Here is a 115,343-nt window from a genome sequence, read left to right on the forward strand (position 1 = left end):
CATCCAGCGAAGCTTCAACACAATCAAACTCAATCAATGACGCGTGATTTTCAGATAGGAAATCAGCGGTAGCAAAGACGTTTTTCACGACTAAGTCACTATTGAACAGCTCAAGAACGTTCTTTTCACCTTGAACTAGAAACAGGCCGTGGGCTTTACGTTGTTTCTTTTGCCCCAAAGCACGAAGGAGTTTTAATTGGTTTTTTGAAATCATGTTTTTATCCTAGATATAAGCCCGCGCATTATAGAGCAAAGGTTGGAGAACCAAAAGCGTGATGACTCAATGCGATCCACATTAAAAGCAAAAGCGACCGACTTAAAAAAGAAAAGCGCACTAAATAGCGCGCTCTTATCTGATTTACTTGCCTAAGATTAAGCTGAACTGAGAAGGCTAGGTGAACTTACAGCTTAATATGGAACAGGGTAGCGCTTAAACACTGTGTTGATATCAGTGAGTATCTCTTCTGATAGAGGCTTGCTGAAAGCTGCTACGTTTTCTTTTAGTTGTTCCATAGTAGTTGCACCAATAATTGTGGAGGTGACACCATCAACTTGATTACACCATGCCAATGCAAGTTGGCTTGGTGTAAACCCGTGAGCGTTTGCTACTTCAACATAGCCTTTAACCGCTTCATTGGCAGGTTCAGTATCACGGAAAATGCCTTTACGTTGCATGTAAGTCCAACGGCTGCCTTCCGGTCTGGCGCCATCGATGTACTTTCCACTCAACATGCCTGCAGCTAAAGGTGACCATGGCAGATAAGCGACATCTTCATGCACACAGTTCTCAATTAGATATGGCCAATCTTTTGCGTGCAGTAAGCTAAATTCATTTTGAATCGAAACCATACGTGGCAAATCGTGTTTCTCGCTTAGCTTGAGGTATGTGTTAATGCCCCAAGTGGAATCATCTGAAAGCCCGACATGGCAAATTTTACCCGCCTTAATACAGCTAGCTAATGCTTGTAGGATTTCTAACATCTCAGCTTCATGCTGTTTTCGGTCAATATCACTGAATCGAATGTGATTTGGGAAATGCTTACCAAAGTGAGGCGTTGTGCGATTTGGCCAATGAAGCTGGTAAAGGTCGATATAGTCTGTTTGTAGGCGTTTTAATGATGCATCAACGGCTGTGATCACGGCTTCACCGGTTATCGGACCACCATCTCGAACCCAAGGAAGACCTGGGCCTGCAATCTTACTCGCTATGATCAGTTCTTGGCGGCGCTGCGGGTGGCGCGATAGCCAGTTACCAATAATCGCTTCTGTTTTGCCGTAGGTCTCTGGAGACGGGGGAACCGCATACATTTCTGCAGTATCGATGAAGTTAATACCTTGGCTTAGTGCGTATTCGATTTGTTGGTCGGCTTGCTGTTGCGTATTTTGCAGCCCCCAAGTCATGCTGCCAAGACAGATGCGGGAAACGGGAATTTGACTACTTCCTAGTTTTGAATATTCCATTGAATTCGGGATTCCTGTGGTTAAGTTCTCTGGTACTCGCATTAGAGTTTTTGAAAAGAGAGCGAGTGAGGAATGAAAACGAATATAAATTATTAGCACAAAATGACACGACAAGGTATGGCTGAGGGAAGTTTAATGAGTCATTTCTCAACGTAGCGAATGAGCTAGCTGCATAGTCGTGGAGCTATAGATATAAAGCAGGGGAGTCACAAAACGTGAATGGGTTCGACGCCTGAATAGGACATCATAGAAAGAGAGAAGAAGAGTCAAAGACAAAAGAGCTCTACATCATAGAGAAGTAGAGCTCTTTTATTAGGGGTTCTTAAATATGTTCTGAGTATTGATTAAGTTACGAGGTCGCGTTGGTGTCAAACCCACCTTGAGATTGCGCCTGTCTTAGAGCTTCCTGCCTTTGAACTTCTTTCTCAGTTAATGCTGGTTGAAGCGTTTCCTCAGAGGCTTGAGGAGATAAAATGAAATATTTATTAATCGTCATAACTGTGTCTCCGTGTAACGTATGACAGATTCTGCATCAAGGATAAATTGTGATCATCATCCACTTTGTACTTTTTTTAGGCTGAGAGCGGAGGGCGTAGAATGCGTACAAAGCGATCTCTTATCATCCGTATGCAATGTTGAACTGACGAAACCCTCTTATTTCAAGTATAGGAAGCTCGTCTAATTTCGCACAATAATGATGTAGAGCAATTACATACATGGTCAGGGGCGTAAGATGAAAAACCTCGCTACTGACTCTATGTTCGTCTTAATTTAACGATGTATCGCTTATCGACATAATAATTAAGTCAGTAAATCAATTACTTAATCCATGGTGAGATGAATTATGGAAAAGCTTGTAGAACGTTTTCTGAATTACGTTACTTTTGATACTAAATCCGATCCTTCTAATCAGCAGTGCCCAAGTTCACCGGGTCAAATAACATTTGCTGAAGCCTTAAAATCAGAATTGATCGCATTAGAGTTAACTGATGTCTCTTTAGATGAAAATGGCTATTTGATGGCGAAACTGCCGTCGAATGTCGATTACGATGTGCCTGCCATTGGCTTTGTCGCACATATGGATACCGCTCCTGATGCTTCCGGCGCTAACGTGAAACCACAGGTGATTAAAGATTATCAAGGTGGAACGATAGAATTAGGTGCAAGCGGTGAATGCCTGAATCCAAGCCAATACCCAGATCTTGATACCTTGCATGGCCATGACCTTATTACGACTGACGGTACGACTCTGCTTGGTGCCGACAACAAAGCGGGCATCGCTGAAATAATCAGTGCAATTGCTTACCTCAAAGCGAATCCAGAGATCAAACACGGCGATATTTGTATTGGTTTCACACCAGATGAAGAGATCGGCCGTGGTGCGAACCTGTTTGATGTTGAGAAGTTCGGTGCTGAGTGGGCGTATACCATTGATGGTGGCCCGGTAGGGGAGTTGGAATTTGAGAACTTTAATGCCACGAGCGCCGATGTTGTCTGTCATGGCGTAAATGTTCACCCAGGTACCGCAAAAGGTAAAATGGTCAACTCGATGAACATCGCGGCGCAATTCCAATTGATGATGCCAACGCAAGAAACACCAGAGTGCACAGAAGGTTATGAAGGTTTCTACCACCTGAAATCAGCTGAAATGGGTGTGGCGCGTTCTGAACTGGGTTACATCATCCGTGATTTTGAACGTGAGGGTGTAGAAGCGCGTAAGGCATTCATGCAACAGAAAGTGGATGAGCTGAATGAGCGTCTTGAGAAAGGCCGTGTTGAGCTGGTGCTAACCGATAGCTACTTCAATATGAAAGAGATGGTTGAACCGCATCAACATATTATTGAATTAGCGAAGCAAGCGATGATTGAGTGCGATGTTGAGCCCATGATCAAGCCGATCCGAGGCGGTACAGACGGCGCTCGCTTATCTTTCATGGGGCTACCATGTCCGAATATCTTCACTGGCGGCTATAACTTCCACGGTATTCATGAGTTCATTACCATTCAAGGCATGGAGCAAGCGGTAAAAGTGATTATCGAATTGTCTCAGCGTACGGCGACTCATTACCAAAAATAGGATATCAAAGCGTTATATCTCTTTGTATTTTTAAGAGTATTCAATAATACTCTCTTTAAGCATAAGGGAGTACGCGATGAAAAAGTTAGTTTTACTTTGCACCCACTTAGCCGTGGGTGCTTTTGGTTTTGGGCTTGGTGTCTATGCATTACCTATCTTGATTGAGCCTGATTCTCCTTCCTCAAGTTCTGTTGAAGCGATCAGTCAGCAGGCGATCTACACAGGCGAGTTCACTAAAGACCGACAAGACAGTGACTTTTTGCATTGGGGAGAAGGCATCGTTTCTGTGTCTGAAAGTGCGATAGCTTTTGAAGGTGAACTAGCACCGGGGCCTGATTACAAAGTTTACCTATCACCTAAATTTATTGAAACCGAGCAGGCATTCAATGACAGCAAGAGCGAACTACTTCGAGTCGGAGATGTGAAAACATTTGACCGGTTTATGGTTGAGCTTCCCGAGGGTACTGATCTCAATCGATTTAATACGGTTGTGATTTGGTGTGAAACTTTTGGCCAATTTATTACTTCTGCCAAAATAAAATGATAGCCTTACCTAAGCTGAATTAATCATGAAAAGGGGCGCTCTATTTTTGAGCGCTTTTTTATAATACGTTTTTTTGGGTTGAGTCAGTCGCTGTAAAGCTCATCGTTATAAAGCTTAATTGTTGTAATACAAAGGAATACGTAATGGAAAAGTTGTGGCAAGTGATTGATTTCTTACTCGCTAATAAGTTTATTTTTAGTGTGCTGATCATCTGCATTATTTTAATAATCCGACGAATCACTCTGTCTCGAATCCGTGGTGATGTCGCTTTTCTCAGTGAAGATCAACGTAACTGGATGTCACGTACCAAGAACGGTACGTTTGCCATTATTATGGTCACTTTATTTGTGCTGTGGAAATCTGAAATCAGCGAGTTTGCACTGTCGGTTACGGCCATTGCTGTTGCTATAGTCGTTGCGTCGAAAGAGATCATCTTATGTTTTACGGGGTCGATTCAACGCGCAAGCTCTCGTTCATTTCGAATTGGTGACTGGATTGAAGTAGGCAAAATCAGCGGCGAGGTTATTGAGCACAACTTGATGGCGACTGTGATTCAAGAAATCGATTTGTATCACGGGCAATACCACTTTACTGGCAAGACCGCTACGCTGCCCAATAGCATGTTCTTCACCTACCCGGTCAAGAACCTTAATTTCATGAAGCGCTACGTTTATCATAACTTTTTTGTGACGGTAAAAGATTTTGTAAACCTATACCCAATGGTGCCGGGCCTTATCGTTAAAATTGAAGAGCATTGTGAAGAATTTATCGATGTTGCCCGCCGTTATAACGGTGTGATCGAAAAACACGCTGGCGTTGACCTTCCAGGATCTGAGCCTCATATCCATATCACGAGCAGTTCGACGGGTGAGCAAGAAGTGCACTTTATGATCTTCTGTCCGACCGAAAAAGCGATTCATCTTGAGCAAGATATTCGTAAAGACTTTATGGAAGCGTACGCAGAGGCCTTTCCAACTAGCGTTTGACCCCAATTAACGCTTAATCCTAACTAACGCTTTATGTTGTTTACGTATTTCATGTTCGAAACGTAAGGCTCTGAAAGTAAAAGAAAGCCGAGAGCGATAAGATCGACTCTCGGCTTTTCTATATCTGAAATTCAGCTTCGATATCAGTCTAGGTCAGCGAGTGGTAGCCAGTCTACTTCCACACCAGCTTGCTCAAACATATCTTGGCTTATCTTGATCTTATCTCCCCAACGAGAAAGGAAGTCTTCACTTTGCTCTGGGCAATGTACCGCTGAAATCCCAGTTTGGATGATTTTTGCTGCACAGTTCGGACAAGGGAAGTGAGTCACCCAAACTTCACAACTGTCTAAATCACGTTTAGCAAACAAGATTGCATTTTCTTCAGCGTGAAGCGTCTTGAGGTACTTCATTTCTCTGTCATCAGTATCCGCACTATCAGACACGCCATGTGGGTAGCCATTAAAACCAACGGAAACAATACGGTTGTGCTTAGTGATTACGGCGCCGACTTGAGTTGAAGGATCTTTACTCCAAGAACCGACCAATTCCGCCATTTGATAGAAACGTTTAGCCCATTTTGAAATCATGAGAATTCCTTAACAATTAAATGTGAATGCTTATCTGTCTGACCATACATTATGTTAGACAATATCCATAGAGAACAAAAGCTGAGAGGTTGATTTACTTAGGAATTGTAACGCGTTTGTAAATACTTTATAAGCACTTGGTTTCAATTAACATATTGATACACTTTGGCTAGTTATAATTGATATTCCTCGGACAATGGTGGCGAGTGTGTTACGTAAATTTTATGCTGTTCAATTTCTCATAAGTGACGGTATAACCATGCGTAAAAAGTTGATCCTTACGGCTCTTGCAAGCTCTCTTATTCTTGCTGGGTGTGGGCAAGATGCTCAAAATGCCAAGCAAGCGCCTCTACCTCTCGTAGCTGTACAGGATGTTAGCGTTGTTTCTCACCAGCAAAGTAAGTCGTACATCGGTCGTATTGAAGCCGTTGAAGACACGGCTATCACAGCGCAAGTTTCGGGCTATCTGCAAAGCCGTCATTTCAATGAAGGTCAAATGGTCGAAAAGGGTCAATTGCTATACTTAATTGAGCCATCCTCATTTGAAGCTGAAGTAGCAAGCGCAAAAGCGTCGGTTGCTCAAGCGAATGCCAACCTTAAAAAAGCCGAACTTGATTTTAATCGTGGTAAGAATCTTCTCCCTAAGGGCAGCATTTCTCAATCGGAATTTGATGCATTGACGGCAAACTTACTCGGTTCTCAAGCACAGCTTGAAGCAAGCCAAGCTCAGCTAAATGCAGCCAACGTTCAGCTTTCTCATACCAAAATTATTGCCCCTTTTTCTGGAAGAATCAGCGACACCAAAGTGAGCACGGGTGATCTGGTTTCGCCGTCTTCAGGTGTATTAACTACGTTGGTTAGCCTAGACCCAATCCATGCGTCGTTCAGCATCAGTGAACGTGAGCGTATTGAGTTAGGGATGGATCGCATTGAAGGCGACGGCAGCAGTGACTCTGCAGGGGTTGAAGTTCAGATCATACTTGAGAATGGTGAAGCGTTTGAACATCTAGGTCAGCTTGATTTCTTGGGCAACCGTATCAACCTTAATACTGGTACAATCGCGATGCGCGCCATTGCTGATAACCCGAATCAGCAACTACTTCCAGGCCAACACGTTCGCGTTGATCTACGTGAAAAACAATCGATTGATGTTGTGACTATCCCGCGACGTGCAGTTCAAACCGACCTAGAAGGTGACTTTGTAATGGTACTGGTTGAAGGCGAAGCTGCACCAGTCGCTGAGCGTAGAAATATTGAGATGGGGCGACAAGTTGAAGGTGGCGTGATTGTTCAATCTGGATTAGAGAAAGACGACGCGGTGATCACTCAAGGCCTACAGCGTGTACGTAATGGTATGTCCGTTCGTATTCAACCTACTGCTGAACAAGCTGAGTAAGGGGACTATTTATGTTAAGTCGTTTCTTTATTCAAAGGCCTAAGTTTGCCCTTGTCATATCCATAATATTAACGCTGGCGGGTGCGATCTCTCTCGCTATCTTGCCAGTGGCTGAATATCCAAAAATTAGCCCACCGTCGGTCAGTGTGTCGGCATTCTATACGGGCGCAAGTGCTGAAGTGGTGGAGCAGGCAATAGCCGACCCCATAGAAACGTCGGTTAACGGCGTAGAAGATATGATCTACATGTCTTCTAAAAGTGCTAATGATGGTTCATACAACCTTAATGTGACCTTTGATGTCGGTACTGATGCTGATATGGCTCAGGTCAACGTTCAAAACCGTGTTGCTCAGATCGAGTCTAAGCTCCCACAAGAAGTAAGAATGGTGGGTGTAACGGTCAAGAAGCGTTCTCCTGACTTGCTGATGGTATTGAACTTCTACTCGCCGAACGGAGAGTACAACGACCAATTCCTGATCAACTACGTAAACTTGAACATTAAAGACCAACTAGCTCGTGTAAAGGGCATTAGTGAAGTTAACGTATTGGGTGGCGGTGAATACGCGATGCGTGTTTGGTTAGATCCTGAAAAAATGGCTAACCTCAATATCACTACCCCTGACGTGAATCGCGCATTGGCGGAACAGAACGTGCAAGTCGCTGCTGGCCGTATTGGTGCAGCGCCTTATAATGACGCGCAAGAAGTTCAATTCAACTTGGTAACAAAAGGCCGATTAGAAACGGCTGATGAGTTTGAGAATGTAGTACTTCGTGCAAATCAAGATGGTTCAACGGTTTACTTAAAAGACGTTGCACGCGTTGAGCTAGGTAAAAAGTTCTACGATGGTAATGGTAAATACCGTGGTCAAGATGCTTCGATCGTAACGCTGTCACTTCAGTCAGACGCTAACGCACTGGAAAGTGGTAAAGCGGTAATGGCGATGCTAGACAATCTAAGCAAAAACTTCCCTGAAGGCGTTGCTTATGAGGCGAGTTATGACACCACACTCTTCGTTGCAGAGTCGATCAAAGGCGTAGTCAAAACACTTATCGAAGCAATTTTGCTGGTTATCGCGGTGACGTACCTGTTCTTGGGTAGTGCGCGTGCGACCTTGATTCCGGTGGTTGCGATTCCGGTATCTTTGATTGGTACTTTTGCGATCATGCAGATGACAGGCTTTACCATCAACACGGTAACCCTGTTTGGTTTGATATTGGCGATTGGTATCGTAGTAGATGATGCGATCTTGGTTATCGAGAACGTAGATACCACGATGGCCAAAGACCCTACGATCTCACCGCGTAAAGCAACACTGATCGCGATGAAAGAAGTGACGGGTCCAATTGTGACATCTACATTGGTACTACTCGCCGTGTTTATCCCTGTAGCGATGCTTCCGGGTATTACAGGCATCATGTATCGTCAGTTTGCTCTGACTATTTGTATCGCTGTTGTTATCTCTTCTATTAATGCTCTAACGCTGTCACCAGCATTGTGTTCACTGGTTCTCAAGCAGGGTGGTGGCAACACAGCTCGTTGGTACCAAGCGTTCAACCGTGGCTTAGAGTCTGTTACTAACAAATACGGCCAAATCGCCGGCTTCCTTGTGAAAAAAGGTGTTCTGCTGTTCACCTTCTTTGTTGTGGCGCTAGCAGCGGTTACTTACTTCGCGAAAACGACGTCAACCGCGTTTGTACCTCAAGAAGATAAAGGTATTTTGCTGGTTAACGTGCAGCTTCCTGACGCGGCATCACTGTCTCGTACTGAAGATGTGACAGAGCAATTACTAGAGATGGTAGAGCAGGAACCGGGTGTTGATGGAGTGACATTGGTTAATGGTTACGCGTTCATGACAGGCGCTTCTGCTTCGAATGGCGCGTCGCTATTTATCAAACTGCATGATTGGGATATGCGTAACGCACTGGATGGTCAACATTCCGCACAAGCTATCTCACAACGTATTAATGGTCGAGCGGCCACTGAACTGCCTCAAGCTATTGTGTTTGCAATGGGACCTCCAGCAGTTCCGGGTATGGGTGCGGCTTCTGGTTTCGAATTTGTTCTAGAAGATACATTAGGTCGTAGCCGTACTGATCTGGCGATGGTAATGAATGACGTGATTGCTGAGGCGAACAAACAGCCTGAGATTTCACATACGTTCAGTACTTTCCGTGCCAACGTTCCTCACTACTATGTCGATATCGACCGTGAGAAAGCACAACAGTTAGGTATTCCGTTGTCGGAAATATTCCAAACGCTGCAAGGTAATCTTGGTTCACTGTACGTGAACGATTTCACCATGTTTGGTAAGAACTTCCGCGTGACCATGCAAGCTGATAGTGAACACCGTAGCAGCATGGATGATCTCCAACGATTCCACGTGCGCTCGTCTAATGGCGAGATGATCCCGCTCAGTACATTGGTGACTTACGACCAGATATTCGAACCAGATGTCGCATGGCGTTACAACATGTACCGCAGTGCCGTGATTCAAGGCCAGCCAGCGCCGGGTTACTCAAGTGGTGATGCGATTGCTGCAATGGAACGTGTAGCCGCTGAAGTCTTACCTCAGGGTTATCAGTACGAATGGACAGGCATGGCCTACCAAGAAGTATTGGCTGGCAACCAAGCGATCTTTGCTTTTGCACTGGCTCTGATCTTCATCTACCTGTTTATGGTGGCTCAATACGAGAGTTGGACAATACCGATAGCGATTATCTTAGTGGTACCGGTTGCAACCTTAGGCTCCTTCTTAGCGTTGAATCTAACAGGCACACCGTTGAACCTCTATGCGCAAATTGGTTTGGTTCTCTTGATAGCCTTGGCCGCGAAGAACGCAATCTTGATTGTAGAGTTCGCAAAAGTGGAGCGTGAAGAGAAAGACGCATCAATTGAAGATGCGGCAGTGAAGGGCGGTACGCTGCGTTTCCGTGCTGTGAACATGACCTCTTGGTCGTTCATCTTAGGTATCTTCCCGCTTATCTTCGCAGCGGGCGCAGGTCACGTGAGCCAGAACTCGTTGGGTATTTCACTGATCGGCGGTCTGCTATGTGTGTTGTTAGCGGGTACGTTCCTAATCCCAGGCTTCTATGCATTCGTGCAACGTAAGCGTGAGAAGGCACACGGTGGCTCGACTAAGTTGATTCCACTTGATGACGAATAGGAGACTTAACTCCGTTAAGATTAACGCCTTGCAAGGCTAATCCCTTACAGGATTAAATCCTTATAAAAACTGAGGCTTAGCATTGCGCTAAGCCTTTTTTATTCCGCTTGTGAATAAAAACGCCATTTATATAATCAAATGTTCGTTTTGTGATGGAGCTAACACTCTAATTTAGGTTTTGTAATAAAATGATGTTTTATTATTAAGTGTCTGTTTAATATAGAAATAACAGTGTTCAGCTAACGAGTGTATGCTCGAAAACATTTGCACAATAGTGTGAAGTGTTTCAAAATTACCTAGTTATATTGAAATTTTTTGTGCATTGAGGTTCTTATGAAAGTCATTGATTTATTTAAACACCGAGGCGATAGCGTGTCTTCGCAACACTCAGAGTTTATGCAATGGATGTCTCCAGCTCTTAGAGATTACTGGGGTGACTTTCTGAATCGTACGCAAAATAGCCATTTCTTTGCTTGGGTTCGTGATCACCACAAACCTGCTGTAAATGAAGATGCACCAGAGATGCCAATAGAACAGCCGCTCGTATTAACGCGAGAAGCACAGCTTGTGTTTGATGAGCTTAATCAGCAGATCGGTGAAGTTATTCATACTGGCGACTGGATCAATGTTAGTCAAGACCGTATCAACCAGTTCGGCCTTGTTACTGAAGATATGCAATGGATCCATACTGAACCTTCTAAGGCTGAAACAGATTCTCCGTTCAAAACAACCATCGCACATGGTTTTTTGACTTTGTCTCTGCTTCCTAGACTGACTGACAGTGTTGATCCTGATAAGTCTCAATTCCCAACAGCGAAGATGGTTGTAAACATTGGTCTTAACCAAGTTCGTTTCCCATATCCTGTAAAATCGGGCAGTAACGTTCGTGCTAAAAGTACGCTAACAAAAGTAACGCCAATTAAGAAAGGCCTAGAGATTGAACGCGAAATTCGCGTAGAAATCGAAGGTATTCGTCGTCCTGGCGCTGTGATCGTTTCAGTGATCCAACTTCACTTCTAGAGCTTTTTTATAAGTGGAACTGCTTTTAAGCGAAGATTATAGATTCAAAAAAAGAGAGAGCTTAAGGCTCTCTCTTTTTGTTTGTGCCATATCAAATCGACATCTCTAGCGTTGGTAACAACATCACGAAAAGCATTTTGCTGACTTAATGTGTATGTCGCTATTTAGTACGTGTGTAACTACTTAATGCGTGTTTTGCTAATTAATACGCGGTTAGTTAGTTTAGACGCAGTAAGCTACTTAATACGCGTGTAGCCGTACTCTTCGATAAGATCTTGCCCTTGCTTTGACTTCACGAACTTGATGAAATCTTTGCTCTCGTCAGAAACTGATTCAGTTTTGTGTAGCAACAAGAATGGGCGAGCCAATTCATAGCTGTGGTTAGCAATGTTCTTAGATGTTGGCTCTACGCCTTCAAATGTAATTGCCTTCATCGAACGGTCGATCGAACCAACAGAGATAAATCCAATCGCGTGTGGGTTATGGTTAACAATCGTTTTAACCATGCTGTTGCTGTTTACAACCAAGTTATTTGGGTTGATGTCAGAAACCAGACGGTCATTAATGATTTTCGTCAAACCAAGCAAGCTTTCGAAGCTGTAGCGTGAACCAGAAGACGCTTCGCGAGTTACAACTGCGATAGGCTGATCCGCACCACCCACAGCTTTCCAGTTCGTAATTTTGCCTTTGTAGATATCGAATAGCTGCTCACGTGTAACGTTGCGTACAGCGTTTGAGCGGTTAGTTACGACAGCTAGGCCGTCAAAGGCAATTGGAAATACCTTCAACTTCTCGTCCTGTTCGCGGTCGGTTAAATAACGCGAGCTCATACCAATATCAGCGACACCTTTATTAACCATGGTAATACCCGCTGTAGAACCGATGCCCTGAACCGCAATGTAGTTATCAGGGTGAGTCTTGTTGTACTCCTCTGCTAAAACATCCATCACTCGTGATACAGAAGTGGAGCCCGAAATATTGGTTTCTTGTGCTAAAGCAGCTTGAGAAGACAGGGCTAAGGATAAAAGAGAGGCAAGCGCGACTCGTAACATAAACAACTCCTAGTTAATAACATTTGTTGGCTATGATAGGTCGGTTATATGACACTTTTGTGAAATTCTATACGGATACGTTATAGCAGTTAATCTGGTGAGTGAAAGGCAGTGTGGCTGCCAAAATGGCACTGGTTAATAAAATTTAGACGGCTTTACCCTTTTAGAATGTGTTTACTGAAGAAGGATTCGTTTCTGGGAGCAGGGCGGGTATTTTGTTTGCACTTGTTCGCTAAAATGATCGTTGAGTCCTAAGCTAAGTAGAGGAATTCACTACTTAGAAGTTTCTATGAAGTTACAAGGGGTGTTATGTCCGTTATTCATATAGAACTGAATCGTCTTTTAATTGGAGCTGAGAGGCTCTGTACTTCACGAAATCGTAGTTTACCTGTAGAGCTAGGCAAATCCCTTTATGAAGAGTGTGAGGGTGGTGTGCTGTTTTCTCAGGCGCATTATCTACTCGACTCATCTCATAGTGATTATACCAACGAGATCGCCTGCGTTACCTTTGATGAGTCGTTATCTTGCTGGGTGGTGATGGTGCCACTTGAAGATAATGCGGAAACCGACTCTGTAAATTGGGGACCTTACCCTTACCTTCCTCAATCCAAGGTTCTTGATGCTATTTTGGCTGAAATAGAAAAAGACCCTAAATCCTACTTCTGGTCGTGACCATTTTACTTAGGTGTTCGCTGGTGGTTTGATACCAAAAACGAACGACCTTCGTAAACTCCCACCAACACATTTCAGATTTATACTTTTATCTGAATGTGCATGTGCATGTGCACTCGTACTTTCTAAGACTGTTCAACCAATAAGACAGTACAGCCAATAAGATTGTGCAACTAATAAGACTGTGCAACCAAAGAGCGGAAGTCTTTTGGAGTCTTGCCATGATAGGTTTTAAAGGCTGTACTGAAGTGTGCCGCGCTTTTAAATCCAGATTCATAAGCGATTTGAGTAATAGATTTATTCGATGTTCTGAGCTGTGTCGCTGCGTGGGCGATTCGCTTTATCTTTAATAGATTTGAAAAGGAAAGGTCTTCAGCCGATAAACGGCGTTTAAGTGTGGCTGGTGACATCCCCATATAGCTGGCTAGGGTATCGAGTGAGATATTATTCTCAATGTTCTGTTCAATGTAATGAATGACCTTTTGCGTCACGGTTAACCTTGACGCTCGGGCAATAATAACTAACAGAGCAGGGTGCTGCTCGACCATTAGAGAGAGCAAACCTAAACCTAATTGAGTGAGTGCGTAGTCATTCTGAGTCGATGAATGAACGAGCGACATGATGAGCTCTTTCAATTGGCATATTTCGGTATCAGTTTTATTAAACTTAATGTATTTATCTGGGACTCGTGTGGGTTCTAAGTCACTGAACTGATTAATGAATTTCTGAAAAATAGCCAAATCAAAATCTACACAGGTTGCACTGAATTCGCCATTCTCAGTGTCAACGGTGATGTCTTTAATCTGACCAGAATTGTAAAGAGTAAAATCTCCGGCTTGCAATGAGGCTTCAGTCCCATCAGGTAGCACGAAAGAAATACTGCCTTTAGAAACGATGAAAATACCGTTTTTAGAGGCGGGGTAACGTTCCCGTTTCCTGGGAATGAAGTTTCTGAATTGAGTAACTGTGATTGATGACATAGTGCGCTTCTTTGACGTTGTAAACTGATTGCTTATTGATTATTTTTTTAAGTATTGTTTAAGCATGAGACATTTACAAAAAAGGCGCTAATTATTAGCGCCTTTAGAAGTGAACCTTTGAAGCTTTTGACCTTGAAAGCTCTAACCTTGAAAGCCTTAACCTTGCAAGCTTTGACCTTGAAAGCCGTAACCTTTAAAGCTCTTAAGCTTCGGTTTCGTTTGTCGTTTCAGGCTCGCTAGGCAAGTCCGCAAATACTTGAGTAGGTTTTGCTACTAAGTTACGGTTTTCCTGATTAACTTCGAAGAGAACTACTTCTAAAACGTCTCCCAGTTTGTATACCATTTCTTTATCGATAGATACAGTACCCATATCACCGTTGCACTCTATTCTCTCTTTATTATCAATAATGAGAGAACCAGGGATAAATGCAGCTGCACCATTCTCAAGCAGACGCACACGCATACCAGCACGGTTAATGTCGAAGATCTCTGCTTGGAAGCGAGTCTCTTCTACAGGAGCGTTTGCTAGAGTACGAGCGTACAACCAATCGCCAACATTGCGCTCAGCCATACCGTGGTGACGGCGGTGCAGGGCAAGTTCATCACCAATAGTTTCGTCTGGTGTTTGAATTGGCGCTTTACCTAGGATGTGAGCCTTAAGCATACGGTGGTTAATCATGTCGCCGTATTTACGAATTGGAGAAGTCCACGTCGCGTAAATGTCTAAACCCATCGCGTAGTGTGGCGCAGGTTCATTGCTGATCTCGCTGTACGCTTGGAATTTACGAATACGGTTGTCGTAGTAGCTGTTGTCTAGAGAGCCTAACCAACGACGCAGAGTAGCAAAACCTTCCAGAGAAACGATCTGCTCTTCTGTAAATGGTGTTTCGGCTTCTGGATTAACCAGTTCTAGAACGTCTGCTACTTTCTCTGCTTTAAATCCAGAGTGACAGTTAAAGACACCTTGGTTAAAGCTTTCTTTTAATACTCGACCTGCACAGATGTTCGCGCTGATCATAGATTCTTCAACCAACTTGTTTGCAGTGCGACGCATGTCTGCGTGGATAGCGACAACATCGTTATCTTCGCTAAGTTCAAAGCGGTAGTCAGGGCGGTCGGGGAATACAACAGCGTTTGTTGAGCGCCATGCTGAACGTGCTTGTGCAAATTGGTGAAGGTCAGAAACAATCGCAGCGATCTCTTCTGATGGTTGCCATTTGTCTGATGCACCGGTTTCTAGCCAGTCAGATACGTGGTCGTAAGCAAGACGAGCATGAGATTTGATGTTCGCAGCGAAGAAGTTAATGTCATCGCCGATAACACCCTCTTTAGATACTGTTACTGTGCAGCAAAGTGCCGGGCGAACTTCGTTCTCTATTAGTGAACATAAGTTGTCAGCTAGATCACGAGGTAACATAGGAATGTTACGGCCAGGTAGGTAAATAGTGAAACCGCGCTCACGAGCCACTTTATCCATCGCATCATCTGGAGAGATGTAAGCGGTAGGATCAGCAATCGCAATAGTTAGCTCAAAATCACCGTTCTCTTTCTTCTTAGCGTAAAGCGCATCGTCCATATCTTTTGTGCTTTCGCCATCGATAGTCACAAAAGGGACGTGAGTCATGTCGATACGTTCAAGATCAGCGTCGTCTTTGATCTGCCAGTCGTCGATGCCTTCAGGTTCGCTGTTTGGTAGGTCGTTTTGTGCAAGCGTTACCCACCAAGGTGCGATCTTGTCGTCAGCATCTGTGATTTTTTCAGAGATTTGAGCCAAGAATCCGTTGTCACCTTTTAACGGGTGTTGAATGATATGAGCAACAACCCAGTCGCCTTCTTTTAGCGTTTCAGGGTTTAGCCCCTTTTTTGCTTTCGCTTTAAGTTGCAGCTTTTTCAGTTGTGGGTGATCTGGAACAACGTTCAAACGACCTTTAAACAACTTCACTCGTGCAATAAAACGAGTAAGGCCTTGTTCAATCAATTCCTCAGGCTCTGCTACTTCGCGATCTTTCTCGGTGCGAATGATGGCAATTACCTTGTCACCGTGTACACATTTCTTCATGTATGGAGGTGGAATGAAGAAGCTGGTCTTGTTATCGACTTCGAGAAAACCAAACCCTTTTTCAGTGGCTTTGATTGTACCTTCCTTTTTAGGGAGGGTTTCTTGGATTTGCTGTTTGAGTTGAGCGAGTAGAGGATTATCTTGAAACATTTTGACTTTTATCTATCGAGGACAATTGAGCACACTATAATCATTGCGAGGCTTGATTACTACTTAAAGGCGAAGTGAGCGTTAATTAATTGCCCTCTTATTTAACTAGGTCAATTTGCTAGGAGATGGGTGCTGTGACGAGATATTCATCAAGTTTTGACGATATGATAACCAGTATTGATGTAAAAGCGAAAAATATGTGATGTATTTCAATTTTTTCTGGATTTTTTTATGCATTTAGGGAATAATCCGCCTCCCTTAGACGTCCCTAATGGCTTGAAGTGTTTTATTACTGCTTCGTAACTCTGAATGGAATCAGTATCTGATTGGATCAGTATTGGAATTGATAGAGCTCCCGGGACCTTTTGTTTACTTATATATAGTGGGATCCCAATGTCCGAATCTGTAATTCAATTTAATGAATTAGCCCTTAACGATAACATTCTTTCAGCTCTTGATAGCATGGGTTTCGTTTCTCCGACTCCAATCCAAGCAGCAGCTATTCCTCTTCTTCTTGAAGGCCGTGACGCACTAGGTAAAGCACAGACTGGTACTGGTAAAACAGCAGCATTCTCTCTGCCTTTGCTTAACAAAATCAACCTGAACCAACACAAACCACAAGCAATCATCATGGCTCCTACTCGTGAGCTAGCGATTCAAGTTGCTGCGGAAATCAAAAACTTAGGTCGTGACATCAACGGTCTTAAAGTTCTTGAAATCTACGGTGGTGCTTCAATTGTTGACCAAATGCGTGCTCTAAGCCGCGGTGCTCACATTGTTGTTGGTACTCCAGGTCGTGTTAAAGACTTACTAACTCGTGACCGTCTACACCTAGATGAAGCACATACATTTGTTCTTGATGAAGCAGATGAAATGCTAAAAATGGGTTTCGTAGATGACGTTACTTGGATTCTTGAGCAAGCTCCAGAAACTGCACAACGCGTACTTTTCTCTGCAACTATGCCTCCAATGGTTAAGACTATTGTTGACCGTTACCTACGTAACCCTGCACGAGTTGACGTTGCTGGTACTAACCACACAGTTGACAAAGTAGCGCAGAATTACTGGGTTGTTAAAGGCGTAGAAAAAGACGAAGCAATGTCTCGTCTTCTAGAAACTGAAGAAACTGACGCGTCAATCGTATTCGTACGTACTCGTCAAGACACTGAGCGTCTAGCTGATTGGCTATCTGCACGTGGCTTCAAAGCTGCTGCATTGCACGGTGATATTCCTCAGTCTCTACGTGAGCGCACTGTTGATCACATCAAACAAGGTGTTATCGATATCCTAGTTGCAACTGACGTTGTAGCACGTGGTCTTGATGTTCCACGTATCACTCACGTATTTAACTACGACATCCCATTCGATGTTGAATCTTACATCCACCGTATTGGCCGTACTGGCCGTGCTGGACGTAAAGGTAAAGCGATCCTACTAGTTCGTACTAACCAAATCCGTATGCTTCGCACAATCGAGCGTGTAACTAAGTCTCAAATGGAAGAAATCCAACTTCCACAACGTGACGAAGTTGCTGCTGCACGTGTTGCTAAGCTTGGTGCTGAGCTTGAAACTGAGAAAGAGAGCAAAGCTCTAGAAAACTTCGCAGGTTTAATCTCTACACTACAAGAGTCTCTAGAAGTTGATGCTGCTACTCTAGCTGCAATGCTTCTTAAGCGTCAGCAAGGTAAGAGCCCACTATTCTACGTTGGCGAAGACCCAATGATCGCTGCTATTGAGCGTGATAAGAACCGTCGCAAAGAGCGTCGTGAAGATCGTGACAATGGCCGTGACGGTGGTGGTCGTAACTTCAATACTCAAGATTGGGATACGTACCAACTACAAGTTGGCCGTGAGCAAGGCGTTCAGGTTAAAGACATCGTTGGCGCACTAGCAAACGAACTAGGCCTAACTAAAGGTTCTATCGGTGCTATCAAGCTAGACCAAGGTTCTACTTACGTTCAACTGCCAAAAGCAATGAACTCTGAAACTGCTGGTAAGCTAAGCAAACTTCGCATTCGTCAAAAAGAAGCTGGCGCTGTAGTTGTTGATTTCAACGACTTCCGTGAGCCTCGTCGTGGCGGCGGCGGTCGTGATGGCAACCGTGGCGGTCGTGATGGCGGTCGTGGCGGTCGTGATGGCGGCGGCTACCGTGGTAACCGTGAAGGCGGTAATCGCGAAGGTGGTAACCGTGAAGGTGGCAATGGCGGTCGTGGTGGCTACCGTGGCAACCGTGACGGCGCACGTGATGGTAACTCTGCAGGTGGTCGTGATGGCGAACGTCGTTTTGACCGTAACCGTGGTGGTGATCACCGTGGTAACCACCGTGGCGAACGTGGCCATGGCAACGCAGCAGCTGGCAATGGCGGCAACCGCGGTCGTCGTCCAGAGCGCAGCGAAGGTTAATCAACCTTTAGTTTAAGTTGAAATTTACAAGCCAAGTGCTTATAGACGAATAGCTTAAACAGTGAAATTAGAAGCCGAGTATTATGCTCGGCTTTTTTGTGCCTGCTATTTTATTCTTTACGCCTGTAGCACGTCCTAAGCCCTGATTAAGATAGTGCCTCGCATCATAAGGCTGCCACAGTGACATGTGCGTAAAGCGCCGTTTAGCGTGTCTAGTCTAGAGGTATGGGAGTCGAGCGATGTCTAGCAAAAGAAATGCACAGCTATAATGAAAAATGAAAATGGATTTTGAAGTAAGATCTATTCAACCTTTCGATCCAAATAAGTGATCTCTTTATAGTGCTGAGGCGAAGTTAAACGCCTTAAAGTCTATTAGCGGGTATTGGCAACCAACAGCTCTATATTTAAGTGTCGTGCTGTATTTTTTAAGTCGCAGCGTAGAACGCTAGCTGGTTTATTGGCTGTATGGGCTTAATTCTTGAATTGGACTCTTGGATAAGATTTCAATCCAAGATGACTTTGCTCTTAATGTGGTTTGTATGAACCTATCAGTTTCATAACTGCATTTACTTCATCTAATTCAACTATTTTTTAATTTTCCTTCTCGAAAGAAATGAATTGATGACTAAGATCAACTTAATTGTGTTCATTTGGTGGTTTTTGCAAAACAAAAGTTGAAAGGTTCAAAAATTATTGAATAATAGACTTAACTAAAATTGAAGCGCAAACTTCACTAAATTCGTACTGAAACAGGATCCATATCCAATGTCTAATTCGTTTGTTCTGGTTATTAACTCGGGTAGTTCTTCCCTTAAATTTGCTGTCATCGATTCTGTTTCTGGTGACGCAGTATTAAGTGGCTTAGGGGAGTGTTTTGGTCTTGAAGATGCTCGCATGAGCTGGAAGCATCAAGGTCAGAAAACAGAAATTGCTATTCAAGGCGAGGGTAACCACCACAAAATTGCCATTGGCAAATTGGTTGGCCTGATGGAAGACTTAGGCTTCACAGCTGATATCGTGGCGATCGGTCACCGTATCGTTCACGGCGGTGAGAAGTTCACTCAAACCGTTCGTATTACTGAAGAAGTAACGAGTGAGATTGAAAGCCTATCTGACTTAGCTCCACTTCATAACCCAGCAGGTGCTATCGGTATCCGTGCTGCAATTGAAGCTTTCCCTTCTCTACCTCAGTTCGCCGTGTTTGATACTGCTTTCCACCAAACGATGCCACAACGTGCATTTACAGGTGCAATCGCAAAAGAGCTATACACAGACTTCGGCGTTCGTCGTTACGGCTTCCACGGTACGAGCCACTACTTCGTTAGCCGTGAAGCTGCGAAAATGGTCAACAAGCCAGTAGAAGAATCGAGCTTCATCTCTGTTCACCTAGGTAACGGCGCATCTGTATGTGCTATCAAAGACGGTAACAGTGTTGATACTTCAATGGGCTTCACACCGCTTTCTGGCCTTATGATGGGCACACGTTGTGGTGACTTAGACCCTGGTATTATCGAATACCTACTTAAGAAAGGTTGGTCACAAGAGCAAGTATTTAACTCTCTAAACAAAGAGTCTGGCTTCCTTGGCGTGTCTGGTCTTACGAGCGATGCTCGTGGCATCTTAGAAGCAATGGAAGAGGGCCATGAAGGCGCTAAGCTTGCGTTTGAGGTGTTTACTTACCGCGTAGCTAAATACGTCGCTTCTTACCTTGCAACGCTAGACTCTTTAGACGGCATCATCTTCACTGGCGGTATCGGTGAGAACTCTCTACCAATTCGTCGTGAAATCCTAAACAACCTTAAGATTCTTGGTTTTGTTGAAGATGTAGCAGGCAATGAAGCCGCTCGTTTTGGCGCTGAAGGCATCATCGCTAAATCAGAAATGCTAGACGCTGTAGCAATGGTTATTCCAACCAATGAAGAATTCGTTATTGCTCAACAGTCGGTAGAGCTTCTGTAATCGAAGCAACTGCTTAAGAAACAATTGAAAAGCGAGCCTAAGTGGCTCGCTTTTTTGTGTTTAGTAAAGATGCATTTGAACGCTTTAACAGAGGGAATAGCCCATATGGTCAAACGCTTTTAGAACAGAGTTTCAATTACAACTCACTTGGTACTCTGGAAGAGTTAAGGTTATTTAACCTCTGAGCGGTAGTTTGGATCTGTCCAGCATCGAGGTAACTCTTCACCTGACATAAACACCAGTTCGGACTTTTTAAACATCTCAGGGTCTTGCTGTTCTTCGCCAGCTTGAAACCGACCTTCGATACTGTCCTGAAATAAGTTGGTTAATTTGGTCATTTCAGTAACATCTACGAGGTCACCGCTTTTTTTCTCTTTTAGAAACATCTTATTTACCCTCAATCTAATCGTTCACCCCTAATTATAATTGTTATTTTGAAAATGAGAGTCTTTTCAATTCCGCCACTCCTTGACTAAGCAGACCTCAGAGCTACGCTTATGATCATCGACAGATCAATCGATCAACAAACTCATCCTCAATAAATAAATGGAGTCGCGATGTCATCTGCCCACATTGCAAACAATCTCAGTGAACTCATCGGCGATACCGATCTTGTTAGAATCAATAGTCTTTCAGAGATATCAGGTTGTGAGATTCTTATTAAGTGCGAACACCAGAACCCGGGTGGTTCGATTAAAGATAGAGCGGCACTTCAGTTGGTTATGGATGCAGTAGAAGCCGGTAAGCTTAAGCCGGGAATGACAATCGTTGAAGGTACCGCAGGAAATACGGGGATCGGCCTTGCTCTAGTCGCTAAATCCCTTGGTTACAAAATGTTGGTGGTGATGCCAAAAGGGCAGGCACAAGAGAAAGAGCGCATGATCTCGCTTTATAATGCTGAACTGTTATTGGTCGACCCTTGTCCTTTTGCAAACCCTGAACATTTTTACCACACGGCTAAGCGGATTGGTGTCGAAAATGAGAATTATTGGTGGGCAGATCAGTTTGAAAATCTCAGTAATTATCGAGCGCACTATTTAAATACTGGACCGGAAATTTGGCAGCAAACCCAAGGGAAAATTGATGCTCTAGTTTCAGTGGTGGGGACTGGAGGAACCATTGCCGGAAACTCACACTATCTATCTGAGCAGCAACCCAACCTCGAAACTTGGTTAGTTGACCCAAATGGGTCCGGCATTTATTCGTTTCTACGTAATGGACACTATCAATCAACGGGAAGTTCGTTCACGGAAGGCATAGGGATCATGCGAACGGTTGAAAATTTCAGGCAAGCAAAAATCAATCGTGCCATCACGCTGCCCGATCAGGATTTGGTGACGATATCCCGCCTTGTTGCGGAGCATGACGGTATTCTTCTAGGAAGCAGTTCGTCATTGAACGTAGCAGGTGCGCTATACGCTGCGGCTAGAATGGGGAAAGGGAAAACCATCGTTACATTTAGCTGTGACCTTGCTGAGCGCTCGTATTCGAAGCTGCACAACGAAGCATTTCTGAAAGAAAAAGAGATACAGCTTAATAAAGAAAACCTTTCTCAACTATGGGCACGTTACCAAGCAGAAGATGGCAGCATGGTCGTCAACGTATAGTCGTTCTCAGTGAATACTAGCCAGTGGGATGCCTGCTCTTTCGTTAGCGATGGACATCCGTTAGCGCTAAACATCCGGTTATAGCCGTTATCACCAACCCCGGCACTATTGCTTGTTATTAGGGTAGTGAATCACATTATGAAATACGGCATTTCCTTCACCGATATTTTTGTAGCCATGGTTCTGGTTAGCATTAAAGCGAACGGCTTGCCCTGCTCGTAACGTATGCCACTCACCATCAAACATCACGGCCATCTCTCCTGAAATACATAAGATGTGCTCAGTGACGCCTGCGTTATGTGGGGCGGATTTATGTTGGTAATCGGGGGCTAGGGTGAGTTCGAATATTTCAAACCCTAGTGCTTCCTCAAAAGGAAACAACAAACTGACGAAAAAACCAATGTTGTATTCCTCATGCCTTAGTTCGCTTGCATCTCTGAATAAACTCGTCAGTTCACTGTTTGGGCTAGCCGCGATAAAGCTCGAAAGTGACACCTCGAACCCAGAAGCTATCTGCCAGAGCTTAGCGACTGTCGGGCTTGATTCTCCACGTTCAATTTGTCCTAACATTGCTTTACTCACGCCTGTTGCTTTCGCTGTTTTGTCTAAGCTCCAGCCTTTTTCTTGGCGAAGGCGTTTCAAGTTAACGCCGACTTTAATTTCTGTTTGCATATTTTCTCTACAAGTTTTTCAAAAATTAGTTGTGCGTTATAGCGCACGAGTGCTAAGTTCAGTCTATGGACGTTATAACGCACGAAGGAATAAATTAACATGACTAAGCTAAATAACGCACGAAGGAATAAATTAACATGACTAAGCTAAAATTTTCTCACGTCAGTACCGGCTTTATCGCTGTTTTCATTGGTTATGCGAGCGCCACGGCGATCATTTTCCAAGCGGCAATGAGTGCTGGAGCAACCGAAGAACAAGTGGCGTCATGGTTTTGGGCGTTGGGAATTGGCATGGGCGTAACCACGATACTGCTCTCGTTTCACTACAAGAAGCCTGTGGTTACAGCGTGGTCGACGCCTGGAGCTGCGTTGTTAATCACGTCTCTTGAAGGGCTGACAATGAATCAGGCCGTGGCCGTGTTTTTGTTCAGTTCGATGTTGATCACGTTAGTTGGATTAGCGGGGATATTTGAGAAAGTCCTAAAACAGATTCCAACATCGATTGCCTCTGCGATGCTCGCGGGGATTCTATTGCAATTCGGCTTGGGTTTATTCACGTCGTTAATGGAAGAGGTACAAGTCGTAGCGGTCATGCTCGCCGTATTTATTCTGGCGAAAGCGCGTTTAGGAAATTTACTGATCCCAAGCATTTTCATCATCGCATTGGTCATGTGTGTGGGGTTTGGCAAACTCGATGTCAGTCAGGTGACTATGGGATTAACGACCCCAGTGTTCATTTCGCCCGATTTTGAATTCTTTTCGTTGTTCAGTGTCGGTATCCCATTGTTTATAGTGACGATGGCTTCACAGAACTTACCGGGATTTTCGGTTCTAAAAGCGAACGGATACCAAGTCGATTCATCGAAGATCATTACCACTACCGGGGTGACAGGTTTGATCTTCGCACCGTTTGGTGGTTTTGCGTATAACCTTGCAGCGATTACGGGCGCTATTTGCATGGGCCCTAATGCGGATGGCAATCCAAAGACACGTTACATGGCGGGGATCTGTATGGGCGGGTTTTACTTGTTAGCTGGCGTGATGGGGATGTCATTTGTGTCGCTGTTTAGCGCTGTGCCCACCGAGATTGTCCTTGCGGTTGCTGGCTTAGCGGTGATGCCGACTTTGATGAATTGCCTTGCGGTATCAATGGCAGACAGTCACTACCGAGAACCCGCACTGCTTACTTTCTTATTGACTGCTTCTGGTACTAATTTACTGGGAATCGGCAGTGCATTTTGGGGTCTGTGTATTGGGTTGTTTTGTTGCTGGTTACACAATTACAAAGCTAAGTCGCGTGGAGCAAACAAGACTTCGCAAACTTCGTCGTAATGAGATAATGTCCCTAGTGAGCGAGGCCTTAAATTTATCAGTAGTCATCATGGTGCTCTGTACTTGGTACAAATATTCAGTTCGAACCAGCCTTAGGTTGTGATTGAGATAGTATTTTGCTACAAAACGCGCATAATCTCGCTATACAACATTTAAAGAAGAAATTACTTATGACTACCTTTCAATACTATTTTCATCAACTGCCTTGCTTCGACTGTAAAAAAACGACGGTAAGTACTGATCTTGGTTGGTTAACGCTTGCGATGAAAGAAGATGTGATAGCTCAACTGACAGCAACGCTTGCGCAAGGTGAGATTACACCTGATCTTTCAGCAAACGTGGTATGTACTAAAGAGGAAGCTCGTGAGTACCTATTGCTTAACTTCTTCGGTTATTCAGAAGAAGAGCTAGCAAGCGAAATTGAAGCGGATGATGAGAAAGAAGTCGCGGATGAAATCGCAGAGCTACTGGAAGAAGGCGAAGACACCATCACCTTCGAACATGAAATTGCTCTTCAGTGCTGTGCAGGTTGTGACGTTGTTGAAGACGAGTCAAACTAAACTCTTGTATTAAGGTTATTAAACCAAGTACTTGTAATAAAGTCAGTATGTTCATCATACCCATATGATGTTCAAATGATTAAAGGCGTTAGCGAATTGAAGTTCGCTAACGCCTTTTTTGTATCTCTACTTCTTATCTCTAAGCTGCATTAGATCCTATGATATTTTGCTTTCTATAATGCCTTTTTCGCTCAGTTGCGAAAGGATCTCTGCGGTCTTCTCTCTGAATAAATCTCTCAGTAGACGCACAGTAGGGGTGATGGATTGACGACTTGGGCATACTAACCACAACTCTGTAGGTGTTGGTTTAAATTCAGGAATGACTTTAACCACTTCGCCTGAAAGCAGATGAGGAGACATGTCTAGACAAGATTTTATTGCCACTCCTTTACCCGCGATACACCAACGTCTTACAAGATCAGCGTCGTTCGAGGCGCGGTTCCCTTTTAGTTTCACTTTATGATCTTGAGTGCCATCGTTGAATATCCACTCGTCTTGCAATATGTCATGAAGTTGGTAGAGCAAACCATTGTGTTGAGTTAAGTCACTCGGGCGTTTTGGTGTTCCCATTTCAGCCAAGTATTCAGGGGCCGCACACAATATTCTGGGTACATCGCAGATTTTAAAGCCATACATGTTGGCATCAGTCGGGGAGCCATAACGCAACGCCATATCAACAGAATCACGGTAAAAATCGATATTGCTATTGCTGATGCTAGTACGTAGTGCGGCGTTAGGGTATTCCAGTAAAAATTCATCAAGCCAAGGTGTGATTAAGTTTCGCCCTAGATCCGATGAAAGCGCGATACGAATTTCACCGTCAACAATACCGAGCTCCTCGCGCATGTTAAGCTTCGCTTGATCCAACATTTTCAACGCTTGTTCACATTCAGGCAGATAACGCTCACCCGCGGTAGACAACCTAAGGTGGCGCGTGGTCCTGACAAACAATTCAGCGCCTAACGCGGCCTCAACACGTTTCACGGCAGCGCTTGCGGTGGCAGTGCGCATATCAAGGTTGGTGGCTGCAGCGGTGATACTGCGAAACTCCGCCACTTTCAAAATGACCTGTAAGTCTTCAAGAAGCATGTTATCTACCTGTATTGAATTATGTTCTAAACATGGGGTTGGGATATTTCCCGATCACACTCTGCAAATGGGTTATCTCTACTTATCGCTTCTAAGTTAGCTTCAAACACTTAATTGTCAAAATTAATTTGATAATAATTCAAATGTGAAGCTGTTTTTCATTAGTAATTTTCTCACTATCATTTCCCCTATCGACAACGTAGCGCAGTACACAACGTATGGACGAAGCCTACGATCTAGGGGGATAAGATGACTAAGATAATCACAATGGGTGTAACGGATTTGTCGTTCCACCGTACGACCGCTTCATTGGTTGCCAATGTATTGAAAACCATGGGTTTTGAGGTAGAGCGTATATTCTCTCCACATCAAGAGAACTTTGAAAAGCTCAAAACAGGCCAAGTGGATATGCTTTCTTCTGCGTGGCTGCCATCAAGTCACGGTATCTACAAAGCGGGCGTTGAGGAAGTTGAGCCGCTTATCGAGCTTGGGCTTCATTATGAACCTTATGCCTTGTGGGGCGTACCAGACTATGTGCCTGAAGAGGTGGTTTGTGAAGTCTCTGATTTATTAAAAGCCGAAGTGATCGAGAAAATGAACTCGACCATCCAGGGTATCAACCCCGGTGCTGGTATCACACGCTTCTCTATCCAGATGATGAAAGACTATGGCCTGAGCGATGCTGGTTACCAGTTCTTTCCTGGCAGTGAAGACGATTGTTTCAGTGCCTTTGAAAGTGCGGTCGCAAACAAAGAGTGGGTGGTAGTGCCACTGTGGAAACCTCAGTTTTTGCACCATCGTTACGATATTCGAGAACTTAAAGAGCCTAAAGGCTTACTCGGAATCGTTGACAGAGCGGTACTGCTTTTAAGAGATGACAAGAAGCACTTGTTTAACGAAGAGCAGATTCAGAAGTTGGATTCCCTACGCTTCTCGAATGACATTATCGCCGAGCTGGATTACAAAGTTTGCCGTGAAGGTAAACCACAAGATCAAGTCACACATGATTGGTTGATTGAGAAAGGCCTGATTTAACCTCAATGTCGTTGGCAAGACCATTAGATTGTCGTGTTGCGCAGCAGCGGTAATACGATTGTCAAAAAATATTTGATAACCATTCAAAAGCTAGACTGTTTATCTAGAGTGAGAGTTCTCTAAGATTAACTCATCAAATTTAAGGAGAAAGCACCATGTCATTACCATCAAAAATGAAAGCTATCGGATTTACTCAATCACTTGCGATTACAGAGCAAGACAGTTTATTTGAGTTTGAAACGAGTCTGCCAGAACTAAAAAATAATGACTTGCTGGTAAAAGTGAGCGCGACTTCTATTAACCCTGCTGACGCAAAAATTCGTATTCGTAGTGCCAAGGATAAAACACTCGAACAACCTAAAGTGTTGGGTTATGACGCAGTCGGTGAAGTTGTTGGCAAAGGTGCTGACGTTGAAGGCTTCGAAGTCGGTGACCGTGTGTACTATGCGGGTGACGTAACACGTATGGGGGCTAACGCAGAATTCCAAGCTGTGGACTACCGTATTACCACTAAAGCGCCGAAGAGTCTTTCAGATGAAGCTGTAGCCGTTATGCCACTAGCAACACTTACCGCTTGGGAAGCATTGTTCGACCGCTTGCGTGTTCGCCCTGAAGAGAAAAAATCTATCCTGATCATTGGTGGAGCAGGCGGTGTAGGTTCACTTACGATTCAACTGGCTAAGCAACTGACCAACCTAAATGTTATCGCAACAGCTTCAAGACCTGAAACTGAACAGTGGGTAAGAGATATGGGGGCGGACTATGTGGTGAACCACCGTAACCTTGTCGAGTCTGTGCGAGAGCAAGGCATTCAACATGTCGACTACATCTTCAATGTTGCTGATACAAAAGGGCACTGGGATGCGATGGTTGAGCTGATTGCACCACAAGGCCTGATCAGTTCGATTGTAGAGTTCGATGGCGGGATTGACTTATCAGCGCTGCAAGGCAAATCAGCAGGCTTTATTTGGGAACTGATGTTTACACGTTCACTGTTCAACACCGACGATATCCAGAAGCAGCAAGACATCCTATTCCAAGCCGCGAATCTGATTGATGCGGGTCGTATTAAATCGACGCTGACCACGACCTTAAATGGCTTTAGTGTGGATACAATTAAAGATGCACACCAACGTATTGAAAGCAGTGCTTCTATTGGTAAAACAGCCATCAAATACTAATCGTTGACGGTTTAAATAGAAGAAGCCCTTGATATCTTGTTGTTAGTCAAAAAGGTATCAAGGGCTTTTGTTTGTTTTCGGTTTAGTCAGCTTCTGGTGATGGGATAGGTTGCGATGTTTTGAATTGAAGCTGTATTAGGTCTAGCTCAAAAGGCGAGGGCTGTTTGTCTGCAATCAAAAAGCCAATTTGCTTGATGTCTTGTGCCTTAAGTTCCGGGGCATCGCTCAGTAGCCGACCTCTGAACACCGCTTGAAAATCATTGAAGTGGAAGACCTTGTTTAGCTGCTCTCCCTTTATGGTATCGAAATCGTGTTTGTATTGAACTCGATTACCCTCCTTCCAAGTGGTGAACCTCAGTTGGTAGGTGCGACCATCACCAACGAATATCAGCTCTGCACTATCTATTTCATGGGCAGGTGATTCAATGGAGCGCTTTACAGAACTGAAACCACCATTATTTTCTAGCGAGAGCTCTCCCCTAAATCGACTCATGTTATTAAGATAAATGAGCTCGCCTGTTGAGATGCCGCCCATTACATCGTCGTTAGTCACTGTCCATTTTTGATGCTCACTAGCTTGTGTAAAGTCGATCATGTTTGTCCCTGTTGCATCTGCCTTAAGACTTAACGAATGTAGGCAGAGTAGAAGGAGTAAAGGTGTGATTAACCTAAGTGGTAACCGTGTTTTACATTTGGCTCCGTTCATGAATTTCTCCGCTCTTTCCCCGTAGGCTCAGCGTTGTTTACTCGATAGCGATGAATAACTTATGAAGAAGGTTCAGTTTCAAGCATAGCTAAACAACGCTTGATGAAGTCTTCATAGTTCGATGCTTTGTCGTATTCGATCTTCAATGAACCGTGGAACATTAGGGTCACGGTAACGTCTCGGTAGTTTAACCAACAGGTGTAACCATCGTAATCGTGCCACGCTACCATCTCGCCCAATTGATACTTGCTGTCCAATTGCTTGCCCGAAGAGCGAATGCAATCGAACACTCTGAGAAACTCTAAAATGGTGATTCTGTTGTCCATGTACCACTCCCGCTGCGTAGTCGATGAAAAATGCTAAGTGCTTGTATTCGAATTAACTACGGTTTGGTCCTGCATTGCGATCACAGTGGGGAGTCGAGTGTTCAATCACTTTAGCTGTTTGGCAAAAGGGCTAAGATAAACAGAAGAAAGGCGTTAGTAGACTTGAGTTTACTAACGCCTTTTTATTTAGTGTTTTTTATATTTAGTGTCTTTAGCTGGCTCTATGGAGTTTTAATTCAAACTATCAGTTAGAAATCATAGAGCACACCCGGATGCCTAGAAGTAATGAAACACTGGAGGCTTATGCATTAAGAAGTTTTGATGCGAGATGTTCCAAGCATAAGCGCCTGCTAGAGTGAACACCACATAGTCACCGATATCGACCTGCTCGATATGTTGATTTCGTGCCAGAACATCTTTTGGCGTACAAAGCTGTCCAACCAACGTGGCTGTGGCATGGTTTATCGGATGTGAAATCGTGGGTTGCTGATTACTTTTCACGATTGCAAAAGGGTGGTCATGGCTTTGCGCTGCCGGAGTACGGAAATGATGCGTGCCACCACGGGCAATCACAAAATGCTCGCCAAGATTTTGTTTAATATCCAAGACCTCCATTACGTAATAGCCACAAGGTGCAGAGATGTAGCGGCCACATTCAAAACGCAGCTTCCAATCTTGTAAATGTTCCTTGGAAATCAGGAACTCCAATTTGTCGCAAAACTCCATCCAAGGAAAATGTTGTTTAGGGTTTTGGTAATTGATCCCCATGCCACCACCAAGGTTGATGATCAATTCATCGAGTGAGAACGTTTTTTGCCACTCTTTAACCACTTGGAAATAGCGTTGCATCAAGGCGAGGTGGCGATCAACGTCGAGTTGATGTGACATCAAATGGAAGTGAAAGCCTTTCAGTTTGATTAACGGGAAATCACGTAAATACATCAGCGCGTTGTTTAACTCACTTTCATCTAAACCAAATGGGGTGGGCTTTCCGCCCATGGCTAATTTGCTAAGTGTGATGTCACCAATGTCTATGTTCATACGCAGGAAGATCGAAGCAGGTCGATTCAACTTTTGTGTTAAAGAACCAATGCGTTGTAACTCAGTGAGGCTCTCTACATGAATGGCATCGACATCGAGCTCAATCGCTTGCTCTAGCTCACTGGGCATTTTCCCCGGGCCACCAAAGATCAGTGGTTTGTCGAGTTGTTGTTGGTGGAGGTGTGTAAGCTCACCGCCTGATGCCGCTTCAAAACCATCAACATAAGGGGCTAAAGTGCGCAGTATTGGCGCAGAAGGATTTGCTTTCGCGGCATAAAATAGTTCGACGTTTTTCGGTAATACATGGCGCATCTGCTTAATGTGCAGCTCCAACGCATCGAGGTCATAAAGATAAGCACATAATGGTTGAGTTTGTTGCTTGGCCAATTGCTGTATTTCTTGATGGATAGAGGCAGAAAGTTGAGGAGAATTAAGCATGGTGAACTCCTTTTGAATGAGTTGGCCACGGTGCTGCAACTTGGGTGTAACCGGACTCTTTATCGGCATTTTGCATCAAACGTGTTGTGAAGTTATTTTTGCTTGGGAAATGACCATCGTTAAGCAATGCCATTAGTTCGGGTTGCTGACCATTGATCGACTGCCAGCGGACGATAGCGTCTTTTAAAGTTCCCCATAACGAGCTCTCAAGTGCCGAATTACCCTCAGCGATAAAGAAAATGGCCTCACTGATATTGTTTATGAAGGTGCAATAGCCAATACGGTTCCAACCTTGCTCACGACTGTAGTACACCGATTGACGAGCACGTTCTGAAAGTTGCTGAAGTGTTTCTGATGGCCAAAACTCTTGTAGTAGCTTGGTACCTTCTAAGTCTCGAATCCATACACAGCAAGGCATGCCTTTTTCAAATCCAATCAACGTATTTTGTAAATGAGGTTCAAACGCAACCCCATGTTTGAAGTAGTAGTTAAAGACGCCCGGAATCAAACAATGCAGATAGCGCTCAAACCACAGCGTGGCGATATTTTCATATTGGGATTGTGTTGTTTGCGCTTTTTGTTTGAGTTGAGTGGCGATGCAACTGTTCCCGTCTGTATCGTAAGCAAAGAGGGCACCCGCTAACGTTGGTTGCAAAATATCGGTTTCGCTTAAGGTGAAATTCTCTCTATACAAAATACCAAACGACTCTCGAGCCTTAATAACATCCGCATGTTCTTGTTCAGCCATAGATTCTAGATTCAATGTGGTTGCGTAAGGTTCTGTCATTACTTTGAATACTGGATTACGTAACTGTTCACTCTCCTTGATGGGATGCAGAATCGAGGTTAATTGAACGGCACTATCGAGCTCATACCATGCGTTTTTACGTACGCAGTTAGTTAAACGTACATTGATAGAGAATTTAGCAAACCAATCCATATCTGGGTGGTACAGAGTGCGCACGGATGAAGTGGGTAAGAGTTTTTCACCACCTAATCCAAGCGGGATGATTTTGCCTTGTTCAATGGCCGTTTTGACCACTGGGTTTTGCAAAAGTGTGTAAACTTCCCAAGGGTGACAAGGGTAAAGCATGGTACCTGCTGAATTGTTTTCATCAGGTGCAAGTTGTTCAAGCATGGTCGTTGGTGAGGTTCGGTTATCTGAACTCAAGACGTCGAGCAACGTAGTGTCGACCTTAAACCAATACAGGGGAACCTTAGCGCCAACCTCAGGGGAACACGCGAGCAGATCATCGATACTGACACCTGAACGACTCTTTGGCGTTGGATGAAAAGTATGTCCCCAAAGTAACGATTGCTCTGATGCGATAAACGCGTTGTGATGCTGAGGTGAGTTGTCTGAGTTTAGGAACTGCTCGGTAATCAACAAACTGTTTTCCATTTGCTCGACCAACTCGTGATTGAATGGAATCGTCAGCATTTCTTTTAGGTAACTGAGTAGAAGCGTCAGGGTTTGAGTTGCGTCCAATTTGCACCAAGCTGCACCGGGCATTTTAGCCCAAGGTGTATCACTGAGCTTCACTTTCCCCAGTTTACTGGTGTACTCAACGGGTAAAACCATCAGACCATTTTTCTGAGGTTGATCTTGGTGAGGTAGGTGAATGGCCACGCGTTGGTGAGCGTTGTAGTTTCTTTTCAAAGTTTGAGGAAGAGAGGCCGAACTGTAGCGCCAATTAACCTGCTTCTTTGGTATCGCGTATTCACGTAGGTAACAGTTCACCACGCCCGTGATGGTATTGAGTTGGGCTTTTTCTCGGTTTAGCAGTACTTTTTTACGACTTTGAAGAACTTGGTCTTCAGCGTAATGTTCACTTGGAGATAATTGAGTCTGTAACATGTTGATGTCCAAATTTTGAATGGATGATCAGCGCGATAGCAGTAATGCCACTGACCAACATAGAAAGTATGAAAGGAACCTCAAGCCAGCCCAAGCTTGATATGAAAGACGCGCTCAATCCAGCCGCAACGCCACCCCATTTAGACATGGCATCAAAGCGCGAAAATACTTTGCCGCTTTGTCGTCGATCAATTTGGTTTGCTAACACTTGATGCAAGCCGTGATAACAGCAAACCATGCCAAGCCCGAAAACAATACGAGCAATAATCAATACTTCTTGATAAGAAGTGAGATGCATTGCGGCACTCAGTGAAAGCAAACCAAAGCCTAGCCATAAAGTACGCTGCGCTTGATTGCGTTCAAGCTGATGGCGATCAACCCATTCTGAGAACAGATGAACTTTCCCTGCAAAGAGCAGATAAACACCATGTGGGAGGGCATATAAAAATCCAATCCACGCTTGGCTTGTCACGCCATATTGCTGCACATAAGGCGAGAAATAGGGGAACGTGACGACCATGGCGAAAGCAAAGCTGCACTGCGCGCCAAACACCCAATAAAGAGTATTTAACGATTTGGTTTGGCTGCTTTGAGCTTTATTCGATACCTGATCTTTTACAATCCCCTTCGATTTCGCTAAGTCATCGATGGGTAATGTTAAGGTGATCAATAGCGCGAATAGCGGCAAAGCGGACAGCCACAGATACGCGTTCAGCGGGTTTGTTTCTGATAAGCTCCAGCCAAGCCCTATCGGAGCAATAATTAGCGCCAGACGAGCAGAAAGCTGAGTTTTATTGAGTGACTTACCGAGTGATTTTGCATCCTTGATTTGGCTGGATAAGTAGCTGTTTGAGGCGGCCATGGTGCCACCAAAGGTTCCTTGAACGAGAAGACCAAACACAAACATTGAGAGATTATCGGCTAAGCCACACAGCGCGAAGCCTGCTGCAAGCCCGAGTTGAGCACGTAATAGAGAGCGACGTCTGCCATATTTATCAGCAAACTGCCCCCAAAAGCGCGCCGCAACGGCAGTGCAAAAGGTCGGCAAAATGAACAGTACCCCCGCCCAATCCGAAGTAATGTTTGCATCCAGTGTTGGCAATACCATTGGTAAAAACAGCGGCATGCCTAAGGCTGCAAACGCGGCGATAAAGTGGCTTAAAAGCACACAATAGATGAGTTTGGTCATGATGGGTTAACTCACGCTCTGCTTGATGTCTTCAAGGTAAGCGTGTTGTGCTTCTTCGCTGGTTAGCAATAAAAAGTTCGGTGCCGACAAGCCATAGAACTTATTGATATCGCTTGCGCCAGACGCCTCTTTAGACAATAAGCTACCCGAGCTCAATAGATACTTAGCGTATAGGTTAGGTGATTCAAACAACATCTCGTTTGCAAGCTTGGTGTTGTGTCCTCGTTTGTCCAACTGGCTAAGCTGTTGGGAGAGGCTATTGGCGACCATTTCATACAGATAAGCTGAAGTGGCGATTCCTTTCGTCGCCATTGCTTCCACAATTGCGGCAATGTCTAACTGCAAAGTAATAGTGGTAAACATCTGACCAAGAGCAAGCTCGTTATCTACAGTGATACGTTGATCTAAAAGGTGATCGCATTTTACGGGCGATTGTTGCTCAAACGTTTGGAAACGCTCTGGCCAAATACGCGCTGCATCGTTGTCTTTCATGGCTAAGGTCATCTTGCCTTGCTCATCGAATGCAATGATGGCGTTTTGTTGGTTAGACTCCAAAGCGATACCGTAACGAATCCACAATGTAAGGTGCACTTTGCAAAGCAGATCAACGTAATCTTTAAACCAAGTCAGTGTATCTTGCTGATAATACTGTTCGGCGAGGTGTTCCAAGAACAAGCGTCCATCAGGCATTGGACTGGCAAGGGCGGCCACAGGCACCAGTGCTTTGTCTTGGAAGTAACTTTGCGGGTATTCGCGCACAATGTAAGCAAAGGTTTTATCGTCTCCAACGTGGCCGCCATGTTTCTCATAACAATGGAAAAACGTGCCGTGTAAGTCTTGATCTGTTTGCTCTAAGTGCGTCAACAAACGTTCAAACCAATGCCCATCATAGAGCGTAGATGGTTTGATTAGGCGAATGTTTTTAGTACCCAAAGATCGCATGATCAGCGGCACCTTGATGTGGATCTGTGGTGCTTGATTCACGACCACAGTGCGCACTGACAGGGTAGGAGTCACCTCAAGACACGCAACTGGCGCTTCAATGACACCGTCAGGAATTTCATCAAGACTTCTTAGTGTTAATGGGTGTGCGGGGAATAACTCATGGCTAAGAGCAAAATCGGCGGGCAGACCCACTTGCTCCATCGTTGGCCAACATTCTGGTTGTGGACTGGTCAATGTAACGAGTGACTTCTCGATTGCGAGCCAACGAAGTTCAAAGCTTTGTGCAAATTCTGGCGCGAATTGCTCTAGGTCGTGATCGCTTAAACCGAACTTAGCACGTGCTGTCGGGTAGTAAGGGTGGTCAAGATAGGATGCGATTTGATCGGCACGTAATAGCTTTTTCTCCCAACGTTCTAGTTGAGAAATCGGCTGCAAGAGTGATTCGGATTGCTGACTGAAGGCGCTGTCACACAATCCTTTGTGTTTTTCTGCGCATTTGAGTTCTTGCAAATAACCATCTAATAACGAATGCGAGCTTTCGTGAGCACTTGCTTTCAATAATTCAATCCAATCTTGATAGTACTGCTGGCTTTCAACGACACCATTTCTCTCGATGAACCAACCATCACCTTCCGAGCCATCTGGTTGGCCGTATACCCAACGCTGCATGTAATAGCTGGGAGTAACGGGCAGGTAGAGTGTAAAGTCTAAACCCGTAAAAATAGCCCAAATTTGATTACGAGGATAAGAAGATAACTTGAGTGCACTCGGGAGCTGAGACTCAAATCGGCTTTGAGAAACTAATCCGAACAAATCTTCACGCAAGCAAGTATCGATTAGTCGCTGAGTGAGGTATAACGCGTTTTCATTCATGCTGTTACCTCGCTTGTTGCTGTTAGATTGAAGCGAGAGATTGCCTGTTGTAGCGCGGGTTCTAGTGTTCGACCAGAAGGAGAAACGACCGAAATTCTCGCTAAGTAATCCTTGTTGGAATAGCTTTGTTGGAACGTATCACCAACCTTTTTAAGCACTTGCTGCTGAATGACAATATCGCCCTCTTGGTGAATGAAAGAGGTTGATGACCCTTCAATTAAACCGCTTTGTTTGGCCACTACATAGTGCACAAGGGCACTGCCATCAATACGAAATGTAGGATCAAGCTTGTGACCCAAGTGAAGGCTTAAGATGGTATTGAACCAATTCCCACCACTAAGGTTATCAAGCAAAAACTCTCGTCCATCACCAATACTTCGATAGTTGATTTCGACCAGTACCGGCCCCGAATCTGTGATGATGAATTCGCTATGACAGACACCAAACCCCACCCCGAATTCTTGAAGCTGACGTATACATTCATCACGGTAGTGAACGCTGTTAACACCATTCCAACTCGCAGCGGTTTCGATGAAGTAGGGTGGTGCTGAGAGCTCTACATCAAACCCACCAAGCGCGACCAAATGATCCCCGTCGCCAATGGTTTCGACAGTAATCAATGGGCCTTGCAAAAACGCCTCAACCAAGATGGGAGTAGTAGGGTGCCTTTGCCAAAACGTATCGCAATAGTTATCCAGCTCAGCCGCAGAATCGCAGCGCTGCACGTCTAAACTAGCCACGCCTTCCTTGGGCTTCGCAACGACAGGAAAATCGAAATCTAATACAGGAGCGCTCTCTCGACTTAACAAAACACTTCGAGTATTAGGTAACGATTTTTCGTTGAGAACCTGACGAGTTAAGTATTTGTTTTTCGCCTTAATCGTCACGTTCCAATCTTTAGCGGGTAAACCAAAGAACTGTGCACAGATTGCAGTGGAAGTTTGTAGGTGGTCGCTATTACTGAAAACAGCATGAGGTGCTAGATTTTTCTCGGTGATGATTTCGATGAGTTCAAGAGGGTTGAAGACATCGCATTCTAAAATTTCATCGGGATTAAAGCGTTCATCATCACTGCTCAATTTCAGGTGATTGAGCTTGTGATCTGTGATCAAAACGACGTGAAGACCCATCGCCTTTGCGGTAGGTACGAAGCCGTGAGTGACTGCATCATTCACGACGTGACTTACGATAATAATCGTAGATTTCATGGGGCTTTCCTAATTTTAAAACGTTGTTGTCGCCTGCTCACAACTCGCTTTCAAGTGCTCTCTTTCGGGGTTAAAAGAAAGAGAATTTTTCTATCTTATTGTTTTTATTGATTCTTATGTCATTAGTAGTGTTGCATATTGCAAAGCAAATATAGATCAAAAAATATATATTGCAAATATAAATGATATTTGTTCTTATTCGCAATATTGTTATTTTATAAACTAAAACGGAATTAGAAAATGAACATGAGATTGACCTTGTCCCCTCTTGCTTTGGCAATTGGCGGAGCCTTGGCGGCGGTGGCTGGTGTGTCAACTGCAGTGGCGGAAGAACAAGCCACTGTAGATGAAACAGTGCAAATTATTGGCCATCAATACGAAGGTTATGCAGAGCATATGCCTCAGTCAGGAACCAAAACGGATGTCGAGTGGTTAGATGTGCCACAAGCGGTATCGGTTGTTACAAAGACAGAAATGGAAGACCGTGGCGCGGTACGTTTAGTGGATGCACTTGATGGTGTCGCAGGGGTTAACAATACCCTGGGTGAGGGAAGCCGAGACCAATTTGTGATTCGTGGTTTTGATGCACTCAACGATATCTACCGTGATGGTATGCGTGATGACGGGACTATGCAATCGTACCGAAGCCTAGCGAATGTCGAACGTGTCGAAGTGGTAAAAGGCCCTGCGGGCGCACTTTATGGCCGAGGCTCCGCGGGCGGTATCATTAACTTGGTCACCAAGCGAGCTAACGGTGATAACTTCACCAACGTAAATGGCAGTGTTGGCAGCAACAATTTGTTTGTTGGTCAAGTTGATAGTTCGATGGCGTTTACTGACAAGGTCAGTGGTCGTATCAACGTGGAAAGTCGACAGTCTGATTCCTATGTAGACCATGTCGACTCTAATGATTTCTTTATTGCGCCAACAATTCGAGTGATGCCTTCTGATGGACACATTATTGATCTCGATGTCGAATATGCTCACCAAGAGTTGGTGCCATATCGTGGTGTTCCATCAAAGAATGGTAAGCCTGTCGACGTCTCTGAAAGCACGTTTTACGGTGGCACGAACGATTATCAAGAGTCGGACAGCATTCGTGTTGGCGTTAATTATGAATGGCTTTTGAATAGCGAATGGGCATGGACAAACCGCGCAGCATACAACCATATCGAACTTGAGCAAAAGGGTACACGCCAAGGGACGGTAACTGGGAATGGAGTATCTCAGAGTGTAAATAACCTCGGTTACGACCCTCGTACCACGACGACTCTTCAATCTGAGCTAGTTTGGGAAACGGATTCGAACCAAATGATGATCGGTGCGGATTATAATCAGATCAATATCGACCTAATGCTCGCAAGAGATGAAACCTTACCTCCGAAAGATATCTATAACCCTGTAGCAGGCCCAACGCCTGATCCGGGGTTTAAACCTTCCCGCGACAACACCACAACGACCACTGGCGTTTACATTCAAGATGTTTATACCTTTGGTGATCTTTCAGTGATCGGCAATGTGCGTTACGACTCGATGGAGCTTGAACAGCAAAAAGCGGGCTCAGCAAAAGAGAATCTAGACGATGACAAAGTGAGCTACCGTGGTGGTTTGGTCTACCGTCTCAACAATGATATGTCAGTGTACGCAAGCTTAGCTCGCTCATGGCAATTGCCTTACTCGGGTATTTATATCAATCCTAAATTGGCTGAATTCTTCCATACGGATCTAAAAGAAGTGGGTGCAAAAGCTTACTTACTAGATAACGCCTTGATGCTTAATGCCGCGGTCTTCCAAATTGATCAAGAGCAACCAGAAACGAATATAGACGGAGACGTTGTTAACAAGATCGAAGCTCGCCACCAAGGTATTGAGCTAGAAGCTCGCGGTCAATTTACTGAGCAGTGGGATATTTCTGTGGGTTATAGCTACCTCGATGCAGAAAACAAAGAGACAGGCAAAAAGCCGAACGATGTGTCTGATCACCTGTTTTCGCTTTGGAGCACTTATCAGCTAGACGATAACTGGCGTTTAGGTGGTGGCGTGAAATACGTAGGTGACCGTTACGCGGGTAATGATGAAGCTGTAGCGTTGGGTGACTACACTACGGTTGACTTGATGGCAGCTTACACCACGGGTCGTCACAAAGTTCAAGCGAACGCTTACAACGTGCTTAATGAGGAATACATTCTGGGTGCAACCAACGGCACGTCGGGTACTAATCAGATTGGTTACGGAGCACCAGCCGAATTTATGCTCAGCTATGGCTATCAGTTTTAAAAGTTAATTCAGTTCTAAGAGCGAATTCAGCTCTAGGAGCTAGTTCATTTCAAAGAGCTATTTCAACTCTAAAAACGATTGTTTTGTTCACTACGAATGAGTGAACAGTTGGCCTTATTTTGAGGCCGTTTAGCCCATAGGATCAAAGCGCCGATATAACCGAAAACACGGCCTTTGATCCTAACCTGCCTACTTAGGAGATTTTCATGCCTTACCAGAATTTGGATGGTAAACCCTGTACTCAATCACATCAAACGTTGCGTCTAAGTACCCTTGCAATGGCCATCGCTTCAGTGACTTCCATGAGCGCATTTGCCGCGTCAGATCCACAAACGACGACCATGGAAACGGTTGTCGTGACGGGCAGTTTGATCGGTAATTCAGAGCTTGAGGATGTGAAAGAGTATCCGGGAGCGCGTACCGTTCTAACTAACGAACAAATTAAAAAGACTGGCGCACTTTCGATTGATTCGGCCTTCCAAAGTGTACCGGGCATTAAGGTTCAAGACGAAACGGGTACGGGTGTATTGCCTAACATCTCGGTGCGTGGCTTGAAAGCCAGCCGCAGTGGTCATGCTCAATTTCTAATGGACGGTGTGCCACTGACTCTTGCGCCTTATGGTCATACCGGACAATCAATTTTCCCTGCGACTCTGTCGATGCTTGACCGAATTGATATCGTGCGTGGTGGCGCTGCTGTGCAGTATGGGCCAAACAACGTGGGTGGTGTGATTAACTTGGTGACTAAGCCTATTCCACACGAGTGGCAAACGGAAATAAGTAATCGCTTTACTGTATTCGAGGGTGGCGATACGCCACTTAATGATTTTTACCTGCGCACGGGTGGCTGGTTAACCGATACGCTTGCGCTTCAAGTCGAAGGTAATTTTCTAAAAGGTGAAAGCTTCCGTGAACATTCAGACACCGATGTCAAAAACTTCCAAGCTAAGTTGCAGTGGTTACTGAGTGATACTCAAGAACTACAAGCTTTCGTGCAGCGTTATGATGCCGACACGCAAATGCCGGGCGCTTTATCGCCAGAAGATTACGAGAATGACCGTACCCAATCTAAGCGCCCTTATGATGAGTACCAAGGTAAATCGACACGTTGGAGCTTAAAGTACTTACATGATTTGAATATTGCTGATAGTGCAGAGCTAGAAGTACTGACCTTTGGCCATCGTTCTGAGCGTTTCTTCCAGTGGGGTTACAACAGTACTAAAGGTGTGGAGTGGTCTGATCCGTCGCAGCCATCTACTGATATTCGTACGTCACCACGTGAATTTAAGGTGTATGGGGTAGAGCCGAAACTCGCGATGTATTTTGACGGTAATACCGTGACGCAAAATGTGATTGTGGGTGCGCGCTATGTTAACGAAGACATTGATTACAAGCTCACTCAAACATCAATTTCTAGTGGAGTAACCACAACGCCACGCGATTGGCATTTAGATACTGACGCTTTCGCAGGCTATATCAGCAATGAAATTGGCTTGTTTAATGATGTATTAAAGGTAACACCTGGTATTCGCTATGAATCAATAGATATGGCATTTTACGATCTAGGTAAGGCAGAAAAGACAAATAACAAAGTGACAGAATGGTTGCCTGGTTTAACGGTGGCGTACCATCTAACTGAACAATGGGTAGGTTATACCAATGCTCAGAAATCTTTGCGAGCACCACAAATTGCTTACATCCGTGGTAAAGGTGAAGAGGGCAGTGAACTGGCATGGAGTTATGAGTTGGGTGCTCGCTACAACCAAGATTCAACCAGTTTCAATGTAGCGCTTTACCGAATCGATTTTGAAGATCAGCTTCAATGGCAAAAAGCGACTGAAACTTTCGACAATATTGGTAAAACCCTCCATCAAGGTGTTGAACTCTCTGGTCGTTATATTCCTCAAGCGATGCAAGCTCTGAGTTTAGGCGCTGGCTATAACTACTTAGATGCAACTTTAGAGGAAGAGGGTGCAAACAAAGGTAATCAACTTCCATATACGTCTAAGCATCAATTTAGCTGGGATGCGACTTACGCGTTTAGCAAGGTAGATACGACTTTATCTGGTTACTACTTTAGCGAATCTTATTCTGACAATGCGAATACAAGTGCCGAAGATGCAACGGGCGCGACAGGTAAAGTGCCTGCCTACATGGTCTGGAACTTCAACCTAGGTTCGGATTTGTACAAAGATGAAAACAGTAAGCTGCGCATGAACTTTGCGGTGAACAACCTGTTTGATGAGGACTATTACTTCCGCGGTATTGATACTAGCCCAGTTGGTCGTTATCCAGCACCGGGACGTTCTTACACTTTGGATCTGAATTATCAGTTCTAATACGTAGTCTATTGAAAGTAATAACGAATAAAAGTCGCCAATACTCTTGGCGGCTTTCACGGTTCTAGCGTTTAAGGAAAATTAAATATGGAAAACAGCTCCCGACTCTTGTTTTCGAATCCATTGCAGCTGTCGAACGGACTGCTGTCATTTAATCGGCCGTTTTTATTCAGCAGGATAGCAATAACCTTAGCTTTGCTGATTTTATGCTTGTTCTCATTCTCCAGTTCAGCACAAACCAGGGTCATACAAGACGAGCAGGGTCAGTTTGAGATAGCGACTACCCCGCAACGTATTGTGGTGTTGGAGTTTTCATTTGTAGATGCACTCGCTGCGGTGGGTGTTTCTCCTGTTGGCGTTGCTGATGACAATGATGCTTCGCGAGTGATTCCGGCGGTACGTGAATTGGTTCAACCATGGGAATCGGTTGGCATGCGTTCTCAGCCAAGCCTGGAAGCCATTGCGGTATTAAAGCCTGGCCTGATCATTGCAGATGCAGAGCGTCATCGTACGGTCTATCAAGATCTACAACGCATCGCGCCAACTCTACTGCTTAAAAGCCGTGGTGAGACTTATCAAGAAAATTTGGAGTCTGCGCTCAAGATTGGCATCGCTCTCGACAAGCAATCGTCAATGGAACAACGAATTCAACAACATCAACACGCCATGGCTGAATTTAAAAGTCATTTCTCGCTCAAACAAACTGTCCAATTCGCTGTCGTGTCGGATAAAGGTATGTGGTTACATAGCCCCGCATCTTACGCAGGGGGCGTGCTGACCACATTAGGCATTGCGAGCCCTATTGTGAAACCAACAGAGAAGGCATATTTACCAACCAGCTTTGAGTTGTTGTTGAAAACCAATCCGGATTGGTTGCTCCTTGGCGCTTATTCTCATCCTAATATTGTTGATGATTGGCAGAAAAATCCGTTATTCAATGTACTAACCTCTGCAAAAAGTCAGCAAGTTGTAGAAGTGTCACCAGCACTTTGGTCACTGAATCGAGGCATGTTAGCGGCAGAACAAATGGCGAAAAATCTTGAGCAGATCTTGGACCCATCATGAGTACGATGTTGTTCTCTAAAAGTAAGCGATCCTGGCCAATACTGTCGTGGAGAGTCACGTTATTTACGGCATTCGTGTCGTGTTTGGCACTATCTGGTTACGCGGCCTCTATGACCGGGTGGTCTAATTTCTCTCTAACATTGAGTGACTTAATTCACTACTGGTTTGCGTTTGATGAAAGCAGCATGACGCATCAAATATTGGCGACGCTAAGAGCGCCAAGAGCTTACGCAGGGTTGTTTATTGGTGCGAGTTTGGCTGTCGCTGGGTTATTGATGCAAGGCTTGACGCGTAATCCACTCGCGTCTCCGTCGATTCTTGGTATTAACGCAGGCGCGGCCTGTTTTATGGCGTTATCTGCAATAGGTATACCTGTGGTTAGCGAGCTAAACCCAATCCTTAATGCGGTTCTTGGTGCATTGCTAAGCGGCGGTGTCGTAATGCTTCTAGGCGGTTTTTTCTCCGCACGTTCTCATCCGTTACGTTTGGTTCTCGCGGGGATCGCCATTACGGCGTTATTGCTAGGACTGACACGAGCAGCGCTGATTCTTGCTGACGATATGGCTTATAGCGTCTTGCATTGGCTTACTGGTTCACTGTCTAGTGTGGATGATGGGCAATGGCAACAGCTTTGGCCGCCTCTAGTGATTGGTTTGGTGTTAGCAATGAGTCTTGCTCGCAACCTCAACTTATTGGCACTTGGCGAAGAGGTTGCCGTGGGGCTGGGCAGTAACATCAGGTTTACTCGCCTGATTAGTGGATTGACGATTGTGTTGCTTGCCGGAGCAAGCGTCGCTATCGCAGGGCCAATTGGCTTTGTTGGTTTGTTAGTACCTCATTTAGTTCGACCTATGGTTGGTCACAATTACCATTTACTGATTCCTATTTCCGCATTGGCAGGCGCAGCATTAGTCTCTTGGTCAGATGCATTATCACGAGCGATTGCTTTCCCGACTGAAACACCCGTTGGTGTTATTACTGCTTTGCTCGGGACACCTTGTTTTATTTTGATTGCGACGAGGAGATCTTAATGCACCATCACACTAAGATTGTTTTGTTATCAGGAATTCTCATATTAGTGGCATCTGCGGGTTTGTTTGTCGGCGCAGCGTCACTTTCAATTCCTCAAGTCATCGAACATTTGGTCGCGTTTTCCAGTGACGACTTTGTTATCCATCAGTATCGGTTACCACGTATGTTGCTCGCGATAAGCGTGGGCGCAGGTTTAGGGCTTTCTGGGGTATTAGTGCAAGGCGTGATACGTAATCCGTTAGCATCGCCTGACCTTATGGGTATTAGCGCTGGGGCAGGCCTTGCTGCGACAGCGAGTTTAGTTTGGTTTCCCGATGCGCCAGTCAGTGTGCTTCCTGTGGTGGCGATGTTCGGTGGGGTATTGGCTGCTGGGCTGATTGCGCTATTGGCATGGTGGTCAAGGCCAACACCTGCCAAATTGGCGCTGATTGGTATTGCGGTGAGTGCGTTTCTGGCCAGTTGTATCGACTTCTTGCTGGTTACCAATCCGATCGAGATCAACACGGCCATGGTGTGGCTTACTGGCAGCCTTTGGGGGCGAAACTGGCAGCAAGTTCCCTTTATTTGGAGCGTACTGCTCTTGTTGTTACCCATGGCATTGTGGCTTGCTTGGCGATTAGATGTGATGGGGCTTGGCGAGGAAAGTGCGACCACATTGGGTACTAAGCCAAAACAGATTCAGGCTCTTGCGCTATTGGCCGCGGTTTTGCTTGCCAGTGTTAGCGTTTCTGTTGCTGGAACGATCAGTTTTGTGGGTTTATTAGCACCTCATTTAGCCCGCTTGTTGTTTGGGCATAATCATAAGTTGTTAATCCCAGCTTCTGCACTGGTGGGGGCAATTCTGGTTACCAGCGCTGATGGGTTAGCCAGAGGTCTACAACCACCCATTGAATTGCCAGCAGGCGTTCTCACGTCTGTGATTGGCGCGCCATATTTCATCTTTCTTCTCTATCGTTATCGAGGTTGGTAACCATGCTTAAAACGCAGAATCTTTCCGTCGCGTACGGCAAACAAACGATCATACCGAACCTGTCGGTTTCTATCCCTAAGGGAAAAATTACCGCATTGATAGGACCTAACGGGTGCGGTAAATCTACCTTGTTAAAGACGTTAGTCAGAATTAACAAGCCAGTGGATGGAGAGGTGTTGTTTGAAGACAAACCGCTATCAAGCTATGGCGATAAAGCGCTCGCTCGCTCGTTGTCACTTCTTCCGCAAATCTTGGTCAGTCCTGAGGGGATCACGGTAAGAAAGTTGGTCGAATATGGCCGTTCGCCTTATGTCTCTCATTGGGGAAGGTTAGGGCAGGACGATCAAAGGATTGTTGAGCAAGCAATGCGAGATACAGGTGTGCTTGAGTTTGCTGATAAGCCTGTTGAGTCACTGTCTGGTGGCCAGCGTCAAAGAGCATGGATCGCGATGGTAATTGCACAAGATACGGACGTAGTGATGTTGGATGAACCGACCACATACCTTGATATGTCTCACCAAGTGGAATTAATGAACCTGATGCAACAGATGAATGCCAAAGGAAAAACGGTGGTTGTTGTGCTGCATGATCTTAACCAAGCTAGTCGTTACTGCGATCATTTAGTGGTTTTGGAAAAGGGATGCGTAATAGCAGAAGGCTCGCCTGATGAGGTGATGACCGAAACTATGCTCAGTAACGTGTTTGATCTCAAAGCGAGCGTGTTTCGTGACCCTATTTCAAATACGCCAATGTGTGTTGCTATTTAGGAGACTATCAGGCAGCTGGAAAGGATGGATACTTATTCCTTAATACCTTTGGTTTTTGGTAATAAGTATCCGGAAACTTTGTTCTTACTTATTTTCCATTCTCATGTATTATGCCTGCCCATAATTGTATGACAAATGTGTAGCTCTGTTTCCGTATGAATAAAGTCACCAACCACGCCATCTTGCTTTTGGTATTTGCAAACCTATTGGCGTCTTTTTCCGATGTCTCACTAAAAATACTTAATGGTGAAGTTCCCACATTTCAGTATGTGTTTATCCGCCAGCTATTGAGCGTGATCTTACTGCTTCCTTTTTGGCTAAAGCTCCCTAAAGAAACTCGCATGCAAGGCGGTTGCCGCATCAATTTTTTACGGGCTCAATTTATATTAGTGGGCAGTGGTTGTGCGATGATTGCCATTACACACCTTACCTTGGCGACAGCGAACGCGATGTTCTATGTTGGGCCAATCCTGATGCTTCCTCTGTCTATTGTGTTGTTGAAAGAAAGGCCGACATCATCAAAAGTGATCGCGACACTGATAGGCTTCGTGGGTGTGCTAATTGTGTTGCGTCCAGAGCAATTTCACTGGGCGGCGATTGCAGGGCTAGGCAGTGCGCTTGCAATGGGTGTTGGTAATATTTTGATCAAGCGTTTGAACGCCGAACAACACATTATCTCTACCTTATTTTGGACTAGTGTTATGACTCTGCCACTTGCACTGGCGTTTGCATTGCCGGCATGGGCCGAGATTGAATGGCGTCATGTGGGGTGGATCATGGCAATCAATCTATTTGTTCTTGGTTATCATGCATTGGTGGTGGTCGCGTATAAAAAGGCTCCAGCAAACCAAATTGCGCTCGCAGAATACTCGGGGTTAGTGTTTGTAACCTTGTTTGGCGTGATGTGGTTTGACGAGATCCCCGACATTCTGACACTGGTTGGTATCAGCCTCATCGTTATTCCAATGATGCCGATTAAATGGAAGAAGTTCTTTAGTCTAGGGAACAGAGCATCTCTCGATGTAGAGGTGAATCAGCCCAAGTCATAATATCTGCGGCTTAACCGCCGCGTATTGCAAAGACGAAACGTGCTAGATGAAAGAAAAGCGAACCTAAGTGGTTCGCTTTTTGTTTTTGAATCATTAAAGACTTAAGAAACGAGCTTAACAAGCCGCATGATTAGGAAGTCAGTTTGGGGTAGGTCGTCTAAACTTAACGTCTGTTGTTTAAAACTTAGGTGATTAAAGTTCTCATGCTTAAAGTTTGTATAGCATCAAAAAATAGAACAATTTGGACTCTAAAAACGTTCTTGAAAATAAACGTAAATTAACCCTTTACCTCAACTTAACTTGAGGTATTAGCATGTACAACGTTGCTTATGAGAATACTTTAAGGAGAGAAGAATGATCCAACTTGAACATGTCAATTTAGTCGTCAAAGACATCCCTGAAATGCTGACTTTCTACAAAGCGGCGTTCCCTCATTGGTATGTCCGTGATGAGGGCAAAGGTGAATGGTCAGGCAAGCCACGTAATTGGCTGCATTTTGGCGATGAGTATCAATATATCGCAATGAGTGATCATGGAGAGGGTGAAAATAGAGACTTAGCCGGACACTCCGTTGGTCTCGCGCACTTCGCTTATGTGACCAATAATATTGAGAGTGTGATTGAGCGCCTTATTGATGCGGGCTTCCCAATAGCCAAACCCGGAGCGGAAGAACCTTATCGTAAAAACGTCTACTTTGTGGATCCGGCAGGTTTTGAAGTCGAGTTCGTAGAATACCTGAGTGATGATCCTAAACTGCGCAATGCCACGTAATAAAACTCATTAATCGAGTTGGTGTGTTAGAGCGAGTTTGTTCGAAATAAAACGTCTGAGAAAAGGTGCTAGGAAAGACTTACAGAAAAGGGCATTGTGGAATAATCCGCAATGCCCTTTTTTAATCTTATTTGTTTGGCTGTTTGGCTGTTTGGCTTAAGCGTCCAAGTCTAACTATAGACAGCTAACTACTTAGCTTTAAATGGCACCAATAACTGTTTACCAAACACATTGATAAGAGCCCCCGTCACAATAAGGCCACCACCTAGATAGGTCCAAACCGATGGAATCTCATTGAACACCCAAACACCTAATAGTGCTGAGAATACGATCTGAACGTATGAGTAAGCTGAAGCTTTACCAGCCGCTTGAGTTTGCATTGCTTTGGTCAAACCGTATTGGCCTATTTGTGTGAAAATCCCCACCAGAACCAGCATCATGGTTAAGAAAAGGCTAGGCCACACAAAGTCGTTCCAGATCAGGGCGGTCGATATTGGCAGAGCGACCAGTGGGAAGTAGAAGATGATGACTGAGCTGTCTTCAGTTTGGCTAAGCTTTCTTACAATCACATAAGCAATTGAGCTACCAAACGCGCCACATAACGCCAGCATAATACTGAATAGCGGCAACTCGCTGCTCGCGCTGCTGTTCATGCTTGGCTGTACCATTACCGATAACCCCGCTAGGCAGAATACAATGCATATCATGGTCGACTTTTGGACGCGTTCTTTCAGGAACAGTACGCCAAGTAACGCAGTAAATACGGGATGCACGTATTGTAGAATGGTGGCTTCTGCTAATGGAAGAGTGGTTACAGCGTAGTAAACGCACATCAAGGCTGCGGTACCAACAGCGCCACGAACAAACAACAGAGGTTTGTTATTGCCCCAGATAGAAATGCCTTTTCGTTTAACGTCGATGTAGCTGATGATCAAAGACACCAAAGCCCTTGCTGCAACAATTTCAAATACAGGTATGCCGTAATTGCTAACGTATTTCACACAAGCTGACATCAGTGCGAATCCAAAAGCGGAAAGGATCATGAACCGAACCCCTACAGGGATCAGTGAAAAAGAGAAAGAAGGCATAAAAATATCAATTGGTTGAGGGGAAAAGGAATCATAACGTAGTTTAGAAGAGCCGACCAAAGTCTTTGTCCTGTTCAGGTCAACTTGATTCAATTAATTCTCATTTCAGTTCTTTTCAAAATTCATCCCGCATAACATCGGCGATAGCTCAGTTTTATAAAATCACCATCAACAGAAAGTGACGCTAATTCAACTCTGATTTATCCGTCGTTTTAATTGTCTTTCTTATTCATATCATTCTTGTGAATTTATAATGAGAGATATGTTCTATGAAACCAATCAATACCCTACTCATATCCGCACTTGCCGTTTGTTCTTTTAGCTCAGCCACTTATGCTGACACTATTTTGCATGCTTTCAATTGGAAGTATTCGGACGTAACGGCCAACGCTAATCAAATTGCACAAGCTGGTTATAAGAAAGTACTCGTCGCTCCGGCAATGAAATCGAGCGGTAGCCAATGGTGGGCGCGTTACCAACCTCAAGACCTTCGTGCCATTGATTCACCTCTCGGCAACAAACAAGATTTAGCCGCAATGATTGCCGCACTTAAAGGTGTGGGTGTTGATGTGTATGCCGATGTGGTGCTCAATCATATGGCGAATGAAAGCTGGAAGCGAAGTGACTTGGATTACCCTGGCACAGAAGTGCTAAACGATTATGCGAGCCGTTCAAGCTACTACGCTGACCAGACTCTGTTTGGCAATTTAGCGCAAGGTTTTGTCTCGGCTAACGATTTCCATGCCGCAGGTTGTATTTCAGATTGGAACGATCCTGGTCACGTTCAGTACTGGCGTTTGTGTGGTGCCGATGGCGATGTAGGTTTACCTGACCTTGATCCGAATAACTGGGTGGTTTCACAGCAACGTTTATATCTGAAAGCGCTAAAAGATATAGGGATCAAAGGTTTCCGTATTGATGCGGTAAAACACATGAGCCAGTACCAAATCGATCAGGTATTCACGTCTGAAATTACTGCGAACATGCATGTGTTCGGTGAAGTCATTACCAGCGGTGGAGCAGGGAACAGCGGCTATGAGTCATTCTTAGCGCCGTACCTGAATAATACTAATCATTCCGCGTATGATTTCCCGCTGTTTGCGTCGATTCGCTCGGCATTCTCAATGGGCGGTGGCTTGAATCAGCTGCATGATCCTAAAGCCTACGGCCAAGCGTTGGATGATAATCGCTCAATTACTTTTGCGATCACACATGATATTCCAACCAATGACGGTTTCCGTTACCAAATTATGGATCCACAAGACGAGCAGCTTGCTTACGCTTACATCCTTGGCAAAGATGGCGGTACGCCGTTGATCTACAGTGATGACCTTCCTGATTCTGAAGATAAGGATAACGGTCGTTGGGGCAATGTTTGGAATAGCTCAAATATGAAGAATATGTTGAGCTTCCATAACGCGATGCAAGGTAAATCGATGACGATGATTTCCAGCGACCAATGTACTTTGCTGTTTAAGCGTGGCAAAGAAGGCGTTGTTGGTATTAACAAGTGTGGTGAAACCCGTGGCGTGACGGTTGATACCTACCAACATGAGTTTAACTGGAATGTTCAATACAAAGACGTATTAAGCAGCGCGACAGAAACCATTTCTTCTCGCTACCATACCTTCAATCTACCACCGCGCAGTGCGCGTATGTTTAAGCTTTAATGCTCATTAAATAAAAGCAATAAACGACTGGTAGAAAGCATAAGCCGCAGCAAGTTCTGCGGCTTAGTTGTATCTGGGCTAACGGCTTACCGTTACTGATGATCGCTAATAACACCAAACCAATGATTCTGGTGAGCTAATGATTTCAGCAACTCGATCTCTTTTGCTGTCTCTTCCCTAAGCCATTCAATAAGGTCATTGATGATAGGGGTGTGAGTACGCTGGTGCATAAAGTAAGTCCAAGCACTGTGTTGGATCTTTGCATTCTTAGGGCAGTACAAGAAGCCTCGTTGGAGCTCTTGTTGTACTAGCAATAGATCTGTGACCGTAACGCCTTCACCGGATAAACAGGCACTGAGCGCCATATCTAAAGACAAGAAACTGGTATTTCTGACGGGTTTCTTTGGTGGGAATTCAACATCGGCCAACCACACTTTCCAGTCGTGGTGATCTAAGGTTGGGTGAAGCCTTGGTAAGGTTAAGATCGAATCGAGGTCGGTGTCTTTATTCGTTAAGTTGGTCGAATTAGCTAAATTGGCAGAATTAGTTAAGCTAGTCGAGCAGACCGGTGCCATAAACTCTTCACGCAAGAAGGTGATGTCAGGTGCTTTGTCATAGCGCTTTTTGAAGCGCGTGTGGAAGATCAATAGGTCATATTCGCTACTATTAATCGATTCGTCTTCTTCAATCACAGGAACAATGACGATCTCATGATCTTGATAACGCTCGTTTAATTCCCGCACTTTAGAGATCAATACTCGCGTCGCGAAACTCAGGGTCGCTTTGATCACAATACGTTTCTGCTTGGGCTCACTCCAAGAGGCAATGACAGCTTCGATATTACCGTAGCTTTCACGCAAAGCCACATACAAATCATGACCTTGTACCGTTAATTCAATCGCTCGATGCTTACGAATAACCAGTGATGCGTTTAACTCATCTTCAAGCTGTTTGATCTGTCGGCTGATTGCACTTTGTGTCACATGCAGCTCTTCGGCAGCCAGAGTAAAGCTCATCAGCCTTGCTGCAGCTTCAAAGGCTTTGAAGCCATTATGTGAGGATGGCAAGCTAGGATATGGGGTCATAATTCGTTCGCATGAGTTTATGGAATGTTAGATTCGCAAATTTATCAATTGAACGCCAGCCCCATCGATCGTATTTTGGGCGAAATTACCTGAGGCGCTCATGAAAAAAATACTCACTCTCGCATTCCCTTTGATCATTTCACAGCTGATCTCTATGGCGTTAGTCCTTACTGATGTTTGGATGATGTCGCGTATCAGTGTGTCTGCCCTTGCGGCTGGTGGCTTAGGCGCCTCGATCTACTTTTTCATCTTCATTATTGCGAGCAGCACCGTGGGTTGTGTCGCGAACCTGATCGCGATCGCTTATGGTCAGCGCGTAGCTCGTCCAGAGTTTGGTAACACGCAAATTAGATTGGCGGTGAAAGGCGCAACCATGCTGGCATTCGTGCTCAGTGTGACCTTAATGGCCAGCTTCTGGTTTGCTCCGTTGGTATTGGAAGCAGCAAAACAGCCGCCAGAAGTGATCACCTTAGCCATGGAATATGTACACGCCTTGAAATGGGTGATGTTGCCTTCGCTTATCTTGTTGGTGCTTCGTGGCTTAACCAGTGCGTTTGGTAATGTGCGCTCCATTCTTGTGATGTCGATTATCACCGTAATTCTGAATGTGCCAGTCAGCTACTTCTTAACCTTCCAATTAGACATGGGCTTAACGGGTTTAGGGCTAGGTACGGCTATCGCGGCATTTATCGTGATGGTTGGATACACGGTTTGGGTATTCAAACGTGATGAATTCAGGCAGTTCGCCCCTTGGTTAAACACAGAAGAGTATTCAATTAAGTTGATGAGTCCGCTTTTAATGATGGGTTTACCTATCGGATTAGCAGCATTACTTGAACATGGTCTCATTTACGGTGGCACCTTGATGGCGGGAACGATCAGTATTGCTTCTTTAGCCTTACACCAAATCCTGCTGCAATGCTTAAGCTTTACTTGGAACTTCAATTTCGGTTTCTCACAAGCTGCGGCGATTTTGGTGGGGCGTGATTTTGGTGCGGGTAACTACGAAGGGATCAAAAGAACCTCGATTCTCAGCTTTATCTTGGTGTCGGTGTTGAGCGTGGCGTTGTCTGCCGTGTTCATCATATGGCCTGAAATGATCGCTTCTCTCTTTAAGCTAGACGACGGAACTGGCGCGATGACTTCGTTATTGGCTTCTGTTATCTGGGTAGTGGCGTTGTGCTTTATTGTTGATGCTTGGCAGTTACTGGCAATTAACTTGTTGAGAGGCATGAAGATTGTCTCTATGCCAACCGTGATGACTGCCATCGGTTATTGGGTATTTGGCCTACCTGCCGCTTGGTATTTGATGCCAAAATTTGAATTGGCAGGGATCTGGGGCGGAATCGGCGTTGGTTTAGGTGTGACGGGTATTCTGCTACTTATCCAATTGATGCGTGTCATTCAAAAGAACAACCAATCTCCAGATTTGTCGAATCATGCTTATACGTGATTTGCTAATGGTGCACTGAACAACAAAAAGCCGCAGTCATTAAAGTGACTGCGGCTTTTTTTTATCTATTCCGATTCTCCTTTTTTGGGGGAGAGAGAAGAATCAATATCAGGATTAGGGGCAGCTATTTTCTGCCAGACGGTTTATTGCCAGGCTACTTTCTACCAAACTGCTTTCTACCAAACTGCTTTCTACCAAACTACTTTCCACCAGAGAGCGCAGACTTCATCATGGTTTTGAATTGCTCTTTTTGCTCTTCAGTCAGCACGTTATAGATGTTGTTCTTAAGACGCATCTCTTGCATCACCATCGACTTCTCGGTTGCTTGAACGGTGTCGATGACCTTTTCCATTTCGGCTTCATTGAAATCAGGTTGAGTCACAAGGCTGATCTGTTTCTTCTTGAGCTCGATCGCGCTATCCATGTCAATCTGTGTTCTATCCGATTGATAGCCTTCAACAAGGGAGATGACTTCCGCGTGTTGCTCTTCGCTTAGGTTTAAAGAAGCAATAACCATTTGCAGTGGGCTCACTGCGGGTTGTGGCGGTTGTTGTGGTGATGAAGCACTCACAAACGGAGCGGTAACGAGTAGAGCTGAAGCAGTTAATACACAAAGCGACTTTTTCAGTGATTTCATTGAATTTCTCCTGTTAGTGGAAACATGAGTATAGATGGCGAAGCTGAACTCGATATGAACACGCTGTTCAGTTAAGTACACGCAGCTAGCTGCGTTCAACTAAGTGCGTTCAGATTGGTATGTTCAGATAGTACAGGGCGGGTTAGACCTTGGTCTTACAGAAACTGAGCGTAAAGGTGACTAGAATGATTTGAGTTGCTCACCGTTTTATCAAGGAATACACAAATGGAAGTTGGATTGTTCTGGGCTGAAAAAGGAATGTTAGTGCTTGGCGCACTGTTTGTTTTGACGAGCATGATGCAGTACGGAAGACGCAGTAGCGATTGGAAGGGCGTGATTACGATGTTTTATAAGCGTATCCCAATGAGTATCGCGGAATACAAATGGTATCGTTTGGGTATCGCTTTATTGGTGTTTGCTGTGGTTATACGTTTCGCATTGCTGATCTTATGGCCTTCATACCAGTTCTAGTTCTTCACACTACGTCTCTTATCATGGCTACATAAAGCCGATAAATGAATGAGTAAACCGAGCCTTAATAAACTCACTTATTAAGGCTACCATTTCATAAACTAGCTCTATTGTTCTATCAAAAAGTGCTATTACTCTATTATGATGAACGGTTATTACCTTTGTAGCATATTGTTTTTCATGAAGAATAATGCCAGATAATAGCTCACCTGCTTGTTCCATCATTCTTACTAATAATCTACACATAAATTCATTCACCCCGTACCTGATACTATAATGTTCTGTTACACTCGTCCGAATTAGCTTTAATTTGTCGGTGGTGCATTTATGTCGTTCCCAGTTCTTATATGTGATGATTCTGCGTTAGCAAGGAAGCAGATGGCTCGATCACTGCCTAGTTCTCTAAATGCAGATATAACTTTTGCTGTTCATGGGCTCAATGCACTTGAAGAGCTCGCTCAAAACCAATTTAAATTGATGTTCCTCGACCTCACCATGCCGGAATTAGACGGCTATGGCACATTGGAAGAGATGCAACGTTTGGGTGATACCACACCTGTTGTCGTTGTTTCGGGTGACATACAACCAAAAGCACAACAGAAGGTGTTGGATCTCGGCGCCAAAGCGTTTTTACAAAAGCCGATCGATAAAGAAGCGCTAAAAGCTATTTTACGTGAGCATGTTGAGCCGCCAAAACAGCCTCAGATCATTACTCCAACCGCTTTAGAACTGCCAATACTTCGCAGACGTGATATCTATATGGAAGTGGCGAACGTAGCGATAGGCCGTGCAGCTGATGCACTGGCTCGTCACTTTAATGTATTTGTTCATTTACCATTGCCGAACGTCAACATCTTCGAAGTGAGTGAATTGCACATGGCACTTCGTGACCTAGCCGACAACGACCAAGTGTCGGGTGTTTGCCAAGGTTTTAGCGGAGAAGGCATTGCAGGCGAAGCATTAGTTTTGTTGAGTGACTCCAGCGTGAGCGACCTTAAAAAGCTCATGAAGGTGCCAACTGAAAGCGAGCAGCTAGAAGAGTTAGAGCTACTGATGGATGTGTCGAACATCTTAGTCGGCTCATTCTTGAATGGGTTAGGGGAGCAGTCAGAAGTTCGTTTCTTCCAGAGCTCTCCTGTACTGCTAGGTCAACACATCTCGATTGATTCTGTGATTGAAAACACCAGTGGTTCATTTAAGAAGACCATGACTTTCGAAGTCAGCTATAACATTGATGGCACTTCTATCCGTTGTGACCTTCTGTTTATGTTTGTCGATGAGTCTCTGCCTCTTCTAGACAACAAATTGGCCTACCTAATGGAGGAGTTTTAATATGCTGAATCTTCCTGCTGAATTTGAACAGTTCCACTGGATGGTGGACATGGTTCAAAACGTCGATATGGGGCTGGTGGTCATTAACCGTGACTTTCAGGTGCAAGTTTGGAATGGCTTTATGACGCACCATAGCGGTAAGCAATCGCATGATGCGATCGGTAAGTCGATCTTTGAGTTATTTCCTGAGATCCCAGAAGAGTGGTTTAGACTGAAAACCAAGCCAGTCTATGACCTAGGTTGCCGCAGCTTCATTACATGGCAACAAAGGCCTTATCTGTTTAAGTGCCGCAATGTTCGCCCTGTAACTCAACAAGCCGATTTCATGTATCAGAACGTGACGTTAAACCCGATGCGCTCACCAACAGGACAAGTCAGCTCATTGTTCTTGTCTATTCAAGATGCGACTGCAGAAGCGTTAGTTTCTCAAAAGAACTAGCACTGCTCTATTCACTAAACAGCACTTTTCTATGTGCGTATTAGTATCAGTCTGATCAGCGAATAAAAATGGCTAAGGTTAACCACTTTAGCCATTTTTTTGCTTTCTATTCTTCAAATCTAATCTTTCCCCTAGTTTTTCACGTCAACCAATCCTCTTTTACTAAGCGCTTTGCTGAATGTTCCTGGTTAAATGAACGAAAGGGCAGCCACGAAATGTGCTTTTGGAACGGTAATGCTACGGGTTAATAGAAATTAGATTTATAAAGTTTGAGCTTGAAAGCATTATTTAATGGAGTGCGAGGGCTGGATTCTCAAACCCAAGTGAATCTCGACCTAAAAATCGAGCCCATTGCACAGTGCTTTTCCAAATTGGGGCTAGTTGGCAAGGTGATGAGATTACCTAATTTGGTCGAGAACAAAGAAAATTTGGGAAAAAATCGAATTTATTTAAGAAAAAAGACATTTTTTTGTTGGAGAAAAGTGTGATTTTTATGTGATTTCGAGGCACTTTCTTCACATTATTGCTTAATGAGGGTGATATTGAGTGAGATAGGGAGGAAAACGATTGCGCAATAAACCGACAGCGTTTGCGTGAATAGTTCGCTAAGTTATTAATTAATAAGAATTTAGTGGAAAAGTAAAGCTGAGGGGTTTGAAGCAGGTATGGAATCTTTGAGAGGATAGCACAAAAAAAAGTGAAATATCAGACTTGCTGTTACTAAATCACGACCTATAATGCTGAAAACCGGAGCGTCTGCCAACGCTCCGGTTTTTTTGTGTCCGAAGAAAAGTAAACTCGTCTGCCAACGGTTTTACTACGCATTTCGCGAGAGACACATAATTTTATGAATCAAGGAAAACACCATGCGTATCGAACAAGAACTTAAGTTAGGTTTCAAAGATGTACTCTTCCGTCCGAAGCGTTCTACCCTTAAAAGCCGTTCTCAAGTTGAATTAACCCGTGATTTTACATTCAAGCATAGCGGTCGTCAATGGTCTGGTACTCCAGTAATTGCAGCGAACATGGATTCGGTAGCAAGCTTTGAAATGGCAGCCGCTCTAGCAGAGCACGGTGTTATGACTGCAGTACACAAGCACTACACAGTAGAGCAGTGGGCTGAGTTTGCTAAAACAGCAGACAAGAAAACGCTGAACAATGTTTTTGTATCAACCGGTACGTCTGAAGCTGAGTTCGAGAAAGTTAAGAAGATCATGGCGCTTAGCGAAGAGTTCGTATTCATCTGTATCGATATCGCTAACGGCTACTCAGAGCACCTTGTTGAGTTCGTACAAAAAGTACGTGCTGAATTCCCGACTAAAGTTATCTCTGCGGGTAACGTTGTAACAGGTGACATGGTTGAAGAGCTAATCCTAGCTGGCGCAGACATCGTTAAGGTTGGTATCGGCCCTGGTTCAGTTTGTACTACACGTGTTAAAACAGGCGTAGGTTACCCTCAACTTTCTGCAATCATCGAGTGTGGCGACGCAGCACACGGCCTTGGCGGCATGATCATCGGTGACGGTGGTTGTTCATGCGCGGGTGACGTATCTAAAGCGTTCGGCGGCGGTGCTGACTTCGTAATGCTAGGCGGCATGCTAGCTGGTCACTCTGAGTCAGGCGGTGAAGTTGTAGAGCAAGACGGTAAGCAATACATGAAATTTTACGGCATGTCGTCTCAGTCGGCTATGGACAAGCACTCAGGTGGTGTTGCTAAGTACCGTGCTGCAGAAGGTAAAACTGTTTTACTTCCATACCGTGGCTCAGTTCATTACACGATTTCTGACATCCTTGGTGGTGTACGTTCAACTTGTACATATGTAGGCGCCGCAAAGCTTAAAGAGCTAACTAAGCGTACGACTTTCATCCGTGTACAAGAGCAAGAGAACAACGTATTCGGTAAAGAGTAATCTGAGCTGATTCGAATAGTTTGAAAATCAAGAGCCGCTTTTTAGCGGCTCTTTTTTTGTTTGGAAGCTATTACAAAAGCAATTTTTGGTTTGATTGAAGTCGAGTGTGTCATACAAAAAAGACCACTATGTAGTCGGGACGTATCAAGAACAAAAGCTGTATATTTTATTATTTGGTGGTGGGCAGCACAAGCACCACCAGATCAAGGGTCTTGAATAAGGTGGGAAAATAAGGCGTATGAGTCGTTTCTAAGTTAGACGTTCAGCTAACACATTATTGCCCCACTCTAAGCTAGAACTGTTTTGTACCTCATTTCTATACGAGGTTATTTGACCTATTTTTCCTTATGCCACAAAGTGTCTATAAATTTGGCGGGGGTTCAGTCGGTTCTTTACCAAGTTAATCAATACATCACATATCTAGGTTTGAAAAACAATGTTTGGATTAGTCAAAAAATCCCTCTTGATGGATGCCCAAGCTAACGTTACTGAGCTTGAAAAGCAGTTAAGTGAAGCGAAAGAAGAATTGTCGAGTATTCAAAAAGTTTTAGCCTCCCCTGAATATATGAAGGCTACAGATTTAATGAAGCTCGAAGAGGAGTTGCTCGTGCTTAGAGCTACTTGTCATGACGTTAGAGTCCAGTCCGAGAAAGATAAAGCGGCTGCCAGAGAGCACCTTGCTGATATAGAAAAACAGTGTGCACTCGTATTACAAGAGAATGAAAATTCTATAGGACTAGCAAAGTCAGAATTAGCTGAAGAAATTGAGAATGCACATAGACAAAAAGACCTAATTCTGACTGAAGTGAAAGCTGAACGTGAAAAAGTTCTTAGTAATGCGGAAGCTGAAGCCCAAGCCATCGTCGATAAAGCAACTGCTCGTGCAGATAAAGCACTAGCGGATGTTGAGAAAAAAATTGAAACAGGAGAAACCCGCGAAAAGGTACTTTCTAGCAGTATTGAGAAGCTCCGAGAAGAGTTGCGTGACTTGGAGTTAACTAAAGAACATCAGGATCTCCTCTCTACAGTGACGCCATTTGAACACCTTCTTGATGGGCCTACTAGCGATGAAATTAAGGTATCTTTGCAACAAGTAAAAAATAAACAGAAGGAACTGATAAAACAGGGGAACGCATTTGATATTCTTCAAGATATTCTTTGGAATGACAATCTTGCTAAAGGAAAGGCAAGGCAAAAGAGACATGGTAAATTTCTGATAACTGCCTTTAATGCAGAAGTAGACAACATTATAGCTAATACTAACGCGCGTAATTTCACCGCTAATGCAAAAAAAATAGACAAGTGGTTTCAAAAGGTCAATAAGAGTGGTGATGATAGCTACGTAGAGCTGAATAGAACTCTACTATTTTTGCGTCTGGAAGAGCAGCGCCATGCCTTTGAATATAAGTATAAAAAGGAGATGGAGCTAGAAGAACAACGATTCATGAAAGAGTCTCTGCGTGAAGAAGCCAAAGTTAAAAAAGAGATAGAAAGCTTTGTCACTGCTCGTGAAAAGGAGGAAAAAGCTTTTCAAAAAGATTTGAGTGATGCTCTAGCCAGAGTTCAAACAGCGAACCAAGAAGAAGTAGAAAAGCTCAACTCTCATATCGAAGAGCTGAAGCTTAAGTTGGAACGTGCGACTTCTGAGAAAGAGCGGGCGCTAAGTATGGCTCAGCTCACAAGGTCAGGATATGTTTATGTTATCTCAAACAAGGGATCGTTTGGTGAAAATGTGTACAAGATTGGAATGACACGACGTTTAGAGCCTATGGATCGTGTGAAGGAGTTGGGAGATGCATCTGTTCCGTTCTTTTTTGATGTCCATGCTCTTATACCATCTGATGATGCCCCAGCCTTGGAAAACAAACTTCATTCTAAGTTTGCCTCTCGAAGAGTCAACAAAGTCAATCACCGAAGAGAGTTCTTTAACCTGACTTTTGAAGAAGTTGAAGAGGCTTTAAATGAGTTTGTCGAAGGTGACTTTAACTTGGTTCGGGATGTTGTTGCTGCGCAGTATGAAGAGTCCAAGTTTTTAGAGGAAAGGGAAGTGGTTAATGGCTAGTATAATAAATGATTTAAAGCGCATTCAACGAGTATCCTCAGTTGTAACAAGAGCTACTGAGCGCTGCTTTCCTAACGCAGAAGTATCGCGAGTAATGTGCGAATACAGTGATGGAGAGTTTTCCATTGACCTGTCAGCTACAGTTTTGGATTATCACGATATTGATGCGGATATTTGCTGTGTGAATGCTGAGAAATGTACATCAATGTTTATCGAAAGTATCTTAAACTCGGTAGATAGGATCATCAGAAGACTAGAGAAAGACGAAAAAGAGTTCCGAAATGATTTAAAGGAGTATGGTGAGGTGTTCTCAGGAAGCCCAGCAGCGCATCTATCTTCTGCATTGATGTTCAAACAGATTGTAGCTGGAATTAAACCGTGAATAATCACTGGTAAGGTTTTACCTAGATTGTTTCTCGTGGAGTCGAGTAACACGAAGCTGCCCTATTTCTTGCTGGAGAAAGCAAACCATATCAGTCTCATATCGTTAGTTTTCGATAGATTTCCAAACGCCAATCGTGAGGTGCGTAGCAATCCCCTGTTTGTCGTATTTTCTCACTCTTGCTATTACTCGCTTCATGATACCATAATAAAAACATGCATTTACACTAGAGTCTAGCATTCATCAGATGCATGGAAAATCCCAAAATGGGATATTTAAATACCCCACTTTGGTAATCATTAACGGTAGTGCACAAGGAGGCTGAATGTCATTGCTCAACACGGTAAATTCACCCGAAGACATGCTTAAGAAGTTATTGAGAGAAGGTAATGGAATTGTTTTCGAGAATGATTCCCAAAATCTGTCCGATCTTGTAATGAATTTCTCCATTACAGCTAACTCACTACGAGATTGGTGCTGCAAGTATCTTAATGCTGACAGAGATCAGAAAAAGAGATTGAATACTCAATGGGATTCAGTTCAAGCACTGAAGGCATCAAAAGATATCGCGAATTCCGCAAAGCATTTCACTATTACTATGTATACTCCGACCGTTAGCGGAACAATAGAGACGCAATCGAAAATGGTGGAGTTCTATTCAGCAGGTGAAGCCCTAAAAGGTTTAAGTGAATTGAAGTCAGATTCTAGCAAGATTGGTCAATCTGAAAGGGTTACGCCGAGTATCCTCATAAATTTCACAGATGGGTCTCACTTAACTCTATATGAATTCTATAGCGGCTGTATAAGAGCATGGCTCAAATTTTTTGACGACAATGCGATACCAAAAAGTGATTCATTAAAGGAGCAACTAATATATCTCCATATTAAAGTTTGGCCGCAGCTAGCATAATAAATAAGAATAAGTGTCGCGCAGCCAACACTTTATTTAGGTGTTGAACAATTCCGCCCTTTATTCAGTAAATTGCTCGGATGCGGACAGGAAAGCTATCGCCCTTTTCGGAATGAGAGCATTCTTTGCACAAACTCACCTTATCCAAATCTAGCTGCTTAGAGCCCCAACTCTAACGCGTTTCTGTCCAGAAATGTGTTTGAGATAACTGGTTAATTACGAAGAGCGAATCTTGGTTTCAATTCCAAAATATATCAACTTGTTAATTTTCAACATAAAGAGCCGCTTTTTTGCGGCTCTTTTTTTGCACAAGGTTTAGTAAATGGCGACACAGTGGCGGCAGGGATATTACAGAGTCTATTGTGGAAATATAGCTCCCCATAATTTGAGAAGTAACCCTCAATGACTTATATATTGACATGGAAGATGTGCATGTAAGCTGAAATTCGCGGTATGATTGGATAAACAATTAGTTGCGTAGGTAGTTATGTTCTCAGATAGTTTAATCAACAGTATTGTAAATAATGACGTATCTCTTTGGGTATTGGTTACTATAGTTACCATCACTGTGATTAAAAGCCATAAAGAGATCCTCCAAACTTTTACTGACTTTAAAGCGAATAAGTTTAAAAAATTAGAAAATGCAATTGCATGTGAGTGGGTCAGTGAGGATAAGAAGGAGATTCTTAAAGCTGAATTAGAACAGTTGCACATAGCTGAAGCTAGTGGGATTAAATGTTCCGTAGAGTTACGAAACGAGCTTTTAGATGTTTATAGAAGAAGTATAAGAGGTATACGTTTAGCTCATTTTCAACGAGCGGCTGGACTAACTAAGATAGAAAACGGGAATCTGACTTCAGGAGTCAGTACCTTGGAAAAATATTGGTACTATATAGAGCTAGTTACAGCTACTTGTTTATGGGTTCTAACTATTCCTGTCATTTGTTTTTCTATATACGCAACGTTGTATCATGGGGTGGAGTTTCCAGCCAGTATCTTCTTGTTTCTTCCTGTAGCCGGTATTCTAGCGTATGACGGTGCAAAAATTATATCTTTGAATCATGTGCTTACTGAATATCGAAGTCTGCAGAAACAAACCATGTCCAAGGATATGAAAACTGTCGATTTGGATTTTTGACACTTACCTTGCTAGAGCCACTTAAGTTTTACAAGTTAAACGCTTTAAGCAGAAAGAGCCGCTTTTTAGCGGCTCTTTCTGCTTGGGATTTTAACCGTCATTTCGGAAAGTGTTAACTTTCAGCTATCTTCTACTTCGCATAATTCGAAGGAAACAGTGCTCGTTTCGCTTCTTCATCACGTTCAGTTTTAAATTCAATGCCTTTGCCGATTTCGCGAGCGCGCAGTGCAGCAGGGCGGGCGTTGATTGTATCGAACCAACGCTTCAAGTTCGGGTAAGGTTCTAGGCCTTCTTCACCAAGCACGAAAGGTGCTTTATCAATCCAACCCCATGCCGCGACATCGACAATGGTGTACTCATTTCCGACGATAAATTCACGACCTTCCATGTGCTTGTCTAACACTTCGTAATGACGTTGTGCTTCGCGTAGATAACGATTTACCGCGTAATCTAAGCCTGCTGGTGCAGCATGGCGGAAGTGTACCGATTGACCCGAATAAGGACCAAGACCGCTCGCGATAAACATCATCCAAGATAGAAGTTCTGCTCTGTCTTCCGGTTGTCCCCCAAGCTCGCCAGTCTTCTCTGATAGGTACAAAAGGATAGCGTTAGAATCGAACACGCGCTGTCCATCGTCTTCAATGGCTGGTGTTTTACCGTTCGGGTTAATCAAACGATATTCCGGTGTGTGTTGCTCGCCCTTTAAGGTATCAACAGGAACGAGTTCAAAATCTAGGCCTGTCTCTTCTAGAAACAGAGCGATCTTCATTGGGTTGGGTGTTTGGTGAAAATAGAACTTAAGCATGGGGTAACTCCTTGTATTGGTCATTCATTAAAGCATCGCTTGAACGATCGTTCAATAATTGATTTTAATTTATTTGAAAATCGGTTGATGAGTGTTTTAAATCTATGCGCTTAAAACTTAGTTATTAGAGCGAGAATGGAATTGAGCGATTCAGTGTGTTGAATTTCAAGTTGTTGAAAAAATGAGCTTAAAGTTGCTGTTTGTGCGTGTTGTTTTCTGCGGAGTTCGGGTTTGTGATGGGTAGTTTTCGGTGGAATAGGGCGTATGGAATCTGCAGTTAGATATTCCAAAATGATTGGTGAATTCCCCTTTAAACCAAAATTATCTGGATGCACAGGCTTACTGGTAAGTTCAAAATCGTGATCTGTTGCCACACCTTATGCAACAAATGAATATTAACCTCGGAGATTCTGGTGTGGTTCACGGTTTTTTAATCTTAGGGGCTTACATTGGGGAGCAAATCTGATGTGAACATTTAACGACACAGGATCTTTCCATGAAAAAGAACATTATCGCCCTCGCTCTTGGTGGCATGCTAGCCTTTGGCGCAACACCTTACTCTTTTGCTGCTAACGATGGCGCAGTGCAAGCTTCAGCGGATTACGCGCAGTTGGTGACTAAGCGACAAGTTGTCGACCAATTACTTCTTGATGCGTTGCAGGCGTTTAAGTCTCCGGCAAGAATTTCTCACGCGGGCTTCACGGCTAAAATGCCAAGCAACATGGAAATTGTGACTAACCGATTGTTAGAAGCTTACCAACTTGAACCTTACCGTACTGACTTGTTGATCTCGGCTGCGAACGCTCAGATCTACAACAAGAATGCAGAGCGCGCTATTGAGTTGTTTGAACAAGCACTGACGGTTGCGCCAGACGATGTCGACTTGCACGCGTATCTAGCGGTTTGGCAGCGATTTGAAGGCAATGAAAGTGAATCGAATAAGCACATGGAGAAGCTGGAAAGCCTGAACAAAGGTAAAGCAGAAGACATCAAACGTATTTTTGCAACGGTCGACCGCGTGTTAGAAACACCGTTGAAAGAGTCTGCGGATAAGGGACTGTTGAGCGACCACGGTGCCATCGTCACTTTGGGTTACGCGCTTAACCCTGATGGTTCTATGCATGAAATCTTGATTGAACGTCTTGAAACGACATTAGCAATGTCGAAAGCTAACCCAGACGCGATGATCGTGTTAACCGGCGGCGTGCCTAAGAACCATAAGACAGAAGGCAAGTTAATGGCGGATTGGCTTATCTCAAAAGGGGTAAGCAAAGACCGCATCATTGAAGAGAACTACGCGACCAGCACGGTAGGCAATGCCTTGTTCAGTAGCTATGCGCTTGCTCGTCATGATATTAAACATGCGACCATTATCAGCTCAGCAAGCCATGTTCGTCGTGGTCAAACTCTGTTTGAAATCGCGAGCTGGCAAACTGGCCCTCAGGGCATTACCTTCGATACGGTTTCTTACCCAGATAAGCCGTTAGAAGATCTTAAGAAAGCGAGCAGTGGTGAGCTTCTAGGCATCTACCGTGACGCACTGAGAACGTATGGTATGTGGAGCTACCGCTCTTACCCATTAGAGTCTCGCTAAGCCCAAGCATTATTTGCGTTTGGGAAAAGCACAATTCGTGTTAAACCAAAGCTTCACTTGTTAGTACAATCGAGCACAGCTAGATGGTATGCTGTGCTCCTACTTAATTTAGTGTTTCAAAGGCAAAAAAATGAACCCGATTTTAGCAATGTTGAAAGAGAACAATATCAGCGACGAGCAGATCAGCGAGATATTCAAGACGTTGACCGAGAACCCTCTTGCAGCAATGGCGACAATCAGCCAACTTGGTTTACCACAAGATAAGCTTCAAATGCTGATGGGTCAGGTAATGCAAAACCCTGCGCTAATCAAAGAAGCAGTTGAAGAGCTTGGCCTAGATTTTTCTAAGGTTGAAGCGGCTAAAGAGCAACTTCAAAAATAAGTGAGTTTGAATGAGCTAATATCGTCTTAGCTTAATCAAAATTCAATGAAAAGGTCGTTTAAGTTCAGCAACAGGCTGTCTTAACGGCCTTTTTTGATCTTGGTGGCGATTATTCACTTTGATCAAGTTGCTTTCAATCCCTGCCTCCCATTTTCTACTTAACGACTATTTCAAAACAATTGACAGCACCTTTGCCAAATATGTATTGCTACTGACAGTTTACTTACTAGACTTAATTAACCTATGTGCGACTTGATATGTGCACCTTGATGAACAGTTTTTTTGGGATGAGGAATGCCCTGAATAGTAGGGATATAAACATCAAACAATAGCGCTGTTTATTTATGGGTCACAACAAGAAAAAGAATAAGAGGGCACTCAAATAAGCCCTTTATTGAGCAGTGATTTTATAGGAAATGAGTTATGAAATATTTAAAGGAAACGGCTTTAGCGAGCCTTGTGTTGGCAGGGCTTGTTGGTTGTGGCGGAGACTCAGGATCATCAAGCAGTACGACACCAATTACCTTGAGTGTGAGTGATGCGCCCGTCGATGATGTTAAAGATGTGACGGTGACATTCAGCAAGGTGGCTTTACTTCCTCAAGGGGGAGGTTCGCCACTGATTTATGATGTGTATAAAACGGACGAAAACGGCGACTACGTTGATGAAAATGGCGATCCATTACCTGATGGCGCAGATCCTATTCCGTTAAGTGTTAATTTATTGGATTACCAAGGCAGCGATGCGATCCCTTTGATTGAAAATGAGGTAGTTCCAGTAGGTAGCTATAAGTTGTGTGTGTTTGCGAATGATGGCGATCACCCAACAGATCCATCTTACGTGGTAGAAAATGATGATACGAATCGTGAGTTAACGGTGAAAGGTGAAGGCGCGTGCCCGCAAGGCGTGGGTAAAGAAGATAACGCTGGAGTACTTTACTTTAATAACTCATTTACTGTGAACCAACAAAGTAACGATTTTGTTGTCGAGTTCGATCTTCGACGTGGCCTAAAGAACAGTTCAACTCTCCCTGATTACACCATTCAAAGAACGTCTGTAAGCCTTATTAATACGGTTGAGACAGGAAACATTGAAGGCACTGTTGCTCTTTCTACTTATGATACTTGTAACGGTGGTGATAATACCTTCGTTCAATCGGTTTATTTGTATGAAGGTGACATCGCTAAAGCTGACATGGCACCAATTGGTGGTACAGCGGAGAAAAAACCGATTACTTCAGCTTCAGTGACAATGAATCAAGCACAGACCAACTATGAGTTTTCCCTTGGTTTCATCGACCCAGGTACTTACTCATTAGGTTATACCTGTACTGCGCAACACGACAGTGATGAAGACAATGCAGCACCATTAGCCGCAGGGTTCGAAATATACGAAGCTCAAAACGGCGTGCAAGTAACTGTCGGTCAAGACAGCCAAGTGTCATTCTAACTTTGGTGTGAATGACGATTTTTAATAAAAACGGCCTCTCATTTAGAGGCCGTTTTTGATCACGTCACCTAGTTAGCATGAATTTGATGCGCATTGAGTGTGACTCTAGGGAAGTGATAATGTAACTTTGTATCTCTTACTCTAACTTAGCGAAATGTACTCCGGCGTTGATTATGAAATCTAGCTTAAGCATTCGATTTTATACCAAGCAATTTAATACCCATGCCCATGATGACCATCATCAATTGGTATTGCCCATCCAAGGCAGTATCAATATCGAGATGGTGGGGTATGTCGGTAAAGTGGCGGTGGGCGAATGTGTGGTGATTCCGGTAACCACAGCACATGCGTTTAAAGCGGACGAAGCAGCGCGGTTTATTGTCGCGGATATGGCTGTGTTGCCTCAGCATTTGTTAGAGCACGAGCTATCGGTTTTCACGATAACGCCACCTTTGATGAGCTTCTTGCTGTTTGTTGAGAAGCAGTTGGAATATCAGGTCGATAGTGGCATTGAGTCATCAGTTTTGGATGTGTTTTCATTGCTGTTAGAGCAACAACAAGTCAGCAAGAGCATCGACCCAAGAATCCGTGCGGTACAAAGGCTGATAGCGGATAATTACACGCAGCCGTTATCCATTTCACAACTTGCAGAAACGGCCTGTTTGAGTCCTACTCAATTCAAAAAACGCTTCAAAGAATGCCTGGGTATCAGTGCGCTTAAATACATCACTCGATATCGTATGGAGAAAGCTCAAGCCTTGTTAACCCACACAGATTTACCTGTTCAATTGATCGCTGAAAATGTGGGATATAGTGATGTTTCTGCTTTCAGTCGCCGCTTCTCTCAGCACTTTGGAATGTCTCCAAGGGCGTTTCTAGGCTCAATGAAAGACAGTCTTTAGAAACAACAATAGCGTCCTTTCGGCAAACTAACTTTTATCAATCTTCATTATTATCTATTTCAGAACTGAAAATTGGGTAATAGAAATGAATCTTGCCATCAATCGCGTTAACGAATTCCAAACGGGCACTTTAGCCATCTTGTTTGCTTCCATTTTATGGGGCACGACAGGCACCGCCGCAAGTTTTGCGCCTGATCTAAGCCCATTAGCGATTGGTGCTTTCTCTATGGGTGTCGGCGGCCTAATGCAAGCGGGCCTAGCGTATCGAAAAATCCTATTAGCCCTTGATAAACTTTTGCAGAATAAGAAGCTGTTGGCAGTGAGCGCTTTGGCTTTGGCGGTCTATCCTTTAGCTTTCTATTCTTCAATGAAATTATCAGGCGTGGCGATTGGTACCGTGGTTTCGATTGCAACCGCACCTTTCTTTTCAGCACTGTTAGAGTGTCTGATTAGCAAAAATAACAACATCAACAAACGTTGGCTCACTAGCTTTGCGATTGGTGTCGTGGGTATTGGGTTGTTGGTGTTTTCAGAATCTTCATCGACGAATGAATCCGGTGATGATCTAAAGCTGTTAGGTATTGCTTTGGGTTTGCTCGCTGGGTTGTGTTACGCCATTTATTCTTGGGCGACCAAAGCACTGATCGATAAAGGGATTAAGTCGCAAGCGGCGATGGGCAGTATTTTTGGCCTGGGTGCGATGCTGTTGCTGCCAACGCTCTGGTTTACTGGTGAGAACCTGTTTTCCTCGCAGATTAACGTATTAGTCATCAGTTATCTGACGCTAATCCCACAATGCTTGGGCTATATCGCGTTCAGTTTTGGTTTACGCCACGTGACCGCGAGTAGTGCCAATCTACTTACTTTGTTTGAACCGGTAGTCGCAGCGGTGCTTGCCGTCTGTGTTGTCGGTGAGCTGATTCCTTTTACAGGCTGGCTAGGTATGTTTCTGATTGTGTTGTGCTTGTTGATACAGTCGAAGCCATCTAAAGGAACGTTATAAGTATTTGTTTTGTTGGACCTAATTGAAATTTTTTCATGTGTAATTCTTATAATTGAATAAAATCAGTATCTCAGTTGTGAGAGTGCTGTTACTATCGCTATCAATAGTCGGGGGGCATATACCTTATTTGGTGTTTGCTGAGATCGTTAATCGAGACCCGTTGAACCTGATTCAGTTAACACTGGCGTAGGGAACTATAAGCACTCGATCTACGTCTGCACCCATGAAGACTTTCATGAGCCTAATGCGACTTCTCCTTCGATCAGTGTTCGTTCTCCTACGTCTTGTAAGATAGTAGGAGCGACAATGACACACAGTTCTATTTCAAAAGATTTAACGCCCAAAGCCTCAGTTTCACAGCACTCTGCTGATGGTTCGATTCGAACGAACACTCCGATTGTATTGACGATCGCAGGCTCAGACAGTGGCGGCGGTGCCGGTATCCAAGCTGATATTAAAGCCATGTCTGCTACCGGTAGTTTTGCTTGTTCTGTGATTACCGCTATCACTTCCCAGAACACTCAAGGCGTTTCCGCCATTTTTCCTATTCCACTCGACCATGTCGCTAGTCAGTTAGATGCAGTGTTTACTGATCTCAATATCGTGGCAGTAAAAGTCGGCATGTTGGCCGATTCGCAAATCATCAAAGTCGTTGCAGACAAAATTAAGCAGTATCAACCTAAGCACTTAGTGATTGACCCTGTGATGGTCGCAACCAGTGGTGATCTTCTTCTAGAAAACTCGGCAATTACCACGCTAAAACAAGAGCTGATTCCGCTGGCAGACATCATTACTCCTAACTTGCCAGAAGGCGCTGCACTGACAGGTAAAGCTGTCCCTGAAAGCGAAGCCGAAATGCAGGGCATGATTGAAGACTTACGCGCACTAGGTGCTAAAGCTGTCCTGCTAAAAGGCGGTCACTTAGAGAAGGATGAGAACAGTAACGACTTACTGATTCTGCCAACCACATCTGCTCTGATTAGCGCGAAGCGCTTTCCTACTAAAAATACCCACGGCACGGGTTGTACGCTTTCTTCTGCTATCGCTTCTTTCTTGGCTCAAGGCAACACGCTTACTCAAGCTGTTGACCTAGGTAAACAATACATTTCTCGCGCGATTGCTCACGCTGATGAGCTGCAAGTTGGCCAAGGTCATGGGCCTGTAAATCACTTCTTTGCTGGACACGGTAATGTCCGTTAATACGGTTGGTGTTCAACTCAGCAATGCGACTCTGCGTTACCGAGATAGCGAGCACGCGACCTTATCGGGGCTGTCACTGAGCTTAAAAGCAGGTAAGTGGACGGTGCTACTTGGTCGCAGTGGTTGCGGGAAAACCACGGTATTGCGTTATTTGGCAGGCTTGCTAGATAACAAGGTTGAATGGCAGGGCACATTGGCAACGTCTGATGAATTGCCTTTAACGGATCGCATCGCATACATGGCACAGCAAGACTTGTTACTGCCATGGTTGTCGGTTATCGACAATGTTTGCCTAAGTCATCGTTTTCAAAATTCACCTTCTGATAAAGCACTGCAAACCAATCAAGCACTAGAGTTGTTAGCTGCGGTTGGTTTGGCTGATCACGCGTCTACTATGCCGGATCAATTGTCTGGTGGTATGCGCCAGCGTGTTGCTTTGGCTCGAACCTTAATGCAAGACAAGCCAGTTGTACTGATGGACGAACCTTTCTCTGCGTTAGATGCGGTAACAAGGCATAAGCTACAAAGCTTAGCGTGTGAACTGCTAAAAGGTAAAACCGTTGTTCTGATCACTCATGATCCACAAGAAGCGGTGCGTTTGGCGGACAACTTGTATGTGTTACAAGGCACACCTGCGAATGCTCAGTCTTTATCTGTGCCCAACACGGCCACACCAAGAGTGTTAGATGGTGAATGTGCTGAGTTACAACAAGCGATCTTAGATCAGTTGGAGCGTGATTATGAATGATCTAACACGAAGCGAAGTTGTGGCTCGTTCAGCTAACGTACAGGCTGCCACTACACCTCCTCGTCAGATGAATCCCGTAATGCGTTTGCTGATCAGCAGTGCTGTGATTCTCGGTTTATGGCAACTGGTGGTCGTTATCTTCGAGATGCCGAGCTTCATTCTACCAGCGCCTGCAGAAGTCTTTATTAAGCTAATCGAACGTTACGATGTGTTACTCAAACACACTTGGGTGACTGCACAAGAGATCTTACTTGGTCTATTGCTCGGTTTATCCATGGGGCTATTTCTTGCCCTGCAGATGCTGATGTTTGATCCGTTGAAACGTTGGCTATTGCCTATCTTAATTGCCAGCCAAGCGATCCCTGTTTTTGCGATTGCGCCAATGTTAATGCTGTGGCTTGGCTATGGCATTGCATCAAAAGTCATTATGGCGGCGATCATTATCTTCTTCCCTGTAACGACCTGTTGCTACGACGGCCTGCGAAATACACCGACAGGTTATCTCGATCTTGCTAAAACGATGGGTGCATCGAAATGGCAATTGTTGCGTTATATCCAATTGCCTGCTGCGCTGCCAACACTGGCGTCTGGCATTCGTGTCGCTGTGGTGATTGCTCCAATTGGCGCGGTTGTTGGCGAATGGGTGGGTTCGAGTGAAGGGCTGGGTTACCTAATGCTACAGGCCAACGCGCGCATGATCATCGATGAGATGTTTGCGGCCTTGTTCATCTTGGCGGTGCTGTCTATCTCGCTCTACTTCATCACAGACAAGTTACTCAAAAAAGCTATCCCTTGGGAGAACCAGTGATGGCTTGCTCAATAATACTTTGTTTAATAAGGCTTCGCTCAACGCTATTAATCTAAACAAAACGTCGTTAAAAATTAGCTCGATACACACAATAATAATATTCAAAAGGAAAGGTTAACTATGAAAAAAACCAAATTGGTAGGTGCAGTGGCACTGCTTGCTTCGCTAGTTTCAGGTCATGCTCTAGCGGATTCTGAACAAAAGAAACTGACATTGATGTTGGATTGGTTTGTGAATCCGAACCATGGCCCGATTGTGATTGCTCAAGAGCGTGGTTACTTTGCTGACCAAGGCTTAGATGTTGAGATCCAAGAGCCAGCCGACCCAAGCACGCCTGCAAAATTGGTTGCGGCAGGTAAGGTCGATTTAGCGGTAACTTACCAACCAAGTTTAACCATGGATGTGGCAGCGGGTCTTCCTTTGGTTCGTGCATCAACCCTTATCGCGACGCCACTAAACACACTAATGGTATTGGATAACGGCAAGAACGATTCGTTAGCGGATCTGAAAGGCAAAAAGATCGGTATTGCGATTGCGGGTAACGAAGAAGCAACTATCGGCACCATGCTAGCGCAAGAAAATGTTGCGTTTGCAGACGTACAAACCATCAATGTTGGTTGGGCACTGTCGTCTTCATTAGCATCAGGCAAGGTCGATGCAATCTGGGGTGGCTTACGTAACTTCGAAACGAACCAACTAGCACTTGAAGGCTTTAAAGCGAAGGCATTCTTCCCAGAAGAGCACGGTGTGCCCGCTTACGATGAGCTTATCTTTGTGGCGAACGCAAAGCAGCACGACGATGAAGCGATCAAAGCGTTCAACAAAGCATTGGAACAAGCAACGACTTACATTGTGAACCACCCACAAGAGTCATGGAGTGAGTTTGTTGCGTACTCACCAGATACGTTGAATAACGAGCTTAACCAACGTGCATGGAATGACACGCTGACTCGTTTTGCACTTCGCCCTTCTGCAGTTGACCTAAAGCGTTACGACGATTACGCACAATTCATGTTCGACAAAGGCATTATCAAATCACTACCAAAAGCCGCTGACTACGTACCGACTTTTGACTAAGGAATCTCATGAAATACCAAGACTTAATCCAAGCCTGTCAACAAGATTGGCAAGACTACACCGAGCACGCTTTTGTTAAAACGCTGGCAAACGGCACTCTCGCTCAGCCTTGTTTTCTGCATTATTTGAAGCAAGATTTTCTGTTCTTAAAACAGTATGCCCGCGCTTATGCCTTGGCGATCTACAAGGCGAAAACACTGGCTGATATGCGTCGTGCACTGCCAAGTGTTCATGCTTTATTAGATTCTGAAATCTCTCACCACGTCACTTACTGTGGTCAGTGGGGGTTAACCGAATCGGATTTAGAAAACGAACCTGAAGATTTCGGCACAGTTGCTTACACGCGCTACGTTCTAGATGCGGGTATGACGGGTGATCTTGTCGACTTATATGCGGCACTGGCTCCGTGTTCAATTGGTTACGCTGTGATCGGTAAAGCGCTTCTAGGAAGCAGCGATACTGTATTAGAAGGCAACCCATACGCAAGCTGGTTACAGCTTTACGGCGGAGAAGAGTTCCAGTCTGGCGTAGCAACGGGCGCAGAATACTTTAATCAACTGCTTGCTGAAATTGATATCAACAGCGAGCGCGGCCAGAACATCATTCATATCTTTAAAACCGCAACGCGTATGGAAGTGGCTTTTTGGCAGCAAGGTCTGAATGCACTTAATGATTAACCACGGCTAAACCTTGTCGCTAACCAATCAGCAGCGGCTTAAAACGACTTTCTTTTATAAGGATTAATCCATGCTAACTGAACAAATCATCCAATCGTTGCGCGCAGTACGGGAACAAAAGCCATTGGTTGTGAACATCACCAACTACGTCGTGATGAACAACACGGCCAATGCGTTATTGGCGATTGGTGCTTCGCCTATTATGGCGCACTCACAGCAAGAGTTGGCAGAGATGATGTCTTTCTCTGGCGCTTTGGTGATCAACATCGGAACGCTCGACAGTGTTTGGACGCCAAGAATGTGTTTTGCTGTAGAACAAGCCAACGCGAACAACAAGGTGGTGGTTCTTGATCCTGTGGGTTGTGGCGCAAGTACGCTGCGTACTGAGACTTCTCGTGAAATTGCACGCTTAGCCGATAAGTTGATCATTCGTGGTAATGCGTCTGAGATTATCGCGTTAGCGGGTGAGCAAGCACAAAGTAAAGGCGTTGATGCGCTGGATAGCAGTGATGCTGCATTAGGCGCAGCTCAATGCTTAGTGGGTGAATACGGTGCCAATGTGGTGATTTCTGGTGAGACAGATTACGTTGTCACCAAAGACAGTGTTGTGATGTTAAACAATGGACACCCAATGATGCCGTATGTAACGGGCATGGGTTGTACCTTAACGGCATTGACGGGCGCATTTGCTGCTGTTGGTGATGACAGTGGTTTGGCTGCTGCAGCGGTATTGGGCGTGGTAGGCGAAATTGCGGCTGAGAACTCATGTGGCCCAGGTAGCCTGCAGATGAACTTACTTGATGAGTTGTATCAACTAGATGAAGATACGCTGATTCAACGTCTGAAGATTCAGTAGGTTCAATCTGGCTATAAGCATTTAGCCAACTAAAAAGCCCTCAACACGAATGTGCTGGGGGCTTTATTATTATGTAAATCGTGTTCGCTATGTTTTCAATAAACGAGGCTAGAAATAACAGAGACTTAAAGTCAGCTAGGTTCTAAATCGATTCACTTGGCTTTCTAGGTGATGAGCAACCTCGGTTAAGTCACTCGCTGCGCCAGAAATACTGCTTACAGACTCTTGGTTACTTTGTGCGATGGTGTTTGCACCTTGCGCATTTTCACCCAGCGACTTAGTCAAGCAATCCTGTTCATCAACCGATACTGCGATCTGGCTGTTGGCCTGATTCAAATCTTGGATGTGTTGGTTAATCACATGCAAATTCTGAGAGGCTTGTTGTGCCTGAGTTGAAGCATCTGAAACCGTGCTGTGACTCTCTTTGATCGACTCTAGCGCGTCTTTTGCACCACGCTGCAGTGAGGTGATGAGTTCATCAATCTGGCTTGCAGAATCTTGGGTGCGCTTAGCTAAGGTTCTTACTTCATCGGCTACTACTGCAAACCCACGACCTTGTTCACCTGCGCGCGCAGCTTCAATAGCCGCATTCAATGCCAACAGATTGGTTTGCTCAGAAACGCCTTTGATTACTTCAAGAATGGCACCAATGTTCATCGACTCTTTATGTAGGTCAGTCACTTTCTGGCTACTCACCTGCATGCTTTCATCGGCACTGCCAATTTCGTGCAGTGTTTTGTCTACTTCTTTGAGTCCCATCGCCACATTCTCAGTTGCTTGGTTGGCAACCTGAGACGCGTGGTTAGCACTTGCAGCAATTTCTGATGTGCTGGAAGCCAATTGATCAACGGCAGAAGAGATATTGATCATCTCATTGTTCAACTGTGTTGCGTTGGTCGAGCTGTTATTGGTCACTTGATTGAGTGACTCCGACATCTCCCCAATGCGGACACTAGATCGGTTCACTTCGCCAACGATATCGCGTAGAGATTCAATCGTAATCTCCATGTTGGTCAGCAGTTCGCCGATCTCATTTTTGCTCTCTATGTTTACTTCGACATTCAGATTGCCTTGAGAAAGTTCGTTGGTGATCTGCTTAACCTGTGCAAGCCCTTTAGTAATTGAACGAGTAACCAAAACGGCGCTTGTCATACCAATAATTAAAGCCACACCCGTTAGCAAGAAGATGATTTGAATCGAACGTTTTTCACTGGCTTGCAGTTCAGGCGTCAATGCTTGTTTCTGTTGCTCTAGAATGCTTTGAGCATCCGCGACTGCAATCGCTAAACTGTCACCAATAGAGGCGAGGGTTGCGGTTCTTTGGGTGTTCTCAATCATCTGTTGATGAACTTGCTCAAAGCCTTTTGCATACGCTTCGCGCTGGTTAGAGAAGTCTTCAATCAGCTCGCTTTGGTAAGGGGATGATTTAAGAGATTCAATATCGCCCTCGATGCCTGGCAATGCATATTCAAAGATATCTTTACCGGCTTCATAGGTTTTTAGATCGTTGTTGTTTGAGTAACTGAGCACAGTGATCTTCGCTGCGAGAAAGTTCTCCATCAACATACCTGCGTATAAGCTCGCGTTTGGATCGTTGTTGTTGTAAGACTCATACAACAAGCTCTGAGCGGCTTTCAGTGCGTTGGTTTCTCTTTTAACCATCTCGACATTCACCAATTGGTTGATGAGGAGTTGGCTCTGCTTCATTGACCCATAAGCCGAATCAAAAGCAGCAACGCTGTCTTGCACTAATTGTAGGCTAGCTAGACTATCGGTTTTGGTGGTGGTCTGAATTAAGCTGTTGAGCAGTTCATCAATTGTGAGTTTACTTGATTGATAATTCGCTTCGTATTGCTCATCCAATGTCTCTAAGTAGCGTTCAGAGGCTAGACGCATCTGAAGAAAGTGCACTTGGATGTTGCCTGACAATGTCGCTTTATGGCTGAGTTCACTGTATTGGCTAAAGCCGTTCGACAAGGTTTGGATACCTTTGTAACTCACAAAGCCTGAAATGACGAAAAAGAGCAAGCAGATGGCATAACCCAGCTTGATCTTGAGCGCTATAGAAAGGTGGCGCATAACTATCCCTATATTGACCTGATTCCTTCACTGCGGAGTATTTCATAAAACAGCGTTCTGGGCATGCTTGAAGTGAATACTTTGTGTAATAAGTAACGCTTTCGTTAAAAAAAACAGGGTTTTCGGTATGCTTTCAACAAGTTGTATATTCAATGGTGCGCGCTTAATTGAGCTAATTTAGTATTAACTTCCATGCACATGATGCGATTTGTCGGTAAAATAGTAGAAACTCTATTTAGACTCCGACTCCAAAGGCACGATATGACCCCTTATAAACTCTACTTAGTAACGGACGACCAACAAGATTTAGATACGCTCAAGTTCGTGGTTGAACAAGCGGTCGCTGGTGGCGTCACTATGGTCCAAGTGAGAGAAAAGCATGGAGATGTGAGAGCTTTTATTGAACGAGCGCAGGCCGTTAAGTCGATTTTGGCTGGCTCTGGCGTACCGCTGATCATTAACGATCGGGTAGACGTTGCGTTGGCTGTGGATGCTGACGGCTTGCATTTAGGTCAATCAGATATGCCGGCTGAGTTAGCGCGTCAGTTGATTGGCCCAGACAAGATTCTTGGTCTGTCTATCGAAACTGAGCAACAGCTTCAAGAAGCCGATAGTCTGCCGATCGATTACATTGGCCTCAGTGCGCTTTTTGCCACACCGACCAAGACAAATCTTAAGAAACATTGGGGTTATGACGGCATTAAAATGGCGTTGGAGACAACGAAGTTGCCGATTGTCGGTATTGGTGGAATTAACGAATCGAACATCCCGCAGTTAGTTGAGAGCGGTATTCATGGGTTAGCTCTGGTATCTGCGATATGTCACGCTGAAGATCCCAAACAAGCGACGCGGGATCTGTTGTCTCTAATGGGGGAGTGAAGGGGTATCGGCTAGAAAACAAATGAGGTTAACCATTTGTTTTCTAGTTGAACAGCAGCCTCAAAGAAAGGCTAAATTGGCCTATCGCTTGAGCTTTTAAGGCAAACTATTAAGCACGCTATGCTGTGTGTGAGGCATAACGTTTTTATTGAGCCTGAAAGCGTCTATTGAATGCACAGTTTGATCTATTGAGCACACAGAGCAACAGTACCGATGATCATAAGAACGATCGCGGCATACCAGCCGTATTGTGCGGTCTTATCAGCAACAAACACCTTAATGTAGTTGAGTTCTTCATGCGCCATGGCAATGAAGTCCGTGTAGTTAATTGATAACTCACGGCTCGCTTCTTTCAAGTCTTGCTGAAGTTTGTTGAAAGCCTCATCGATGAAGCCTTTTGTTTCTGAAACAGACGGAGTAGCAACCAAAGTTAAGCTATTCCAAACTGCCATACGCGATTCATATTCGCTTTCACTGACACAATTAAGTACGCGTAAATCATACTCTCGTTTGTTACGCTCTTTGCCCATTTTCTCAGGGCAAATATTTCTTAAAACGTTCACGACAAATTTTCCAAAAGGTTCATTTAGATATAAAAAAGCACTCGAAGAGGGCTCATAAACTGGGTGCGAATCAATATTCAAAAGTGATCTATTTGAAGCTTTCACAAGTGGTTGCAGGGCAGGGGTACTTATGTGGGAGATTTGAAGTTGGGTCAGTGGTGTTAAAGAGCGATTTGGTTTGTCGATATCAGTTTGATAAGACAAACCCTTTGGGATCGCATACTAGTTATGTCACTTTGGGATATCAACTAGGGTGTTTTATCCACACGACAAAGAAAATTATCGGCACGAAAAGCGCAAATGAGGTAGTGCTGGAGAAAACACCACCGTCATTGATTTAGGATTCAGTTGCTGAAATAGGCTGAACTCAAGGATTGGGGAAGATTAGTTGGCTTGCCATTGATTGTTCTCTAATGAGTGGCCTTTTAGTTTTTCAAGTAAACTTGTTAACACTGGGCCATTGATGTGACTGCGAGACACCAAGCAACCAACAGGTGTTATCCAACCACCATGCTCGTGTGCGACAGGCAAAGCCACAAGGTCTCCTTTCTGAATCCCTTTCATCACCATCATTTCAGGCACATTTGCCCAACCTACGTTCTGTTCAACGAGATCGATGATCGTTTTGTGGTTGTTGGCATACCAAAGCATGGAGCTGATGCCATAGGTGAACCACAATTCGTGCTGCTTCGAACTACGATGCACACATTGGCGGTAGCGCTTTAGGTCTGAGTCTTGAACGACGGGCATTTGGCTCAGCTCGTGCGTGGCAGAGCTGACAGTAAGAAAGCGCGCTTGGCCAAGTAGGAAAAAGTCCATATCCACCTTAAGCTCACCATCCGCGTAGATGATGCCTATCTGTGCTTTTCCGCGTCTGACTAAGTCTTCAATATCGAAGGTAGATGTCGTAATAATATCGAAGTGTGTGATTGGAAACTGATCGGCTAGTGAACTGATTATCTTGATGAAGTTCTTATCAATGATGCTCTCATCCACAGCAATGATCAGTTCGTGTTCATCTTCTTGTGTCAGCGATTCTACTTTTTGATCGAAGTACTTTTGTTGGTCGAGAATCGACTTGGCGACAGGTAACAACGCTTTACCTGTGTTGGTCAAAACGGGGATGTTTTTCTCGCGGCTAAACAACTCTTGGTCGATAGCTATTTCAAGGTTGGCGATCGATTGGCTGACACCAGACTGAGCGCGTTTCAGCTTGCGTGCTGCAGCAGAAAAAGAGCCACTTTCACACACGGTGACGAATACTTTTAGTTGCTCAAAACTGTACATGTTACCTCTCGCTCAATACCAAATAGGATGACAATGCTCAGGCTATCACTAATCGTGATGGCTGTTAACTTTCTCTTATTATTTTCGATGACATAATCCGAGCTAATCCAACACAGACTAGATTATTTAGAGGAATGTATGAGTACGTTAGAAAGAGTGTTCCACTCAGTGTTATTCGAAGTTTTGGCTGTAACACTTTCAATTATAGGTTTAGCGATATTTACCGATCATGATGTGAATGCCTTATCAGGAACCATGATAGTTGTTGCGACAATCGCTATGATTTGGAATTACTGCTTTAACCGCATTTTTGATCGCTACTTTACGGGTGAAAAATCTCAGCGTTCACTTAAGTTACGTGTTTTTCATGTTGTGTTATTTGAGGCAGGCTTGCTGGTGGCGACGATCCCTGTGATGGCGTACTTGCTCAACGTCGGGTTATGGCAGGCATTTTTGATGGACATCGGCGTGACCATTTTTATTACCATTTACGCGTTTGTGTTTAATCTGATTTACGACCATGTGCGAGCATTTTGGGTTCGAAAAGCCGATTTAGCGGTTCAGTAAACTACCAAGTCAGTAAATGTAATTTGAGCGACTAACCGTTTGTTTATTCGTTATTTTGACGGGTATATTCGGTTAGTAGCTCTAGGTAACGCGGCGTTTGTTCTGCTATCTTAAAGAAGGTGATAATTTGAGTTCGTTAACGAATAGATAAGAGGAAAGGATGCCAAATACCCCTCAGGCAATGACGGTTGTTGATAAGAAAGAAGTCGAATTGTTCGCGGAATTGTTCAAACATATTGATGGTGAAATCTACACCTTACTACGCAGTGCCCAAATCCCTAATGATATTCTCACCAGTAATGACCATTACGATTATCTCCCTGAGACCACTATTAAAAACGTGGTCAAGATTATGGGGGAATCTGCGTCGAGAGAAGAGTTTTCGCTGTTTATGTGGAGTTTTTGCAAGCAAACCTATGTGCCAAGGTTTGTGGCTAAGCTAAGCCAGCAGGGTTCATTGAAAATCGCGCTAGACCAATTTGGTGAGCAGCTTAAGCTCGTATCCAATGGTGCGAATGTTTATACCAAGCAATCCGGAGGCAAGTGGTGGTTGGTTCGTGAGAAGCCATTTACTAACGCACCTTGGTTTAAGTTCGCTGAGCTGTTTTCTGTTATTTTCATTAACGAGCTACTTTCAGTATTAACGCAAGGTCGTTGGAAGCCGTCTGAGGTCGGAATTCAGAATGGCGATCTCGAATGTTTTCAATCTCTACCACAAATGGGCAGTGCTCAGTTTTATACGCATAGACCGGTCACTGCCTTTGAGATCCCTGAAGACATTATGCTTGCACCTATTGCGTTGCCAAAGGTAGCTCGAGAACCAGAAATCACCGCGCCTTTACCTAGCTCATTCCTGAGCGCTTTTAAGCTTGTTATTAAACCTTATCTCACGATGGGGAAACTCCCAATTAGCTTAGCTTCTGAGATTCTAAATATTCATGTCAGAACGATCCAGCGTCGGTTGGAAAGTGAAGGGGTGGTCTACAAAACCTTGATTGAGAAGATGGTTCTTGAGCAGGTTTTGGAATTGCTTAAGCAGTCAGATCTATCGATCACGCAAGTAGGCGCGAAAATGGGCTATTCCGATTCTTCCCACTTTACCCGAGCGTTCAAAAGACAGATGAACATGACGCCAAGACAGTACCGAAAAGAGCACAGCTAACGTCGGTAAGCAACAGTACAAAGCTATCAGTAAGAGCTCCGGCAATAACAGTTCCTCCAGCCATCAAGCAGAAACCGGAGCCTGAACGCATAATTATTTATTGTCACCAAATGGCCATTTATCAACCTTGAACACTGGCAGTATCACTACTAAGTTATTGAATGTTGATGAGTTGTTTTTGCCTCGATTTTTTCTCGGAATTTTGATTAGATTTTTGTGATTATCGCGGCTAACAAAAACACCTTTGAAACCTCATAACACTCATTAGTAGTTACGGAATCGTTATGGGAAGTGGACTCCACTCATAAACGGAATCAAGGTGTATAAATGAAAAATGCAGGCTTAAAACTCTCTGTTATTGCTCTTTCGTGTTCATTTGCTTTTTCTGCAAATGCCGCTTCAACGTTATTCACAAACGTTGATATTTTCAATGGTACAGAAAACAAACTTTACGAAGATCATCACGTACTGGTTGAAGACAACCTGATCAAGCAAATCTCCGCAAATCCAATAGATGCGGGTGAAGCTAAAGTGATTGATGGCGAGGGCAAGACTTTGATGCCCGGCTTAATCGATGGCCATGCTCACGTCATGATTAATTATAATTTTGGCGATATTGAATCTAATAAAGACCTTACTGACATTTCAATTCATGCGACTCAAGTGGCTAAGCGCTACTTAGATGATGGTTTTACCACTGTTCGTGATATGGGCGGTCCAGCTTTTGGTCTAACTCGTGAAATTGAAGCGGGTAACGTTGTCGGCCCACGTATTTACCCTTCTGGTGCATTTATTTCTCAAACCTCTGGTCATGGTGATTTCCGAGATCGAAGTGACCCAGGTTTTACTCCGAATTCTGTGGGTGACATTTCTAACTTTGAACGTATGGGGATTGGTGCGGTTGCCGATGGCGTACCAGAAGTGTTGAAAGCAACACGATTGAACCTACGAAATGGCGCGACTCAAATCAAGATCATGGCTGGTGGCGGTGGTTCATCTCGATTTGACCCAATAGATACGACTCAATACTCGGTTGATGAGACGTGTGCGATTGTTGAAGCCGCTAAAGATTGGAATACCTATGTCGCGGCACACACTTTTAACGATCGATCGGTAAATCGATTATTGGATTGTGGCGTTAAAAGCTTTGAACATGGGTTCTTTATTAATGATGAAACGATGAAGAGAATTGCCAAAGAAGGCGGATATGTTGTTCCTCAAATGTGGGGATTATCGCCAGATTTAGCGAAAAACCCCTTAATGCCAGCTGAGAAATTGCCAATGGTTGCCCAACTTCAAGAAGAATACGGTGATTACGGTAAACGATTGTTAGAAAACAATGTGAAGGTCGTTTTTGCCTCTGACTATGTCGGAGCAGATTCCGATGCAGAGCGAGCTCGTCGTTACGAAATTTACTGGCGCACACAAGCTTTCGGCAGCAACTTTGAAGTGTTGAAGCAAATGACTTCAACGGCTGGTGAAATGTTGGCGATGTCAGGCCCTAGAGGCACTACACAAGGGAAATTAGGCGTTATTGAAAATGGAGCGGTTGCAGACATCTTATTGATTGAGGGTAACCCATTGGAAGATATGGCAGTGATAGGCGCGACTCCGGAATGGTTCGATGCTGATCCTGAATACAAGACTATCGATACTATTAAATTGGTAATGAAAGATGGCGTTGTATACCGCAACGAAATGTAATTTCCGATTCGATTTTTAATCATTTGGTAGGGGAGCTTTTCCTCTACCTACTTCCTTTTTGTTGTGTTTGGTTGGAGTAGATTTTGATGGTTGATTTAAAATCAATAGGCTCATTTTTTATGTTCTGTTGTTTGTCATTTTCATCATTGGCTAGTGAAATAAAAGTGACGTACTGGGATGAGTTAGTTCCGAGTATGGAGTTAATGGAGGATCCATTTCAAAAGTTAGATAGAAATCAGATGTTTGACATGGCGACTATTGCTCGCTTTAAAGAGGCTCAGGTTGAAGACGGTTTTGTGGCAAGTGATAAAGCGAGACAAGAAATCGTCGAAGTTACTGAAAGATTAAAAAAGCAAGATATAGATGTAGAAGCATTGTTCGTTGCTCGTGCTCAGATCATGAAGCAACGCGAAGCGTTAGGTTCGAAACCCAATACAGAGGTAGTAGGTAGTAAACATCGTATTCCTGGTTACATCACGCCGATTGAAATGGATGGAACTAAGGTGACTAAGTTCTTTTTAGTGCCTTCTGCTGGAGCGTGTATTCATACACCACCGCCTCCAGCGAACCAGCTTGTATTGATTGATTTTCCTGAGGGCATTGAATTGGTCAGCTTAATGACACCAGTCTGGGTTGAAGGGCAGTTAACGGGTCATCAATCGAAAGAAAATGTGAATTACTCTGACGGTGCAGCCAATGTGCAGTCGGTGTATGCGATGAAAGCGGAAGGTATAGAACAGTATCAACCTTAGCTAGTGCATTTAGTTGAATCCAGTCTCTTGTTGGAAGTATCTAAATCACTCAGTGTCATCAAATGACAATTTTCAATGTGAGTAATGAATAAAATAAAACTAACTTAAAAAGCACTGGTGACATGATGAACTCAAGATTCTCTAAAGTAAGTATGGCTATTGTGATGGCGGCTAGCCCAATGAGCGGCGTTGTTTACGGCGCTAACTTTGAAGGCCCAGATTCTGTTGAAAATACAATTGCAGAGCAGAAAGCACAAAAGAAATCTTGGAGGGAGTCATTAGCTGAAGATGGATTTACATTTGGTGCAGATTACTTTGCTTTGGGGCTGACCTCTGGGGATGGGGTTGGCGGCGATAGCGTTGATGCATCGTCGGGTGTGGCACGATTATACGGTTCATGGCATCTATTAGGAAACGGCACACAGAACTCAGGTAGCTTAGTTTGGAAGGTGGAACATAGGCATGCCTATGGTGATACTCCGCCAAAAGACTATTCATTCGGCCCGCTTGGCTATGTCGGTGCAATTGGTCCGGCATACAGCGACCAAGGGTTTCGCGTTACGGACTTAAATTGGAAGCAAAAAATCAATGATGGCAAAGGCACCATTATTGTCGGTTGGCAGGATGTAACGAACTATGCGGATGTTTACGCTCTAGCAAGCCCGTGGTCTGGTTTTACTAACTTGGTATTCTCGACAGGCTCAGGTGCGATGGGCTTACCGGATGACGGTGTATTGGCCCTTTCTGCCGGTCATATGCTAGGCGAAAACTTTTATGTGGTCGGTGGTATCGCTGATGCAAATGGTCAGTCAGATGATATTTTTGATGGCTTTGATAGCGCTTTTGGTAGTGATGCGTCTTACTTTACAACACTTGAATTAGGTTGGACGGCTTCACAAGACCTGATTTATACAGACAACTTCCATGTGACGTTCTGGGATTTTGGTGACGATACTCGCCACAGTAATAGCCTTGCAACTGAAGGTGGCTCAGGTGTCAATTTCTCATGGAGTCAGTTTATCACGCCGCAAGTTATGCCGTTTGTGCGAGGTGGTTTCTCAGAAGGTGATGTTGCCCTTTACGATAAATCAATCTCTGTTGGTATGGGATATTTCGGGTTAGGAAAACCGACGAACAACCTTGGTGTTGCGCTAAACTGGGCGGAAGTGAATGGTGATTCTTTTGCAGCTGATGCGAAAGCAATAAGCGGTAATACAGAGCAATGGACGGCTGAAATTTACTACAACATGCAACTCAACGATTTCATCCAAGTGACACCTGATATTCAATACATTAAAGATCCAGCTTTCTCCAATGAAAGTAGCGCTTGGGTGTTTGGTATTAGAGCGAGAGTCTTTATCTAACTTCTCTGTTTGTTAATCGCTGAAACGTAAAGAATAGATGTAAAAAGTGAGCCTGTTTGGCTCACTTTTTTTGTCTTAGGTCTGTATCAAAAGCGGCTATGCTTTTTCGGCTTTGGGCGTGTCATCGAGTGCGAAGTAGATTTTTGAAACAATAATCTCTGCGATCAAAATCGTGAATACCACAGCGAAGAATGCCACCACACCATTCCATGGGCCTGTGAAGCCTACCTTGTCGCCAAACAAGATATTGATGGCTTCCAACATCACAAACTTAGAGCCCACCAAAATCACGTAACTGGATAAACCGCGATAAATCTTAGCCGCTGTACCCGGTTTAGATTTGAAGTAATCTGCGAGCTTATGTTCTAAGCCAATAGACAGTTTGAGCAGGAGTTGTAGCAGAATCGCAGCTGCAAATGAGATGGTGAAAGACTCGATATTGACGAAGTCCCAGTATTCATCAAAAAAATTAAGAACCGTTAAATCGACGAGTACCGCAAGCGTGTATCCGACAAAGAGTCGTTGGGGCGTATTAAATCCATATACTTTTTCTATATTGCTCATCTACTTCTTCCTGAGTTAAGGGTTATAAAAAACTTAGGAGTTAATCTTATAATTTTCAAACGCTTATTGTCTTATATGCGAAACAGGTCTTAAAGTCGGCTTGGCGCATTATGGTAAGTAAGGGTTTTAAGAATGATTCAAGATAAGACTCCAATTTAGACAGAGGCGCATATGATTGTTCATTTTAGAATCCAAGACGTAGAAGAACTTTGGGGAGCCATCGATTTAGCAACGCTCTTGCAGCTGGAACTGAGAGCAGTATCAACCACACCGTTAACTCTCTGATTGAATTAGTTAAGTTACCAATTACACTTGAAGCATAAGTTTGAATGGAGTCAACTTAATGCTTTCACCCCTATCGCACTATCCCCGTTCTATTATTCTGCTCTTAATGGGCCTCAGTTCTTCCTCGGCCTATGCATCCAATGAATTGATTCAGAACCGCTTAGAGAAGATATTTTCTGTGTCAATTGCGCTGACTGACAGCGATGCCATTTCAATTGGCTTTGTGGATTTTGATCCTAATTCGTTTATCAATTTAAACGACAGTGGTTTTGGATCCGATAAAACCATCGATACTCGAAGCCAAGTGAGTGTGGGCTCCATCCCTTACTCTTCCGTGATTAAAACGGATGACCCTGACTTCGACCTTATTTGGTCTGTGCGAGGGTCTTATGCGCTTTCTGAACAGGATATTGAGATCTCATCAGATGTGACTCCTGACCGTCGTGTTAACCCAAATGAAGACTCGGTATTGGGCCTGTATGGCTTTTTCGGAGGGCAAAACCATTTAAACCAGCATTGGTCTATCGCCTATGGGTTAGGCACTCACTTGCTCTATTACCGCAATAAATACGAATACAACAACAGCTACTCTCAAGCATTTCAATCTCAGCTAGATGGCTACGCATTGAATACATCAGCATGGGCGCTTGTTGCTGAACCTTCAGTCAAACTTCAATACTTGCAACCAAAGGAGTGGGGCAGTTGGAATGTGTCTTCCAGAGTTCGTTACTTTTATGGAACAGGCTGGGGCGAAGCGAACGATGGCGATATCGGTAACCCAGAAGGGATGCGATTCATTAATGAACTAGAGTTTAGGCAAAATGTAGCGCTCGATGCTTGGTCGCTTAATAACCCTCAAATCCACTATAACTTAACAAGAATCGATGTCGCGGGTGATTTGACTGCTCCTTTAGATACGCACTATTACTATGAGTTCGGGGCAGGATTAGTATTTGATGTGCCTTACGACTCTTACTTTTTTGACAACTTCGGGATTGGAATTAACTTCAATTATGGCAGCTCACTCAGTGGTGGTAGCTTGCTATTCTTACTCAATAATTAGCATAAGTTATTGATCTTAATGGTACTCATATAATTTGAATTTGTATGTGTCGTAAAATGGTAAATATCTTAGTGAAAACTTAGCCATCATAGTCATTCGCCCATCACTAGAGCAGACTATGAATAAGTTAAGTTTTGACCGAAAAATGCCGCTATACGTGGTGTCTACACTTGCCCTTAATATGGCAGTTAGCTTGTGGTTATTGAGTATGGCTTCTTCGGCAGTCATGGCTTTTTCTGTGTGCGCGTTGTTTTTGCTCAGCACCCTCATTACTGCACGCCTATATCGACATGAAATGGCTCAAAGCAAGAATAGCTTGTCTGAAGCGATCATTGATGGCATCGCTGGTTTTATCATCCTCGATAGTCAATTGAGGGTAATACAAGTTAATCAACAGTTCTCTAGAGTTTCAGGCTATGCCTTTAATCAAGTCGAGTCTCGCCCGATTTCTGATCTCTGCTTTATGAATAACAGCAGTTTAATATCGACCATTACTCGCTCACTCAAGGAAAACCAGAGATGGAAGGGGGAGTTGAGTGGAGTCAGTCGACTTGGCGAACATTTTACTGTGAATGTGGTTGTCGAAAAGTTAGCTGAAATACTGTCGCACAATAATAAATATGTGGTGACCTTTACGGATATTAGTCGACGCAAAGTATTAGAACGTCGATTAAGAATGTTGGTGGACACAGATTCTCTCACAGGGTGCTGGAACCGCCGCCGTTTTGATAAAGATCTTAACCATTATTCAAACTTAGCGGAGCGTTATGGTTATACACACTCTTGTTTGGCGTTGATCGATTTAGATCATTTCAAGGCCATCAATGATAATCATGGTCATGACCAAGGTGATTCAGCGCTGAAAGAGGTCGCAGAACTGTTGAGAAATAACAGTCGAGACACCGACATCGTCGCGCGAGTAGGCGGCGAGGAGTTCGCTATCTTGATGCCCGAAACTAATTTAGCAGAAGCGTTTGAGGCGATGTATCGATTGAAAGAAGTGATTGCCAAAGGAACAACACTGAACCTGACTGTGAGCAGTGGTGTGTCTGAAATACAGGCACAAGCCGAAGCGACCTATCGCAGTGCGGATAAGGCGCTTTATCGCGCTAAAGGTAATGGGCGAAATAGAGTGTGTAGTTCTAGTTCTAGTTCTAGTTCTAGCTCAGGCTCGGGCAGTGCAGCGTCCATTGTCCTTGGTTAGGCGTATGTCGTAATTAACTAATCGGTGAGATCGGAGCCTAAGCCGAAATCGAGCGTTGATAGATCTTGGGTGTTAACCCTGAAACGCGCTTAAACGCACGAGAAAAATGCGAGATGTTGGTGTAACCGAGCTGGCTAGAAATGTAGGTCAGCGTGTGGCCTTCTTCCATCAGTTCGCAAGCTACCGAAAACATCAGGTTTTCTTTGATCTTTCGATAAGTGGTGTTTTCGTTCTTGAGTTTGCGTTGGAACGTTCGCACCGAAAAGTTGAGTAGCTCAGCGGCTTCTTCAAGAGAGAGGTCTTGTTCTTTCATGTACGGCTTTAGAAGCTCATAAACGCTATCGGTAAAGCTGGTGTGCCACTCAATCAATGTCGGTTTAGCACTGAGTTCTTTAGAGGTTAGGCGAATTGGGAGTTGTAAGATTTCTTCAGGAATAAGCACAGCCGTCGACGACTGATCAACAAACAGTTGGCAGCTACTTGGCACAAGTGTTTTGACGACATCGATGTCATGTCCTTGAAGACGCACCTTATTAGGTAACCATGGGGATTGGGATAAAATGGTTATTAATTCAATGATATATGTAATCGCAAAAGCTTCCCCCCATTGAAACATAGGGGAATTGTCTTCGGGGGCAGTTCGGCAAAACCAGCTCTGACCGTGTTCTTGAATAAACTCGACTTTGCTGCCTGGGGAGTCATAGGCAAAGATTGAATTGATCTGTTTTAGTGCATCACCAATGGTTTCGAATTCGGTAAATTGATGCAAGACATTTGGGATGATTCGACGTCGAAATGCGAGTCCAAGAATATCGGTGAACCGAGATACGCCGAGTTGTGCTGATGTCAGATAAATCAAACGCTTAATGGATTCCGATGGCACAAAATCACTTTCTGATTCGATAAGGTCGGGTGGTAAACCGGAATCTTTGAGCAACAGATGTAAATCAAGACCATAGTCAGAAAAAACCTGAACCAGAATTTTAGCGTAGTTCGTTTGAATTACCGGGACTTGGTAGTGACTAGAGGTCATGAGTATACAATCCTGTATATATTGTCGCATTATTAGACGTGCATATCATTTGCAACGTTTTGTTTACTAAATCTAACTCTATTTACTTGAGTTTTCCATCGCTGGGTTTATTTTTAAGGTATTAATTTTGTTGATGTTAGTTATCTAGAAGGGAGTCCCATGTCAGAAGTCAACGGGAATAAGCAAGAAGCCAATGAAGAAGTTCGCCAGCAAGAAAATGGAAAAGACAGAGTAAGAAAAATTACAAACTACTTATTGTTGTTTGTCGCATTCATGTTGATCTTCAGTGTCATTTCAGACCGCATCATCCCTATTACAGATAATGCACGTGTAAAAGGTTATATCGTTCCAATCAAGCCTGAGGTATCAGGTAAAGTACTCGATATTCTAGTTCAACCTAACCAATTGGTTAATCAAGGCGACAAGCTCGCTATTTTAGACGATTCTGATTATAAAATTGCCGTACAACAAGCTGAGCAAAACTTAGAAATTGCTGGCCAAAATGTCGGAGCTCAAACCGCGAGCATTGCTTCAGCTCAAGCGAAGCTCACGTCAGCGATGGTAGAGAGACAAAATACCAAGTTACAAGCCAAGCGTGTTTTAGAGATGGCTGACAAAGGTGTGGTTTCTAAATCCGATGCGGACAAAGCGCGAGCTTCACTAGCGACGTCTCGAGCGGCGGTTGTAAACGCGGAAGCAGACCTTGACCGTGCTAAGAAGCAAATGGGTAAAGAAGGTGAAGAAAACAGCCAAGTAAAAGCGGCGTTGCTAGCTCTTGAACAAGCTCAATTGAACCTAGAGCGCACTGTGATCACAGCGCCGACGCAAGGTGGTGTTTCTAACTTTAGCCTGTCTGAAGGTTTTTATGCATCAGCAGGGCAAGCAATCATGACCTTTGTTTCAACGGAAGATATCTGGATTGAAGCTTATTATCGCGAGAACAGCCTAGGTAACGTTACGGTCGGTGATGAAGTCGAAGTAGCGTTAGATTTTGCACCGGGCAAAGTGGTAAAAGGCCGAGTCAGTAGCATCGATTGGGGTGTTGATTGGGGACAGAATGATCAAGCAGGTAAGCTTGCGCAAGCCAACCAGCAAACGGGTTGGTTGCGTCAAACACAGATGCTTCCTATCACCATTGAATTTGATAATGAAGAAGTGACAGGCATGCTCCGAGTAGGTGGACAAGCGGATGTGATTGTTTATAGCGGCGATAACTTTGTGTTCAACGCGATAGGCAAGGTATGGATTCGTTTGATTAGCGTATTGTCTTATGTCCGATAAGCCGATTCTTGACCAACAAACACAGCAACGGATCCTGCGATTTACGGTCGGGGTCACGTTGGCTGTTTTCTTGGCGGCGTGGATAAACTGGCCACTTGCGTTTGTGGCGCCAGTGTTCACTGCTAAGTTCTTAATTGATAAACCAAATCTCCATAAGGAAACGGTCTACGAATTGCTCTTGGCCGTTGTGGTGACAATGGGGTTAGGTTTATTGCTGTCGCGAGGAATTACCCATTACCCAATCCCATTGCTGATTTTAGTGGGGCTAATGATGCTTTGGGGTTACTACTTGTTTGTCGACCCTAAATGGAACCTGTTCGCCACCATATTGTTGATTGCTGTCTTGATGTTGCCATTCATGGCGATTGATAACCCTGGCGTTTCGGTAATGCTGGCATCTGGCTTAGCAACTTCTGGTGTGGTTTCAGTGATGATCTTTGCGTTAGTGCATGTATTTTTCCCTGAGCCTAAATCGGAGTTCTCAGGTTTTGCTGCTGCACCACTCGAAAAGAAACAGCGTTGGTATGCGGCCTTTAGGGCGATGATTATCTCCTATCCAGTGGTATGTTTTTTCTTTATTTTTCAAATATCTGAAGCTTTATTGACAATGATGTTCATTGCGCTGTTATCGTTGATGATTACGTCAGAGAAGTCGATAAAGTTGAGTGCTTTTCTAGTGATAAGTAACGGTATCGGGGGATTGCTCGCGATAGCGGCTTTTTCAATCCTTTCGATTGTTCCTAATATTATCTTCTACTCTTTATTCATAGGCTTGGTCGCTATTGTGATCGCCAAGAAGATCTACACGGTTCCCGAAAAAGCACCGATTTTCGCCACTGCATTTAGTACGTTGTTAGTACTTGTCGGTAGCACTTTGATGAGCTCAGGCGACATCGATAGCAACACTCTTATACGCATATTCCAATTAGTGTTAATTGGCATATATATGATTTTGGCTTCTTTATTCCTAGAAACTCGGAATTGGAAGTTCCTACAAAATCAGCCTTAATTATGTCTTACAAGGACGTCTCATGAAGTTAACCGATGATTTTTCAAAACAGGCGATAGACGCTGCCATCAAAATCGCAGCGATTGCCATGCTCGTGTATTGGTGTTTCTCGATTTTGCGCCCATTCATTCTATTGGTTATTTGGGGGGCGATCATTGCAACTGCGCTCTATCCAGTTGCTGTCGCCATTTCAAATAAGACGGGAATGTCGAAAGGAAAAGCCAGCGCGTTACTGAGCTTTATCGGTGTGATTCTATTATTTATTCCTTTGGCGGCGCTTTCTTCTGGTATCTACACCAGCGCGACTGACCTGATGACAGGGCTTCAAGATGGCACATTGTCATTGCCTAAACCGAAAGAGTCCTTACAAGATATTCCATTAATAGGGGAAAAGGTTTATTCAACCTTGGTTGCCGCCTCGAACAATATTGAAGGCACTTTCATAAAGTATGCAGACGAAGTTAAACAGTTCGCGACGAAAGCGGCTTCTGTTCTTGGCTCGCTAGGTGGTGGCTTCATTCAATTTATCATCTCGACCATCATTGCTGGTGCGTTCATGAGTAATGCCGATAAATGCCAAACGGGTGTGACTCACTTAGTGGCGCGCTTAACAGACGGCAAAGGAGAAGAGCTGGTACAGCTTTCTAAATCGACCGTTCGTAGTGTTGTACAAGGTGTCATCGGTGTTGCTGTGATTCAATCTATGATGTCGGCAATTGGTTTGGTGATAGCGGGCGTACCTGCTGCTGCTTTTTGGGCGTTGGCGGTATTGTTAATTGCAATCATCCAACTTCCACCGATTCTTGCTTTGTTACCTGCCATCATTTACATGTTCAGTGTTGAATCGACATTGGCGGCAAGTTTGTTCTTAGTGTGGTGTATTTTGGTGAGTGGTAGTGACGCTATCTTGAAACCTGTACTGCTAAGCCGCGGTTCTCATATTCCAATGCTGGTTATTTTATTGGGTGCATTGGGTGGAATGGCGATGTCAGGCATTGTCGGTTTGTTTGTTGGTGCCGTGATTCTGAGTTTGACCTACGAGCTGATGATGGCGTGGCTTGGGCTTGAAGAGAAAAACCAAGCAGAAGTAGAGACAGACAAAGCAGAGACTGAGGTGAAATAGATGAAGGCAGTCTCGAAAGACGACAACTTCTACTTCTTATTCTATGCACTGTTGGTGTTGTTTTTTGGTTGCGCGGTGATGCAGCAGTTTTACCCGCAAGGTCAGAAAACAATACTATTTCTCATCATAATTACCTTAGCGAGCTCAATTGTTGGTATCAATAGAGAGCGAGCCTTGTATCGATCTTGGTATGGTCTGTTGTTGATAACAGCGTCCGTATCAGGTGTATTTTCGTTTTTGGAAGGTTATAACCTGTCGATAGTGACGTTATCGGCGTTGGCTGCGTTTTTGTTCTCCCACATCTACTCAGCGTTAAAGCAGGTGATGAAAGCAAAAACGGTGACGCCCAATCATATTATCGGGTCAATCTGTATCTACTTGCTGTTAGGCTTTGCTTGGTCGACTATCTACTTGTTGATTTTGGAAATTTTTCCTAGTGCATTTAACGGTTTAGAAGAGAAAGTCTGGTTAACGAATTTGTTCAATGCGATGTACTTTAGCTTTATCACATTGACTACGGTTGGCTATGGAGACATCTCACCAGCTTTACCTATTGCTCAATTCTTTGTGTTTATGGAATCCATTATTGGTAGCTTTTACTTAGCCATAATGGTGGCGAGTTTGGTGAGCATTCGACTTACACAGTCTCAATCTCAATAGGGCATTTACAAATAATAGAGCACATACGAAGAAGCCCAGCAGTTGCTGGGCTTCTTCTATTTTGTGAGCTTTAAAGTCTGTTTAAGTTTGAACTCTGTGTGGGCGATGAATCTTACGCTTCAGTGCCTTGTATCTTCTCTAATTCAGCGATGGTCGTTTGTGACACAAGCTGACCATCCATGTAATAGCTAACGTTTTGACCCTCTTTGATACCTGTCAGAGTTGCCGTTTCACCAGAGGTATAGACGATGTCCATTTGAACCGTGTTTTCGTCAATCTTAATCATCTCACCCGTTTCAATCGTGCGATTGTTTGAAATTGGCCCAACAGGTGCTTCTTTCAAGCTTGGGTCTAGGTCGTCGTTCACTTCGAAGTGTGTATCTGTTTTTGTATCAAATACGTGTGGTGAACCACTGATTGGGTTTTTACCTGTCCAGAATTCGAGTGAGTTGAATACGACATAGTCGGCTGCGGTTGTAATACCGTACACAGGCGCTAATAAGAAGTTTACACCTGCACGAGCATAGCGGTTATCGACAACTTCAACGTTAAATTTCATCACTTTCCCTGTTACGGCGTTGCTGCCGATACAACCAGTTAGCGCAGAAGCCAAAACCGTTAGTCCTACAATTTTAAGTGCAATCTTTTTCATTTTAGTACCTGTATAAGTTAGAAGTCTGTTTTGTTGGAACAGGTGTAGTATGGTTTTTATTCGATTCAGAGTTTTACCATTTAGCGCCACTGACGATAGAAAATTGGTTATGTACTTTAAGTATCAAAAGCTAGATCTAGAAAACCGGACATAGAAAAGCTGGCTACAAAAATCGGAGCATAAAAAAAGCGCGACCTAATAGGGCGCGCTTTTGGGTATTTGGATAAGTCGTAATGAAAACAACGACTCCAATACAGAATTACTTCATCACATAAGAATAGGCCGATACGACAAGCCAGCGGAAAAATCGAAATAAAAGGGTAGTGGCTTTAACGGTAAACTTGGCGATTGATACCGTTGCTTCTGCACCAACGCTAACGCACTTATGCAGATCGGATTCTTTGTATTCGGAATAGGTCATATGGTTTCTCATTTCTCGCTGTTGTCTTTCATATGTAAGTAATGACTCCTGTCTGGCGATATACCCTGTACGACTAATGTACGAATATTCATCGATAGAAACTTACCATTTAATGCCAAGTAGTGTGAAAACTAGCCAAAAGATAACGTGTTGAGAGAAATTAAGTACGTACCTAGATGTAACCTATCAAGTTACCGAAAAAACGAGGTTATATAGTGGTATGATCGCGGGCTCAGCACCATAAGTGATAAAGAATAGGAAACAGAATGACTCACCTTACCGATCAGCAAGAAGCTGCAATGGCGACGTTTAAGGAAAACTTACACCTTCCAAATGGTGGTTTTCATAAACTGATTATCGATCTAAGTAAGGAATATCAGCTGCCATTTCAAAAGGTGCGCGCCGTTTTAAAGAAAGCTCAAAAAGACGTCGAACGTCAAATACGCGAAGATTTTGCGAGTATCGATGATAGGGTTCTTAGCCAAGAGAATTGGGTGAACATCATTAAGTCAAAACTTGTCGAACTGGCGGAAGATAACCAAACGGTGATGGATAAGCTGCAACTCAATCTGAAATATCAAAAAGTATTGTCGGCAACCAATGGTTCAATCGCAAGTGAAGACGAGCGTGACGAATTGATTGAAGAGTTGATTCAAGCTTATGAAAAAGAGGTATTCAAACCTTTATTGGCGATGCTGCATACAACAAAGCTGTATTGGAAATTAATGCTGGTGGATGAGACATGTAAGATGAATGAGGAGAATCGTGAGAAATTTAGTGATTACCCTCAACACATGCAAGCTGCAGAACACTTATATACTCTTGATCAGAAGTTAAGGTCGATGCCGTTAACTTATTAGTCCATGAATGCACTGATAATGACTCATTGGTGATTCAGAGTTTGATATAAGTTGGTTTCAATAGAAGTACGATAACCTAGCTAGCGTTAGCCGCGCGTGAAATGCAAAAAGGGCTAGGTTTCTGATCTGTTTTACTTCTACTCTATTTTGTTCTGCTAGAGCGAATTGAGGGTGACATCTTTTACATCTTTGGGACTAAACGATGTTTCTTTTTGTAGCCTATGGGAAATGCTATAGGAGTGTGAAATGTCCTAGGGTGTTTCCGTTGCCTGAAACAATAGTTCCGATGCTTTCTCGTTCATTAAATTCAAAGTCGATGAGATAACTGTGATGTTGTAGCTTGGGCAATATGTGGCGGTGGAGTATATCGCTATTGAGCTGTCGAATCTCTGTGACCCATGAAATTTCTTCTTTGTGTAAGTCTATTTTAATCTTGAGCATTTATTACCTTTTAGTTTATTGACTGATTTGTCGCGTGATAGTTGGTACCAATGGGTTTGTCGTGTTGTTCTGCGTGACATAACTGTGCCTTGTGTTTATTACATTTATATTTAAGTGGTCGATCTATTTTGACTTCGCTAACAAGAGAGCGAATGACGATAGATCGGTAGTGAGGATCGAATTTAAAAGCTATTGAATGACTATCTAGGTGAAAGCTGACGCAGAGATGGTGTAACGAGGTAATCGAGAACTGTCTTTGAGGAACTTGGACTTACTTTAGCATTAACAGCTCTATAGATTAGAGCCAAGTGGCGAACTATACGCCTAGTTTTTGAAATTACAACCCTATTTTAAATTAAATTCAAAAAATTTTTGAATGATTTGCCGTCGCTTGTTGAGAGTTAAATGAGCGATGGGCAGGTGATTCACCATGATACCTGACAGATGTTTGGCTTTGCACCGCTTCGTATTCTTTGTCATTAGTGGTTTTAATTGTTTAGCTAATTTATTGATGATTAAGTATTTGTTATATATAGTCTTTACATTGTAAATTACAATTCGTGACTCTGAGGTTGAGCGTTGTAATTCTGGGGTTTGGCGTCGTAATTCTGTGATTTAGCGTTGTAATTACAGGGTTTTCGGCCACTTTCCCCCATCATTTTATTCTTCAGATTAATGATCATTTTCCTCTTCGCGTCTTTTTGCTATTTCTGATCCCTAGCATCTCTCCTGACTACGCAAAATATGAATACTCACTTTTACATTTCTGAATAATAAAGTTGTTGTGTTGCCAGTTTAACGCAAATATAATTGATAATAGTTCTCACTTGCGTTACGGGTTTGTTATCAAAGCAATGACAGACTTTAAATTATCGTTATTTAGCCGTTGTGTTCGCCCCATGCTCGCCTATGAGTAGTGTGACTTTCATTGTCATGAGTGGTGGTTAGTATCAATGGCAAAGGAAGAAACATGAAGAAAACAATCAATTCAGTTCGCCAGTTGTTAAGCGGGCTTGCCATCGTTCTTGCATCATCATTACTGATGACCGCTCAAGCGAAAACCGTGACCATTGAACACGTAAAGGGCACGGCGCAGTTTACTGAAGTACCACAGCGCGTTGTAGTACTTGGCTTTGGTAGCTTGGATGTGCTTGATCAAATTGGTGTACAGCCAGTTGGTGCGCCTCATAGCTTGCTGCCTGATTACCTAGCTTCGTACAAAGAAACGACAGCAAATACAGGATCATTGAGTGAACCGGATTTTGAAGCTATCTACATGTTGAAGCCTGACATCATTATCGCGGAAAACCGTATGCTTAAGGTTTACGACAAGCTGGCACAAATCGCTCCAACGGTCATGTTCTCTATTGAAGGTGATAAATACTGGGCTGATGCTCAGCAAAACTGGCGCGCGCTAGGTGACATCTTTGGTAAGCAAGCTGAAGTAGAAGCGATCATCAAAGAGACTCAAGATTCGATTGCAGCAGTAAACGATAAAGTAACCTCTGGCGAAACCACTGCGATGATGCTGATGAACAACGGCAATAACATTGCGATGTTCAACAAAGGTAGTCGCTTCTCAATCATCTTTGATGACTTCGGATACGTTGAATCAAAGAGTGCGACAGTCGCTCCAATTAAAGGGACACACGGTAACCTAATCTCGTTCGAATACATTGCTGACGCAAAACCTGAAGTGCTTTACGTTCTTGACCGCGAAAAAGCGATCGGTAAATCAGAAGGGCGCGCACAACAGCTGTTTGATAACCCATTAGTTGCGGCGACGCCTGCAGCGCAGCAAGGCAGCATCATTTACCTTGATTCAAGTGCTTGGTATTTGGCGGGTGGTGGCGTGACAGCGATTCACAGAATGTTGGGTGATATTGAACGAACGATTCAATAGTCATCAATCATCAGATTTTTGGGCTTATAAGAGCGTTCTTATAAGCCATTTTTCACTTTTCATACGGACTCAAAGAGCCCTACCTTTAGTATTATTTCTATGTTGAAACCCATTGCCGCTGCTGTATTTCTTGTTGTGTTATGCGTTATGTCATTGATGATTGGAGTCGCTGAGATCAGTTTTAGCGACTTCTTCAATGGTAACCAACACGCCAACTCTATTTATGTTGTTAGTCGAATCCCTCGACTGTTCGCGATTGTGCTTGCCGGTGCGGGCTTGAGTGTCGCTGGCTTGATCATGCAACAGATCGTGCAGAACAAGTTTGCCGCACCTTCGACTATGGGCACCATTGACTGCGCCATGCTTGGGTACATAGTCGGCATCCTAGTGCTAGGCAATGCTGCGCAATGGAGCTACTTAGGCTTTATCTTCGCGTTTGCAGTATTTGGCACCATGCTATTGGTCCGTTTTCTACAACACCTGAAGTTCAAGAATGCAGTGTTGGTGCCTTTGATTGGCATTATGTATGGCAACGTTGTTTCGTCTCTAACAACGTTTATTGCTTATAAGTACGACTTAGTACAAACCATGTCTGCATGGACGATGGCGAACTTTGCGAGTGTGTTGCAAGGCAGCTATGAAATTCTTTACCTCGCAGTGCCTGCTTGTGTGTTGGCTTACTACTTCGCAAGTCAGTTCAGTGCGGCGAGTATTGGCGAGAGCTTTGCGAAAAACATCGGCTTGAATTATCAGAAGATCGTCTTCATTGGTGTTGCATTGGTCGCTATCTGTGCCTCTTCTGTGGTGATGATCGTTGGTGTTATCCCATTCCTTGGCCTTATCGTGCCGAATATCGTGTCGCTGATGATGGGTGATAACATGAAGAAGATTCTGCCTTGGACAGCCTATTGGGGCGTGATCTTGGTATTGGTTTGTGACTTGTTAGCTCGAATCGTCATCTTCCCTTATGAGATTCCAATCTCGATGGTAATCAGCATCTTTGGTGGCTTGATTTTTATCTACCTAATCATGAGAGACAAGTCGAATGCGTGATTCAGTAAAAATTGCGATTCTGGCCATCGCGTCTTTGTGTATGGCGGCAGTATTTGTGGGGCAGGGACTTACGTGGGATAACTATGAGTTCTTCTTGTCTCTGCGACTACCAAAATTGCTGTCGATTGTGTTGGCGGCGGTGGCGATCTCGGCGTCGTCATTGGTTTTCCAAACCATCACTAATAATCGAATTCTAACCCCATCCATCTTGGGCTTTGACAGCTTGTATATGCTGGTTCAAACGGTGCTTCTGTTTGTGTTTGGCAGTACAAGCTTCTGGGTCATTGATTCAATCGCAAACTTTTCGATGTCTGTAACCGTGATGATCTTGTTCTCGTTTGCTCTGTTCCATTTCTACTTTAAGAGCAAGCGAAACAACGTATTTACACTGCTTCTGATTGGTATTGTGTGTGGCAGCGTATTCTCGAGTCTGTCTAGCTTCTTAGCGATGTTGATTGATCCAAACGAGTTCGCAGTGCTGCAGAATGTGATGTTCGCAAGCTTCAATAACGTGAAAGGTGAACTGGTTTACCTCAGCCTTATTCCATTGGGTTTGAGTTTACTCGGTTTATGGGTATTGGCGCCTAAGCTCGATGTACTTTGGCTTGGCGTCGATAACGCGACAAGCTTAGGCGTGAACACCAAGCGACTGACTCAGATTACCTTGGTGATTGTGTCAGTGATGGTGGCAGTGTCTACTGCTTTGGTTGGCCCAGTACTTTTTTTTGGCTTGATCACCGTGAGCTTGGCTCGTCAGATGTTCAGTTCTTATCAGCATCGTGTGCTTATCATTGCCAGCAGTTTATTAGCGGTGGTGCTACTTGTTTCTGGCCAATGGTTCATCGAAAAAGTAATGGCGTTTGAAACTACAGTGAGTGTGATCATTAACTTGGTCGGTGGTTTGTATTTTATGTTCTTGTTGTTACGCACCAGAATTCATTAAAGGTAGTAAGTAGTGATTAAATTAACAGGTTTAACTAAGAAGTATGGCAAGTCACTCGTGGTTGATGATGCCAGTGCTATGTTCCCGAAAGGAGAAGTGACTTCTATCATTGGCCCAAATGGTGCGGGTAAAAGTACACTGCTTTCTATGGCGAGTCGCTTAACCGAAAGTGATGCGGGCGAGGTCGTTATCGGTGATAAATTACTGGCTGAATGGGATACTAAAGAGTTGGCCAAGCACCTTGCCGTGTTAAGACAGTCAAACAACATCAATATGCGATTTACGATTCGTGAGTTGGTTTGTTTTGGTCGTTTCCCACACTCTCAAGGTCGCTTGAAAGACGAAGATCATAAGATCGTCGATACAGCGCTAGAACACCTTGGCATTACCGATATCCAAAACAAATACCTTGATGAGTTGAGTGGTGGTCAGCGTCAAATGGCGTTTATCGCGATGGTTGTGGCGCAAGATACAGATTATGTGTTCCTAGATGAGCCTCTTAATAACCTTGATATTAAACACTCGGTCGAAATCATGCAGACGCTGCGTCGTTTAGCGCATGAGTTCAATAAAGCGGTGGTGATCGTGATTCACGACATCAATTTTGCTTCTTGTTACTCTGATAACATTGTCGCGATGAAGAAGGGCCAAGTGGTTAAGTCGGGTAAGGTCTCTGAAGTGGTTGAAAAGTCAGTGATGGAATCGATCTACGAGATCCCATTTGAGATTCGCGAGTTCGATGGCGTTCGAATCTGTATGTATTATTCAGGTCGTTAGATTACTGGGTCTCTAGCCTGCTTAACCCCTTAGTTACCGAAATGAAAAGAGCTCCCATATGAGGAGCTCTTTTCGTATGGTTCATATGTCCAAGACAGCATATTCCCTCTTGTGTTATACGCTAATCTCTGCCGTATTTTTGACATCAGACGAGGATCAAACCGTTAGTTTGATGTCACTCGAAGATCGACTCTTCATTTTTAACAATCATTTGTCATTTTCATGTTGAGAGGTACGAAAACCCATCTACACTATGTTTATAACTGTTTGATTTTTATAAGAGGTGTCAATGAGTCGTAAACCTATAGTGTTAGTCGTGGATGACACCCCAAGTAACTTAGATGTGTTAACGGCAATCCTCAAAGATACCTATCAAGTTAAGGTCGCGATTAACGGTACTATCGGTATCAAAATAGCGAAGATGGTGCCGCAGCCAGATCTTATTCTCCTTGATATCATGATGCCTGACATCGATGGCTACGAAGTGTGCCGTCAATTAAAAGCTCAGCCAAATACTGCGCATATCCCCATTATATTCGTTACCGCGAAGATTGGCCCTGAAGCTGAAGTAAAAGGCTTGTCCTTAGGTGCAGTTGATTATTTAACGAAGCCAATTACACCTGAAATTGCACTACAACGTGTAAAAACCCATATTGCTCTTTATGACCAGCAACGTGCGTTGTTTAGTCAGGTGAAAGAGAAAACTCAAGAGATCAATCTCGGCAAACTAGAAACGCTCAACATATTGGGTAGAGCAGCTGAATTTAAAGATAACGAAACAGGCATGCATGTTATGCGCATGAGCCATTATTGCGAGATATTAGCCAAAGCCTTGGGCATGACAGACGAAGATGCCGAGACCTTACGTGATGCAGCGCCGATGCATGATATTGGCAAGATTGGCATTCCTGACAGTGTGTTACTGAAGCCAGGCAAATTGGATGCCGATGAATGGACTACCATGCAGAAACACGTCGAGTTCGGTGTGGAAATCCTTGGTAGGCAGGGCGATTCCAAACTGATGCGTATGGCCATTCAAGTCGCGCAGTATCACCATGAAAAGTGGGATGGCAGTGGTTACCCAAATCAGATAGCCGGCGAAGATATTCCATTGGTCGGACGAATTGCGGCCGTTGCTGACGTATTTGATGCCCTGACCGCAGAGCGTCCTTATAAGAAGGCTTGGAGTGTCGATGAGGCACTGAGCTTGTTTGAAGAACAGAAAGGCAAGCATTTTGATCCGACTATCGTCGATCTTTTTTTCGTCAACTTGCCCGAAATACTAGCGATTAAAGAGAAATTCAAAGATGAATAAGCGCTTTGTTATATGGATTAAGCAGTGCTTTATACTCATTTCTAGTTTGTTGTTTCTTCTCATTGGTTTACCACATGCTCATGCCGTGAGTGTTAGTGAAGATGATTTAACCCGGTGGTTAGAAAGTAAACCTAAAGTGACCTTTATCGCGCTTTCCAGTCATTATCCTTATTCGTTTATTGATGATAAAGGGGAGGTGTCCGGTATCATTCGGGATTGGGCGAACGAGTTTGAACTTAAGTATGGAATTGAAACGGATTTTATAAGCGTACACTCTAATTCTGACGCGAAACAAGCGCTACTTGATGGGAAAGGAGATGTTTTCCCTTTCCAACAGTTTGATCCGAGCGAAGGTGGGCGATTTCTCGCTACTAATCCTTACATCCCTTACCAAATCGCGGTGATTCTTCCTACCGACGACCCTACTACCGACAACATTGAGCAGTCCGATAAGCGGCGTATCGCCATGGTTCAAGATAGTATCGATCTAGAAAAGTCGGGGGTACAACTGAGCTCAATCGAAAGAGTCCAATTTGATACTGCGATTGATGCTATCCGAGCACTGGAAGATGGTTCAGTCGATGGGATGCTCGCCGAGCCCGTTACAACATTAAATCTTGCTCACAAGAGTGGTGTATACAGTTTAGCGGTCAATTACGTTCTCGACCGCTGGAAATACATAGAAGCTGCAATGGTTGTTCGAACTAAGGACACCGAATTGCTTGCTTTGTTAAACCAACAAATTGCAACGTTTGATATTGGGAAGAAAAACCGGATCCTATCGCATTGGTTAAAAGACTCACCCTACCGAACTCCAGTTAAAGGGGTGTTTGGTTTTGGTAATCCACCATATATGTACCCGGATAGCACTTCTGTCGGTATCGAACACGACATTATGCAAAGGGCTCTAAACAACATGGGCTACCGACTTGGTGACGTTGTCACGTTGCCTCGTAGTGCTGCGAATCAAGCCATCGATAACAATAGTTCGATATCGTTTGTCTCAGGGATACAGGCTGACGGGTCTTCAGTGCACTTTTTGAGTGACAAAGTCATGGATGTTGAATTCGTGCCAGTTTCGTTAAAAAGACGTAACTTGAACCTCAAATCTGCCAAGAACCTATCTTTAGGTGCTTTGTTATTCGATGAAACATCACCAATAAAAAATTCTGTCGAACTACTTAAAGATAAGGTGAGCATCGATCGAATTGAAGATATTGATAGCTTAGAGTCTGCATTTTCTCAACTACGAGCACAAAATGTTGACTTGTTAATGGTCGAAAAACGGGTATTAAGATGGTTTGTGACAAATACTCGTTTCATTGAAATGCGTGAAATCGAACTACACGAAGATTTTAAAGTCGACTATCCAATTTATGTTGATTTTAGAACGCCCAAGTTAAGAGACAGTTTTAACGAAGCGATTAAATATTTAAAGCAAACTGATGATGAGTTTGAACAGATACTTGAAACCCAAGTTAAGAATGATCTTACTCCTGTACTTAGAAAAGCCGATATTATCGCTCAAATCTCCGCTTACTTTATTGTGAATGACCGCTTCGAAGAACTCCCTAAGATCTTTGACATATTCGATGCTGAGCACACATTCAAGGTTATTTCTGCTCAAGCGGATAATAATAAAAGACCGATTGAATCTTGGTATCTAGGCGAAGTATTAGATTCTTCACTGAGTAAAAAGAATACGTCTGAATTATCATCTGTTACCAAAGGTGCTGGTTATAAAACGCAAACAGGAAGCATTAATGCGGGCTTCATGACATTTTATTTTGATGTGAATTCGGTTGAGAGTAATTATGTGTATTTCCCTTCAATTGACCAATTTGAGTCATTTGGTGAAGGAGCTCAGCGTTATATCTCAGATGTTTACCAATCGAACAGCCTGACTGGTGAACTTCTTAACCTAAGTCAGAAAGAGCGTCAATGGATCAAGGATCATCCCGAACTAAAGATAGGTATCGATCCAAACTCATTACCTTATGAAGCTTTGTCAAACAAGGATGAATATATAGGGATGATTGATGATTACCTCAAGTTAATTGAACAAAAAACCGGACTGCGTCTTAGTCATGTCGACGTTGAAAGTTGGCAAGAAACTCGTCGCCTCGTTGATCATCGACGAGTACATTTAGTGTCAGCTGCGGTTGAGAATCGCTCATTAGGCGAAAGTGTAAAGCCAGCAAAAGCGCTATTCTCTAGTCGCCTTGCGATAGCTTCAAGGCGTGATGTAAATAGTATTGTGCTTAAAGAGGTTAAAGGTTGGAAGCTTGGAATATTAGCCAGTGGTGCTAATACCGAAGCCATCGTTGAAAGTTACCCAAATATTGAATGGGATCTTGTCGAATCCACCAAAGAAGGGTTGGACCGAGTTGAATCTGGTGAGCTTGATGGATTTATTGATACTGTCGATGTATTGAACTATTTGATCAATTCATTTGGTTATCGAGGTATCGGAATTATTGGTCGATTGGATTTCTTTTTGTCGCCGACCTTACACGTCATTAAATCAGAGCCGTTATTACTGTCTATTGTTAACAAAGCAATAGGAAGTATCTCTGCAGAAGACCACCAAAAAATATCCGCTAAATGGGCGGCACCTAAAGCGATTGAAAAAGTTGATTACCAACTCGTTCATACCATCTCGGTATTTTCCGTGGTGATAGTGTTGTTGATTGTATTTTGGAATAGGAAATTATCTAAGCAAATCACTATTGCTAATAACGCTACCGAAGCACTTCGTAAAGCACAAAATCAGCTTTACAACATTTTGAACACGTCCCCTATAGCAGCTAGTGTTATTGTCGACGAACAAGTTCGTTATGCGAATGATACGGCGAAACGTCTTTTTGGAGTAGAACGAAGAGAGCTCTCTTCTATTGATGTTGAAGTCGTTTATAACACTTTATCCGATCGTGATGATTTGTATAAAGAACTGAGTCTTAACGGTAAGGTTGTGAATAGGGAGTTAGTGCTTCGGAAATTTGATGGCAGTCGTTTTGTCGCCCTTGTTAGTTACTACCTACTCGAGCTTGATGGGGAAGTCGCGACTCTATTTTGGGCTTTTGATATTTCAGAAATGAAACGCCTAAATGAACAACTAGAAGAAGAGAAAAAGCGAGCCGATTTGGCGAGCCAAGCCAAATCTGAATTCTTAGCTAACATGAGCCATGAAATAAGAACGCCGATGAACGCGATTATTGGTTTATCTTATCTAGCGATTGGGGAAATATCTAATCCGGTCGCTCGAAATTATATTGAGAAAGTGCATCGTTCGGGTCATTCATTATTAACTATCATCAACGATATTCTTGATTTCTCAAAGATAGAAGCGGGTCAGCTTGTTATCGATAGTATTCCCTTTGATCCCGTAACGACATTCAAAGATGTGATTGAGTTGATGGAGTCGAAAGCAATCGAAAAGCAGCTTAATTTATCAATGTCGATTGCACCGGAACTAGAGATGCCAATGCTTGGTGACCCATTGAGGCTATTTCAGGTGATCCTGAACCTTATTGGTAATGCCATTAAATTTACAGAGTACGGGCAAGTGACCTTAGCCGTTGAACTGGTTAAATCTGACGAGAACAGTGTGAGTATGAAGATCATTGTTTCGGATACTGGGATAGGTATATCAGAAGAGAACCTACATAAACTATTTCAAGCGTTTAGCCAAGCAGACAGTACCACCACGCGCAGGTTTGGGGGCACAGGTTTAGGGCTTAATATCAGTCAAAAGCTTGTACAAGCCATGGGCAGTGAAATTTCAGTAGTGAGTATATTGGGACAGGGCAGTGAGTTCTCTTTCCCTTTGACGTTACCTAGATCGAACACAGAGGAACTCGCGGACTTTAAGTCGCAAGAACTTAAACTGGATTATCATATTGAGTTTAAAGGACAAAGGGTGTTGTTGGTTGAAGACAACGAGCTGAACCAAGATTTAGCTCTGGCATATTTTAGTCGTGCTAAATTGAATGCTGATCTAGCCGAAAATGGCGCAGAAGCCGTGGCGTTAGCTCAAACTAACGATTACGAAATGATTTTTATGGACCTTCAAATGCCGATTATGGATGGCTTCGAAGCGACACGAAAAATTAGAGAGTTTGATGCGAAAGTTCCTATCATTGCGATGTCGGCTAATGTATTCGCTGATGCAAAACAGAGAGCAAGAGACGCAGGGGTAACGGATTTCTTAGATAAGCCGATAATCATTGATAAAGCGACCTCTTTGCTTATCAAATACATCGTGCCAGAGGTGATGGTAGAAGAGAAGGCAGCGCCGTTAGATGGGCAGGCAGAGCAACTCGAAGGCCTAACAAATCAACCTAACAGCATTGATGTGATCAGTGTGTTTTCTCAGCAACGATTTGAACAGCTCACTCATCATGATGCGGAACTTCAAAACAAACTGATTGGGAAGTTCCATAGCAGTGCCCCAAACATGATGGTTGATGCGTTTGATAATTTGGCACAAGACGATTGGATTACGCTTGAAAGAAACCTGCATACTTTGAAAAGTATGGCAGCGTCGATTGGCGGCCTCCGGTTTGCTGATTTGATGGGAGAGTTAGAAGATAAAGCTCACAATCGTTTGTGTGATGATCAAGCCCTCAGAGAAGGTGAGGCGAGGTTAGTTGAGCTTATTGCAGCAACGGAAAGCCAGATTGTGAAGCCACAAGTAGAATACATGAGTGAAGCAAGTGCGATGGGAACCGTGGTCAAAGAAGATCAAAGGGTTAAGCTACTCTCGCTGCTGGAAGCTTATGATAACGATGCAACGCAATACGTGGCCGAGTTACTTACAGAGTATCCAAATTCTATTGCGCTTAACGATGTGCAAAGTGCGTTAGATAATTATGACTTCGAGCGAGCCTGTCAGGTTCTCAGTACCTTGGAATAAGCCGCTTTGCTTAGTCGGCGTATAACAGTTGCTGTCTTATCGCTATTACTGTCTGAATAACAAGTGCTTCAGTACTAAAGCCTTTAATCTTCTGGGTTAAAGGCTTTAAATTTAATCAACTAATCAACTAATCAACTAATCAACTAATCAACGCTTCTAACCACTCACGTTCTGTTTGATTAGATCGATAACCGTATCGTATCGGTGCGGCAGTTTTCGGTTTCGTTTTTGAACCAGATACAGTATTTCCTCAACCTCTATTTTGGGTGGCACAACGTGCAACTTGTCTCTTTCCGGGAAGTGCTCAACTGCGCCAGCCGGTAAGACGGTAAAGCCTAACCCTTTCGATACTGGCAGCAAGATCTGGTGAAGCTGATTGATGTAGCCAGATCTTGGTATTTCATTAACGTTGATGTTCGCGAGATCCTTGTCTCCACACAGGTCGAAATACAAAGACAGGTAGTGAGCAGAATCTGGATGCGCAATCAGGCCAATGTCGTGCAGTACTTGTGGTGTTATCTCTAAGTGAGCCAGACTGCTGTGAACGATGAGGCAGAGTGCTTCTTTACCAATGACTTGGCTTTGATAGTAACTGTCGTTTGGGGAGTGCCTAACAATGCCGATATCGGTGGTGCCTTGGATCAGGTCATTCAATATCTTTTTGTTTGGAGCCGCTTCTAAGTTAATGCTCAGATCTTGGTGTTGCTGCTGAAGTTCAAGAAGCTTGGGATACAGACGTAAAGAGAGTGAACCAGAGCAAGAAAGGTGACATTGCCCAGCATAAGGATTATCAAAACTCAGAGACTCAAAGAGATCTTCTTGGTCTTTTTCTAGCTTGAGCGCATAGCGATACATAATCCGACCCTGCTCGGTTAGCTCGAAGCTTTTATTTTCCCGAGAAAGCAGGTCACAATTGCAAGCTTGTTCAAGCTTCTTGATGTGCTGGCTCACTCCTGGTTGTGTCATGTACAACTTTTCTGCGGTTTGGGTGAAATGTCCAACTTCAACCAGAGTCTTAAATGTATTGAGCCAAAGTGGATTAATCATACTCACCTTCAAATGCTAAAGCCTATAAATAATAGAAAATTATTATTATCTTAAGTAATGATAATTTCAACCCTAGGGCGTAAAGCAGCGAAGATCAAAGTATGCTGGATTGAATATTGTTCGAGGCAGAGCCTGCGGTTGTTTGCTGGAGTTCTTTTGAGTAACAAAGTGTTGCGACTTTGTTGATTATTTGGTCTATTGACCCACTGTGCTCATATTTAGGAACGAAGATGAATAGAAATGTTTGGCTGCTCTCACTGTGTCAGGCCTTATTGATGACGGGTAACATATTGTTGATCTCGGTGATTGGTTTGATCGGTAAGCAGATTGCGCCCAGTGTGAGCATGATTACCTTGCCGGTAGCACTGCAGTTTTTGGGTTTAATGGCAGCCACTATTCCTGCATCTTTAATTTCAGGAAAATTAGGACGAAAACGAGGGTTCAGTATCGGTAATGTGGTTGGCATTACAGGGGCGAGCCTTGCAACTTACGCTTTATATCAGCAAAATTTCTATCTGTTTTGTTTCGCCACGTTCTTACTTGGGATAGGTATTGGTTTTGGTACGCTTTATCGTTTCGCTGCTATCGAAGTGTGTGATGAAAATGCACGACATCGCGCAATTTCTATATCGATGGCCGGTGGCGTTCTTGCTGCAGTACTCGGGCCTAACTTAGCGATCATGTCTCAACAATGGTCAGCAGATGGCTTGTACATTGGTGCTTTTGCTTCTTTGATTGGGTTGAATATTCTTGCGTTACTCATCTTACAAACCATTCAGTTTCCTAAAGCCTCTTTTAATAGTCAGGCTCCCAAAGCCGATCCTTTAGGTGTGATCGTTAAAGCACCGAACTTTATTGGTGCGGTCTTTGCAGCCATGGTTGCTTACGCTGTAATGAACATTTTGATGACTGCAACGCCATTGGCAATGATTGGCTGTGGTTTTGACTTTACTAAAGCTGCTGGCGTGATTGAGTGGCACGTGTTGGGGATGTTTGTACCTGCATTTTTTACCGGATCACTTATCGAGAGGTTTGGCTCAAGAATGATGATCTTGGCGGGCGGGATTCTGTTCGTCGTCTGTATCGCGATTAACATTCATGGAGAATCTATTTGGCACTTCAGAGCGGCCTTGGTTGTGCTTGGTGTGGGTTGGAACTTCATGTTTATCGCGGCAACAGGTTTGTTTAGTCAGTCCTACCAATCGCAGAATAAAGCTAAGGCACAAGCGTTTAATGAATTTATTGTCTTTGGCTGTGTGACTATTACAGCGATGCTCTCTGGCTGGCTAGAATCGACAGCAGGGTGGCAGAACCTTAATATCTACGTATTACCATTCGTGTTAGCTGTTATCTTGCTGTTCGCATTTAGTGCTCGTAAATCGCGTATTCAAAAGCAGCCTGTGTAATGACTCATCGAATAGTGGTTCAGTAAATTCGTTACTGTGATTAGAACCCTAGTATCTCGAACTGCGACCAATAAAAAGGTTCATCGCGGCTTTCCGGGGAAAGCCGCTTTTATCTTCAAGAAGAAGTAGTCTGTATCTCGATACCCATACCCCATTCGCTTGATTAACTTTATCTTGTTGTTTATCCCTTCCAGTGTGCAGGTGTTCAACGGATAACTTGCCGATGCGATAATGCCGTGAAGATAAGGACTCAGTTTTCGTGCGAACTCTTTCAATGGCTTAATTCCACTCTCTTGCACTTGTTCCCACCACGTGTCCCAGAGCCCCTTCGCGTGCCCTTCGGATTCACAATACCAAAGCTCTTTGAGTTGGGCTCCGAGTATATAAGTGGTCATTAAGTCCTTATTGATATTCAATATTTCAGTAAGATAGCTATCTTGACGTGTATTTAAGTTGCCTCTATTTTTCAGCAGTACCCAGCGTGAGCGCTTCACCCATTGCCTCGCTTTTTTATCTTGCTTGAGTTTGTTGGCTTGGTCGACTCTGACTCTATCCATCACCTCGCGACCGAACTTAGCAACAACATGGAATAAGTCGTAAACGATTTTTGCGTTCGGGCAGTGCGCTTGAACTTCAAGGTCAAAAGCCGTATTCATGTCCATCGCTACTGCTTCGATATTTACCCCATTCTCGCCTAGCTGCTCGAAGAACGGCCGTATGTCCTTGCGGCTGCGGCCTAATCCAACCCAAATGACTTGATGAGTCTTCGCATCAGCGATGACGGTGGCATATCGATGCCCTTTAAAGATGGCGAACTCATCCATCACGAGCTGCTTTAGCTCACCCCATTTCACTGGCGGCACCACTTGTCGAAGTCGGCGTTTATCTATTTCTTTAATGGTGTGCCAATGAACGCCCGTAATTTGGGATATATGCTTAATGGGAAGCAGGGGTAGCAGTTGTTCTATATAGCTTTTTAGGCGCTTTGTTATACGAGCATAAGGCTCTAACCAAGAGAGAGATTCTGTTTTTATGCCGCAGTCACGACACTTAATCCTTCGAGTTTGAACGGAAAGTTCAACAGGCACACCGAGCAACATGGCATCCTTTACGTGACGCCATTGATACTCATGGATAGCCTCGGCCTCAAGACCACAAAGGCATTTAGCCTCAGAGCTAGGTTTAAGAGTCAGGGTAATAAGTGATGCTGTCTGGAGAGACTTTACTATTTGAAAGCCTTCCCAGAATGAAGATAGGAAAGTATGATTCGGCATAGAAACGGTAGTTTGTGTATGATTTTTGTTTGGCGACTAAACCATATCACTTACTACCGTTTTTGTTTTTAGTTCCCGCTAATCCGCGATGAACCAATAAAAAGCCCTACCAAATCGGTAGGGCTTTTGCTTACGGCTTAAATAATAACGTTTCCTTAAAATTGCTGTCTTGGCTCATGCTCGAAGACAACAGTGCTTAAGCTTGCTTGTAAGTACGTGTGATAGAGCCGCGTACTTATTTTGATGGTCTATTGTTTTAGACCTAAAACCTAAGACCTAAGATGAGCTACAGGTCGACCAAAATTGTCTTAGTCGTAATCCCACCTTGGTCATCGATTATCTTCAGTGTCACCTCGTGCTTTCCGTATGAAGGGAAGATAGAAGTGAATGTGCGACCTCGTTTCATCTTTCCGTTTGGAAGTGTCCACTCGGTATCAACAATACGACCATCGCTATCTGAACTTGTAGACCACATGGTTACCCAACGACCCAAGTGAATGTACTTTGCACTCGCTTCTGGAAGGGCGTTTGGAGATTCAATACTCACTACGGAGCTAAATGAATCGGTAGCGCCTTTGTCGTCGACAACAGTCAAGTTCACCGTGTATTCACCGGCTTGCTCGTAAGACCAAGTTGGTGCCACTTCGTTACTTGTTGTGCCGTTGCCAAAGTCCCATAGATAACTGGCGATCTCACCGTCTTGATCAGAACTGAAGTTACGTGCAGAAACGTTCAGGCCAGTGACATTGAGCTCAAAGTTCGCAGTAGGGGCGACGTTGTGTTGGCTTACTTTCGATAAGCGAACCACGCCGTATTCGTTGTTGTCACTCTGATTCACAATATCAACGGCTAAACCAAACTCCGTCAGGATACGTCCTGAATCAGGCGCTTGAGGAGACGTGTAGTCTTGGTCGTCAGAGAAGCTAGCGTTACCAAGCAAACTGGTATCTTCAAGTACATCATTGTCGCTGTTCACAAGACGCATTGGGGTATGATCTTTGAGTGAGAACGCAGCATCACGAACTTGGTAACGAGTTTGAGCGACTTCACCAGATTTTTCCCAAGTCATGGCATTCTGGTCTGCATCGACCACACCTAACCAACCTTCACCTGGGTGTTTGCCTACCCAGTTATCAGTCAGTGACTCGTCTACGTACCAAATGATCAAACCCGGATCGAATGAGATAAGTTGCCCCATACGTTTGATGTTGGCTAGGCCTTCATCAACATCCATGTGGCTACGCCATTGCAGCAGGTAGTAGTGTTGCGCTTGGTGGAATCCATTGCTCAGCTGGTAGCCATTTAGGGCGAAGGTGGAGTTGCTTTCACCATCGTCTATTGAGGTCACTTCACCATCCACGACCACACTGAGGTTATCCCAATAGAAGCCTTCCATCGCTAAGCCACCATCGGTGATGTACTCAAATGACAGTTCTACTTCTTGGCCTACCCATTGTGAAACGTCAAACTCAGCGTCAATCCACCCGCCAGATTCGCCGCCAATAGCAGGAACGAGGCCAGTATTGTATGGGTCATCCATTGAGGTGATGTTGCCAGCTATTGCTTGTCCGTTGATTAGCACGCGAGCGAAGTCGTAGTCTTTCTCAATTTCAAACCACGTTTTGAAGGAAAGCAATGCAGAATCACCGGCTGGAATCACCAACTTGCGAGTCATGCTATTTTTCAGATCATCGCCTTTTTGAGAGTGGAATGAATACTCTCCCTCAAAGGGTTTCAGACTTTCAATTTGCTTTTCAGGAAGATCGACCTTAATCATGTTCGGACGGCTGTTATCCGTTGTTTGGAACAGTGTATAAACTTGTGGGTTGTCTTCTAGGTCATCAATCGAGATTTGATCATCGTTAACCCAGCGACCACCAATCGATTTTTGTAGGAAGTGCTTTGCCCAAGAGCTGAATGCCGTTGGTTGTGTGCCACCAATTTTGCCAGCCCAGCTGCCTGAAGACATGATTGACCAGTAAGAAACCGGTTCACCTTTGCCTGTGTATTGCGTGTCGTACTCGTCTGGTAAGCCTAAATCATGGCCATATTCGTGAGCACAGACACCGGCTGCGGCATCAATCGGTTGAATGGTGTAATCAAAGGCCGCGTATTGGCCACCAAAGCGATCGGGAAGAGAGCTAGAGGTACCTTCAAGCACATGAGTGCGACCAAGGTTGAATCGGTGAGACCAGATAGCATCAGGGCCTAATACGCCACCACCGGCTTCTTCGCCAACAGATGCGTGGAATACCATTAAATGATCAATTACACCATCGGGTTCACGGAAGTTTCCGTCACCGTCGTAATCGTAACGATCTTCGATGTCGTAATCGGCAAGGTTGATGCTAGGATCTTGAGCCAGTTGATTCAACGCTTCGCGAACTAGTTCTTGTGCGTTGAGATCGTTGTCGGTCGTCGGGGAGTTACCACCATAGAAAGACGCAGGCTTAGAGGCGCGATACCAACCAGCAGCTTGACCTGCAACGCTGTAACTGTCACCCGATTCGCTTTGGTAATACTGACGCATCGAGATTAGGTTTTCGCCGTTTGGCCCTGTGTAGCCAGAGTTTGAAAACAGCAACTCTTGATAATGTTCTGGGTTGTAGCTCTCGTAGAGCATTTGGGTGTGCTCTTCGGTCAGCTTGTTGTCATCCCAGTTCAAATCAGGGAAATCCACCAATAGAGCCAGTACTTTATCGGTACGCTTGGTGCCGACTTCCAAAGCAAAGACGCTAGCCTTTTTAACGCCAGATCCTTTCTCAATGGCTTTGAGTATTTTCGCTCGTTGCTCAAGTGCTTTTTTACCGAATTGAGCGTCGCCTTTAAAACCGGAATTGATCTTATTTTTTAAGTAACGGTCAAGTGCGTCGTGTTTTGCCACATCGGTTGCATCTTGGTCGACTAAGCCTTGTCTAACTAGCATTTCAATGAGTTTGTCTTCATTAACAACGCCTAAATCAATAGGTGTTTTTGCATAACTACTGACGCTAAATAGAGTAAGCATTGCTGAAGCCAACAATGTTTTTCTCATCATTTTCATTGTATTTCCTTTTTATATTTCCATGTCGATATCAGTATCAACTGCCTTATTCGAATCAGTTGTCCGAGTCTGGCCTAATACACTCTTGTGGTGTCTTATTTAACTGACGTGTGTTTGCTGTATGTTTCGTACTTTCTATCTCTTTTATACTTTCTATTTCTTTTGTATTGGTTGTCTCTTTTCTATTTTTTGAATCAAACGGAGTGCTCTTTACTTTTTTGGCGTTTAGATAGATACGCAAAGCTTCTTGATTGCCCTCATAGGTTAAGCCTGGGCAGATAACGCCTCCTTCAATCAATGACTTCAGCAATAGTTCGTCGTTCTCAATAGTGGAAGCCTGTGACAGTGAGGAAAAAATGAGAACCATTAAAGCCATTGTTTTGTGTGACATTCTTATACCAAGCCATCAGTTTTTATTGTGTAACAAAATATATTTATAAAATTAACCAATCAAATGAATAATCATTACAAATCATTATTCGTTCCGGTTTCAACATTAAGAGTTAATATCAAATAAGGATGGTTATTTATTTTATTGTCAGCTACTTAATGGGTTTTGTTGAATGAATAGTTGATAGTTTGGATTTTTAATAACATTGGTTGGTAAGTGTTTATTATCTTGAGACCGCTTTATACAAGGTGTGGGGTGATAAATAATAAGATACGTGTTTTATTATCTGTGTTTAAAAATTGCATTTAATAATTGAGTGTTTAGTAAATACCCATACTGAAATTATTTTCACTCTAAATATCAATAATTGGGGTGTTGAGAATGATTTTTAGTGTTTCAAGGGCGTGAAATTTAACAATAGCGGAGGTGATAGGAGCACCAAGTCGTAAAAAAGAGCCCGTATTTGAGCTCTTTTCCTTTTATTCTCGTTGGCGATTTACTTATGACTGAGAGACATCACGATAAAAATAACGTTCACAAGTACGTGGATTCATGCGCTTAATGACGTTTGATATTAAGGCGATAACCAGCACTGAGAATACTAACCTTCCCCAAAATATGGTGTAAAAATCAGCCCCAATTAACATGATCAAAAGTGTATCTTCAATCAAACTGTGGAGTAGATTGAGCAGCATGATTGCAGTGAATACATCCCTCGCCGAGATATGTCCCTTTTTAGCTTCATTGATCAATAAGCCGCCGCCAAACGAAAGACCAAGCGTGATTCCAATAATGGTTAGGTTAGTCGCGTCCTTGCTGATTCCGAGTAGTCTCAAGAATGGTCTTAACAATATTGCCATGAGCTTTTCAACGCCTAGAATCTTTAAGATCTTGAGTAGCAGTAATAGTGCTGATATCACCATGAAGATAACGGCAAAGCTCTTTAGCTGCTCAATAGCCCATCCAAGATAGCTAGTGTCTCCAGATACTTCAGGCTGCCAAAGCACGGTTGCTGGGTAGTTGAGCAAATCCCCGTATTGATAACTGAGATTGAGTAACCATGCCAGCACCAAGCTACCACCGACTCTCACTGATAGGGTAGCCAGCCAACTCACACCCGCCTTTTTAGCTATTGCACCCTCAATCGGTAATGAATGCGCTAGTAGCATCATGCTGCCTAAAACCGAGGCTTGAGCAACCGTTAAGGGAGCATCGGAATTAATAAGAATAATCAGTCCCGCATAGATGTTAGTGAGTATGGTTGTTGCCCATACCAAGCCCATTTCTTTCGGTAATCCGACGCTTTGCATTATTGGGCTTAGCCATTCGCTAAGAATCACGACGCCGCCAAGTTCTTCAACGACCTTTATCACGATGATGATTGGAATCATGATTCGGAAAAGAGTCGAGGTGACATCGAAAATCTCTCTGAGGAGTTCTTTAAAAAATTGATAGATTGATTTCATAGTTACGACCATGGTTCGATTGTTTGGAATGAGAAGATCTTACCTTGATTATTGTGATGGTTATTTCAAAATCTATATCAATATTCGACTCCAATTTTTTATTTGTCGTATTATTCGAAATTATTGGTCACGAAATTAGAGCTTTGAGAAATTATGGAAATTGATCGTATAGATAGGAATATTCTCGTTGAACTGCAGAAGAACAACCGAATCCCAAACCTCACATTGGCTGAGATGGTTGGGTTATCGCCTCCGGCTTGCTTAAAGCGAGTGAAACGATTGAGAGAGGAAGGCGTGATTGTGAGTGATGTGTCTATCATCAACCCAGAACTTACAGGCAGTAAGATGACTTTGGTTGTGTCCGTAGAAATGGAACGAGACCGAGGGGATATTTATCAGATCTTTCGCCATTCTATTTCTAAGGCGTCAGAGGTCACGCAGTGCTATCAGATATCGGGCAGCTTTGACTTTATGCTGATTGTGACGGTCAAAGACATTCAAGCCTACGAAGATTTTGTTGAACGAGTACTGCGCAAAGATTTAAACATTCGCAAGTTCCATACCTCTGTTTCTATGAGAACCGTGAAATTTACCACTGCAGTTAACTTAGATGAGTCATGACCGCTAATTTGAGAAGAGAAGAGAAGAGAAAAGACGTGAAGCTTTGAGCTTTGTGAGGTGTCAGGCGTATTTTTGTATAAATAGCAGGCATTTACATAAAATGTGATGTTCACATTTTGTCATAACTTTAATAATTGTATATATTCCTCGCCTAAAACAATAATTAACAAAAGTTAATATAAATGACTGTCAGTTCATCTTCTCAATCTCGTGAAACGCTTCTAAGCGAAAACGAACAACTTGTCTCGACTACCGACCTTAAAGGTGTGATTACTTACAGTAATGATGCTTTTTGTCGCATCGCAGAATACAGCCAACAAGAATTGCTAGGGCAACACCACAATATCGTGAGGCATAATGATATGCCGAAAGCGGCTTTTGCCGATATGTGGGTTAACCTAAAGCAGGGTAAAGCGTGGCGCGGTATCGTAAAAAATAAAACCCAATCTGGTGGTTACTACTGGGTTGATGCTTACGTTACCCCTATTTATGATGGCGGGAAGGTGAGTGGCTACCAATCGGTTCGTGTTAAGCCTAAAAACGAATGGGTACAAGTCGCGGATAAGGCTTACCAAAGCTTATTGAAGGCAGAGAGATCGGGTCGTCAATGGTCGTTACAGATCAGTGACAGTGTTCGTTACGCAGTGTTACTCGGTTCTTTAGCCGCGCCTTTGATTTCAAACCTAATCGAAGTAGGGCAAGTATCGCAATGGTTGTTGAGCTTACTTCCTGTTTCCGCATTAGCATTGCTTTTCCGACAAGAGCTCATTGATACTCCATTGCAGTTAAAAAAGCTGCAATCTAAATTCGATAGTGTCAGTCGCCTTGTCTATTCAGGTAATAGTCAGTTCTCTGTTGCCGATTTTCACTTAAAACTATTGTCTGCACGAATCCGCACGGTACTAGGTCGCATGACAGACTCAGCCAAGCCACTACAGGATTTGGCGGACAACCTGAATGCCACGTCATTTGAAGTATCTGAAGCTTTAGATCAACAAACAAAAGACATTCTTCAAGTGCGAGAGGCGACTGAAGAGGTTGAAGTCACCGCGAATGAGGTCTCTTCTCGTACAGAAGAAGCGCACCAGATTGTTGATGTAACTTTGCAAACCTGTGCTGGTGCTAAAGAGAGCATTAATCAAACCCATCGAAATTTAGAAAGCTTAGCTTCACAGGCTGAAAAGGCGACTCAAACGACTTACCAATTGAGCGATCAAGCGCAGAGCGTAAGCAAGATAATGGAAGAGATTGGTGGAATCGCCGAACAGACCAACTTGTTGGCACTAAACGCAGCAATTGAAGCGGCTAGAGCGGGCGAG

General features: G+C 43.9%; 99 protein-coding genes and 1 riboswitch (2 of these 100 cut by a window edge). Of the genes, 65 read left to right on the plus strand and 34 right to left on the minus strand.

The window, feature by feature from the left end:
- From AC3CHU_RS21305 to AC3CHU_RS21315, 3 genes are all read right to left on the minus strand, one after another.
- Window positions 1-214, minus strand: the 5' portion of a protein-coding gene (locus AC3CHU_RS21305) for a TrmH family RNA methyltransferase (RefSeq protein ID WP_488525612.1). The gene continues 521 nt to the left of window position 1, outside the view; only the first 214 of its 735 coding nucleotides appear in the window; its start codon is at window positions 212-214; its stop codon lies off the left edge, out of view.
- A 194-nt stretch (window positions 215-408) separates the two neighbouring features.
- On the minus strand, window positions 409-1,461 hold the full coding sequence (locus tag AC3CHU_RS21310) for an aldo/keto reductase (RefSeq protein WP_488525613.1): 1,053 nt from the start codon (window positions 1,459-1,461) through the stop codon (window positions 409-411).
- Between the two features lie 349 nt (window positions 1,462-1,810).
- Window positions 1,811-1,957, minus strand: coding sequence for a hypothetical protein (locus AC3CHU_RS21315; RefSeq protein ID WP_004731758.1), 147 nt, complete (start codon window positions 1,955-1,957; stop codon window positions 1,811-1,813).
- Window positions 1,958-2,305: 348 nt separating this feature from the next.
- On the opposite strand from AC3CHU_RS21315, the gene pepT reads away from it, so the two are divergent.
- From pepT to AC3CHU_RS21330, 3 genes are all read left to right on the plus strand, one after another.
- Window positions 2,306-3,538 (plus strand): peptidase T, encoded by a 1,233-nt coding sequence (gene pepT / locus AC3CHU_RS21320; RefSeq protein ID WP_488525614.1) that lies wholly within the window; start codon window positions 2,306-2,308, stop codon window positions 3,536-3,538.
- A gap of 76 nt (window positions 3,539-3,614) precedes the next feature.
- Window positions 3,615-4,082 carry a DM13 domain-containing protein gene (locus AC3CHU_RS21325; RefSeq protein WP_017088448.1) on the plus strand — a complete coding sequence of 156 codons (468 nt, stop codon included), beginning with the start codon at window positions 3,615-3,617 and terminating at the stop codon, window positions 4,080-4,082.
- A gap of 143 nt (window positions 4,083-4,225) precedes the next feature.
- A complete protein-coding gene (locus tag AC3CHU_RS21330) occupies window positions 4,226-5,068 on the plus strand; it encodes a mechanosensitive ion channel family protein (RefSeq protein WP_004731751.1) in 843 nt (280 codons plus the stop codon).
- A 143-nt stretch (window positions 5,069-5,211) separates the two neighbouring features.
- Here the strand turns inward: AC3CHU_RS21330 and AC3CHU_RS21335 are convergent, their stop codons facing one another.
- A complete protein-coding gene (locus tag AC3CHU_RS21335; protein WP_004731749.1) occupies window positions 5,212-5,655 on the minus strand; it encodes a dCMP deaminase family protein in 444 nt (147 codons plus the stop codon).
- 259 nt (window positions 5,656-5,914) lie between these two features.
- Between AC3CHU_RS21335 and AC3CHU_RS21340 the strand changes: the two genes are divergently transcribed.
- The 3 genes from AC3CHU_RS21340 (at window position 5,915) to AC3CHU_RS21350 (ending at window position 11,235) form a co-directional block, all read left to right on the plus strand.
- Window positions 5,915-7,051, plus strand: coding sequence for an efflux RND transporter periplasmic adaptor subunit (locus AC3CHU_RS21340; protein WP_488525615.1), 1,137 nt, complete (start codon window positions 5,915-5,917; stop codon window positions 7,049-7,051).
- A gap of 11 nt (window positions 7,052-7,062) precedes the next feature.
- Complete coding sequence (locus AC3CHU_RS21345; RefSeq protein ID WP_488525616.1) at window positions 7,063-10,215, plus strand: efflux RND transporter permease subunit; 3,153 nt, start codon at window positions 7,063-7,065, stop codon at window positions 10,213-10,215.
- A 333-nt stretch (window positions 10,216-10,548) separates the two neighbouring features.
- Entirely contained in the window at window positions 10,549-11,235 is a 687-nt protein-coding gene (locus AC3CHU_RS21350; protein ID WP_004731744.1) for a MaoC family dehydratase, read from the plus strand.
- A gap of 236 nt (window positions 11,236-11,471) precedes the next feature.
- On the opposite strand, the gene AC3CHU_RS21355 is transcribed toward AC3CHU_RS21350, so the two are convergent.
- Window positions 11,472-12,287 (minus strand): phosphate ABC transporter substrate-binding protein, encoded by an 816-nt coding sequence (locus tag AC3CHU_RS21355; RefSeq protein ID WP_488525617.1) that lies wholly within the window; start codon window positions 12,285-12,287, stop codon window positions 11,472-11,474.
- Window positions 12,288-12,596: 309 nt separating this feature from the next.
- Here AC3CHU_RS21355 and AC3CHU_RS21360 point away from each other — a divergent pair, with 309 nt between their 5' ends.
- Window positions 12,597-12,959: a DUF3024 domain-containing protein gene (locus tag AC3CHU_RS21360; protein WP_488525618.1), complete on the plus strand. Its 363-nt coding sequence runs from the start codon at window positions 12,597-12,599 to the stop codon at window positions 12,957-12,959.
- 173 nt (window positions 12,960-13,132) lie between these two features.
- On the opposite strand, the gene AC3CHU_RS21365 is transcribed toward AC3CHU_RS21360, so the two are convergent.
- Window positions 13,133-13,939, minus strand: coding sequence for a helix-turn-helix domain-containing protein (locus tag AC3CHU_RS21365; protein ID WP_017095053.1), 807 nt, complete (start codon window positions 13,937-13,939; stop codon window positions 13,133-13,135).
- A 202-nt stretch (window positions 13,940-14,141) separates the two neighbouring features.
- The gene (rnb, locus tag AC3CHU_RS21370) at window positions 14,142-16,148 is read right to left on the minus strand and encodes an exoribonuclease II (protein ID WP_017088444.1); all 2,007 of its coding nucleotides are present in this window, start codon (window positions 16,146-16,148) and stop codon (window positions 14,142-14,144) included.
- A 393-nt stretch (window positions 16,149-16,541) separates the two neighbouring features.
- On the opposite strand from rnb, the gene AC3CHU_RS21375 reads away from it, so the two are divergent.
- Together AC3CHU_RS21375 and AC3CHU_RS21380 are read left to right on the plus strand one after the other, a co-directional pair.
- The gene (locus AC3CHU_RS21375; RefSeq protein WP_054541796.1) at window positions 16,542-18,551 is read left to right on the plus strand and encodes a DEAD/DEAH box helicase; all 2,010 of its coding nucleotides are present in this window, start codon (window positions 16,542-16,544) and stop codon (window positions 18,549-18,551) included.
- 765 nt (window positions 18,552-19,316) lie between these two features.
- On the plus strand, window positions 19,317-20,510 hold the full coding sequence (locus tag AC3CHU_RS21380; RefSeq protein ID WP_017081950.1) for an acetate/propionate family kinase: 1,194 nt from the start codon (window positions 19,317-19,319) through the stop codon (window positions 20,508-20,510).
- A gap of 170 nt (window positions 20,511-20,680) precedes the next feature.
- On the opposite strand, the gene AC3CHU_RS21385 is transcribed toward AC3CHU_RS21380, so the two are convergent.
- Window positions 20,681-20,896, minus strand: coding sequence for a hypothetical protein (locus AC3CHU_RS21385; RefSeq protein WP_004731730.1), 216 nt, complete (start codon window positions 20,894-20,896; stop codon window positions 20,681-20,683).
- 171 nt (window positions 20,897-21,067) lie between these two features.
- Between AC3CHU_RS21385 and AC3CHU_RS21390 the strand changes: the two genes are divergently transcribed.
- The gene (locus AC3CHU_RS21390) at window positions 21,068-22,117 is read left to right on the plus strand and encodes a cysteine synthase A (protein WP_479295059.1); all 1,050 of its coding nucleotides are present in this window, start codon (window positions 21,068-21,070) and stop codon (window positions 22,115-22,117) included.
- A gap of 105 nt (window positions 22,118-22,222) precedes the next feature.
- On the opposite strand, the gene AC3CHU_RS21395 is transcribed toward AC3CHU_RS21390, so the two are convergent.
- The gene (locus tag AC3CHU_RS21395) at window positions 22,223-22,789 is read right to left on the minus strand and encodes a helix-turn-helix domain-containing protein (protein ID WP_171308381.1); all 567 of its coding nucleotides are present in this window, start codon (window positions 22,787-22,789) and stop codon (window positions 22,223-22,225) included.
- Between the two features lie 137 nt (window positions 22,790-22,926).
- On the opposite strand from AC3CHU_RS21395, the gene AC3CHU_RS21400 reads away from it, so the two are divergent.
- Window positions 22,927-24,120, plus strand: a complete 1,194-nt coding sequence (locus AC3CHU_RS21400; RefSeq protein ID WP_488525619.1) for a benzoate/H(+) symporter BenE family transporter — start codon at window positions 22,927-22,929, stop codon at window positions 24,118-24,120.
- Between the two features lie 170 nt (window positions 24,121-24,290).
- Window positions 24,291-24,680, plus strand: coding sequence for a hypothetical protein (locus AC3CHU_RS21405; RefSeq protein WP_488525620.1), 390 nt, complete (start codon window positions 24,291-24,293; stop codon window positions 24,678-24,680).
- 156 nt (window positions 24,681-24,836) lie between these two features.
- Here AC3CHU_RS21405 and AC3CHU_RS21410 read toward each other — a convergent pair whose 3' ends face one another.
- Complete coding sequence (locus tag AC3CHU_RS21410) at window positions 24,837-25,769, minus strand: LysR family transcriptional regulator (RefSeq protein ID WP_488525621.1); 933 nt, start codon at window positions 25,767-25,769, stop codon at window positions 24,837-24,839.
- A gap of 267 nt (window positions 25,770-26,036) precedes the next feature.
- Here AC3CHU_RS21410 and AC3CHU_RS21415 point away from each other — a divergent pair, with 267 nt between their 5' ends.
- Together AC3CHU_RS21415 and AC3CHU_RS21420 are read left to right on the plus strand one after the other, a co-directional pair.
- Complete coding sequence (locus tag AC3CHU_RS21415) at window positions 26,037-26,804, plus strand: glycine betaine ABC transporter substrate-binding protein (RefSeq protein WP_488526322.1); 768 nt, start codon at window positions 26,037-26,039, stop codon at window positions 26,802-26,804.
- Window positions 26,805-26,959: 155 nt separating this feature from the next.
- Entirely contained in the window at window positions 26,960-27,985 is a 1,026-nt protein-coding gene (locus AC3CHU_RS21420; RefSeq protein ID WP_488525622.1) for a zinc-binding alcohol dehydrogenase family protein, read from the plus strand.
- 82 nt (window positions 27,986-28,067) lie between these two features.
- On the opposite strand, the gene AC3CHU_RS21425 is transcribed toward AC3CHU_RS21420, so the two are convergent.
- The 7 genes from AC3CHU_RS21425 to AC3CHU_RS21455 all read right to left on the minus strand — a co-directional run bounded on the left by AC3CHU_RS21425 (window position 28,068) and on the right by AC3CHU_RS21455 (window position 36,569).
- Window positions 28,068-28,691: a CIA30 family protein gene (locus AC3CHU_RS21425; RefSeq protein WP_488525623.1), complete on the minus strand. Its 624-nt coding sequence runs from the start codon at window positions 28,689-28,691 to the stop codon at window positions 28,068-28,070.
- A gap of 59 nt (window positions 28,692-28,750) precedes the next feature.
- Window positions 28,751-29,017, minus strand: a complete 267-nt coding sequence (locus tag AC3CHU_RS21430) for a DUF3081 domain-containing protein (RefSeq protein WP_065207052.1) — start codon at window positions 29,015-29,017, stop codon at window positions 28,751-28,753.
- Window positions 29,018-29,293: 276 nt separating this feature from the next.
- Window positions 29,294-30,496: a type III PLP-dependent enzyme gene (locus tag AC3CHU_RS21435; protein WP_065207053.1), complete on the minus strand. Its 1,203-nt coding sequence runs from the start codon at window positions 30,494-30,496 to the stop codon at window positions 29,294-29,296.
- Complete coding sequence (locus AC3CHU_RS21440) at window positions 30,489-32,354, minus strand: IucA/IucC family protein (protein WP_488525624.1); 1,866 nt, start codon at window positions 32,352-32,354, stop codon at window positions 30,489-30,491. Before AC3CHU_RS21440 ends, AC3CHU_RS21435 begins: the two co-directional genes overlap by 8 nt.
- Window positions 32,326-33,543, minus strand: coding sequence for an MFS transporter (locus AC3CHU_RS21445; RefSeq protein WP_488525625.1), 1,218 nt, complete (start codon window positions 33,541-33,543; stop codon window positions 32,326-32,328). Before AC3CHU_RS21445 ends, AC3CHU_RS21440 begins: the two co-directional genes overlap by 29 nt.
- A gap of 6 nt (window positions 33,544-33,549) precedes the next feature.
- Window positions 33,550-35,361, minus strand: a complete 1,812-nt coding sequence (locus AC3CHU_RS21450; protein ID WP_488525626.1) for an IucA/IucC family protein — start codon at window positions 35,359-35,361, stop codon at window positions 33,550-33,552.
- Entirely contained in the window at window positions 35,358-36,569 is a 1,212-nt protein-coding gene (locus AC3CHU_RS21455; RefSeq protein ID WP_488525627.1) for an ATP-grasp domain-containing protein, read from the minus strand. Before AC3CHU_RS21455 ends, AC3CHU_RS21450 begins: the two co-directional genes overlap by 4 nt.
- 240 nt (window positions 36,570-36,809) lie before the next feature.
- Between AC3CHU_RS21455 and AC3CHU_RS21460 the strand changes: the two genes are divergently transcribed.
- From AC3CHU_RS21460 to AC3CHU_RS21495, 8 genes are all read left to right on the plus strand, one after another.
- Window positions 36,810-38,846, plus strand: coding sequence for a TonB-dependent receptor (locus tag AC3CHU_RS21460; RefSeq protein WP_488525628.1), 2,037 nt, complete (start codon window positions 36,810-36,812; stop codon window positions 38,844-38,846).
- 206 nt (window positions 38,847-39,052) lie between these two features.
- Window positions 39,053-41,185 (plus strand): TonB-dependent receptor family protein, encoded by a 2,133-nt coding sequence (locus AC3CHU_RS21465; protein WP_488525629.1) that lies wholly within the window; start codon window positions 39,053-39,055, stop codon window positions 41,183-41,185.
- Between the two features lie 87 nt (window positions 41,186-41,272).
- A complete protein-coding gene (locus AC3CHU_RS21470) occupies window positions 41,273-42,250 on the plus strand; it encodes a Fe(3+) dicitrate ABC transporter substrate-binding protein FecB (RefSeq protein ID WP_488525630.1) in 978 nt (325 codons plus the stop codon).
- Complete coding sequence (locus AC3CHU_RS21475) at window positions 42,247-43,281, plus strand: FecCD family ABC transporter permease (protein WP_488525631.1); 1,035 nt, start codon at window positions 42,247-42,249, stop codon at window positions 43,279-43,281. Before AC3CHU_RS21470 ends, AC3CHU_RS21475 begins: the two co-directional genes overlap by 4 nt.
- Window positions 43,281-44,252 carry an iron chelate uptake ABC transporter family permease subunit gene (locus tag AC3CHU_RS21480; RefSeq protein WP_102280658.1) on the plus strand — a complete coding sequence of 324 codons (972 nt, stop codon included), beginning with the start codon at window positions 43,281-43,283 and terminating at the stop codon, window positions 44,250-44,252. The genes AC3CHU_RS21475 and AC3CHU_RS21480 overlap by 1 nt, the downstream gene beginning before the upstream one ends.
- A gap of 2 nt (window positions 44,253-44,254) precedes the next feature.
- Complete coding sequence (fecE, locus tag AC3CHU_RS21485; protein WP_114634946.1) at window positions 44,255-45,019, plus strand: Fe(3+) dicitrate ABC transporter ATP-binding protein FecE; 765 nt, start codon at window positions 44,255-44,257, stop codon at window positions 45,017-45,019.
- 155 nt (window positions 45,020-45,174) lie between these two features.
- A complete protein-coding gene (locus AC3CHU_RS21490; RefSeq protein ID WP_065207062.1) occupies window positions 45,175-46,068 on the plus strand; it encodes a DMT family transporter in 894 nt (297 codons plus the stop codon).
- 354 nt (window positions 46,069-46,422) lie between these two features.
- A complete protein-coding gene (locus tag AC3CHU_RS21495) occupies window positions 46,423-46,839 on the plus strand; it encodes a VOC family protein (RefSeq protein WP_488525632.1) in 417 nt (138 codons plus the stop codon).
- Window positions 46,840-47,027: 188 nt separating this feature from the next.
- On the opposite strand, the gene AC3CHU_RS21500 is transcribed toward AC3CHU_RS21495, so the two are convergent.
- Complete coding sequence (locus AC3CHU_RS21500; RefSeq protein ID WP_081008954.1) at window positions 47,028-47,927, minus strand: DMT family transporter; 900 nt, start codon at window positions 47,925-47,927, stop codon at window positions 47,028-47,030.
- Window positions 47,928-48,196: 269 nt separating this feature from the next.
- Here AC3CHU_RS21500 and AC3CHU_RS21505 point away from each other — a divergent pair, with 269 nt between their 5' ends.
- The gene (locus AC3CHU_RS21505) at window positions 48,197-49,597 is read left to right on the plus strand and encodes an alpha-amylase family protein (protein WP_488525633.1); all 1,401 of its coding nucleotides are present in this window, start codon (window positions 48,197-48,199) and stop codon (window positions 49,595-49,597) included.
- 92 nt (window positions 49,598-49,689) lie between these two features.
- On the opposite strand, the gene AC3CHU_RS21510 is transcribed toward AC3CHU_RS21505, so the two are convergent.
- Window positions 49,690-50,682, minus strand: coding sequence for a LysR family transcriptional regulator (locus AC3CHU_RS21510; protein WP_488525634.1), 993 nt, complete (start codon window positions 50,680-50,682; stop codon window positions 49,690-49,692).
- Window positions 50,683-50,782: 100 nt separating this feature from the next.
- Here AC3CHU_RS21510 and AC3CHU_RS21515 point away from each other — a divergent pair, with 100 nt between their 5' ends.
- The gene (locus AC3CHU_RS21515) at window positions 50,783-52,135 is read left to right on the plus strand and encodes an MATE family efflux transporter (RefSeq protein WP_108208047.1); all 1,353 of its coding nucleotides are present in this window, start codon (window positions 50,783-50,785) and stop codon (window positions 52,133-52,135) included.
- A gap of 199 nt (window positions 52,136-52,334) precedes the next feature.
- Here the strand turns inward: AC3CHU_RS21515 and AC3CHU_RS21520 are convergent, their stop codons facing one another.
- On the minus strand, window positions 52,335-52,772 hold the full coding sequence (locus AC3CHU_RS21520) for a Spy/CpxP family protein refolding chaperone (RefSeq protein WP_488525635.1): 438 nt from the start codon (window positions 52,770-52,772) through the stop codon (window positions 52,335-52,337).
- A 225-nt stretch (window positions 52,773-52,997) separates the two neighbouring features.
- Between AC3CHU_RS21520 and AC3CHU_RS21525 the strand changes: the two genes are divergently transcribed.
- Window positions 52,998-53,243 carry a hypothetical protein gene (locus AC3CHU_RS21525; protein WP_004731665.1) on the plus strand — a complete coding sequence of 82 codons (246 nt, stop codon included), beginning with the start codon at window positions 52,998-53,000 and terminating at the stop codon, window positions 53,241-53,243.
- 27 nt (window positions 53,244-53,270) lie between these two features.
- On the opposite strand, the gene AC3CHU_RS21530 is transcribed toward AC3CHU_RS21525, so the two are convergent.
- Entirely contained in the window at window positions 53,271-53,468 is a 198-nt protein-coding gene (locus tag AC3CHU_RS21530; RefSeq protein WP_146456578.1) for a hypothetical protein, read from the minus strand.
- Window positions 53,469-53,570: 102 nt separating this feature from the next.
- Between AC3CHU_RS21530 and AC3CHU_RS21535 the strand changes: the two genes are divergently transcribed.
- The 7 genes from AC3CHU_RS21535 (at window position 53,571) to AC3CHU_RS21565 (ending at window position 61,416) form a co-directional block, all read left to right on the plus strand.
- Window positions 53,571-54,575, plus strand: a complete 1,005-nt coding sequence (locus AC3CHU_RS21535) for a response regulator (protein ID WP_004731662.1) — start codon at window positions 53,571-53,573, stop codon at window positions 54,573-54,575.
- 1 nt (window position 54,576) lies between these two features.
- Complete coding sequence (locus AC3CHU_RS21540; RefSeq protein ID WP_004731659.1) at window positions 54,577-55,014, plus strand: PAS domain-containing protein; 438 nt, start codon at window positions 54,577-54,579, stop codon at window positions 55,012-55,014.
- A gap of 866 nt (window positions 55,015-55,880) precedes the next feature.
- Window positions 55,881-56,924 (plus strand): GMP reductase, encoded by a 1,044-nt coding sequence (locus AC3CHU_RS21545; protein ID WP_004731658.1) that lies wholly within the window; start codon window positions 55,881-55,883, stop codon window positions 56,922-56,924.
- 436 nt (window positions 56,925-57,360) lie between these two features.
- The gene (locus AC3CHU_RS21550; RefSeq protein WP_488525636.1) at window positions 57,361-58,986 is read left to right on the plus strand and encodes an SNIPE associated domain-containing protein; all 1,626 of its coding nucleotides are present in this window, start codon (window positions 57,361-57,363) and stop codon (window positions 58,984-58,986) included.
- Complete coding sequence (locus AC3CHU_RS21555) at window positions 58,979-59,368, plus strand: hypothetical protein (RefSeq protein ID WP_488525637.1); 390 nt, start codon at window positions 58,979-58,981, stop codon at window positions 59,366-59,368. The genes AC3CHU_RS21550 and AC3CHU_RS21555 overlap by 8 nt, the downstream gene beginning before the upstream one ends.
- A gap of 325 nt (window positions 59,369-59,693) precedes the next feature.
- Entirely contained in the window at window positions 59,694-60,278 is a 585-nt protein-coding gene (locus AC3CHU_RS21560) for a hypothetical protein (RefSeq protein WP_488525638.1), read from the plus strand.
- Between the two features lie 487 nt (window positions 60,279-60,765).
- On the plus strand, window positions 60,766-61,416 hold the full coding sequence (locus AC3CHU_RS21565) for a hypothetical protein (protein WP_171309308.1): 651 nt from the start codon (window positions 60,766-60,768) through the stop codon (window positions 61,414-61,416).
- Window positions 61,417-61,546: 130 nt separating this feature from the next.
- Here the strand turns inward: AC3CHU_RS21565 and AC3CHU_RS21570 are convergent, their stop codons facing one another.
- Window positions 61,547-62,221, minus strand: coding sequence for a glutathione S-transferase family protein (locus AC3CHU_RS21570; RefSeq protein WP_488525639.1), 675 nt, complete (start codon window positions 62,219-62,221; stop codon window positions 61,547-61,549).
- A gap of 496 nt (window positions 62,222-62,717) precedes the next feature.
- On the opposite strand from AC3CHU_RS21570, the gene AC3CHU_RS21575 reads away from it, so the two are divergent.
- The 11 genes from AC3CHU_RS21575 (at window position 62,718) to thiM (ending at window position 72,917) form a co-directional block, all read left to right on the plus strand.
- On the plus strand, window positions 62,718-63,815 hold the full coding sequence (locus tag AC3CHU_RS21575) for a YdcF family protein (RefSeq protein WP_017077471.1): 1,098 nt from the start codon (window positions 62,718-62,720) through the stop codon (window positions 63,813-63,815).
- 130 nt (window positions 63,816-63,945) lie between these two features.
- On the plus strand, window positions 63,946-64,197 hold the full coding sequence (locus tag AC3CHU_RS21580; RefSeq protein WP_009844829.1) for a DUF2999 family protein: 252 nt from the start codon (window positions 63,946-63,948) through the stop codon (window positions 64,195-64,197).
- Window positions 64,198-64,620: 423 nt separating this feature from the next.
- Entirely contained in the window at window positions 64,621-65,646 is a 1,026-nt protein-coding gene (locus AC3CHU_RS21585) for a DUF4382 domain-containing protein (protein WP_488525640.1), read from the plus strand.
- 173 nt (window positions 65,647-65,819) lie between these two features.
- Entirely contained in the window at window positions 65,820-66,548 is a 729-nt protein-coding gene (locus AC3CHU_RS21590) for a helix-turn-helix domain-containing protein (protein WP_488525641.1), read from the plus strand.
- An 85-nt stretch (window positions 66,549-66,633) separates the two neighbouring features.
- Complete coding sequence (locus AC3CHU_RS21595; protein ID WP_237298252.1) at window positions 66,634-67,551, plus strand: DMT family transporter; 918 nt, start codon at window positions 66,634-66,636, stop codon at window positions 67,549-67,551.
- A 98-nt stretch (window positions 67,552-67,649) separates the two neighbouring features.
- Window positions 67,650-67,761: riboswitch (TPP riboswitch) on the plus strand.
- Window positions 67,762-67,857: 96 nt separating this feature from the next.
- The gene (thiD, locus tag AC3CHU_RS21600) at window positions 67,858-68,751 is read left to right on the plus strand and encodes a bifunctional hydroxymethylpyrimidine kinase/phosphomethylpyrimidine kinase (RefSeq protein ID WP_488525642.1); all 894 of its coding nucleotides are present in this window, start codon (window positions 67,858-67,860) and stop codon (window positions 68,749-68,751) included.
- Window positions 68,741-69,499 carry an ABC transporter ATP-binding protein gene (locus AC3CHU_RS21605; RefSeq protein WP_488525643.1) on the plus strand — a complete coding sequence of 253 codons (759 nt, stop codon included), beginning with the start codon at window positions 68,741-68,743 and terminating at the stop codon, window positions 69,497-69,499. The genes thiD and AC3CHU_RS21605 overlap by 11 nt, the downstream gene beginning before the upstream one ends.
- A gap of 67 nt (window positions 69,500-69,566) precedes the next feature.
- Window positions 69,567-70,307, plus strand: coding sequence for an ABC transporter permease (locus AC3CHU_RS21610; protein ID WP_488526323.1), 741 nt, complete (start codon window positions 69,567-69,569; stop codon window positions 70,305-70,307).
- A gap of 120 nt (window positions 70,308-70,427) precedes the next feature.
- Window positions 70,428-71,384, plus strand: a complete 957-nt coding sequence (locus AC3CHU_RS21615) for an ABC transporter substrate-binding protein (RefSeq protein ID WP_488525644.1) — start codon at window positions 70,428-70,430, stop codon at window positions 71,382-71,384.
- An 8-nt stretch (window positions 71,385-71,392) separates the two neighbouring features.
- The gene (gene tenA / locus AC3CHU_RS21620) at window positions 71,393-72,061 is read left to right on the plus strand and encodes a thiaminase II (RefSeq protein ID WP_488525645.1); all 669 of its coding nucleotides are present in this window, start codon (window positions 71,393-71,395) and stop codon (window positions 72,059-72,061) included.
- Between the two features lie 70 nt (window positions 72,062-72,131).
- Window positions 72,132-72,917, plus strand: a complete 786-nt coding sequence (gene thiM / locus AC3CHU_RS21625; protein ID WP_488525646.1) for a hydroxyethylthiazole kinase — start codon at window positions 72,132-72,134, stop codon at window positions 72,915-72,917.
- 135 nt (window positions 72,918-73,052) lie between these two features.
- Here the strand turns inward: thiM and AC3CHU_RS21630 are convergent, their stop codons facing one another.
- Complete coding sequence (locus AC3CHU_RS21630; protein ID WP_341635585.1) at window positions 73,053-74,996, minus strand: methyl-accepting chemotaxis protein; 1,944 nt, start codon at window positions 74,994-74,996, stop codon at window positions 73,053-73,055.
- 261 nt (window positions 74,997-75,257) lie between these two features.
- Here AC3CHU_RS21630 and thiE point away from each other — a divergent pair, with 261 nt between their 5' ends.
- Window positions 75,258-75,875, plus strand: a complete 618-nt coding sequence (gene thiE, locus AC3CHU_RS21635) for a thiamine phosphate synthase (protein ID WP_488525647.1) — start codon at window positions 75,258-75,260, stop codon at window positions 75,873-75,875.
- 185 nt (window positions 75,876-76,060) lie between these two features.
- Here the strand turns inward: thiE and AC3CHU_RS21640 are convergent, their stop codons facing one another.
- On the minus strand, window positions 76,061-76,405 hold the full coding sequence (locus AC3CHU_RS21640) for a hypothetical protein (RefSeq protein ID WP_009844840.1): 345 nt from the start codon (window positions 76,403-76,405) through the stop codon (window positions 76,061-76,063).
- A gap of 417 nt (window positions 76,406-76,822) precedes the next feature.
- The gene (locus AC3CHU_RS21645) at window positions 76,823-77,725 is read right to left on the minus strand and encodes a LysR family transcriptional regulator (RefSeq protein WP_488525648.1); all 903 of its coding nucleotides are present in this window, start codon (window positions 77,723-77,725) and stop codon (window positions 76,823-76,825) included.
- Window positions 77,726-77,863: 138 nt separating this feature from the next.
- Here AC3CHU_RS21645 and AC3CHU_RS21650 point away from each other — a divergent pair, with 138 nt between their 5' ends.
- The 5 genes from AC3CHU_RS21650 (at window position 77,864) to AC3CHU_RS21670 (ending at window position 83,274) form a co-directional block, all read left to right on the plus strand.
- The gene (locus AC3CHU_RS21650; protein ID WP_488525649.1) at window positions 77,864-78,292 is read left to right on the plus strand and encodes a PACE efflux transporter; all 429 of its coding nucleotides are present in this window, start codon (window positions 77,864-77,866) and stop codon (window positions 78,290-78,292) included.
- Window positions 78,293-78,473: 181 nt separating this feature from the next.
- Window positions 78,474-79,454 (plus strand): helix-turn-helix domain-containing protein, encoded by a 981-nt coding sequence (locus AC3CHU_RS21655; protein ID WP_488526324.1) that lies wholly within the window; start codon window positions 78,474-78,476, stop codon window positions 79,452-79,454.
- Window positions 79,455-79,781: 327 nt separating this feature from the next.
- Window positions 79,782-81,158 (plus strand): metal-dependent hydrolase family protein, encoded by a 1,377-nt coding sequence (locus AC3CHU_RS21660; protein WP_171313264.1) that lies wholly within the window; start codon window positions 79,782-79,784, stop codon window positions 81,156-81,158.
- Window positions 81,159-81,361: 203 nt separating this feature from the next.
- Window positions 81,362-81,910, plus strand: a complete 549-nt coding sequence (locus AC3CHU_RS21665) for a DUF3299 domain-containing protein (RefSeq protein ID WP_488525650.1) — start codon at window positions 81,362-81,364, stop codon at window positions 81,908-81,910.
- Window positions 81,911-82,032: 122 nt separating this feature from the next.
- Window positions 82,033-83,274 carry a carbohydrate porin gene (locus AC3CHU_RS21670; RefSeq protein WP_488525651.1) on the plus strand — a complete coding sequence of 414 codons (1,242 nt, stop codon included), beginning with the start codon at window positions 82,033-82,035 and terminating at the stop codon, window positions 83,272-83,274.
- A gap of 96 nt (window positions 83,275-83,370) precedes the next feature.
- Here AC3CHU_RS21670 and AC3CHU_RS21675 read toward each other — a convergent pair whose 3' ends face one another.
- Window positions 83,371-83,838, minus strand: coding sequence for a hypothetical protein (locus AC3CHU_RS21675; protein WP_488525652.1), 468 nt, complete (start codon window positions 83,836-83,838; stop codon window positions 83,371-83,373).
- Window positions 83,839-84,181: 343 nt separating this feature from the next.
- On the opposite strand from AC3CHU_RS21675, the gene AC3CHU_RS21680 reads away from it, so the two are divergent.
- Entirely contained in the window at window positions 84,182-85,186 is a 1,005-nt protein-coding gene (locus AC3CHU_RS21680) for a Solitary outer membrane autotransporter beta-barrel domain (RefSeq protein ID WP_054545669.1), read from the plus strand.
- Between the two features lie 118 nt (window positions 85,187-85,304).
- On the plus strand, window positions 85,305-86,390 hold the full coding sequence (locus tag AC3CHU_RS21685) for a sensor domain-containing diguanylate cyclase (protein WP_488525653.1): 1,086 nt from the start codon (window positions 85,305-85,307) through the stop codon (window positions 86,388-86,390).
- Window positions 86,391-86,427: 37 nt separating this feature from the next.
- On the opposite strand, the gene AC3CHU_RS21690 is transcribed toward AC3CHU_RS21685, so the two are convergent.
- Complete coding sequence (locus tag AC3CHU_RS21690) at window positions 86,428-87,423, minus strand: AraC family transcriptional regulator (protein ID WP_004731614.1); 996 nt, start codon at window positions 87,421-87,423, stop codon at window positions 86,428-86,430.
- Between the two features lie 159 nt (window positions 87,424-87,582).
- On the opposite strand from AC3CHU_RS21690, the gene AC3CHU_RS21695 reads away from it, so the two are divergent.
- From AC3CHU_RS21695 to AC3CHU_RS21710, 4 genes are read left to right on the plus strand one after another with little or no spacing between them, the layout of a single operon-like run.
- Window positions 87,583-88,704 (plus strand): HlyD family secretion protein, encoded by a 1,122-nt coding sequence (locus AC3CHU_RS21695; protein ID WP_488525654.1) that lies wholly within the window; start codon window positions 87,583-87,585, stop codon window positions 88,702-88,704.
- A complete protein-coding gene (locus AC3CHU_RS21700; protein ID WP_102451220.1) occupies window positions 88,694-89,713 on the plus strand; it encodes a DUF2955 domain-containing protein in 1,020 nt (339 codons plus the stop codon). Before AC3CHU_RS21695 ends, AC3CHU_RS21700 begins: the two co-directional genes overlap by 11 nt.
- 22 nt (window positions 89,714-89,735) lie before the next feature.
- Window positions 89,736-90,836, plus strand: coding sequence for an AI-2E family transporter (locus AC3CHU_RS21705; RefSeq protein WP_019821771.1), 1,101 nt, complete (start codon window positions 89,736-89,738; stop codon window positions 90,834-90,836).
- Window positions 90,837-91,496, plus strand: coding sequence for a potassium channel family protein (locus tag AC3CHU_RS21710; RefSeq protein ID WP_488525655.1), 660 nt, complete (start codon window positions 90,837-90,839; stop codon window positions 91,494-91,496).
- Between the two features lie 112 nt (window positions 91,497-91,608).
- Here AC3CHU_RS21710 and AC3CHU_RS21715 read toward each other — a convergent pair whose 3' ends face one another.
- Entirely contained in the window at window positions 91,609-92,148 is a 540-nt protein-coding gene (locus tag AC3CHU_RS21715) for a DUF3332 domain-containing protein (RefSeq protein ID WP_029222428.1), read from the minus strand.
- A 687-nt stretch (window positions 92,149-92,835) separates the two neighbouring features.
- On the opposite strand from AC3CHU_RS21715, the gene AC3CHU_RS21720 reads away from it, so the two are divergent.
- Window positions 92,836-93,429, plus strand: coding sequence for a hypothetical protein (locus tag AC3CHU_RS21720; protein WP_114634991.1), 594 nt, complete (start codon window positions 92,836-92,838; stop codon window positions 93,427-93,429).
- Between the two features lie 231 nt (window positions 93,430-93,660).
- On the opposite strand, the gene AC3CHU_RS21725 is transcribed toward AC3CHU_RS21720, so the two are convergent.
- The gene (locus AC3CHU_RS21725) at window positions 93,661-93,870 is read right to left on the minus strand and encodes a hypothetical protein (protein WP_004731601.1); all 210 of its coding nucleotides are present in this window, start codon (window positions 93,868-93,870) and stop codon (window positions 93,661-93,663) included.
- Window positions 93,871-94,840: 970 nt separating this feature from the next.
- Here AC3CHU_RS21725 and AC3CHU_RS21730 point away from each other — a divergent pair.
- From AC3CHU_RS21730 to AC3CHU_RS21755, 6 genes are all read left to right on the plus strand, one after another.
- On the plus strand, window positions 94,841-95,773 hold the full coding sequence (locus AC3CHU_RS21730) for a siderophore ABC transporter substrate-binding protein (protein ID WP_488525656.1): 933 nt from the start codon (window positions 94,841-94,843) through the stop codon (window positions 95,771-95,773).
- Window positions 95,774-95,872: 99 nt separating this feature from the next.
- Window positions 95,873-96,826 carry an ABC transporter permease gene (locus AC3CHU_RS21735; RefSeq protein WP_017094729.1) on the plus strand — a complete coding sequence of 318 codons (954 nt, stop codon included), beginning with the start codon at window positions 95,873-95,875 and terminating at the stop codon, window positions 96,824-96,826.
- On the plus strand, window positions 96,819-97,769 hold the full coding sequence (locus tag AC3CHU_RS21740) for an iron chelate uptake ABC transporter family permease subunit (protein ID WP_488525657.1): 951 nt from the start codon (window positions 96,819-96,821) through the stop codon (window positions 97,767-97,769). Before AC3CHU_RS21735 ends, AC3CHU_RS21740 begins: the two co-directional genes overlap by 8 nt.
- A 12-nt stretch (window positions 97,770-97,781) precedes the next feature.
- Window positions 97,782-98,546 (plus strand): iron ABC transporter ATP-binding protein, encoded by a 765-nt coding sequence (locus AC3CHU_RS21745; RefSeq protein ID WP_017094730.1) that lies wholly within the window; start codon window positions 97,782-97,784, stop codon window positions 98,544-98,546.
- Between the two features lie 289 nt (window positions 98,547-98,835).
- Window positions 98,836-99,861, plus strand: a complete 1,026-nt coding sequence (locus AC3CHU_RS21750) for an HD-GYP domain-containing protein (RefSeq protein WP_054545659.1) — start codon at window positions 98,836-98,838, stop codon at window positions 99,859-99,861.
- Entirely contained in the window at window positions 99,854-104,776 is a 4,923-nt protein-coding gene (locus AC3CHU_RS21755) for an ATP-binding protein (protein WP_488525658.1), read from the plus strand. Before AC3CHU_RS21750 ends, AC3CHU_RS21755 begins: the two co-directional genes overlap by 8 nt.
- A 156-nt stretch (window positions 104,777-104,932) precedes the next feature.
- On the opposite strand, the gene AC3CHU_RS21760 is transcribed toward AC3CHU_RS21755, so the two are convergent.
- Window positions 104,933-105,823 carry a LysR family transcriptional regulator gene (locus tag AC3CHU_RS21760; RefSeq protein ID WP_114635084.1) on the minus strand — a complete coding sequence of 297 codons (891 nt, stop codon included), beginning with the start codon at window positions 105,821-105,823 and terminating at the stop codon, window positions 104,933-104,935.
- A gap of 230 nt (window positions 105,824-106,053) precedes the next feature.
- Here AC3CHU_RS21760 and AC3CHU_RS21765 point away from each other — a divergent pair, with 230 nt between their 5' ends.
- Window positions 106,054-107,229, plus strand: coding sequence for an MFS transporter (locus tag AC3CHU_RS21765; RefSeq protein WP_488525659.1), 1,176 nt, complete (start codon window positions 106,054-106,056; stop codon window positions 107,227-107,229).
- An 80-nt stretch (window positions 107,230-107,309) separates the two neighbouring features.
- Here the strand turns inward: AC3CHU_RS21765 and AC3CHU_RS21770 are convergent, their stop codons facing one another.
- The 4 genes from AC3CHU_RS21770 to AC3CHU_RS21785 form a co-directional block, all read right to left on the minus strand.
- A complete protein-coding gene (locus AC3CHU_RS21770; protein ID WP_488524348.1) occupies window positions 107,310-108,503 on the minus strand; it encodes an ISL3 family transposase in 1,194 nt (397 codons plus the stop codon).
- A gap of 286 nt (window positions 108,504-108,789) precedes the next feature.
- On the minus strand, window positions 108,790-111,546 hold the full coding sequence (locus AC3CHU_RS21775) for an immune inhibitor A domain-containing protein (protein WP_488525660.1): 2,757 nt from the start codon (window positions 111,544-111,546) through the stop codon (window positions 108,790-108,792).
- Between the two features lie 55 nt (window positions 111,547-111,601).
- Window positions 111,602-111,937, minus strand: coding sequence for a hypothetical protein (locus AC3CHU_RS21780; protein ID WP_054545655.1), 336 nt, complete (start codon window positions 111,935-111,937; stop codon window positions 111,602-111,604).
- A gap of 500 nt (window positions 111,938-112,437) precedes the next feature.
- On the minus strand, window positions 112,438-113,403 hold the full coding sequence (locus AC3CHU_RS21785) for a hypothetical protein (protein WP_488525661.1): 966 nt from the start codon (window positions 113,401-113,403) through the stop codon (window positions 112,438-112,440).
- 153 nt (window positions 113,404-113,556) lie between these two features.
- Between AC3CHU_RS21785 and AC3CHU_RS21790 the strand changes: the two genes are divergently transcribed.
- Window positions 113,557-114,024, plus strand: a complete 468-nt coding sequence (locus AC3CHU_RS21790; RefSeq protein WP_017086398.1) for an Lrp/AsnC family transcriptional regulator — start codon at window positions 113,557-113,559, stop codon at window positions 114,022-114,024.
- 182 nt (window positions 114,025-114,206) lie between these two features.
- Window positions 114,207-115,343, plus strand: partial view of a methyl-accepting chemotaxis protein gene (locus tag AC3CHU_RS21795; RefSeq protein ID WP_102454499.1) — the 5' portion only. Its footprint extends 426 nt past the window's final position; 1,137 of the gene's 1,563 nt are visible here — the first part of the coding sequence; the start codon lies at window positions 114,207-114,209; its stop codon lies off the right edge, out of view.

The sequence above is a fragment of the Vibrio sp. QJM3NY_39 genome, from assembly GCF_057785895.1.

Bases quoted from the DNA above. Each gene is read 5' to 3' on its own strand.
- AC3CHU_RS21310 (WP_488525613.1), bottom strand. From the start codon at position 1,461: ATGGAATATTCAAAACTAGGAAGTAGTCAAATTCCCGTTTCCCGCATC.
- AC3CHU_RS21315 (WP_004731758.1), bottom strand. From the start codon at position 1,957: ATGACGATTAATAAATATTTCATTTTATCTCCTCAAGCCTCTGAGGAA.
- pepT (WP_488525614.1), top strand. From the start codon at position 2,306: ATGGAAAAGCTTGTAGAACGTTTTCTGAATTACGTTACTTTTGATACT.
- AC3CHU_RS21325 (WP_017088448.1), top strand. From the start codon at position 3,615: ATGAAAAAGTTAGTTTTACTTTGCACCCACTTAGCCGTGGGTGCTTTT.
- AC3CHU_RS21330 (WP_004731751.1), top strand. From the start codon at position 4,226: ATGGAAAAGTTGTGGCAAGTGATTGATTTCTTACTCGCTAATAAGTTT.
- AC3CHU_RS21335 (WP_004731749.1), bottom strand. From the start codon at position 5,655: ATGATTTCAAAATGGGCTAAACGTTTCTATCAAATGGCGGAATTGGTC.
- AC3CHU_RS21340 (WP_488525615.1), top strand. From the start codon at position 5,915: ATGCGTAAAAAGTTGATCCTTACGGCTCTTGCAAGCTCTCTTATTCTT.
- AC3CHU_RS21345 (WP_488525616.1), top strand. From the start codon at position 7,063: ATGTTAAGTCGTTTCTTTATTCAAAGGCCTAAGTTTGCCCTTGTCATA.
- AC3CHU_RS21350 (WP_004731744.1), top strand. From the start codon at position 10,549: ATGAAAGTCATTGATTTATTTAAACACCGAGGCGATAGCGTGTCTTCG.
- AC3CHU_RS21355 (WP_488525617.1), bottom strand. From the start codon at position 12,287: ATGTTACGAGTCGCGCTTGCCTCTCTTTTATCCTTAGCCCTGTCTTCT.
- AC3CHU_RS21360 (WP_488525618.1), top strand. From the start codon at position 12,597: ATGTCCGTTATTCATATAGAACTGAATCGTCTTTTAATTGGAGCTGAG.
- AC3CHU_RS21365 (WP_017095053.1), bottom strand. From the start codon at position 13,939: ATGTCATCAATCACAGTTACTCAATTCAGAAACTTCATTCCCAGGAAA.
- rnb (WP_017088444.1), bottom strand. From the start codon at position 16,148: ATGTTTCAAGATAATCCTCTACTCGCTCAACTCAAACAGCAAATCCAA.
- AC3CHU_RS21375 (WP_054541796.1), top strand. From the start codon at position 16,542: ATGTCCGAATCTGTAATTCAATTTAATGAATTAGCCCTTAACGATAAC.
- AC3CHU_RS21380 (WP_017081950.1), top strand. From the start codon at position 19,317: ATGTCTAATTCGTTTGTTCTGGTTATTAACTCGGGTAGTTCTTCCCTT.
- AC3CHU_RS21385 (WP_004731730.1), bottom strand. From the start codon at position 20,896: ATGTTTCTAAAAGAGAAAAAAAGCGGTGACCTCGTAGATGTTACTGAA.
- AC3CHU_RS21390 (WP_479295059.1), top strand. From the start codon at position 21,068: ATGTCATCTGCCCACATTGCAAACAATCTCAGTGAACTCATCGGCGAT.
- AC3CHU_RS21395 (WP_171308381.1), bottom strand. From the start codon at position 22,789: ATGCAAACAGAAATTAAAGTCGGCGTTAACTTGAAACGCCTTCGCCAA.
- AC3CHU_RS21400 (WP_488525619.1), top strand. From the start codon at position 22,927: ATGACTAAGCTAAAATTTTCTCACGTCAGTACCGGCTTTATCGCTGTT.
- AC3CHU_RS21405 (WP_488525620.1), top strand. From the start codon at position 24,291: ATGACTACCTTTCAATACTATTTTCATCAACTGCCTTGCTTCGACTGT.
- AC3CHU_RS21410 (WP_488525621.1), bottom strand. From the start codon at position 25,769: ATGCTTCTTGAAGACTTACAGGTCATTTTGAAAGTGGCGGAGTTTCGC.
- AC3CHU_RS21415 (WP_488526322.1), top strand. From the start codon at position 26,037: ATGGGTGTAACGGATTTGTCGTTCCACCGTACGACCGCTTCATTGGTT.
- AC3CHU_RS21420 (WP_488525622.1), top strand. From the start codon at position 26,960: ATGTCATTACCATCAAAAATGAAAGCTATCGGATTTACTCAATCACTT.
- AC3CHU_RS21425 (WP_488525623.1), bottom strand. From the start codon at position 28,691: ATGAACGGAGCCAAATGTAAAACACGGTTACCACTTAGGTTAATCACA.
- AC3CHU_RS21430 (WP_065207052.1), bottom strand. From the start codon at position 29,017: ATGGACAACAGAATCACCATTTTAGAGTTTCTCAGAGTGTTCGATTGC.
- AC3CHU_RS21435 (WP_065207053.1), bottom strand. From the start codon at position 30,496: ATGCTTAATTCTCCTCAACTTTCTGCCTCTATCCATCAAGAAATACAG.
- AC3CHU_RS21440 (WP_488525624.1), bottom strand. From the start codon at position 32,354: ATGTTACAGACTCAATTATCTCCAAGTGAACATTACGCTGAAGACCAA.
- AC3CHU_RS21445 (WP_488525625.1), bottom strand. From the start codon at position 33,543: ATGACCAAACTCATCTATTGTGTGCTTTTAAGCCACTTTATCGCCGCG.
- AC3CHU_RS21450 (WP_488525626.1), bottom strand. From the start codon at position 35,361: ATGAATGAAAACGCGTTATACCTCACTCAGCGACTAATCGATACTTGC.
- AC3CHU_RS21455 (WP_488525627.1), bottom strand. From the start codon at position 36,569: ATGAAATCTACGATTATTATCGTAAGTCACGTCGTGAATGATGCAGTC.
- AC3CHU_RS21460 (WP_488525628.1), top strand. From the start codon at position 36,810: ATGAACATGAGATTGACCTTGTCCCCTCTTGCTTTGGCAATTGGCGGA.
- AC3CHU_RS21465 (WP_488525629.1), top strand. From the start codon at position 39,053: ATGCCTTACCAGAATTTGGATGGTAAACCCTGTACTCAATCACATCAA.
- AC3CHU_RS21470 (WP_488525630.1), top strand. From the start codon at position 41,273: ATGGAAAACAGCTCCCGACTCTTGTTTTCGAATCCATTGCAGCTGTCG.
- AC3CHU_RS21475 (WP_488525631.1), top strand. From the start codon at position 42,247: ATGAGTACGATGTTGTTCTCTAAAAGTAAGCGATCCTGGCCAATACTG.
- AC3CHU_RS21480 (WP_102280658.1), top strand. From the start codon at position 43,281: ATGCACCATCACACTAAGATTGTTTTGTTATCAGGAATTCTCATATTA.
- fecE (WP_114634946.1), top strand. From the start codon at position 44,255: ATGCTTAAAACGCAGAATCTTTCCGTCGCGTACGGCAAACAAACGATC.
- AC3CHU_RS21490 (WP_065207062.1), top strand. From the start codon at position 45,175: ATGAATAAAGTCACCAACCACGCCATCTTGCTTTTGGTATTTGCAAAC.
- AC3CHU_RS21495 (WP_488525632.1), top strand. From the start codon at position 46,423: ATGATCCAACTTGAACATGTCAATTTAGTCGTCAAAGACATCCCTGAA.
- AC3CHU_RS21500 (WP_081008954.1), bottom strand. From the start codon at position 47,927: ATGCCTTCTTTCTCTTTTTCACTGATCCCTGTAGGGGTTCGGTTCATG.
- AC3CHU_RS21505 (WP_488525633.1), top strand. From the start codon at position 48,197: ATGAAACCAATCAATACCCTACTCATATCCGCACTTGCCGTTTGTTCT.
- AC3CHU_RS21510 (WP_488525634.1), bottom strand. From the start codon at position 50,682: ATGACCCCATATCCTAGCTTGCCATCCTCACATAATGGCTTCAAAGCC.
- AC3CHU_RS21515 (WP_108208047.1), top strand. From the start codon at position 50,783: ATGAAAAAAATACTCACTCTCGCATTCCCTTTGATCATTTCACAGCTG.
- AC3CHU_RS21520 (WP_488525635.1), bottom strand. From the start codon at position 52,772: ATGAAATCACTGAAAAAGTCGCTTTGTGTATTAACTGCTTCAGCTCTA.
- AC3CHU_RS21525 (WP_004731665.1), top strand. From the start codon at position 52,998: ATGGAAGTTGGATTGTTCTGGGCTGAAAAAGGAATGTTAGTGCTTGGC.
- AC3CHU_RS21530 (WP_146456578.1), bottom strand. From the start codon at position 53,468: ATGATGGAACAAGCAGGTGAGCTATTATCTGGCATTATTCTTCATGAA.
- AC3CHU_RS21535 (WP_004731662.1), top strand. From the start codon at position 53,571: ATGTCGTTCCCAGTTCTTATATGTGATGATTCTGCGTTAGCAAGGAAG.
- AC3CHU_RS21540 (WP_004731659.1), top strand. From the start codon at position 54,577: ATGCTGAATCTTCCTGCTGAATTTGAACAGTTCCACTGGATGGTGGAC.
- AC3CHU_RS21545 (WP_004731658.1), top strand. From the start codon at position 55,881: ATGCGTATCGAACAAGAACTTAAGTTAGGTTTCAAAGATGTACTCTTC.
- AC3CHU_RS21550 (WP_488525636.1), top strand. From the start codon at position 57,361: ATGTTTGGATTAGTCAAAAAATCCCTCTTGATGGATGCCCAAGCTAAC.
- AC3CHU_RS21555 (WP_488525637.1), top strand. From the start codon at position 58,979: ATGGCTAGTATAATAAATGATTTAAAGCGCATTCAACGAGTATCCTCA.
- AC3CHU_RS21560 (WP_488525638.1), top strand. From the start codon at position 59,694: ATGTCATTGCTCAACACGGTAAATTCACCCGAAGACATGCTTAAGAAG.
- AC3CHU_RS21565 (WP_171309308.1), top strand. From the start codon at position 60,766: ATGTTCTCAGATAGTTTAATCAACAGTATTGTAAATAATGACGTATCT.
- AC3CHU_RS21570 (WP_488525639.1), bottom strand. From the start codon at position 62,221: ATGCTTAAGTTCTATTTTCACCAAACACCCAACCCAATGAAGATCGCT.
- AC3CHU_RS21575 (WP_017077471.1), top strand. From the start codon at position 62,718: ATGAAAAAGAACATTATCGCCCTCGCTCTTGGTGGCATGCTAGCCTTT.
- AC3CHU_RS21580 (WP_009844829.1), top strand. From the start codon at position 63,946: ATGAACCCGATTTTAGCAATGTTGAAAGAGAACAATATCAGCGACGAG.
- AC3CHU_RS21585 (WP_488525640.1), top strand. From the start codon at position 64,621: ATGAAATATTTAAAGGAAACGGCTTTAGCGAGCCTTGTGTTGGCAGGG.
- AC3CHU_RS21590 (WP_488525641.1), top strand. From the start codon at position 65,820: ATGAAATCTAGCTTAAGCATTCGATTTTATACCAAGCAATTTAATACC.
- AC3CHU_RS21595 (WP_237298252.1), top strand. From the start codon at position 66,634: ATGAATCTTGCCATCAATCGCGTTAACGAATTCCAAACGGGCACTTTA.
- thiD (WP_488525642.1), top strand. From the start codon at position 67,858: ATGACACACAGTTCTATTTCAAAAGATTTAACGCCCAAAGCCTCAGTT.
- AC3CHU_RS21605 (WP_488525643.1), top strand. From the start codon at position 68,741: ATGTCCGTTAATACGGTTGGTGTTCAACTCAGCAATGCGACTCTGCGT.
- AC3CHU_RS21610 (WP_488526323.1), top strand. From the start codon at position 69,567: ATGAATCCCGTAATGCGTTTGCTGATCAGCAGTGCTGTGATTCTCGGT.
- AC3CHU_RS21615 (WP_488525644.1), top strand. From the start codon at position 70,428: ATGAAAAAAACCAAATTGGTAGGTGCAGTGGCACTGCTTGCTTCGCTA.
- tenA (WP_488525645.1), top strand. From the start codon at position 71,393: ATGAAATACCAAGACTTAATCCAAGCCTGTCAACAAGATTGGCAAGAC.
- thiM (WP_488525646.1), top strand. From the start codon at position 72,132: ATGCTAACTGAACAAATCATCCAATCGTTGCGCGCAGTACGGGAACAA.
- AC3CHU_RS21630 (WP_341635585.1), bottom strand. From the start codon at position 74,996: ATGCGCCACCTTTCTATAGCGCTCAAGATCAAGCTGGGTTATGCCATC.
- thiE (WP_488525647.1), top strand. From the start codon at position 75,258: ATGACCCCTTATAAACTCTACTTAGTAACGGACGACCAACAAGATTTA.
- AC3CHU_RS21640 (WP_009844840.1), bottom strand. From the start codon at position 76,405: ATGGGCAAAGAGCGTAACAAACGAGAGTATGATTTACGCGTACTTAAT.
- AC3CHU_RS21645 (WP_488525648.1), bottom strand. From the start codon at position 77,725: ATGTACAGTTTTGAGCAACTAAAAGTATTCGTCACCGTGTGTGAAAGT.
- AC3CHU_RS21650 (WP_488525649.1), top strand. From the start codon at position 77,864: ATGAGTACGTTAGAAAGAGTGTTCCACTCAGTGTTATTCGAAGTTTTG.
- AC3CHU_RS21655 (WP_488526324.1), top strand. From the start codon at position 78,474: ATGACGGTTGTTGATAAGAAAGAAGTCGAATTGTTCGCGGAATTGTTC.
- AC3CHU_RS21660 (WP_171313264.1), top strand. From the start codon at position 79,782: ATGAAAAATGCAGGCTTAAAACTCTCTGTTATTGCTCTTTCGTGTTCA.
- AC3CHU_RS21665 (WP_488525650.1), top strand. From the start codon at position 81,362: ATGGAGGATCCATTTCAAAAGTTAGATAGAAATCAGATGTTTGACATG.
- AC3CHU_RS21670 (WP_488525651.1), top strand. From the start codon at position 82,033: ATGATGAACTCAAGATTCTCTAAAGTAAGTATGGCTATTGTGATGGCG.
- AC3CHU_RS21675 (WP_488525652.1), bottom strand. From the start codon at position 83,838: ATGAGCAATATAGAAAAAGTATATGGATTTAATACGCCCCAACGACTC.
- AC3CHU_RS21680 (WP_054545669.1), top strand. From the start codon at position 84,182: ATGCTTTCACCCCTATCGCACTATCCCCGTTCTATTATTCTGCTCTTA.
- AC3CHU_RS21685 (WP_488525653.1), top strand. From the start codon at position 85,305: ATGAATAAGTTAAGTTTTGACCGAAAAATGCCGCTATACGTGGTGTCT.
- AC3CHU_RS21690 (WP_004731614.1), bottom strand. From the start codon at position 87,423: ATGACCTCTAGTCACTACCAAGTCCCGGTAATTCAAACGAACTACGCT.
- AC3CHU_RS21695 (WP_488525654.1), top strand. From the start codon at position 87,583: ATGTCAGAAGTCAACGGGAATAAGCAAGAAGCCAATGAAGAAGTTCGC.
- AC3CHU_RS21700 (WP_102451220.1), top strand. From the start codon at position 88,694: ATGTCCGATAAGCCGATTCTTGACCAACAAACACAGCAACGGATCCTG.
- AC3CHU_RS21705 (WP_019821771.1), top strand. From the start codon at position 89,736: ATGAAGTTAACCGATGATTTTTCAAAACAGGCGATAGACGCTGCCATC.
- AC3CHU_RS21710 (WP_488525655.1), top strand. From the start codon at position 90,837: ATGAAGGCAGTCTCGAAAGACGACAACTTCTACTTCTTATTCTATGCA.
- AC3CHU_RS21715 (WP_029222428.1), bottom strand. From the start codon at position 92,148: ATGAAAAAGATTGCACTTAAAATTGTAGGACTAACGGTTTTGGCTTCT.
- AC3CHU_RS21720 (WP_114634991.1), top strand. From the start codon at position 92,836: ATGACTCACCTTACCGATCAGCAAGAAGCTGCAATGGCGACGTTTAAG.
- AC3CHU_RS21725 (WP_004731601.1), bottom strand. From the start codon at position 93,870: ATGCTCAAGATTAAAATAGACTTACACAAAGAAGAAATTTCATGGGTC.
- AC3CHU_RS21730 (WP_488525656.1), top strand. From the start codon at position 94,841: ATGAAGAAAACAATCAATTCAGTTCGCCAGTTGTTAAGCGGGCTTGCC.
- AC3CHU_RS21735 (WP_017094729.1), top strand. From the start codon at position 95,873: ATGTTGAAACCCATTGCCGCTGCTGTATTTCTTGTTGTGTTATGCGTT.
- AC3CHU_RS21740 (WP_488525657.1), top strand. From the start codon at position 96,819: ATGCGTGATTCAGTAAAAATTGCGATTCTGGCCATCGCGTCTTTGTGT.
- AC3CHU_RS21750 (WP_054545659.1), top strand. From the start codon at position 98,836: ATGAGTCGTAAACCTATAGTGTTAGTCGTGGATGACACCCCAAGTAAC.
- AC3CHU_RS21755 (WP_488525658.1), top strand. From the start codon at position 99,854: ATGAATAAGCGCTTTGTTATATGGATTAAGCAGTGCTTTATACTCATT.
- AC3CHU_RS21760 (WP_114635084.1), bottom strand. From the start codon at position 105,823: ATGATTAATCCACTTTGGCTCAATACATTTAAGACTCTGGTTGAAGTT.
- AC3CHU_RS21765 (WP_488525659.1), top strand. From the start codon at position 106,054: ATGAATAGAAATGTTTGGCTGCTCTCACTGTGTCAGGCCTTATTGATG.
- AC3CHU_RS21770 (WP_488524348.1), bottom strand. From the start codon at position 108,503: ATGCCGAATCATACTTTCCTATCTTCATTCTGGGAAGGCTTTCAAATA.
- AC3CHU_RS21775 (WP_488525660.1), bottom strand. From the start codon at position 111,546: ATGAAAATGATGAGAAAAACATTGTTGGCTTCAGCAATGCTTACTCTA.
- AC3CHU_RS21780 (WP_054545655.1), bottom strand. From the start codon at position 111,937: ATGTCACACAAAACAATGGCTTTAATGGTTCTCATTTTTTCCTCACTG.
- AC3CHU_RS21785 (WP_488525661.1), bottom strand. From the start codon at position 113,403: ATGAAATCAATCTATCAATTTTTTAAAGAACTCCTCAGAGAGATTTTC.
- AC3CHU_RS21790 (WP_017086398.1), top strand. From the start codon at position 113,557: ATGGAAATTGATCGTATAGATAGGAATATTCTCGTTGAACTGCAGAAG.